112 protein-coding genes and 1 tRNA gene are annotated in these 111,179 nt (G+C 73.6%); 60 read left to right on the forward strand and 53 right to left on the reverse strand.

The annotated features are described in order from the left end of the window. Positions 1-235 precede the first annotated feature (235 nt). The 4 genes from HOQ23_RS02595 to HOQ23_RS02610 form a co-directional block, all read right to left on the reverse strand. Positions 236-1,531, reverse strand: a complete 1,296-nt coding sequence (locus HOQ23_RS02595; RefSeq protein WP_172211620.1) for an ABC transporter permease — start codon at positions 1,529-1,531, stop codon at positions 236-238. After that, entirely contained in the window at positions 1,528-2,793 is a 1,266-nt protein-coding gene (locus HOQ23_RS02600; protein ID WP_172211622.1) for an ABC transporter permease, read from the reverse strand. The genes HOQ23_RS02595 and HOQ23_RS02600 overlap by 4 nt, the downstream gene beginning before the upstream one ends. Continuing rightward, entirely contained in the window at positions 2,790-4,304 is a 1,515-nt protein-coding gene (locus tag HOQ23_RS02605; RefSeq protein ID WP_172211624.1) for an ABC transporter ATP-binding protein, read from the reverse strand. Before HOQ23_RS02605 ends, HOQ23_RS02600 begins: the two co-directional genes overlap by 4 nt. 140 nt (positions 4,305-4,444) lie before the next feature. Continuing rightward, positions 4,445-5,533 (reverse strand): BMP family ABC transporter substrate-binding protein, encoded by a 1,089-nt coding sequence (locus HOQ23_RS02610; RefSeq protein WP_172211626.1) that lies wholly within the window; start codon positions 5,531-5,533, stop codon positions 4,445-4,447. Positions 5,534-5,844: 311 nt separating this feature from the next. Here HOQ23_RS02610 and HOQ23_RS02615 point away from each other — a divergent pair, with 311 nt between their 5' ends. From HOQ23_RS02615 to HOQ23_RS02625, 3 genes are read left to right on the forward strand one after another with little or no spacing between them, the layout of a single operon-like run. Continuing rightward, positions 5,845-6,300, forward strand: coding sequence for a cytidine deaminase (locus HOQ23_RS02615; protein ID WP_172211628.1), 456 nt, complete (start codon positions 5,845-5,847; stop codon positions 6,298-6,300). Between the two features lie 10 nt (positions 6,301-6,310). Further along, the gene (locus HOQ23_RS02620) at positions 6,311-7,597 is read left to right on the forward strand and encodes a thymidine phosphorylase (protein ID WP_172211630.1); all 1,287 of its coding nucleotides are present in this window, start codon (positions 6,311-6,313) and stop codon (positions 7,595-7,597) included. 47 nt (positions 7,598-7,644) lie between these two features. Next, a complete protein-coding gene (locus HOQ23_RS02625; RefSeq protein WP_172211632.1) occupies positions 7,645-8,601 on the forward strand; it encodes a hypothetical protein in 957 nt (318 codons plus the stop codon). Between the two features lie 9 nt (positions 8,602-8,610). Here the strand turns inward: HOQ23_RS02625 and HOQ23_RS02630 are convergent, their stop codons facing one another. Further along, positions 8,611-9,747, reverse strand: a complete 1,137-nt coding sequence (locus tag HOQ23_RS02630) for an NADH:flavin oxidoreductase/NADH oxidase (RefSeq protein WP_216653552.1) — start codon at positions 9,745-9,747, stop codon at positions 8,611-8,613. A gap of 160 nt (positions 9,748-9,907) precedes the next feature. Between HOQ23_RS02630 and HOQ23_RS02635 the strand changes: the two genes are divergently transcribed. Then, positions 9,908-10,282, forward strand: a complete 375-nt coding sequence (locus HOQ23_RS02635; RefSeq protein ID WP_172211634.1) for a PaaI family thioesterase — start codon at positions 9,908-9,910, stop codon at positions 10,280-10,282. A 22-nt stretch (positions 10,283-10,304) separates the two neighbouring features. Here HOQ23_RS02635 and HOQ23_RS02640 read toward each other — a convergent pair whose 3' ends face one another. After that, a complete protein-coding gene (locus HOQ23_RS02640; protein WP_172211635.1) occupies positions 10,305-10,664 on the reverse strand; it encodes a hypothetical protein in 360 nt (119 codons plus the stop codon). Between the two features lie 48 nt (positions 10,665-10,712). Beyond that, positions 10,713-11,168 carry a MaoC family dehydratase gene (locus tag HOQ23_RS02645; protein WP_172211636.1) on the reverse strand — a complete coding sequence of 152 codons (456 nt, stop codon included), beginning with the start codon at positions 11,166-11,168 and terminating at the stop codon, positions 10,713-10,715. 65 nt (positions 11,169-11,233) lie between these two features. Between HOQ23_RS02645 and HOQ23_RS02650 the strand changes: the two genes are divergently transcribed. Further along, entirely contained in the window at positions 11,234-12,343 is a 1,110-nt protein-coding gene (locus HOQ23_RS02650; protein WP_172211637.1) for an adenosine deaminase, read from the forward strand. A gap of 30 nt (positions 12,344-12,373) precedes the next feature. Here the strand turns inward: HOQ23_RS02650 and HOQ23_RS02655 are convergent, their stop codons facing one another. Continuing rightward, the gene (locus HOQ23_RS02655; RefSeq protein WP_172211638.1) at positions 12,374-12,973 is read right to left on the reverse strand and encodes an ATP-binding protein; all 600 of its coding nucleotides are present in this window, start codon (positions 12,971-12,973) and stop codon (positions 12,374-12,376) included. A 43-nt stretch (positions 12,974-13,016) separates the two neighbouring features. Further along, positions 13,017-13,712 carry a deoxyribose-phosphate aldolase gene (gene deoC / locus HOQ23_RS02660; RefSeq protein WP_172211639.1) on the reverse strand — a complete coding sequence of 232 codons (696 nt, stop codon included), beginning with the start codon at positions 13,710-13,712 and terminating at the stop codon, positions 13,017-13,019. Positions 13,713-13,784: 72 nt separating this feature from the next. On the opposite strand from deoC, the gene HOQ23_RS02665 reads away from it, so the two are divergent. After that, positions 13,785-14,396, forward strand: a complete 612-nt coding sequence (locus HOQ23_RS02665) for a hypothetical protein (protein ID WP_172211640.1) — start codon at positions 13,785-13,787, stop codon at positions 14,394-14,396. Positions 14,397-14,421: 25 nt separating this feature from the next. Here the strand turns inward: HOQ23_RS02665 and HOQ23_RS02670 are convergent, their stop codons facing one another. Beyond that, positions 14,422-16,089, reverse strand: coding sequence for a phospho-sugar mutase (locus HOQ23_RS02670; RefSeq protein ID WP_172211641.1), 1,668 nt, complete (start codon positions 16,087-16,089; stop codon positions 14,422-14,424). Positions 16,090-16,151: 62 nt separating this feature from the next. On the opposite strand from HOQ23_RS02670, the gene HOQ23_RS02675 reads away from it, so the two are divergent. Beyond that, the gene (locus HOQ23_RS02675; RefSeq protein WP_172211642.1) at positions 16,152-16,598 is read left to right on the forward strand and encodes an SRPBCC family protein; all 447 of its coding nucleotides are present in this window, start codon (positions 16,152-16,154) and stop codon (positions 16,596-16,598) included. A 69-nt stretch (positions 16,599-16,667) separates the two neighbouring features. Here the strand turns inward: HOQ23_RS02675 and HOQ23_RS02680 are convergent, their stop codons facing one another. Beyond that, the gene (locus HOQ23_RS02680; protein ID WP_172211644.1) at positions 16,668-17,327 is read right to left on the reverse strand and encodes a heme oxygenase (biliverdin-producing); all 660 of its coding nucleotides are present in this window, start codon (positions 17,325-17,327) and stop codon (positions 16,668-16,670) included. A 239-nt stretch (positions 17,328-17,566) separates the two neighbouring features. Here HOQ23_RS02680 and HOQ23_RS02685 point away from each other — a divergent pair, with 239 nt between their 5' ends. Genes HOQ23_RS02685 through HOQ23_RS02710 form a run of 6 tightly spaced genes read left to right on the forward strand, consistent with a single transcriptional unit; the run spans position 17,567 to position 24,584 of the window. Beyond that, the gene (locus tag HOQ23_RS02685; RefSeq protein WP_253945128.1) at positions 17,567-18,682 is read left to right on the forward strand and encodes a hemin ABC transporter substrate-binding protein; all 1,116 of its coding nucleotides are present in this window, start codon (positions 17,567-17,569) and stop codon (positions 18,680-18,682) included. Between the two features lie 5 nt (positions 18,683-18,687). After that, positions 18,688-19,770 (forward strand): iron ABC transporter permease, encoded by a 1,083-nt coding sequence (locus HOQ23_RS02690; protein ID WP_172211646.1) that lies wholly within the window; start codon positions 18,688-18,690, stop codon positions 19,768-19,770. Continuing rightward, positions 19,767-20,600: a heme ABC transporter ATP-binding protein gene (locus tag HOQ23_RS02695; RefSeq protein ID WP_172211648.1), complete on the forward strand. Its 834-nt coding sequence runs from the start codon at positions 19,767-19,769 to the stop codon at positions 20,598-20,600. The genes HOQ23_RS02690 and HOQ23_RS02695 overlap by 4 nt, the downstream gene beginning before the upstream one ends. After that, positions 20,585-21,754: a hypothetical protein gene (locus HOQ23_RS02700; RefSeq protein WP_172211650.1), complete on the forward strand. Its 1,170-nt coding sequence runs from the start codon at positions 20,585-20,587 to the stop codon at positions 21,752-21,754. The genes HOQ23_RS02695 and HOQ23_RS02700 overlap by 16 nt, the downstream gene beginning before the upstream one ends. Next, the gene (locus tag HOQ23_RS02705) at positions 21,741-23,180 is read left to right on the forward strand and encodes a hypothetical protein (RefSeq protein WP_172211652.1); all 1,440 of its coding nucleotides are present in this window, start codon (positions 21,741-21,743) and stop codon (positions 23,178-23,180) included. Before HOQ23_RS02700 ends, HOQ23_RS02705 begins: the two co-directional genes overlap by 14 nt. Positions 23,181-23,219: 39 nt before the next feature. Continuing rightward, the gene (locus HOQ23_RS02710) at positions 23,220-24,584 is read left to right on the forward strand and encodes a hypothetical protein (protein WP_172211654.1); all 1,365 of its coding nucleotides are present in this window, start codon (positions 23,220-23,222) and stop codon (positions 24,582-24,584) included. Between the two features lie 113 nt (positions 24,585-24,697). Here the strand turns inward: HOQ23_RS02710 and HOQ23_RS02715 are convergent, their stop codons facing one another. The 4 genes from HOQ23_RS02715 to HOQ23_RS02730 form a co-directional block, all read right to left on the reverse strand. After that, positions 24,698-25,264 carry a TetR/AcrR family transcriptional regulator gene (locus HOQ23_RS02715; RefSeq protein ID WP_172211656.1) on the reverse strand — a complete coding sequence of 189 codons (567 nt, stop codon included), beginning with the start codon at positions 25,262-25,264 and terminating at the stop codon, positions 24,698-24,700. Between the two features lie 9 nt (positions 25,265-25,273). After that, positions 25,274-25,915, reverse strand: coding sequence for a TetR family transcriptional regulator (locus tag HOQ23_RS02720; protein ID WP_172211658.1), 642 nt, complete (start codon positions 25,913-25,915; stop codon positions 25,274-25,276). A gap of 6 nt (positions 25,916-25,921) precedes the next feature. Continuing rightward, the gene (locus tag HOQ23_RS02725; RefSeq protein ID WP_172211660.1) at positions 25,922-26,722 is read right to left on the reverse strand and encodes a purine-nucleoside phosphorylase; all 801 of its coding nucleotides are present in this window, start codon (positions 26,720-26,722) and stop codon (positions 25,922-25,924) included. 77 nt (positions 26,723-26,799) lie between these two features. Continuing rightward, positions 26,800-27,252: a gamma-glutamylcyclotransferase gene (locus HOQ23_RS02730; protein WP_172211662.1), complete on the reverse strand. Its 453-nt coding sequence runs from the start codon at positions 27,250-27,252 to the stop codon at positions 26,800-26,802. A 69-nt stretch (positions 27,253-27,321) separates the two neighbouring features. Here HOQ23_RS02730 and lpdA point away from each other — a divergent pair, with 69 nt between their 5' ends. From lpdA to HOQ23_RS02745, 3 genes are all read left to right on the forward strand, one after another. Beyond that, complete coding sequence (gene lpdA / locus HOQ23_RS02735; RefSeq protein WP_172211664.1) at positions 27,322-28,731, forward strand: dihydrolipoyl dehydrogenase; 1,410 nt, start codon at positions 27,322-27,324, stop codon at positions 28,729-28,731. A 59-nt stretch (positions 28,732-28,790) separates the two neighbouring features. Next, positions 28,791-30,185 (forward strand): NAD(P)H-quinone dehydrogenase, encoded by a 1,395-nt coding sequence (locus HOQ23_RS02740; protein ID WP_367650376.1) that lies wholly within the window; start codon positions 28,791-28,793, stop codon positions 30,183-30,185. A gap of 139 nt (positions 30,186-30,324) precedes the next feature. After that, positions 30,325-31,512 carry a SpoIID/LytB domain-containing protein gene (locus HOQ23_RS02745; protein WP_172211668.1) on the forward strand — a complete coding sequence of 396 codons (1,188 nt, stop codon included), beginning with the start codon at positions 30,325-30,327 and terminating at the stop codon, positions 31,510-31,512. Here HOQ23_RS02745 and HOQ23_RS02750 read toward each other — a convergent pair. Next, positions 31,470-32,750 carry a benzoate/H(+) symporter BenE family transporter gene (locus tag HOQ23_RS02750; RefSeq protein ID WP_172211670.1) on the reverse strand — a complete coding sequence of 427 codons (1,281 nt, stop codon included), beginning with the start codon at positions 32,748-32,750 and terminating at the stop codon, positions 31,470-31,472. The genes HOQ23_RS02745 and HOQ23_RS02750 overlap by 43 nt on opposite strands. Before the next feature lie 70 nt (positions 32,751-32,820). Here HOQ23_RS02750 and HOQ23_RS02755 point away from each other — a divergent pair, with 70 nt between their 5' ends. Beyond that, positions 32,821-33,363: a helix-turn-helix domain-containing protein gene (locus HOQ23_RS02755; protein ID WP_172211672.1), complete on the forward strand. Its 543-nt coding sequence runs from the start codon at positions 32,821-32,823 to the stop codon at positions 33,361-33,363. A 286-nt stretch (positions 33,364-33,649) separates the two neighbouring features. Then, the gene (locus HOQ23_RS02760) at positions 33,650-33,982 is read left to right on the forward strand and encodes a hypothetical protein (protein ID WP_172211674.1); all 333 of its coding nucleotides are present in this window, start codon (positions 33,650-33,652) and stop codon (positions 33,980-33,982) included. A 91-nt stretch (positions 33,983-34,073) separates the two neighbouring features. On the opposite strand, the gene HOQ23_RS02765 is transcribed toward HOQ23_RS02760, so the two are convergent. The 10 genes from HOQ23_RS02765 to HOQ23_RS02810 form a co-directional block, all read right to left on the reverse strand. Further along, the gene (locus HOQ23_RS02765) at positions 34,074-37,472 is read right to left on the reverse strand and encodes a pyruvate carboxylase (RefSeq protein WP_172211676.1); all 3,399 of its coding nucleotides are present in this window, start codon (positions 37,470-37,472) and stop codon (positions 34,074-34,076) included. Positions 37,473-37,525: 53 nt separating this feature from the next. Beyond that, on the reverse strand, positions 37,526-39,049 hold the full coding sequence (locus HOQ23_RS02770) for a PH domain-containing protein (RefSeq protein ID WP_172211678.1): 1,524 nt from the start codon (positions 39,047-39,049) through the stop codon (positions 37,526-37,528). Next, on the reverse strand, positions 39,046-39,567 hold the full coding sequence (locus HOQ23_RS02775; protein ID WP_172211680.1) for a PH domain-containing protein: 522 nt from the start codon (positions 39,565-39,567) through the stop codon (positions 39,046-39,048). The genes HOQ23_RS02770 and HOQ23_RS02775 overlap by 4 nt, the downstream gene beginning before the upstream one ends. A 32-nt stretch (positions 39,568-39,599) precedes the next feature. Beyond that, a complete protein-coding gene (locus HOQ23_RS02780; RefSeq protein ID WP_172211682.1) occupies positions 39,600-40,787 on the reverse strand; it encodes a hypothetical protein in 1,188 nt (395 codons plus the stop codon). Then, positions 40,784-41,488: a hypothetical protein gene (locus HOQ23_RS02785; RefSeq protein WP_172211684.1), complete on the reverse strand. Its 705-nt coding sequence runs from the start codon at positions 41,486-41,488 to the stop codon at positions 40,784-40,786. Before HOQ23_RS02785 ends, HOQ23_RS02780 begins: the two co-directional genes overlap by 4 nt. Continuing rightward, on the reverse strand, positions 41,485-42,720 hold the full coding sequence (locus tag HOQ23_RS02790) for a hypothetical protein (RefSeq protein WP_172211686.1): 1,236 nt from the start codon (positions 42,718-42,720) through the stop codon (positions 41,485-41,487). The genes HOQ23_RS02785 and HOQ23_RS02790 overlap by 4 nt, the downstream gene beginning before the upstream one ends. Before the next feature lie 155 nt (positions 42,721-42,875). Next, entirely contained in the window at positions 42,876-44,090 is a 1,215-nt protein-coding gene (locus tag HOQ23_RS02795; RefSeq protein ID WP_172211688.1) for a hypothetical protein, read from the reverse strand. After that, positions 44,087-44,872, reverse strand: a complete 786-nt coding sequence (locus HOQ23_RS02800; protein WP_172211690.1) for a hypothetical protein — start codon at positions 44,870-44,872, stop codon at positions 44,087-44,089. The genes HOQ23_RS02795 and HOQ23_RS02800 overlap by 4 nt, the downstream gene beginning before the upstream one ends. Next, the gene (locus HOQ23_RS02805; RefSeq protein WP_172211692.1) at positions 44,869-46,128 is read right to left on the reverse strand and encodes a hypothetical protein; all 1,260 of its coding nucleotides are present in this window, start codon (positions 46,126-46,128) and stop codon (positions 44,869-44,871) included. The genes HOQ23_RS02800 and HOQ23_RS02805 overlap by 4 nt, the downstream gene beginning before the upstream one ends. Before the next feature lie 29 nt (positions 46,129-46,157). Then, positions 46,158-47,933: a biotin carboxylase N-terminal domain-containing protein gene (locus tag HOQ23_RS02810; protein ID WP_172211694.1), complete on the reverse strand. Its 1,776-nt coding sequence runs from the start codon at positions 47,931-47,933 to the stop codon at positions 46,158-46,160. 291 nt (positions 47,934-48,224) lie between these two features. On the opposite strand from HOQ23_RS02810, the gene HOQ23_RS02815 reads away from it, so the two are divergent. The 3 genes from HOQ23_RS02815 to HOQ23_RS02825 all read left to right on the forward strand — a co-directional run bounded on the left by HOQ23_RS02815 (position 48,225) and on the right by HOQ23_RS02825 (position 51,386). After that, positions 48,225-49,406, forward strand: coding sequence for an acyl-CoA dehydrogenase family protein (locus tag HOQ23_RS02815; protein ID WP_172211696.1), 1,182 nt, complete (start codon positions 48,225-48,227; stop codon positions 49,404-49,406). A 69-nt stretch (positions 49,407-49,475) separates the two neighbouring features. Further along, positions 49,476-50,708, forward strand: coding sequence for a glucose-1-phosphate adenylyltransferase family protein (locus tag HOQ23_RS02820; protein WP_172211698.1), 1,233 nt, complete (start codon positions 49,476-49,478; stop codon positions 50,706-50,708). 81 nt (positions 50,709-50,789) lie between these two features. Then, positions 50,790-51,386 carry a GtrA family protein gene (locus tag HOQ23_RS02825; protein WP_172211700.1) on the forward strand — a complete coding sequence of 199 codons (597 nt, stop codon included), beginning with the start codon at positions 50,790-50,792 and terminating at the stop codon, positions 51,384-51,386. Here HOQ23_RS02825 and HOQ23_RS02830 read toward each other — a convergent pair. Both HOQ23_RS02830 and HOQ23_RS02835 read right to left on the reverse strand, forming a co-directional pair. Beyond that, positions 51,307-51,915, reverse strand: coding sequence for a Maf family nucleotide pyrophosphatase (locus HOQ23_RS02830; protein WP_172211702.1), 609 nt, complete (start codon positions 51,913-51,915; stop codon positions 51,307-51,309). The two genes, HOQ23_RS02825 and HOQ23_RS02830, sit on opposite strands and share 80 nt — an antisense overlap. A 10-nt stretch (positions 51,916-51,925) precedes the next feature. Next, the gene (locus tag HOQ23_RS02835) at positions 51,926-52,507 is read right to left on the reverse strand and encodes a TetR/AcrR family transcriptional regulator (protein ID WP_216653558.1); all 582 of its coding nucleotides are present in this window, start codon (positions 52,505-52,507) and stop codon (positions 51,926-51,928) included. Positions 52,508-52,650: 143 nt separating this feature from the next. Here HOQ23_RS02835 and HOQ23_RS02840 point away from each other — a divergent pair, with 143 nt between their 5' ends. Both HOQ23_RS02840 and HOQ23_RS02845 read left to right on the forward strand, forming a co-directional pair. After that, a complete protein-coding gene (locus HOQ23_RS02840) occupies positions 52,651-53,655 on the forward strand; it encodes a glycoside hydrolase family 6 protein (RefSeq protein WP_172211704.1) in 1,005 nt (334 codons plus the stop codon). Between the two features lie 54 nt (positions 53,656-53,709). After that, positions 53,710-54,786, forward strand: coding sequence for a response regulator transcription factor (locus HOQ23_RS02845; protein WP_172211706.1), 1,077 nt, complete (start codon positions 53,710-53,712; stop codon positions 54,784-54,786). 64 nt (positions 54,787-54,850) lie between these two features. Here HOQ23_RS02845 and HOQ23_RS02850 read toward each other — a convergent pair whose 3' ends face one another. The 4 genes from HOQ23_RS02850 to HOQ23_RS02865 form a co-directional block, all read right to left on the reverse strand. Beyond that, the gene (locus HOQ23_RS02850; RefSeq protein WP_172211708.1) at positions 54,851-55,573 is read right to left on the reverse strand and encodes a hypothetical protein; all 723 of its coding nucleotides are present in this window, start codon (positions 55,571-55,573) and stop codon (positions 54,851-54,853) included. A gap of 29 nt (positions 55,574-55,602) precedes the next feature. After that, positions 55,603-57,138, reverse strand: coding sequence for a glycosyltransferase family 2 protein (locus tag HOQ23_RS02855; protein WP_172211710.1), 1,536 nt, complete (start codon positions 57,136-57,138; stop codon positions 55,603-55,605). Between the two features lie 213 nt (positions 57,139-57,351). Next, positions 57,352-57,597, reverse strand: coding sequence for an acyl-CoA carboxylase subunit epsilon (locus HOQ23_RS02860; RefSeq protein ID WP_172211712.1), 246 nt, complete (start codon positions 57,595-57,597; stop codon positions 57,352-57,354). Beyond that, complete coding sequence (locus tag HOQ23_RS02865) at positions 57,594-59,222, reverse strand: acyl-CoA carboxylase subunit beta (RefSeq protein ID WP_172211714.1); 1,629 nt, start codon at positions 59,220-59,222, stop codon at positions 57,594-57,596. Before HOQ23_RS02865 ends, HOQ23_RS02860 begins: the two co-directional genes overlap by 4 nt. Before the next feature lie 54 nt (positions 59,223-59,276). On the opposite strand from HOQ23_RS02865, the gene HOQ23_RS02870 reads away from it, so the two are divergent. Beyond that, the gene (locus tag HOQ23_RS02870; RefSeq protein ID WP_367650343.1) at positions 59,277-60,098 is read left to right on the forward strand and encodes a biotin--[acetyl-CoA-carboxylase] ligase; all 822 of its coding nucleotides are present in this window, start codon (positions 59,277-59,279) and stop codon (positions 60,096-60,098) included. Between the two features lie 191 nt (positions 60,099-60,289). Here HOQ23_RS02870 and HOQ23_RS02875 read toward each other — a convergent pair whose 3' ends face one another. After that, positions 60,290-60,790 carry a putative immunity protein gene (locus tag HOQ23_RS02875; protein ID WP_216653559.1) on the reverse strand — a complete coding sequence of 167 codons (501 nt, stop codon included), beginning with the start codon at positions 60,788-60,790 and terminating at the stop codon, positions 60,290-60,292. Between the two features lie 256 nt (positions 60,791-61,046). Beyond that, a complete protein-coding gene (locus HOQ23_RS02880; RefSeq protein WP_172211718.1) occupies positions 61,047-62,348 on the reverse strand; it encodes an HNH endonuclease signature motif containing protein in 1,302 nt (433 codons plus the stop codon). A gap of 279 nt (positions 62,349-62,627) precedes the next feature. Between HOQ23_RS02880 and HOQ23_RS02885 the strand changes: the two genes are divergently transcribed. From HOQ23_RS02885 to HOQ23_RS02910, 6 genes are all read left to right on the forward strand, one after another. Beyond that, a complete protein-coding gene (locus HOQ23_RS02885; RefSeq protein WP_172211720.1) occupies positions 62,628-63,134 on the forward strand; it encodes a PH domain-containing protein in 507 nt (168 codons plus the stop codon). Next, positions 63,121-64,110: an adenylate/guanylate cyclase domain-containing protein gene (locus HOQ23_RS02890; RefSeq protein WP_172211722.1), complete on the forward strand. Its 990-nt coding sequence runs from the start codon at positions 63,121-63,123 to the stop codon at positions 64,108-64,110. The genes HOQ23_RS02885 and HOQ23_RS02890 overlap by 14 nt, the downstream gene beginning before the upstream one ends. Positions 64,111-64,195: 85 nt before the next feature. Further along, on the forward strand, positions 64,196-64,522 hold the full coding sequence (locus HOQ23_RS02895) for a winged helix-turn-helix domain-containing protein (RefSeq protein WP_172211724.1): 327 nt from the start codon (positions 64,196-64,198) through the stop codon (positions 64,520-64,522). Between the two features lie 10 nt (positions 64,523-64,532). Further along, entirely contained in the window at positions 64,533-65,693 is a 1,161-nt protein-coding gene (locus HOQ23_RS02900; protein WP_172211726.1) for a 5-(carboxyamino)imidazole ribonucleotide synthase, read from the forward strand. A gap of 5 nt (positions 65,694-65,698) precedes the next feature. After that, positions 65,699-66,223 carry a 5-(carboxyamino)imidazole ribonucleotide mutase gene (gene purE / locus HOQ23_RS02905; protein ID WP_172211728.1) on the forward strand — a complete coding sequence of 175 codons (525 nt, stop codon included), beginning with the start codon at positions 65,699-65,701 and terminating at the stop codon, positions 66,221-66,223. 10 nt (positions 66,224-66,233) lie between these two features. After that, complete coding sequence (locus HOQ23_RS02910) at positions 66,234-67,427, forward strand: heparan-alpha-glucosaminide N-acetyltransferase domain-containing protein (RefSeq protein ID WP_172211730.1); 1,194 nt, start codon at positions 66,234-66,236, stop codon at positions 67,425-67,427. Here the strand turns inward: HOQ23_RS02910 and HOQ23_RS02915 are convergent. From HOQ23_RS02915 to HOQ23_RS02930, 4 genes are all read right to left on the reverse strand, one after another. Beyond that, a complete protein-coding gene (locus HOQ23_RS02915) occupies positions 67,387-69,525 on the reverse strand; it encodes a xanthine dehydrogenase family protein molybdopterin-binding subunit (protein WP_253945129.1) in 2,139 nt (712 codons plus the stop codon). The two genes, HOQ23_RS02910 and HOQ23_RS02915, sit on opposite strands and share 41 nt — an antisense overlap. Continuing rightward, positions 69,522-70,535: a xanthine dehydrogenase family protein subunit M gene (locus HOQ23_RS02920; protein WP_172211732.1), complete on the reverse strand. Its 1,014-nt coding sequence runs from the start codon at positions 70,533-70,535 to the stop codon at positions 69,522-69,524. The genes HOQ23_RS02915 and HOQ23_RS02920 overlap by 4 nt, the downstream gene beginning before the upstream one ends. After that, a complete protein-coding gene (locus HOQ23_RS02925) occupies positions 70,532-71,053 on the reverse strand; it encodes a 2Fe-2S iron-sulfur cluster-binding protein (RefSeq protein ID WP_172211734.1) in 522 nt (173 codons plus the stop codon). The genes HOQ23_RS02920 and HOQ23_RS02925 overlap by 4 nt, the downstream gene beginning before the upstream one ends. 74 nt (positions 71,054-71,127) lie before the next feature. After that, positions 71,128-71,565 carry a CoA-binding protein gene (locus tag HOQ23_RS02930; protein ID WP_172211736.1) on the reverse strand — a complete coding sequence of 146 codons (438 nt, stop codon included), beginning with the start codon at positions 71,563-71,565 and terminating at the stop codon, positions 71,128-71,130. Between the two features lie 182 nt (positions 71,566-71,747). Here HOQ23_RS02930 and eno point away from each other — a divergent pair, with 182 nt between their 5' ends. The 11 genes from eno (at position 71,748) to HOQ23_RS02985 (ending at position 78,444) form a co-directional block, all read left to right on the forward strand. Beyond that, positions 71,748-73,025 carry a phosphopyruvate hydratase gene (gene eno, locus HOQ23_RS02935; RefSeq protein WP_172211738.1) on the forward strand — a complete coding sequence of 426 codons (1,278 nt, stop codon included), beginning with the start codon at positions 71,748-71,750 and terminating at the stop codon, positions 73,023-73,025. A gap of 28 nt (positions 73,026-73,053) precedes the next feature. After that, positions 73,054-73,671, forward strand: a complete 618-nt coding sequence (locus HOQ23_RS02940; RefSeq protein WP_172211740.1) for a septum formation initiator family protein — start codon at positions 73,054-73,056, stop codon at positions 73,669-73,671. Further along, entirely contained in the window at positions 73,668-74,207 is a 540-nt protein-coding gene (locus HOQ23_RS02945) for a DUF501 domain-containing protein (protein WP_172211742.1), read from the forward strand. The genes HOQ23_RS02940 and HOQ23_RS02945 overlap by 4 nt, the downstream gene beginning before the upstream one ends. After that, positions 74,200-75,126: a Ppx/GppA phosphatase family protein gene (locus HOQ23_RS02950; protein WP_172211744.1), complete on the forward strand. Its 927-nt coding sequence runs from the start codon at positions 74,200-74,202 to the stop codon at positions 75,124-75,126. Before HOQ23_RS02945 ends, HOQ23_RS02950 begins: the two co-directional genes overlap by 8 nt. Before the next feature lie 106 nt (positions 75,127-75,232). After that, positions 75,233-75,589: a phage holin family protein gene (locus tag HOQ23_RS02955; RefSeq protein WP_367650344.1), complete on the forward strand. Its 357-nt coding sequence runs from the start codon at positions 75,233-75,235 to the stop codon at positions 75,587-75,589. Then, a complete protein-coding gene (locus HOQ23_RS02960; protein ID WP_172211748.1) occupies positions 75,586-75,903 on the forward strand; it encodes a DUF3618 domain-containing protein in 318 nt (105 codons plus the stop codon). Before HOQ23_RS02955 ends, HOQ23_RS02960 begins: the two co-directional genes overlap by 4 nt. Before the next feature lie 68 nt (positions 75,904-75,971). Beyond that, entirely contained in the window at positions 75,972-76,304 is a 333-nt protein-coding gene (locus HOQ23_RS02965; RefSeq protein WP_253945130.1) for a hypothetical protein, read from the forward strand. Positions 76,305-76,341: 37 nt separating this feature from the next. Beyond that, complete coding sequence (locus HOQ23_RS02970) at positions 76,342-77,229, forward strand: uracil-DNA glycosylase (protein ID WP_172211617.1); 888 nt, start codon at positions 76,342-76,344, stop codon at positions 77,227-77,229. After that, the gene (locus tag HOQ23_RS02975; RefSeq protein WP_367650345.1) at positions 77,226-77,753 is read left to right on the forward strand and encodes a glycine cleavage system protein R; all 528 of its coding nucleotides are present in this window, start codon (positions 77,226-77,228) and stop codon (positions 77,751-77,753) included. Before HOQ23_RS02970 ends, HOQ23_RS02975 begins: the two co-directional genes overlap by 4 nt. Continuing rightward, positions 77,750-78,328: a peptide deformylase gene (gene def, locus HOQ23_RS02980; protein WP_367650346.1), complete on the forward strand. Its 579-nt coding sequence runs from the start codon at positions 77,750-77,752 to the stop codon at positions 78,326-78,328. Before HOQ23_RS02975 ends, def begins: the two co-directional genes overlap by 4 nt. 39 nt (positions 78,329-78,367) lie before the next feature. Next, a tRNA-Leu gene (locus HOQ23_RS02985) sits at positions 78,368-78,444 on the forward strand. A gap of 44 nt (positions 78,445-78,488) precedes the next feature. Here the strand turns inward: HOQ23_RS02985 and HOQ23_RS02990 are convergent. After that, on the reverse strand, positions 78,489-80,612 hold the full coding sequence (locus tag HOQ23_RS02990; protein ID WP_172211750.1) for an acyltransferase family protein: 2,124 nt from the start codon (positions 80,610-80,612) through the stop codon (positions 78,489-78,491). Between the two features lie 181 nt (positions 80,613-80,793). Here HOQ23_RS02990 and HOQ23_RS02995 point away from each other — a divergent pair, with 181 nt between their 5' ends. After that, on the forward strand, positions 80,794-81,639 hold the full coding sequence (locus tag HOQ23_RS02995; protein ID WP_172211752.1) for a Bax inhibitor-1/YccA family protein: 846 nt from the start codon (positions 80,794-80,796) through the stop codon (positions 81,637-81,639). Between the two features lie 69 nt (positions 81,640-81,708). Here the strand turns inward: HOQ23_RS02995 and HOQ23_RS03000 are convergent, their stop codons facing one another. Beyond that, positions 81,709-82,758 (reverse strand): GDSL-type esterase/lipase family protein, encoded by a 1,050-nt coding sequence (locus tag HOQ23_RS03000; RefSeq protein WP_172211754.1) that lies wholly within the window; start codon positions 82,756-82,758, stop codon positions 81,709-81,711. Between the two features lie 80 nt (positions 82,759-82,838). On the opposite strand from HOQ23_RS03000, the gene HOQ23_RS03005 reads away from it, so the two are divergent. From HOQ23_RS03005 to HOQ23_RS03015, 3 genes are all read left to right on the forward strand, one after another. Then, entirely contained in the window at positions 82,839-84,230 is a 1,392-nt protein-coding gene (locus tag HOQ23_RS03005) for a cystathionine beta-synthase (RefSeq protein ID WP_172211756.1), read from the forward strand. Positions 84,231-84,373: 143 nt separating this feature from the next. Further along, complete coding sequence (locus HOQ23_RS03010; RefSeq protein WP_172211758.1) at positions 84,374-84,835, forward strand: Zn-ribbon domain-containing OB-fold protein; 462 nt, start codon at positions 84,374-84,376, stop codon at positions 84,833-84,835. After that, a complete protein-coding gene (locus HOQ23_RS03015; RefSeq protein ID WP_367650347.1) occupies positions 84,832-86,031 on the forward strand; it encodes a lipid-transfer protein in 1,200 nt (399 codons plus the stop codon). Before HOQ23_RS03010 ends, HOQ23_RS03015 begins: the two co-directional genes overlap by 4 nt. A gap of 182 nt (positions 86,032-86,213) precedes the next feature. Here HOQ23_RS03015 and HOQ23_RS03020 read toward each other — a convergent pair whose 3' ends face one another. Continuing rightward, entirely contained in the window at positions 86,214-86,777 is a 564-nt protein-coding gene (locus HOQ23_RS03020) for a TIGR03086 family metal-binding protein (protein WP_172211760.1), read from the reverse strand. 48 nt (positions 86,778-86,825) lie between these two features. Further along, positions 86,826-87,191, reverse strand: a complete 366-nt coding sequence (locus tag HOQ23_RS03025) for a YchJ family protein (protein WP_172211762.1) — start codon at positions 87,189-87,191, stop codon at positions 86,826-86,828. Between the two features lie 59 nt (positions 87,192-87,250). On the opposite strand from HOQ23_RS03025, the gene HOQ23_RS03030 reads away from it, so the two are divergent. From HOQ23_RS03030 to HOQ23_RS03065, 8 genes are all read left to right on the forward strand, one after another. Further along, on the forward strand, positions 87,251-88,654 hold the full coding sequence (locus HOQ23_RS03030) for a magnesium chelatase (RefSeq protein ID WP_172211764.1): 1,404 nt from the start codon (positions 87,251-87,253) through the stop codon (positions 88,652-88,654). Positions 88,655-88,684: 30 nt separating this feature from the next. Continuing rightward, a complete protein-coding gene (locus HOQ23_RS03035; protein WP_166390797.1) occupies positions 88,685-90,706 on the forward strand; it encodes a VWA domain-containing protein in 2,022 nt (673 codons plus the stop codon). A gap of 22 nt (positions 90,707-90,728) precedes the next feature. Continuing rightward, positions 90,729-91,508 (forward strand): TSUP family transporter, encoded by a 780-nt coding sequence (locus HOQ23_RS03040; protein WP_166133522.1) that lies wholly within the window; start codon positions 90,729-90,731, stop codon positions 91,506-91,508. 7 nt (positions 91,509-91,515) lie between these two features. Next, positions 91,516-92,163 (forward strand): YigZ family protein, encoded by a 648-nt coding sequence (locus HOQ23_RS03045; RefSeq protein ID WP_166133520.1) that lies wholly within the window; start codon positions 91,516-91,518, stop codon positions 92,161-92,163. Beyond that, the gene (locus HOQ23_RS03050) at positions 92,160-92,543 is read left to right on the forward strand and encodes a pyridoxamine 5'-phosphate oxidase family protein (protein ID WP_166390796.1); all 384 of its coding nucleotides are present in this window, start codon (positions 92,160-92,162) and stop codon (positions 92,541-92,543) included. Before HOQ23_RS03045 ends, HOQ23_RS03050 begins: the two co-directional genes overlap by 4 nt. Continuing rightward, on the forward strand, positions 92,540-93,340 hold the full coding sequence (locus HOQ23_RS03055; protein ID WP_166390795.1) for a VOC family protein: 801 nt from the start codon (positions 92,540-92,542) through the stop codon (positions 93,338-93,340). Before HOQ23_RS03050 ends, HOQ23_RS03055 begins: the two co-directional genes overlap by 4 nt. Beyond that, positions 93,337-93,867, forward strand: a complete 531-nt coding sequence (locus HOQ23_RS03060) for a DinB family protein (protein ID WP_166133515.1) — start codon at positions 93,337-93,339, stop codon at positions 93,865-93,867. The genes HOQ23_RS03055 and HOQ23_RS03060 overlap by 4 nt, the downstream gene beginning before the upstream one ends. Before the next feature lie 79 nt (positions 93,868-93,946). Further along, positions 93,947-94,441: a DinB family protein gene (locus tag HOQ23_RS03065; RefSeq protein WP_172211766.1), complete on the forward strand. Its 495-nt coding sequence runs from the start codon at positions 93,947-93,949 to the stop codon at positions 94,439-94,441. A 14-nt stretch (positions 94,442-94,455) separates the two neighbouring features. Here the strand turns inward: HOQ23_RS03065 and HOQ23_RS03070 are convergent, their stop codons facing one another. The 6 genes from HOQ23_RS03070 to msrA form a co-directional block, all read right to left on the reverse strand. After that, positions 94,456-95,292, reverse strand: a complete 837-nt coding sequence (locus HOQ23_RS03070; RefSeq protein ID WP_172211768.1) for an ABC transporter permease — start codon at positions 95,290-95,292, stop codon at positions 94,456-94,458. Further along, complete coding sequence (locus HOQ23_RS03075) at positions 95,292-96,299, reverse strand: aliphatic sulfonate ABC transporter substrate-binding protein (RefSeq protein ID WP_172211769.1); 1,008 nt, start codon at positions 96,297-96,299, stop codon at positions 95,292-95,294. Before HOQ23_RS03075 ends, HOQ23_RS03070 begins: the two co-directional genes overlap by 1 nt. Positions 96,300-96,405: 106 nt before the next feature. Continuing rightward, entirely contained in the window at positions 96,406-97,251 is an 846-nt protein-coding gene (locus tag HOQ23_RS03080; RefSeq protein ID WP_172211770.1) for an ABC transporter ATP-binding protein, read from the reverse strand. A 326-nt stretch (positions 97,252-97,577) separates the two neighbouring features. Further along, entirely contained in the window at positions 97,578-98,906 is a 1,329-nt protein-coding gene (locus HOQ23_RS03085) for an AarF/ABC1/UbiB kinase family protein (RefSeq protein ID WP_172211771.1), read from the reverse strand. A gap of 91 nt (positions 98,907-98,997) precedes the next feature. After that, positions 98,998-99,552: a hypothetical protein gene (locus HOQ23_RS03090; protein ID WP_172211772.1), complete on the reverse strand. Its 555-nt coding sequence runs from the start codon at positions 99,550-99,552 to the stop codon at positions 98,998-99,000. 109 nt (positions 99,553-99,661) lie between these two features. Continuing rightward, the gene (gene msrA / locus HOQ23_RS03095) at positions 99,662-100,315 is read right to left on the reverse strand and encodes a peptide-methionine (S)-S-oxide reductase MsrA (protein ID WP_172211773.1); all 654 of its coding nucleotides are present in this window, start codon (positions 100,313-100,315) and stop codon (positions 99,662-99,664) included. A gap of 94 nt (positions 100,316-100,409) precedes the next feature. Here msrA and HOQ23_RS03100 point away from each other — a divergent pair, with 94 nt between their 5' ends. The 3 genes from HOQ23_RS03100 to ilvA all read left to right on the forward strand — a co-directional run bounded on the left by HOQ23_RS03100 (position 100,410) and on the right by ilvA (position 104,393). Beyond that, positions 100,410-101,573: a cystathionine gamma-synthase gene (locus tag HOQ23_RS03100; RefSeq protein ID WP_172211774.1), complete on the forward strand. Its 1,164-nt coding sequence runs from the start codon at positions 100,410-100,412 to the stop codon at positions 101,571-101,573. An 85-nt stretch (positions 101,574-101,658) separates the two neighbouring features. Next, positions 101,659-103,170 carry an AI-2E family transporter gene (locus HOQ23_RS03105; protein ID WP_367650348.1) on the forward strand — a complete coding sequence of 504 codons (1,512 nt, stop codon included), beginning with the start codon at positions 101,659-101,661 and terminating at the stop codon, positions 103,168-103,170. Next, the gene (ilvA, locus tag HOQ23_RS03110) at positions 103,167-104,393 is read left to right on the forward strand and encodes a threonine ammonia-lyase (protein ID WP_172211775.1); all 1,227 of its coding nucleotides are present in this window, start codon (positions 103,167-103,169) and stop codon (positions 104,391-104,393) included. Before HOQ23_RS03105 ends, ilvA begins: the two co-directional genes overlap by 4 nt. A gap of 22 nt (positions 104,394-104,415) precedes the next feature. On the opposite strand, the gene greA is transcribed toward ilvA, so the two are convergent. Beyond that, entirely contained in the window at positions 104,416-104,925 is a 510-nt protein-coding gene (greA, locus tag HOQ23_RS03115) for a transcription elongation factor GreA (protein WP_172211776.1), read from the reverse strand. A 275-nt stretch (positions 104,926-105,200) separates the two neighbouring features. Then, a complete protein-coding gene (locus HOQ23_RS03120; RefSeq protein WP_172211777.1) occupies positions 105,201-105,674 on the reverse strand; it encodes a DUF4307 domain-containing protein in 474 nt (157 codons plus the stop codon). 45 nt (positions 105,675-105,719) lie between these two features. On the opposite strand from HOQ23_RS03120, the gene mca reads away from it, so the two are divergent. Beyond that, positions 105,720-106,613, forward strand: coding sequence for a mycothiol conjugate amidase Mca (gene mca / locus HOQ23_RS03125; protein ID WP_172211779.1), 894 nt, complete (start codon positions 105,720-105,722; stop codon positions 106,611-106,613). A 12-nt stretch (positions 106,614-106,625) separates the two neighbouring features. Then, positions 106,626-106,949, forward strand: coding sequence for a hypothetical protein (locus HOQ23_RS03130; RefSeq protein WP_172211781.1), 324 nt, complete (start codon positions 106,626-106,628; stop codon positions 106,947-106,949). 52 nt (positions 106,950-107,001) lie between these two features. Here HOQ23_RS03130 and HOQ23_RS03135 read toward each other — a convergent pair whose 3' ends face one another. Then, positions 107,002-107,385: a co-chaperone YbbN gene (locus tag HOQ23_RS03135; RefSeq protein WP_172211783.1), complete on the reverse strand. Its 384-nt coding sequence runs from the start codon at positions 107,383-107,385 to the stop codon at positions 107,002-107,004. Positions 107,386-107,491: 106 nt separating this feature from the next. On the opposite strand from HOQ23_RS03135, the gene HOQ23_RS03140 reads away from it, so the two are divergent. Further along, entirely contained in the window at positions 107,492-108,028 is a 537-nt protein-coding gene (locus tag HOQ23_RS03140; protein ID WP_367650349.1) for a bifunctional adenosylcobinamide kinase/adenosylcobinamide-phosphate guanylyltransferase, read from the forward strand. 101 nt (positions 108,029-108,129) lie between these two features. Here HOQ23_RS03140 and HOQ23_RS03145 read toward each other — a convergent pair whose 3' ends face one another. After that, the gene (locus tag HOQ23_RS03145) at positions 108,130-109,089 is read right to left on the reverse strand and encodes a DUF5937 family protein (protein WP_172211787.1); all 960 of its coding nucleotides are present in this window, start codon (positions 109,087-109,089) and stop codon (positions 108,130-108,132) included. 56 nt (positions 109,090-109,145) lie between these two features. On the opposite strand from HOQ23_RS03145, the gene HOQ23_RS03150 reads away from it, so the two are divergent. After that, the gene (locus tag HOQ23_RS03150; RefSeq protein ID WP_216653562.1) at positions 109,146-110,405 is read left to right on the forward strand and encodes an MFS transporter; all 1,260 of its coding nucleotides are present in this window, start codon (positions 109,146-109,148) and stop codon (positions 110,403-110,405) included. A gap of 23 nt (positions 110,406-110,428) precedes the next feature. On the opposite strand, the gene HOQ23_RS03155 is transcribed toward HOQ23_RS03150, so the two are convergent. Next, positions 110,429-111,157, reverse strand: a complete 729-nt coding sequence (locus tag HOQ23_RS03155; RefSeq protein WP_172211789.1) for a hemolysin III family protein — start codon at positions 111,155-111,157, stop codon at positions 110,429-110,431. Positions 111,158-111,179: the final 22 nt, after the last annotated feature.

Here is a 111,179-nt window from a genome sequence, read left to right on the forward strand (position 1 = left end):
GCCTGGAACGACATCCCTGAACAGACCAGGTCGAAGACCTCGTTCACATCGTCGTACGGCACGAACTTCGGCATCACCACACCGCCAATCACTCAGCGTTGCTTCGACCGCCTGACTCCGCCCTCGACTCGACCGGTAGAAAGTCTCGATTCGACTCGTAGAAGTCTCGACTCAACGCACGAGGCCCCCGGCTCGAGGAGCGAGCCGGGGGCCTCGTGGGTGCTGCTGAGGGGCGCTAGGACTTTCGGTACGGCAGGCCCACGGCGGCCGGACCGCGGGAGATGCCGACCAGGCCGGCCACCGCGACCACGGTCACGATGTAGGGCAGCATCAGCATGAACTCGCTCGGCACCGGCGAGCCGATCACCGACAGCACGCCCTGCAGGTTGGACGCGAAGCCGAAGAGCAGCGCGGCCAGGGTGGCGCGGATCGGGTCCCACTTGCCGAAGATCACCGCGGCGAGGGCGATGTAGCCGGCGCCGCCGGTCATCTCGCGGTTGAACTGCTGCACCGACACCAGCGTGTAGAACGCACCGCCCATGCCCGCGATCGCGCCGCCGAGCAGCAGCGTGCGGTAGCGGGTGGCGATCACGTTGATGCCCACGGTGTCCGCGGCCTTGGGGTGCTCGCCGACCGCGCGGACCCGCAGGCCCCACTTGGTGCGGTAGAGCGCCCACGCGACCACGGCGACCGTGACGTAGAGCAGGTAGACGATCGGGGACTGACGGAACAGCACCGGGCCGATGAGCGGGATGTCGCCCAGCACGGGGATCGCGTACGGCGCGAGGCGCGGCGGGCTGTTCAGGGCCTCGGCGTTGGGCGCGAGCACCTGGCCGAACATGAAGCTGGTGAAGCCGATGATCAGCACGTTGAGCACCACACCGACGATGACCTGCTCGACGTAGTAGCTGATGGCGAAGACGCCCAGGATCAGGGCGACCAGGGCGCCGGCGGCCATCGCGCCGACCACACCGGCCCACGAGGAGCCGATCACCGAGGCGACCATCGCGGCGGCGAAGGCGCCGGCCAGGAGCTGGCCGTCGATGGCGATGTTGACCACGCCGGCCCGCTCGCCGAGCACGCCGCCGAGGGCGCCGAACACCAGCGGTACGGCGAGCGCGATCGAGCCCGCGATCAGCCCGACGACCGGCAGCGTGCTGCCGGCCGCGGCCCAGGCGAGGAAGCCGATCATCGCGAGGATCGCGAAGACGACCACCAGCCAGACGGGGGTGGTCCGGGTGCGCAGGTAGCGGCGGGTGGACTCGGCGGTGATGAGCGCGAGCAGCACGACCATCGTCCAGGTGGTGCCCATGGCGGGCACGGTCACGTTCGGCAGCTCGAAGAAGTCGTTGCGCGTCGCGAGCCGGAACGTCGTGTCACCCTCCTGCGGCCCGAACAGCGCCGCGGCGGCCAGGGCGAGGGTGACGACGGCGAGGACGATCGGCGTCTTCTTGCTGACGACGGTGATGACCTCGAGGTCGGCGCTCACCGTGCCCGGGGATGAGGCAGGGGCGGGGGCGGGGGTGCTCACGAGGCCTCCTTCGCGGGCAGACGGAAGATCGCCCGGACCAGCGGCGGGGCCGCGATGAACAGCACGATCAGGGACTGGATGACCAGGACGATGTCGACGGGGATGCCCTGGGATGCCTGCATGGAGAAGCCGCCGGCCTTGAAGGCGCCGAACAGCAGGCCTGCGCCGAGGATGCCCAGCGGGCTGGAGCGGCCGAGCAGCGCGACGGTGATCGCGTCGAAGCCGATGCCGGCGTCCAGGCCGGAGTTGACGCCGCTGGTGACGGTGCCGAGCACCTGGTTGCCGGCGGCGAGGCCGACCAGCGAGCCGGCGATCAGCATCGCGAGGACGTAGGTGCGCCCGACGTTGATGCCCGCGGTGCGGGCGGCGTGCGGGTTCTCCCCGACGGCGCGGAAGCGGTAGCCCAGCGAGGAGCGGTTCAGCAGCCACCAGACCACGACCACCGCGACCAGCGCGAGGACGAAGCCGAGGTGCAGGTTGAACCGGTCACCGAGGAGCTTGGGCAGCTGGCCCTCGTCGGGGATGGGCTGCGACTGGGGGTTGATCGTGTTCGGCGCCTGGAGCAGGCCCTGGGTGGAGAGGGCGTAGAGCACCAGGTAGTAGCCGACGTAGTTGAGCATGATCGTGACGATCACCTCGTGGGCGCCGGTGCGGGCCTTCAGCACGCCGGCGATGCCGGCCCACAGGCCGGCGGCGACCATGCCGGCCAGGATCGAGACGATCAGCAGCAGCGGGAACGGCAGGTTGGCGTTGATGGCCACCCAGCCGGCGAACGCGCCGCCGATGAGCATCTGGCCGCGACCGCCGATGTTGAACAGGCCGGCGCGGAACGCCAGGCCGACGCCGAGGCCGGCGGCGATCAGCGGACCGGCGAACTTCAGGGTCTCGGTCAGGGGGCGGATCGCGGTCTGGAAGTCGTCGACGCGGGTGTTGTAGATCGAGCCGCGGAACAGCGCGCCGTACGCCCCCGAGATCGCCTCCCACGCGGCGGTGAAGAAGTCACCGGGGCGGGCGAAGAGGTACTGCGCGCTCGCGCGGACCTCCTCGTTGGTGGCCAGGATCAGCACCGAGCCGACCAGGACGGCCAGGAAGACCGAGAGCACGCCGACGGCGGCGTTGCCGGTGGTGATCGAGCGCAGGACGTGGTGCCAGGGTCCGTTGGCGCGGTCGTCCTCGTCGGGACGGTGCGGCGCCTCCTCGACCTCCGGCGGCGGCGAGCCCTGGGCCTCCGGGGCGGGCTGCGGGTTGTCGGGGTTGCTCATGCGACGGCTCCTGCCGGTCGTTCGCCGGTCATCATCAGGCCGAGGACCTCACGGGGGGTGTCGGCCGGGACGATGCCGACGATCCGGCCGCGGTAGAGGACCATGATCCGGTCGGCCAGGGCGACCACCTCGTCGAGCTCGGTGGAGACGACGAGGACGGGTACGCCGGCGTCGCGGGTGGCCACGATCTGCTGGTGGATGAACTCGATCGACCCCACGTCGACGCCGCGGGTCGGCTGGGCCGCGACCAGCAGGCGCAGGTCGCGGGAGAGCTCGCGTGCGACGACGACCTTCTGCTGGTTGCCGCCCGAGAGGCGCTCGACCGGCGTCGTGATGCCGGGCGCGCGGACGTCGTACTCGGCGAGCTTCTGGCGGGCGAACTCGTCGCGCTCGCGCAGCTGCAGCGAGCCGCCGCGGACGAACGGCGCGCTGAAGCTGCGGTCGAGCATGAGGTTCTCGGCGATGCTGAAGGCGCCGACCAGGCCGTCGACCTGACGGTCCTCGGGGATGAACCCGACGCCGGCCTCGAGCACCTGGCGCACGCTGCGTCCGACGAGCTCGCGCCCGTCGAGGCGGATGGAACCGTGGACGTGGTCCTGCAGCCCGACCAGCGCCTCGGTGAGCTCGGTCTGGCCGTTGCCCTGGACACCGGCCACGGCGAGCACCTCGCCGGCACGGATGGAGAAGCTGAGGTCGTTGAGGTGGACCAGGCCGTCCTTGTCGGTCACGGTCAACCCCGAGACGACGAGTGCCTCGTCGCCGAGCTTGGGGGTGTCCTTGCGGACGGTCAGCTCGACCGGGCGGCCGACCATCAGCGCGGCGAGCTCGGCGTTGCTGGCGGTGGGCTCGGCCTCGCCGACCACCTTGCCCAGCCGGATCACGGTGATCCGGTCGGCGACCTCGCGGACCTCGCGGAGCTTGTGGGTGATGAAGACGATCGCCGTGCCGGACTCGCGCAGCTGGCGCATGATCTGCATCAGCTCGTCGGTCTCCTGCGGGGTCAGCACGGCGGTCGGCTCGTCGAAGACGAGGACCTTGGCGTCGCGGGAGAGGGCCTTGATGATCTCGACGCGCTGCTGCACGCCGACCGGCAGGTCCTCGACGACGGCGTCGGGGTCGACGTGGAAGCCGAACCGGGCGGAGATCTCGCGCACCTTGGCGCGGGCGGCCTCGAGGTCGAGGGAGCCGGCGAAGCCGGTCTCCTCGTGGCCGAGCATGACGTTCTCGGCCACGGTGAAGACGGGGATCAGCATGAAGTGCTGGTGCACCATGCCGATGCCGGCCGCCATCGCGTCGCCGGGGCCGGCGAAGTGCTGCACCTCGCCGTCGAGGACGATCTCGCCCTCGTCGGCCTGGTAGAGGCCGTAGAGGACGTTCATCAGGGTGGACTTGCCGGCGCCGTTCTCACCCAGCAGGCAGTGGATCTCGCCGGAGTCCACGGTGAGGGAGATGCGGTCGTTGGCGACCAGGCTGCCGAAGCGCTTGGTCACGTTGCGCAGGGCCAGTTGCATGGGCCGATCCTAGGGAGGACACGTCGGGGCGGGACGGCGCGCGGGCTCGCCGCCGCCGGGGACAGGACACGCGCACCGAGCCGGTGTCCAAGAGAACGGGGGGAGGCCGACCGTGGCGGTCGGCCTCCCCCCGTCGGAGATCACTGCAGGTAGGACTTCACCTTGATGGAGCCGTCCTGGATCTTGGCGCGGATGTCGTCGAGCTCCGCAGGCAGGGTGTCGGAGATCTTCGACTCCCAGTTGTGGAACGAGGCGATGTCGACGCCCTCGTTCTCCAGGGTGCCGATGTACGGCGCGTTGTCGAAGTTGTCGTCCGCGGCGGCCATGAGGGCCTCGTAGGTCGACAGGTCCATCGCCTTCTGGATCGAGGTCAGCGCGAGGTCGGCCGCCTTCGGGTCCTTCTCGACGATGTCGGAGTCGACGCCGACCAGGGCGGCGTCCGTGCCGGAGTCGGCGATCGCGGTGATCGCGCCCTCGTAGATCGGGCCACCGACGGGCAGGAGGACGTCGGCGTTCTGGTCGAGCAGCTGCTTGGCGGTGTTGGTGGCCTTCTCGTTGGCCTCGAAGCCGCCGGTGAAGCTGCCGTTCTTGCCGTCCCAGCCGACGACCTTGACGTCGGCGTCCTTCTGCTCGTTGTAGTAGTCGACGCCCTGCTTGAAGCCGTCCATGAAGATGGTGACGGTCGGGTACGGCTCGCCGCCGTAGGTGCCGACGACGCCGGTCTTCGAGGTGTCGGCGGCCGCGTAGCCGGCGAGGAACGCCGCCTGCGAGGTGTCGTAGAGCAGCGGCTTGATGTTGTCGGCGTCCGCGGTGCCGTCGAAGTCGGCGTCGGCCGCGTCGTCGATGAGGATGTAGTCGATGTCGGGGTTGTTGTTCGCCGACTCGATGGTGGCAGCCGCCAGGGCGAAGCCGACCGAGACGATCGCGTCGCAACCCTCGGCAACGAGGCTCTCGAGGTTCGGGGCGAAGTCGTTCGGGCTGTTGGACTCGACCTCGATGAGGTCGGTGCCGAGCTCCTCGGCCGCGCGCTGCACGCCCTCGTAGCCGAGCTGGTTGAACGACTTGTCGTCGAAGCCGCCCGCGTCGGACACGATGCAGGGGAGGAAGTCGCTGGCCTGGTTGCCGGACTCGTTGTTGTCCTCCTCCGGGGCCTCGCCGCACGCGACGAGTGCGCCGGACGTCGCCAGGACCGCGACGCTGCCGATGACGGCCTTCCTCAACTTCTTCACATCTGCCTCCAGATCAGTGGCCCCCACCAGCCGGGGGCAACGCACGCACCGTAGTCGCTGCCGCGAGTGCTGGTGACCGCTCCGGGGCGCTGGAGCCAAAGGGTTATCGACTTGGAACCTTCGGGGAGGTGTGGGCCGCTCCGGGAGCGGCGTGGGTCACGCGCGGAGGGCTCGCTGAGCGGTGTGGGTCACTTTCCGCTCGCACCGGGGCCATCACAGGCCGCCTCCGCCGGGACCGCCCCGGATTGCCCTGCCGGGCGGCGTCGGGGACGCTGTGCTCCCGCGGGTGCGCCGCGGGGGAGGAGACCACCATGCCCGAGACCCCAGCAGCCCGCCCCACCGACACGTCGGCCGAGCCCTGGCCCGCGCTGCGCGCCGCCGCCGTCGAGGTGGCCGGGCGCGCGTACGCGCCGTACAGCCGCTATCCCGTGGGGGCCGCGGCCCTGGTCGACGACGGGCGGGTCGTGGTCGGGTGCAACGTCGAGAACGCCGGGTACGGCGTGACGCTGTGCGCCGAGTGCGGCCTGGTCTCCTCGCTGGTCGCCGGCGGCGGCGGGCGGCTGACGCACTTCGTCTGCGTCGACGGGGCGGGGCAGGTGATCATGCCGTGCGGGCGCTGTCGCCAGCTGCTCTTCGAGCACGGCGGGGGCGACCTGCTCGTCTGGACCGTCGTCGGGGTGCGGACGATGGCGGAGGTGCTGCCGGACGCCTTCGGCCCCGACGACCTGCGCACCGCCGGGGGCGGGACCGCGGCTACCGGCGCGTAGGGTCGAAGCCATGTCCGGTCACGACGCCATCGAGGTCATCTCCGCCAAGCGCGACGCCATCGCGCTCACCGACAGCCAGATCGACTGGGTCGTCGACGCCTACACCCGTGGTGTGGTCGCCGACGAGCAGATGTCGGCGCTCGCGATGGCGATCCTGCTCAACGGCATGGACCGCCGCGAGATCTCCCGCTGGACCGCGGCGATGATCGCCTCCGGCGAGCGGATGGACTTCTCGACCCTCTCGCGGCCCACCGCGGACAAGCACTCCACCGGCGGCGTCGGCGACAAGATCACGCTGCCGCTGGCACCGCTGGTCGCCGCGTGCGGAGTCGCGGTCCCGCAGCTGTCCGGGCGCGGCCTGGGCCACACCGGCGGCACCCTGGACAAGCTCGAGGCGATCCCGGGCTGGCGCGCGACGCTCTCCAACGAGGAGATGCTCGCCCAGCTGGAGTCGATCGGCGCGGTCATCTGCGCGGCCGGCGACGGCCTCGCCCCGGCGGACAAGAAGCTCTACGCGCTGCGCGACGTCACCGGCACCGTCGAGGCGATTCCGCTGATCGCCTCCTCGATCATGAGCAAGAAGATCGCCGAGGGCACCGGCGCGCTGGTCCTCGACGTCAAGGTCGGCTCGGGCGCCTTCATGAAGGACCTGGAGCGGGCCCGCGAGCTCGCCGAGACGATGGTCGCACTGGGCAAGGACGCCGGCGTGCACACCGTCGCGCTGCTCACCGACATGGCCACCCCGCTGGGCTACACCGCCGGCAACGCGATCGAGGTCGCCGAGTCGGTCGAGGTGCTCGCCGGCGGGGGACCGGCCGACGTGGTCGAGCTGACCGTCGCGCTGGCCCGCGAGATGCTCGCCGGGGCAGGCGTCACCGACGTGGACCCCGCCGAGGTGCTCGCCTCCGGCAGGGCGATGGACGTGTGGCGCGAGATGATCCGCGCCCAGGACGGCGACCCCGACGCCCCGCTGCCGGTGGCCAAGGAGTCGCACGTCGTGACCGCTCCGGCCACCGGCGTGCTGACCCGCCTCGACGCGATGTCGGTCGGCCTCGCCGCCTGGCGCCTGGGCGCCGGCCGGGCCCGCAAGGAGGACCCGGTGCAGGCCGGTGCCGGCGTGGTCTGGCACGCCCGCCCCGGTGACGAGGTCACCGAGGGCCAGCCGCTGCTCACCCTGCTCACCGACGAGCCCGAGCGCTTCGACCGGGCGCTGGCCTCGCTCGAGGGCGGGTACGACGTGGCGGCCGGAGGCGCGGCGTACGAGCCGGCGCCGCTGGTCATCGACCGGATCGGCTGACCCGGACCCCTCGCGCCGGGCGGCACGGCTGCCTAGCATCGTGGGGCATGGACGTGACCGCCTGGCTGCTGGACGGTGATCCAGCGGTCCGCTGGCAGACGCTGCGCGACGTCGTCGGCGCGCCCGAGGACGAGGTGGCCCTCGAGCGGGCGCGCGTCGCCACCGAGGGCTGGGGCGCGCGGCTGCTGGAGCTGCGTGGTGCCGACGGCCTGTGGGCGGGCGGCGCGTGCTTCCCGCGCTCGGTCCTCGACGCCTGGCGCGCCGGCCTCGAGCCCGACTTCTCCGAGGGCCAGCCGTGGACGGCGACCCTCCCGCAGCTCGCACTGCTGCGTGAGCTGGGCCTGGACCCCGGGAGCGAGGTGGCCCGGCAGGTGGTCGCGCAGGTCGCCGCGGGCTGCCGCTGGGAGCACGACGACGAGGCCTTCTTCGACGGGGAGGTCGAGGCCTGCATCAACGGGCGCACGCTGGCGATCGGGGCGTACTTCGGTGCCGACGTGGACGCCCTGGCCGCCCGGCTGCTCGACGACCAGCTCGGGGACGGCGGCTGGAACTGCTGGACCGAGCACGGCGCCACCGTCTCGTCGTTCGACTCCACGATCTGCGTGCTCGAGGGGCTCCGCGAGGTCGAGGCGGCGCACGGGTCGCCCGCCGTCACGGAGGCTCGTCGCCGCGGGGAGGAGTACCTGCTGGAGCGCGGGCTGTTCCGCAGCCTGCGCACCGGCGAGGTGCCGGAGCAGCGGTGGCTGGAGCCGGCGTACCCGACCCGGTGGCACTACGACGTGCTGCGCGCCCTGGACCACCTGCGCGCGGCCGGCGGCTCCCCGGACCCGCGCGCGGCCGAGGCCGTCGCGCTGGTCCGGGACAAGCAGCAGGCGGACGGCAGGTGGCTGCTCGAGCGCGTGCACCCGGGGGAGAGTGACCTCCTCATCGAGGAGGCGGGGCGCCCGAGCCGCTGGACCACGCTGCGAGCGCTGCGGGTGCTGGACTGGTACGACGGGCGCTGACCGGGGAGGTCAGCGGGGCGCGGCGCGGCGGTACTGCACCGGCCAGAGGTCGGTGGCGTCCTCGCCGAGCTCGCGCGCGGCGTGCAGCGGCCAGTGCGGGTCGCGCAGCAGCTCGCGGCCGAGCAGGACCACGTCGGCGGAGCCGTCGGCGAGGATGTCCTCGGCCTGCTTGGCGTCCGTGATCAGGCCGACCGCGCCCGTGGGGACCTGGGCCTCGGCGCGCACCCGGCGCGCGAACGGCACCTGGTAGCCCGGACCGACCGGGATCTCGGCGGGTGCGTTGCCCCCGGTGGAGGTGTCCACCAGGTCGACGCCCTCCTCGCGCAGCAGTGCGGCCAGCTGGACCGTCTCCTCGACGTTCCAGCCGTCGTCGAGCCAGTCGGTGGCGGAGAGCCGCACGATCACCGGCACGCCGGCGTCGACGCGGCCGCGGATCTCGCGCACGACCTCGAGCGCGAGGCGGGCGCGGTGCTCGAAGGGGCCGCCGTACTCGTCCTCGCGGTGGTTGGACAGCGGGGAGAGGAACTCGTGGATCAGGTAGCCGTGGGCCGCGTGCACCTCCAGCACGTCGAACCCGGCGGCCACCGCCCGCTCGGCGGCGTCGCCGAAGGCGGTGACCACCCGGGCGATGCCGGCGGCGTCGAGCGGCTCGGGGTCCTCGTGCAGGCCGGGGTACGGCGCCGCGGACGGCCCGACGGGGCGCCAGCCGCCGTCGGCCTCGGGGACCGCGCCGCGCGCGGCGGTGAAGCCGGAGTACGTCGAGGCCTTGCGGCCGGCGTGGGCGAGCTGGATGCCCGCGGTCGCGCCCTGGTCGTGCACGAACTCCACGATCCGCGCCCACGCCGCCTGCTGCTCGTCGTTCCACAGCCCGGCGTCGTCGGGGGAGATGCGTCCCTCCGGCACCACGGCCGTCGCCTCGCTGATCACCAGCCCGGCCCCGCCGCGGGCGAAGGAGCCCAGGTGCACCAGGTGCCAGTCGTTCGGCAGGCCGTCGACGGCGGAGTACTGGCACATCGGCGCCACCCACACGCGGTTGCGGATGGTCACGTCGCGCAGGGTGATCGGGGTGAAGAGCTGGCTCACGGGGGTGCTGTCTCCTGAGGGTTCGGGGGTGTGCTCGGGCAACCACGTCCGCGGCCGGAGCATTCCGGCTGCCGTCCTCCCGTGGCCGGGCGGGCAGAAGTCGTCGCCGCGAGGTGTCGGCACGCTCGGCGTCCGCCAGTGCGCGGACCTCTGCCCGTCGGCACCCGAACGACAGCGCGACCAGCAGCGGTACGCCGGCGCGCGGCGGGGTACCGCGCGGAGCATGAGCGACCACGACTCCGGCTTCCTCGGCCTCATCGGCGCGGGCGACCCCACGGCCACCGACGGCGAGGCGCGCCTCGAGGTCGAGGTCGACGAGCGGCACCTCAACCCCGCGGGCACCGTCCACGGCGGGCTGCTCGCCACCCTCGTCGACACCACGATGGGCGCCGCCGTCCGCAGCATGGCCGAGGGCGAGGTGCCGGCGACCAGCCAGCTCTCCGTGACCTACCTGCGGCCGGGCAAGCCGGGGCCGTTGGAGGTCACCGCCGCGGTGCGCAAGCGCGGGGAGAGCATCGTGGTGTGCGAGGCCGACGTGACCCAGGAGGGGAAGTCGCTGGTGCACGCGCTGGCGACGTTCGCGCTCATCGACGGCTGAGCCCCGACCGCAGCGGGCGGGGTCAGTCCGACGACCGGCCGGCGTGGTGGGCCCGGTACGGCGGGTAGAGCCGCGCGAGGAACGCCTCGAGCTCGGCGGCGAGCTCGTCGTCCAGGGTCGGGAACGAGAACGTCGCCTTGCCGGTACGCCGCGCGCGGAAGCGCTCGGAGGAGCCGTCGAGCGCCTCCGGCCAGGTGTCGACCGCGATCGCGTAGAGGCTGACCTTGCGAGCGCTGCGGGCCACCGAGGCGAAGTAGTCGTGGCTGCCCGTGCCGGGCCACCGCAGCGACGGCATGCCGTAGATGGTCGCCTCCTCGAGCTCGTCGCGGTACGGCTCCAGCAGGGTCCAGATGCGGGCTTCCACCGTGTCGAGGTCGGTCATCTCGCGAGCATAGGGCGGGCCGGGCCCTCCGTTGCGCGATGCGGACCCTCAGTCCGCGAGCAGCAGCACGACCGTCTCGGCGACGCAGGCCGGCTTGGGCTCGTCCTCGATCTCCACGACCTGGCCGAGGGTGAGCTGGTGCCCGGCCGGCAGCTCGGTGAGCGAGCCGACCGAGACGGAGAGCCGGATCCGTCGTCCGACTCGCAGCGGGCTGGGGAAGCGGACCTTGTTGACGCCGTAGTTCAGCTTCGCGCCGGGGGTGTCGAGGGTGAACACCCCCTGGCCGAGGAACGGGATCAGCGACAGCGTGAGGTAGCCGTGGGCGATGGTGCCGCCGAAGGGACCCGCGGCCGCGCGCTCGGTGTCGACGTGGATCCACTGGTGGTCGCCGGTGGCCTCGGCGAACGCGTCGACGCGGGCCTGGTCGACCTCCAGCCAGTCGCTGGTGCCGAGCACCTCCCCGACGGCATCGGCGATCTCGTCGACCTTCGTGAAGACGCGCATCCAGGGCTCCTCGGGATCGGCCCAGGGAATGCCTGGGCGTGCAGGCGGGGTGGTTGGATGGCGCCATGAGCGCCAGTGCCGTCGAACCTAACGCCCCCACGCGCGATCTGGTGCTGCGTGCGCCGAAGGTCCTCCTCCACGACCACCTCGACGGAGGCCTGCGCCCGCAGACGGTGATCGACCTCGCCGCCGAGTGCGGCCACGAGCTGCCCGCGACCGACGCCGACGAGCTCGGCGCCTGGTTCGCCGCCGCGGCCGACTCGGGCTCCCTGGAGCGCTACCTGGAGACCTTCGACCACACCGTCGGGGTGATGCAGACCGCCGACTCGCTGGCCCGGGTGGCCCGCGAGTGCGTGACCGACCTCGCCGCCGACGGTGTGGTGTACGCCGAGATCCGCTACGCCCCCGAGCAGCACGTCGAGCAGGGCCTGTCCCTCGACGACGTGGTCGAGGCCGTCCAGCGCGGCTTCGACGAGGGCACGGAGGCCGCCGGCGGGCGGATCCTGGTGCGCCAGCTGCTGACCGCGATGCGCCACCAGGCCCGGTCCATGGAGATCGCCGAGCTCGCGGTGGCGTGGCGCGACCGCGGCGTCGCCGGCTTCGACATCGCCGGCGCGGAGGCCGGCTACCCGCCCACCCGCCACCTCGACGCCTTCGAGTACCTCCAGCGCGAGAACGCCCACTTCACCATCCACGCCGGCGAGGCGTTCGGGCTGCCGTCGATCTGGCAGGCCCTCCAGTGGTGCGGCGCGGACCGCCTGGGCCACGGCGTGCGCATCATCGACGACATCACGGTGCGCGAGGACGGCCGCGTGGAGCTCGGCCGGCTCGCGGCGTACGTGCGCGACAAGCGGATCCCGCTGGAGATGTGCCCGGCGTCCAACGTGCAGACCGGCGCCGCCAAGTCGATCGCCGAGCACCCGATCGGGCTGCTCACCAGCCTGCGCTTCCGGGTCACCGTCAACACCGACAACCGGCTGATGAGCCACACCTCGATGACCGACGAGATGTGGAACCTGTGCGAGGCGTTCGGCTTCGGCCTGCCCGACCTCGAGTGGTTCACGCTCAACGCGATGAAGTCGGCGTTCCTGCCCTTCGACGAGCGGCTCGCGCTGATCAACCAGGTCATCAAGCCGGCGTACGCCGCCCTGGCCGCGGAGTCCGCCGCCTCCTGATCGCGCCACGAGTGCCGACTCGGCGAGGGGTCAGGTGGACTCGAGGGCGCGGATGTCGGCGAGGGCCTGCTCGGGGGTGACCGGGCGGCAGCCGCGGGCCTCGGCGCGGGCCACGACGCGGCGCTCGCCGCGCATCAGGTCCAGGCCGCGGCGCAGCAGCACCAGCGGCGGCTTGCGCCGCTCGCGCAGGTCGCGGGTCAGGCGCAGCGTGAAGGTCACCAACGGGTGGCGCCGGATGCAGTACGCCGCGGCGAGCAGGCCGTCCGCGGCGGCCGGGCGCACCACCAGCTCGGCGAAGATCCCCTCGGCGACGAAGAGCCGGTGCTCGCCGAGGTCGAGCTCGCGCGAGCCGGTGCGCCCGTCGTGCGCGATGTCGTAGACCGGCACCTGGGCGCGACCCTCGCGGCACAGCTCGGCGATGGTGGCGAGCGCGTCGTCGAGGAGCCAGGCGTCGACGTGGTCCCAGTCGACCATCCCGGCGTTCGCGCCGACGGTGATCACCGGCAGCGTCGGGTCGGAGCCGTCCTTGTAGAAGTCGTCGAGGCGCAGGACCGGCAACCCGGTCCGCGCCGCGAGCCTGCTCTTGCCGGAGCCGGACGGCCCGGCGAGGACGATGACCCGGGCGTGCACCGGATCATTGTGCCCGATGTCCGCGCCGTGGCCGGGCCCGGGCTCAGTAGCCCGCGGCACCGCCCGCGTCGCCGCCGAGCAGCGCGCGGCTGCCCGAGACGCCGAGGCGCGAGGCACCGGCCGCGATCATGGCGCGGGCCTGCTCCAGGGTGCGCACGCCACCGGAGGCCTTGACCTTGGCGCGGTCGCCCACGGTCTCGGCCATCAGGCGCACGGCGTGCTCGGTGGCGCCGCCGGCGGGGTGGAAGCCGGTGGAGGTCTTGACGAAGTCCGCGCCCGCCTCGACCGCGGCGCGGCACACCGCGACGATCTGCTCGTCGTCCAGGGCGGCGGACTCGATGATCACCTTGAGCACGGTGGGCGCCGGGGCGGCGGCGCGCACGGCCGCGATGTCGGCGCGCACGTCGTCGAAGCGGCCCTCGCGGGCGGCGCCGATGTCGATGACCATGTCGATCTCGTCCGCGCCGCGGCTGACGGACTCGGCCGCCTCGGTGGCCTTCACCGTCGAGGTGTGCTTGCCGCTGGGGAAGCCGCAGACGACGGCGACCTTGAGGTCGCTGCCGGCCGGCACGTCCAGGGGCAGCATCGAGGGGGAGACGCACACCGAGTAGGTGCCGAGCTCGACGGCCTCGGCGACGAGGGCGGCCACGTCGGCGCGGGTGGCCTCGGGCTTGAGCAGGGTGTGGTCGATGGTGCGGGCGACGTCGGCGGGGGAGGGTGCACTGGTGGAGGCGGTCACCGCGCCAGCATAGGCTCGTCGGCGACAGGCCCGACATCGCTGGCGCCCCGCGCCGGCTCCGAGGAGAGTGGCGTGACCGAGCAGGTCGTGGAGCGGTTCAAGCCCACCAGTGGACGGATCATGGGGACGGTCGGGATGGTCCTCGTCGCCCTCGTCCTGGTGTTGGGCCTCATCGACCCCGACAGCGGTTTCGGCGGGCCGGTCTTCGCCGGCGCCGTCGCCATCGGGGTGCTCACCTGGGCCTCGACGCTGCGCCCCGCGATGTGGGTCACCACCGAGTCCCTGGTGATGCGCAACATGTTCGAGACCGTCACGATCCCGCTGGCCGCCGTCGAGCAGGTCGCGGTCCAGCAGGTCACCGCCGTCCGCGCCGGCGACCGCCGCTACATCTCCCCGGCCGTCGGTCGCAGCCTGCGCCAGGTGATGAAGACCCGCCGTGGCGCCGGCGCCCCGGGCGACACGGGTGACGACGCCGCGGCGAGCGCGGTGACCACGTCGTACGCCGACATGGTCGAGGACCGGATCCGCAGCCTGGCCGCCGACGCGGCCGCCGCCCGCGGCATCCGCCCGCGCTCGGACGAGCAGGTGGGGCTCGGGCGCGAGGTGCGCCGTCGCCCGGCCTGGGCCGAGATCGTGCTGCTGGTCGCCGCGGTCCTGGCGCTGGTCGTCAGCCTGGCGGTGTAGCCGCCCCAGGCGGAAGGGCCTGCGCTCAGATCCCCGCCGCAGCGCGGATGTCGCCCCGCAGGGCGTCGAGGCGCCCGGCGGCGTTGATGCGGGCGGCGTCGACCGCGTCGGTGCCGGAGCCGGACTGCTCGACCGGGACGACCACCTCGAGGTAGCACTTCAGCTTGGGCTCGGTCCCGCTCGGTCGTACGACGACGCGCGCGCCGCCCGCGAGGGAGTAGCGCAGCCCGTCGGTCGGGGGCAGCGCGGCGCTGCCGAGCTCGAGGTCGTCGACGCGCTCCACCGCGAGGCCGCCCAGGGTGGTGGGCGGCACGCTGCGCAGCCGGGCCATCGCGGCGGCGATCTCGGCGACGTCGGTGACCCGCACGGAGAGCTGGTCGGTGGCGTGCAGACCGTGGCTGCGGGCCAGGTCGTCGAGCAGGTCGGTGAGCGTGCGGCCCTCCGCCTTGAGGCTCGCCGCCAGCTCGCACAGCAGCAGCAGCGCGGAGACGCCGTCCTTGTCGCGCACGTGCTCGGGGTCCACGCAGTAGCCGAGCGCCTCCTCGTAGCCGAAGGCCAGGCCCTCGACGCGCCCGATCCACTTGAAGCCGGTCAGGGTCTCGGCGTACGGCTGACCGGCGGCGGCCGCCATCTTCGACAGCAGGGTCGAGGACACGATCGTGGTCGCGTAGACGCCCTCGGCGCCGCGGGCGAGCAGCGCGTGGGCCAGCAGCGCGCCGACCTCGTCGCCGCGCAGCATCCGCCACCCGTGCGGGCCGGGCACCGCCGCGGCGCAGCGGTCGGCGTCAGGGTCGTTCGCCACGACCAGGTCGGCGCCGTGCGCGGCGGCCAGGGCCATCGCCAGGTCCATCGCGCCCGGCTCCTCGGGGTTCGGGAACGCCACGGTCGGGAAGTCGGGGTCCGGCTGCTCCTGCTCGGCGACCACGCGCGGCGTGGAGAACCCGGCGGTCTCCAGCACCTGCACGACCGAGGCGCCGCCCACGCCGTGCAGCGGCGTGTAGACGATGTCGAGGTCGCGGGGCCCGTCACCGGCGAGACCGGCGACGACGTCGAGGTAGCGGTCCACGATCGTCTCGTCGAGCACGTGGCCGGGCGCCCCGCGCGGCACCGAGGACAGCGGGCCGACCGCGTCGATGCGGGCGGCGATCTCGCGGTCCGCGGGCGCCACGATCTGGCTGCCGTCGCCGAGGTAGACCTTGTAGCCGTTGTCCTGCGGCGGGTTGTGGCTCGCGGTCACCATCACGCCGGCCACGCAGCCGAGCTCGCGGATCGCGAACGCCAGCAGCGGGGTGGGCAGCGGGCGGGGGAGCAGGTGGGCGGTGAAGCCGGCCCCGGTCATCACCTCGGCGGTGTCGCGGGCAAAGACGTCGGAGTTGTGGCGTGCGTCGTAGCCGATCACCACGGCGCTGCCGGGGCGCGCGCCGGTGTCGCGCAGGTACGCCGCGAGCCCGGCGGCGGCGCGCAGCACGACCACGCGGTTCATCCGGTTGGGGCCGGGGCCGAGGGCGCCGCGCAGGCCGGCGGTCCCGAACTCCAGGGTGCCGCGGAACGCGTCGGCCAGGGACGCCGCGTCCCCGCCCGCCTCGACGTCTCGCACCAGGGCCTCGAGGTCGGCGCGGGTGCGCTCGTCGGGGTCCTCGCTCGCCCAGGCACGGGCGCGGGAGAGGAGCTGGTCCACCTCGGGGGTCGTCATGGACCGAACGCTAGTACGTCGTGGTCCGGCGCCGCCCACCACCGCGACGGCATGCTGGCCGGATGCGCGCGACGTACTCCTTCCGTGACTCCTGGCCGGTGGCGGCGAGCCCGGAGGAGGTGCGCGACGTGGTCGTCGACCTGGAGCGCTACCCGCTGTGGTGGCCGCAGGTCGTGGCGGTGGCCTCGCTGGGCCCCGACGCGGCGCGGGTGCTGTGCCGCTCGGCGCTGCCCTACACCCTGGACCTGGTGCTGCACGCGGTCACCCGCGAGCTGCCGGTGCTGGAGGTCGAGGTCTCCGGTGACCTGGCCGGCCGGGTGCGGTTCACGGTCACCGAGGAGGACGGCGGGGGAGCGCGGATCGACTTCGCCCAGGACGTCGAGGTCACCGGGGCGCTCGCGCTCGCGTCCCGGGTCGCGCGCCCGCTGCTGACGTGGAACCACGAGCGGATGATGCGCGGCTGCGCCGAGGGCCTCGCGCGGCGACTGGCGGGCCTCCCGACGCACTGACCGCGGCCGGCCGGAGGCCGACCGCGGTCGTGGTGGAGCTGGGGGCAGCCGGGTGTGGCTGCGGGGCGCTCAGCGGCGGTAGGCGTCCATCGAGGCGCTCAGCTCGTCGAAGAGGGCCTGGTTGCAGCGGAACGCCTCCTGGACCTCGGCCACGACCTCGGCGCGCTGGGCGGCGTCGAGGGGGAGGGCGTCGAGGCGGGCGCGGTAGCCGTCCTTGTAGTCCTTGGGCTTCGCGATGGTCTCGAAGTCGTAGAAGGCGATGCCCTGGCCGGTGGAGCCGTAGGTCCGGTCGATCACCCGGCCGATGGCGAGGCCGCCCGACAGGTCGCCGAGGTAGCGGGTGTAGTGGTGGGCGATGAACCTCAGCGGCGAGGACGCGGCTGCGCGCACCCGCTCGGCGTACGCCGTGGCCGCCGGGCTGTCGATGTCGAGCGAGCCGCCACCGCTCCAGTGCGCGATGTCGGACTCGATCGCGGCCAGCCGGTCGAGGGCCGGGTCGTAGAGCTCCGCGGCGATCGGGTCGTCCGCCAGCTCACGTCCGACGGCCTCCAGTGCCGCATAAACTCTGCGCAGCAGGCGCAGGTAGTCGGTGTAGCCCGCCTCGTTGATGCGCCCGGCCATCAGCTCGGAGGTGAACGTGGCGCTCTCGGCGTCGCTGTGCTGAGCCAGCGATCCCTGGCGCATCGCCGTCGAGAGCGGGATGTCGAGGTCGGCGTCGACGGTGGTCATGGGAACTCCTGCGAGCGGGGGGCCGGGTACGGCCGGGTTGGTGTCGGGCACGACAAGCATGCCCGGGATTAGACACAGTGTCAGAAAGATAGTGACACCTTGTCAACAAGGTGGAGGGATTCATTTAGGTGAACCTAAGTAATGTTAGGCTCGGCTTACTGGCCTGGCCAGCGTTCTCAGATTCCCATGATGGAACCGGCCCGCTCGGGGGGCTGCTCACGGAAACGGATGGATGTCTCATGACCACCCCCGCGCGCCGACCGAGGTCCCGTGTCCTGATCCCGGTCGTGATGGCAGCCGCCCTGCTCGCCGGGTGCGGCATCTCCGTCGGGGACAGCGGGTCCCCGGACGGGGAGGGCAGCGGCGCCGCCGCGCCCCCGCTCGCCGAGGTCGAGGCGCTGGACGACGTGCGTGGCTGGGAGGGATCGGTCAACGCGGTCGCCGAGGAGCAGGTCGAGCCGGTCGTCGAGCAGGCCGAGCCGAAGCTCCCCGTGACCGTCACCGACGCCCAGGGCACCAAGGTCACCATCACCGACGCGAGCCGGATCCTGCCGCTGGACATCTACGGCACCCTCTCGCGCACCGTCTTCGAGCTCGGCCTGGGCGACCAGGTGGTCGGGCGTGAGATCGCCACCCAGTTCGACGCGGCCGCCGACCTGCCCCTGGTCACCCAGAACGGCCACGACCTCAACGCCGAGGCCATCTTGGAGCTGGACCCGACGGTGATCATCACCGACACCTCGCTCGGGCCGTGGGACGCGATCCTGCAGATGCGCGACGCCGGGATCCCGGTCGTGGTCGTCGACTCCAAGCGCTCGCTGGACACCGTGTCGAGCCTGATCGAGGAGGTCGCCACCGCGCTCGGCGTCCCCGAGCAGGGCGCCGCGCTGGCCGAGCGCACCCAGGCCGAGGTCGACGCCGTGACCGAGCAGATCGCCGACGTGGCCCCCGCCGAGCGCGGCGAGCGGCTGCGCACCGTCTTCCTCTACGTCCGCGGCCAGTCGGGCGTCTACTACATGTTCGGAGAGAAGTCGGGCGCCGACTCCCTCATCGACGCCCTCGGGCTCTACGACGTGGCCGGCGAGATCGGCTGGAACGGCATGAAGCCGGTCACCGACGAGGGCCTGGTCGACGCGCAGCCCGACCTGGTGCTGATGATGACCAAGGGCCTGGAGTCGGTCGACGGCGTCGACGGCCTCCTCGAGCGGTTGCCCGCGCTCGCGCAGACCCCCGCCGGCCAGAACAAGCGGATCGTCACGATGGACGACTCCCAGATCCTCGGGTTCGGCCCCGCGGCCGCCACCACCTTGAACTCCCTCGCCGTCGCGATCTACGCGCCGGAGGCCATCTCGTGACAGGCGTGTCCGTCGCGCCGGGCAGCGGCACCCGCCCGCGCGGCGCGATCGCCTCGCTCGCGGGCCGGGTCGGCCTGCTCGGCGGCCTCGGCGTGGCGCTGGTCGTCGCGGTGGTCCTCGCCGCCGGCCAGGGCCAGCTCGACGTGCCTGCCTCCGAGGTGCTCGGCTCGGTGCTGCACCGCGTCGGGCTGGACGTCGGTCCGCTGCCCAGCCACCCCCAGGGCGAGAACACCCTGTGGCAGGTCCGGTTCCCCCGCGTGGTGATGGCGGCGCTGGCCGGCGCCGCGCTGGCCACCGCCGGCGCGCTGATGCAGGGCGTGTTCGGCAATCCGCTCGCCGAGCCCGGCGTGGTCGGGGTCTCCTCGGGTGCGGCGTTCGCCGCCGCCGCCGTCATGGTCTTCGGCTGGACCTTCGCCGGCACCTGGACGATCGCCCTGTGCGCCTTCCTCGGCGGCCTGGTCACCACCCTCCTCGTCTACGTCATGTCGCGCTCGGGCGGGCGTACCGAGGTGGTCACGCTGGTGCTGACCGGCATCGCGATCAACGCGGTGACCAGCGCCGGCCTGGCCTTCCTGCTCTTCCTCGGCGACCAGCAGGCCCGCGAGGAGATCGTCTTCTGGCAGCTCGGCAGCCTCAACGGCTCGCGCTGGGAGTACGTCGGCGTCGTCGCGCCGCTCGTGGTCGGCGGCATCCTCGCAGCGCTGTTCCTGGCCCCCCGCCTCGACCTGCTCGCGCTCGGGGACCGCGCCGCGCGCCACGTGGGCGTCGACGTCGAGCGGCTGCGCATCGTGGCGATCGTCGTGGTCGCGCTGCTGACCGGCGCGGCCGTCGCCTTCTGCGGGATCATCGCCTTCGTCGGCCTGGTCGTGCCCCACCTGATCCGCATGGTCGCCGGCCCCGGGCACCGGATGCTGGTGCCGGCCAGCGCTCTCGGCGGCGCGGTGCTCCTGGTCCTCGCCGACCTCTGGGCGCGCACCGCCATCGCCTACGCCGACCTGCCGATCGGCATGCTCACCTCGCTCATCGGCGGCCCCTTCTTCTTCTGGCTGCTACGCCGCGCCCGTCGTACGGCGGGGGGCTGGGCATGAGCGCCTTCCTCTCCGCCCACGGGGTCGGGGTCGTCATCGAGGGCCGCGCGATCCTGGCCGACGTCGACCTCGAGGTGCGTCCCGGCGAGGTCGTGGCCCTGGTCGGGCCCAACGGCGCCGGCAAGTCCACGCTGCTGGGCGTCCTCTCCGGCGACCTGGGCCCGAGCGAGGGTCACGTCGAGCTGGGCGGGCGGCGCATCACCAAGCACTCCGCCAAGGACCTCGCCCGCCAGCGCGGCGTCCAGCTGCAGAAGCAGGGCCTGGCCTTCGGGTTCCGCGTCGAGGAGGTGGTCCGGATGGGCCGCTCCCCGTGGTACCGCACCCCGGCCGCCGATCGCGACGAGGAGGTCGTCGAGGAGAGCCTGGGCCGCGCCGACGTCGCCGGGCTCGCCGAGCGGCTCTTCCCGACCCTCTCCGGCGGTGAGCAGGCGCGCACGTCGTTCGCGCGGCTGCTGGCCCAGGAGACCCCGCTGATGTTCCTCGACGAGCCGACCGCGGCCCTCGACATCCGCCACCAGGAGCAGCTCCTGGGCGTCGTGCGCGAGGCCGCCGAGGCCGGTGCCGCGGTGGTGGTCGTGCTCCACGACCTCTCCCTCGCCGCGGCGTACGCCGACCGGGTCTGCGTGCTCGCGGACGGCCGGCTGCGCGCCGACGGCGCGCCCGCCGACGTGCTCACCGGCGAGCTGCTCACCGAGGTCTACGGCCACCCGGTCGACGTCCTGCACCACGACGGCAACCTGGTCGTCGTCCCGGTCCGCGCGCGTGGCGAGCGCCCCGCCGCGACCCCCACCGCCACCACCGACGAGGAGGCATCGTGCTCCGCCGTGTGACCGCCGCGCTCGCGGCACTGGCCACCGCCGCCCTGATCGTCCCCGCGACCGCGCCCCCGGCCCACGCGGCCGGGAAGGTGACGGTCGTCAACGACCGCGGCGGCGCTGCGATCGACGGCCGTTACTCGACCACGCTCACCGTCAGCGGCAGCGGCTTCCAGTCCGTCAAGGGCGGCCACGGCGGCGTCTACGTCTGGTTCGGCACCGTCTCCGGTGCCTGGCAGCCGAGCAAGGGCGGCGTCTCGGGCGAGAACTACGTCTACGTGCCCGACAGCGAGGCCAAGAACAACGCCGGCCACCAGCGCTACGTCGCGTTCCCTGGCTCCGACACCGCCGCCTCGGCCAACGGCGGCTCGATGAGCGAGAACGGCTCGTGGCGCGTGCAGCTGCTCGTGCCCGGCCCGGTCTTCGAGGCCGTCGGGCGCAACGGCTCGGTGCGCACCGTCGACTGCCGCGAGGTCACCTGCGGCGTGATCACCATCGGCGCGCACGGCGTCAAGAACGCCAACAACGAGACCTTCACCCCGCTGCCGGTGCGCGAGGTGTACGCCGAGCAGCCCGGCGACGACGGCGACGACGGCGGCGACGGCTCCGAGGGGTCCGACGACACCGGCACGTCCGGTGCCGCGGACGGCGCCACCGGCGAGACCGGGACGGGCGCCGGGACCGGCCTCGGCTCCGGGGTCGGCGCGGCTCCGGGTGCCACGACGCCGAGCACGGCCCCCGGGTCCGGGAAGCCGGGGCGGAGCGCGAAGCCCGTGCTGGAGGTCGACCGCGGCTCGGCGACGGCCGGCAACGTCTTGTCCTTCGTCGGCAGCGGGCTGCCGGCCGGGCGCCAGGTGACGGTCGTCCTCGACGACGGCGCCGCGGCAGCCGGGCCGTTCCTCGTCGGCGCCGACGGCGGCATCGCCGGCGTGGTCGGGCTGCCCGCCGACACCCGGCCGGGCACCCACGAGCTGCGGGTCTTCGGCGTCGAGGACGCGCCCACGGTCAGCTTCGCGGTCACCGTCGCCGACGACGCCGACGAGGTCTCCTCCGAGGAGGACGGCGACCGCGCCGCGATCGTCTTCGCCGGGGCCGCGGCCGTCGTGCTGCTCGCCGCCCTCGTGCTCACGTTCCTGCGCCTGCGGAGGTCGCGCCGTGCCCCGCGCTGAGCGACGTGCCCGCGCTCGCCGGGTCCTCGCGGCCGGCGCCGCCGCGCTCGCCCTCGCCTGCTTCGGCGTCGCCGCCGTCGGGCCCGGCGCGGTCGCGGCCGACGCGACGGTGCCGGGGGAGGAGCCGACCGCGACCGCCACCCCGAGCCCGGAGGCGACCCCGAGCGCCGATCCCACTGCCGAGCCGACGCCCGAGGCCACCCCGGATCCGACCCCGAGCGGGGAGCCGACCGCGACGCCGTCCGAGGACCCCGACGACTCCGGGGACCCCGACGAGGGCGTCCTCGAGGTCAGCGAGGCGGTCTTCCGCTGGGGCGTCAGCAACCAGTCCAACGCCCGCTCGCACAACCCCGTGTCGATCAACTTCCTCGCCGCCGGCGTGGCCAACCCGGGTGGCGGCGGCCGCCAGCTGCGCCAGGACCAGTGGCGTGCGGTGCAGGGCAACGCCGAGATCCAGAAGCGCCGTCCCGACGGCCGCTACGCGCGCGCCACCTGGGCCGGCCTGGGCACCACCCCCGACGGGCGCCGGATCGGCATGGAGCGCGACTTCAGCGACCACCACGTGGTGATCCGCGGCGGCACCGGCACCGTCGACCCGGCGTCCGGCGACGCCGAGGTCGCCTGGACCGGCACCTTCACGGTCGTCTACTACGGCGGCAACACCGTCTTCACGGTCAGCAACCCGCGTCTCGTGGTGAAGGACGGCGTCGGCCGGGTCACCGCCACGATGGGCGGCTTCTACGCCGACCGCAACGACACCACGCTGTGGAAGAAGGCCCCCCAGCGTCAGGCGACCATCGCGGACCTGCCCGACGTGGACCTCGGCGCGCTGGGCGCGACCGTGCAGCCGGCGTACGACCGGGTCGAGACCAGCGGCGGCAGCGAGCCGCAGCGGCGCGAGGGCGCGGACTGGGGCTCGTTCCCGCAGAGCCTCGTGAGCTACCTGGTGCCCCTCAACACCGACCAGTTCTGGTACTCCACCGGCCTGTCGACCGACGGCACCAAGCGGCCGCTGCCGATCACGTTCAGCTGGACCGCCCGCGAGGTGGCGCCGCCGGCGCCCGAGCCGACCACGGCGCCGCCTGCCACCCCGAGCAACCCGGTCGTGACCCCGCCGCCGGCCACCAGCGTCCCCGTCCCGGGCGGCAGCGTCCCCGTCGCCGGCGCGCCGGTGAGCGGCTCGCTCTCCGCGGGCGGCCTGCCCGGCACCGGCGTCCCCGCCGGCCCGGTCGGGACCGTGCCCGGCGCCGCGGGCACCGGCAGCCTGCCGGCCTCGACCCAGCTGGTGGCCACCGCTCCCGTCACCGCCCCCGCGGCGGTCGCGGGCTCCACGTGGTGGTGGGTGGGCGGCTCGCTGCTGCTCCTCAGCGCCCTGCTCCTGCTTCTTCCCGGTGGGGTCCTCCTTCCGGTCTCCCGGCGTCCCTGACGCCACGACACCACCCACCCGTCCCGCGAAAGGAAACCCATGTCCCACCTGACCCGAGGCCGCCGCATCGCGGCCCTCGGCGCCACCGGTGCGCTCGTCGCCGCCGGCCTCGCCATCGCCCCCGCCGCCCAGGCCGCGGAGAGCGCCCCCAGCCTCCGCTGGTCGATCTCCGAGCAGTTCGTCTCGCACCTCTCGACCCGCACCCTCGCCGACGGTGCGGCGTTCGACGCCGAGCAGGGCACCTTCACGTTCCCGGCCGACGAGCGCCGGGTCGCCGGTGACACCGTGACCTACGTCTACGACGGCACGGTGGACGGCGCCTTCGCCATGGCCGGGACCGAGTTCTACGGCGTGCGGATCAGCGACCCGGCCGTGTCGGTGGACACGGACGGCTCGGGCGAGATCACCGCCGAGGTCTCCGCGCGCAACGCGGCGGCTCAGGGGAACCCCCTGGCCAGCACGAGCCCGGTCCGGGTGACCGTCGCCGAGTTCGCCTCGTCCACCTCGACCGACGGCGTCCTCGCCGCGACCCCGGCCTGGGAGGGCGTCCTGCCCGCCGACTCCGATGCGGCCCTCGCGCTCGGCATCGCCGCCGGCAAGCCCGTCTCCGGCGGCGCGTTCCACCCCGAGTTCCTCGGCCAGCTGACGGCCGGTGTGCGTGCGCACTTCTACGCCAGCGGCTCCGGCTCGGACGCCAAGAAGGTCGCCGGCTCCGTCGCGGCCGGCGAGATCAGCGCCGCGCCGAAGGTCACCACCTCCGTGGCCGGCGCCCGCCCGTCCTCCGGCGTGGACCTCAAGGTCACCGGCACCGGCTTCAGCGCCACCGACGGCAACCCCAGCGACGACGGCGTGTACGTCGGCGTCGCTCGCGCCGACGCCCAGATCGACTTCGACGACATGGACTCCGGCATGGCGCAGATGGTCGGCATCAACTGGGTCGAGGGCCGCTTCTTCGACGGCGACACCTTCAGCACCGTCGTGAACGTACCGACCGCCAACCTCAAGAAGGGCACGAAGTACGCCCTCTACACCTGGCGCGCGCACACCCACTCGACCGACTCGCAGGACACGGTCACCCCGGTCTCGATCCCGTGGGCGCGGCTCACCAAGGTGAAGGCCGCCACCAAGGTCGCCGCCACCAAGCCCACCACCAAGAAGGCCGGCAAGATCGCGGTCACCTTCGGCGGCAAGTACGGCAAGGCCGCCGGCAAGGCCAAGGTCACCGTGAAGAAGGGCGCCAAGAAGGTCGGCGCCGTCCGCACCGTCACCCTGAACAAGGCCGGCAAGGTCAACGTGAAGCTGGCCAAGGCCAAGAAGGGCACCTACACCGTCGCCGTGAAGCTGCTCGCGACGCCGGACTACAAGGCCACCGTGGTCAAGCGTCAGTACAAGGTCACCACGTGACCGTCTGACCCGGCTGCATGACGACGGCCCCGGCACTCAGCGAGTGCCGGGGCCGTCGTGCGTCCTGGTTGCGGCGCGGGACGGCGCCGTACGCCGCGGACCGAGCCGTCGCCTCAGGCGTCGGCGCCGACGCCGCGGAGCACGAACCGCTCGATCGCGGACGGCGGCAGGTGCCGCGGGTTCAGGCAGGCGTGGATCAGCGACATGGTGCTGTCCAGGTCGACGATGCGGAACCGGCCGCCCTCGGTGCCGGCGACGAGGATGCGGCGCAGCACGTCCTCGACCGCGACGACGTGGCCGCGGATCGCCCGGCGGGCCTCGTCGGAGAGCAGGCCGTAGACCTGGGTGCCCAGGCCCATGTGGAACTGCTCGCCGGCCGCGAGCTGGTGGCGCAGGTAGACGCGCAGCTGCTCCTCGGGCTCCGCGATCCCGTCGAGCAGGTCGTCGAGCTGCTCGAGGTAGCGCGCCGTCTCGTGGCTGGCGAACGCGACCATCACCGCTTCCTTGTCGGGGAAGTGGTGGTAGATCGCGGTGCGGCCGATCTCGGCACGCTGCGCGATCGCGGCCATCGAGATCGCATCGAAGCTGTGCTCGGCCATCAGCGCGGCGAAGGCGTCGAAGACCCGTCGGTGCAACAGCTCGCGGTGCTGCTGGAGGGAGTCGCCGGAGATGCGGGGCACGGACGCAGGCTATCGGGTCGGCCCAGCGGGCGCCGCGACGCTGAGCATCGCCAGGCACATCGCCTTGAGGTCGGCCTCGAAGGTCTCGTCGTCGAGCCACTCGATCTGCGGGGAGTCGACCTGGCCCTTCGCGCGCTCGGCGACGGCGCGCACCGCGAAGCCGATGGTCAGGGTGGTCCGCAGCTCGCGGACCGCCGGGGGCAGCGCGTCGAGCTGCTGGTCGAGCAGGTGCGAGACCTCATAGACCCGGGTGCTGGCGATCACGTCGTACACCGCCGGCGGGAGGGAGGTCTCGGACTGGGTGGCCAGCAGCTCGGCGACGATGCGCAGGAAGCACTGGCCCTTCCACCCTTGGGCGGCGAGGGCCACGGCCGGCTCGACGAAGGCGTCGACCAGCGGCTCGAGCTCGCCCGGCCGGGCCTCGGCACGGGCGAGCAGGTCGCCGACGCACTCCCGCAGGAACTCCACCTGCTCCTCCAGGACCGCCACGAGCACCCCGGCACGCGAGCCGAAGTGGTAGTGCACCGCGCCGCGGTTGCGCTGCCCGGCCTGCCGGGTGATCTCGAGGAGCGAGGCCCGCTCGACCCCGTTCTCGGCGAACGCCCGGCAGGCGGCGTCGATCAGCAGCTGACGCGTGGTCTCCGACGACATCGGGACTCAGATCCGGGGGACGATCCGGCCGAGCAGGTCGCCCATCCGGGTCGCGGCGGCGCGCCCGGCCTCGAGGACCTCCTCGTGGTTCAGCGGCTGGCCGCTGAGGCCGGCGGCGAGGTTGGTGACCAGGCTGATGCCGAGCACCTCCATGCCGGCCTCGCGGGCCGCGATCGCCTCCAGGGTGGTGCTCATGCCGACCAGGTGGCCGCCGATCGCGCGGACCATGCCGATCTCGGCGGGGGTCTCGTAGTGCGGGCCGGGGAACTGCACGTAGACGCCCTCGTCGAGGCTCGACTCGACCTCCCGGCACATCGCGCGCAGGCGGCTGGAGTACAGGTCGGTGAGGTCGACGAAGTTCGCGCCCTCGATGGGGGAGCGGCCGGTGAGGTTGATGTGGTCGCTGATCAGCACCGGCGTGCCGGGGGACCAGGTCTCCTTGAGCCCGCCGCAGCCGTTGGTCAGCACGATCGCGCGGCAACCGGCCGCGGCCGCGGTGCGTACGCCGTGCACGACGGCGGGGACGCCGCGGCCCTCGTAGTAGTGGGTGCGGCTGAGGAACACCAGCAGGTTGCGGTCGCCGGCGCGCACCGAGCGGATCTTACCGGAGTGCCCCGCGACGGCGGCGGCGCTGAAGCCCGGCAGGTCGGTGGTGGCGATCTCGGCGGTGGCCTCGCCCAGCGCGTCGACGGCGGGGAGCCAGCCGGAGCCCAGCACGAGCGCCACGTCGTGACGCTCGACGCCGGTCAGTTCTGCGAGCCGCGTGGCGGCTTCGTCGGCCAGGGTGTAAGGAGACTGCTCGTTCACCAAGGAAGCGTAAGCCCGGTGCGGCCCCGGACGAAGATTCGTGGCGCCCGGCGCCCGGAGCTCACGAAATCGTCCGGTCAGTGCCCGATCGAGCGGCAGGGCCGGCGCCGCAGGGCGGCGACGTAGTCCGCGGGGGCGTCGGCGGCCTCGGCCGCGTCGGCGAGCACCCCGAGGTACGACGCGGAGGGCAGCCCGCCCTCGTAGGCGTCGAGCACGTAGGTCCAGGTCACGACCTCGCCGGTCAGCGTCGACACCCGCACCTTGGTCTTGCGGTACAGGCCCAGGTCGGCCGCCTCCCAGCCGTCGAGGTTCGCCTCGTCCTCGCGGGTGATGTCGTAGACCGCGACGTACACCTGCTCGAAGGGGTCCTGGACGATCGTGGAGAGGGCGCCGTCCCAGCCGTGCTCCTCCCCACCGAAGGTCAGGCGCCAGCCCTGCAGCCAGCCGGTCGTGCGCAGCGGCGAGTGGGGGCAGCGCTCGCCCATCCGGGCGGGGTCGAGGTTGGTCCCGTAGGCGGCGTACAGCGTCACGTCCGACAGGTTAGTGCCCGCCGCGGCCCGCCTTGGGGTGACGCACGCGACAGCCCTACGCTAAGGCCCGTGAGCTCCCACTTCGATGTCCTCGTCCTTGGTGCCGGCCCCGGTGGATACGTGGCCGCGATTCGCGCTTCCCAGCTCGGCAAGTCGGTTGCCGTGGTGGAGGAGAAGTACTGGGGCGGTGTGTGCCTCAACGTCGGCTGCATCCCGTCCAAGGCGCTGCTGAAGAACGCCGAGCTCGCCCACACGCTCACGCACGAGAAGAAGAAGTTCGGCATCGAGGGCGACGCCACGATGGCCTACGGCCCCACCCACGCGCGCTCGCGCCAGGTCTCGGCCGGCATCGTCAAGGGCGTCCACTTCTTGATGAAGAAGAACAAGATCGTCGAGATCGACGGCTGGGGCACCCTCCAGGGCGAGCGCGACGGCAAGCAGACCATCGAGGTCAAGGGCAAGGACGGCGTCACCACCTACACCTGTGACGACCTGATCATCGCCTCCGGCGCGACCGTGCGGATGCTGCCCGGCATGGAGCGCAGCGCCAACGTCGTGACCTACGAGGAGCAGATCCTCGACTCCGAGCTGCCCGGCTCGATCATCATCGGCGGCTCCGGCGCGATCGGCGTCGAGTTCGCCTACGTGATGAAGAACTTCGGCGTCGACGTGACGATCGTGGAGTTCCTGGACCGGATGGTCCCCACCGAGGACGCCGACGTGTCCAAGGAGCTGCTCAAGCACTACAAGAAGCTCGGCATCAAGGTGCTGCTCTCGACCAAGGTCGAGAACGTCGAGGACACCGGCTCCGGCGTCAAGGTCACCGTGAGCCCCGCCCAGGGCGGCGACTCCCAGGTGCTCGAGGCCGACAAGATGCTGGCGGCCTTCGGCTTCGCCCCGCGCCTGGAGGGCTACGGCCTGGAGAACACCGGCGTGGAGCTGACCGAGCGCGGCGCGATCGCGATCGACGAGTACGGCCGCACCAACGTCGAGCACGTCTACGCCATCGGCGACGTCACCGGCAAGATGATGCTCGCCCACGTCGCCGAGGCCATGGGCATCGTCGCGGTGGAGACCATCGCCGGCGTCGAGACCATGCCGGTCGACTTCGACATGGTGCCGCGCGCGACGTACTGCTCGCCGCAGATCGGCTCCTTCGGCTACTCCGAGGCCCAGGCCAAGGAGCGCGGCTACGACGTCAAGACCGCGACCTTCCCCTTCGCCGCCAACGGCAAGGCCCAGGGCCTGGGCGAGGCCGTCGGCTTCGTCAAGGTGGTCGCCGACGCCGAGCACAACGAGATCCTCGGCGCCCACATGATCGGCCCCGACGTGACCGAGCTGCTGCCGGTGCTGACCCTCGCGCAGAAGTGGGACCTCACCGCCGACGAGGTGGCCCGCAACGTCTTCGCGCACCCGACGCTGACCGAGGCGGTCAAGGAGGCCGTCGAGGGCATCGCCGGCCACATGATCAACTTCTGACCGCCCGTTTCGACGCGGTCACAGCACTCAGGAAGCGGGAGCAGGAACAGAAGATGGCGATTGACCGGGCAGTGATCCTCGGCGGCGGCCCGGGCGGCTACGAGGCCGCCCTCGTCGCGGCGCAGCTGGGTGCCGAGGTCACGATCGTCGACTCCGACGGTCTGGGCGGCTCCGCAGTCCTCACCGACTGCGTGCCGAGCAAGACCCTGATCGCGACCGCCGAGGTGATGAGCGACCTCTCCGGGGCCGCCGAGCTCGGCGTCGCGTTCGCCGGCGAGGGCGGCGACGCGGCCACCGAGATCCGCGTCGACCTCGCGCGCGTCAACGAGCGGGTCAAGCGGCTCGCCGCCGAGCAGTCGCGCGACATCCACCGCCGCCTGGTCCGCGACGGCGTCCGCATCGTCTCGGGCCGGGGCCGTCTCGACGGCCCGCACCGGGTGGTCGCCTCCCTCGCCGACGGCGGGGAGGAGACCATCGAGGGCGACGCGATCCTGGTCGCCACCGGCGCGGCGCCGCGGACCCTGCCCTCGGCCCAGCCCGACGGCGAGCGGATCCTCACCTGGGAGCAGGTCTACGACCTCACCGAGGTGCCCAGCGAGCTGATCGTGGTCGGCTCCGGCGTCACCGGCGCCGAGTTCGCCAGCGCCTACCTCAACCTCGGCATCCCGGTCACCCTGGTCTCCTCGCGCGACCGGGTGCTGCCCGGCGAGGACGCCGACGCGGCGAGCGTGCTCGAGGACGTGCTGCGCCGCCGCGGCATGACGGTGCTCTCCAAGTCGCGCATGGAGTCGGTGCAGCGCGACGGTGACGTCGTCACCGTCACCCTCACCGACGGCCGCAAGGTCCAGGGCTCGCACTGCATCCTCGCGCTCGGCTCGGTGCCCAACACCGGCGGCATCGGGCTCGAGGAGGCCGGGGTGCTGCTCAAGGACGGCGGGTTCGTCTACGTCGACCGGGTCTCGCGCACCTCGGCGCGGGGCGTGTACGCCGCCGGCGACTGCACGGGCGTGCTGATGCTCGCCTCCGTGGCGGCGATGCAGGGACGCATCGCGATGGCGCACTTCCTCGGCGACGCGGTGCACCCGCTCAACCTCAAGTCGGTGTCGTCCAACGTCTTCACCGCCCCCGAGATCGCCACCGTCGGCATCTCCCAGCAGGCGGTCGAGAACGGCGAGATGGACGCCGAGACGATCATGCTGCCGCTGTCGGGCAACCCGCGCGCCAAGATGCAGGGCGTCCACGACGGCTTCGTGAAGCTCTTCTGCCGCGTCGGCACCGGCATCGTGGTCGGCGGCGTCGTGGTCGGGCCGCGGGCCAGCGAGCTGATCCACCCGGTCTCGATCGCGGTCGCGGAGTCCCTGACCGCCGACCAGCTGGCCGGCGCGTTCACCGTCTACCCCTCGATGAGCGGCTCGGTCGCCGAGGCGGCCCGCCGCCTGCACCGTCGGGGCTGACCGGGTCCGCAGCACCTCCCGCAGCACCTCCCACGCACGCCGGGGCCGCACGCGCGGCCTCGGCGTGTCGTGCGTGTCACTGGTAGAACGGACCGGGTCCGACCCTCCGCGGCTGCGGCCGCACCCTCCCGGGAGTGACATGACCCCTCGACTTCGCGTGCTCGCCGCCGGCCTCGGCCTGGCCCTCGGTGCCGCCCTCGTCCCGCCGGCCGCGGCGGCCACCCCCGAGCCGCGGCCGCACCCGCGCAAGCTCGCCTCGGTGACCTTCGAGGGGCGCGGCTACGGCCACGGCAAGGGCCTCTCGCAGTACGGCGCGAAGGTCGCGGCCGAGAAGGGCGTCGGCTACCGCGAGATCCTCGACTTCTACTACCCGGGCACGACCTGGGGCCGGATCGCGGGCAAGGTCTCGGTGCTCGTCAGCGCCGACACCTCCGACGACGTCGTCGTCGACGCCCGCTCCGGGCTGCGCGTCACCGCGCTGCGCAACCGGCGCACCTGGGACCTCGCCGCGGTCCGGCCGGCCGCGGTGCGCTGGCGCCTGGTCGCCGCGTCCCCGACCCGCACCCGCGTCGACTTCCGGGCCCGCACCGGCGGCTGGCGCACCTGGCGCACGGTGGGCGGCGACGCCCAGTTCGCCGCCGGCGGGCGTCCGGTGACGCTGCGGACACCGAGCGGCGTGGTCGCCTACCGCGGCGCGCTGCGCTCGGCCAGCGCCCAGCCCGGCAGCAAGACCCGCGACACCGTCAACATCGTCAGCCTGCACAACTACCTCAAGGGGGTCGTGCCGCAGGAGGTCCCCGCGCTGTGGAACCCCGACGCGGTGCGGGCCCAGTCGGTCGCCGCCCGGACCTACGCGGCCTTCGAGCGGCGCCAGCCGCTGGCCCGGCACTACCAGATCTGCGACACCACCAGCTGCCAGGTGTACGGCGGTGCCTCGGCCGAGCACCCCGCCTCCAACGCGGCCATCGACGCGACGCGGGGCGAGGTGCTGCTGCACGGCGGCACCCCGGCGTTCACCCAGTTCAGCTCCAGCAACGGCGGGTGGACGATGGCGGGGTCCTTCCCCTACCTCCAGGCCCGCAAGGACCCCTGGGACCCGGTGAACCCGTGGCGCGCCACGATCCCGGCCGCCGCCTTCGAGAAGGCCTGGCCCGGCCTCGGGCCGCTGGAGACGGTCAGCGTCACGGCCCGCAACGGCGACGGCGCGTGGGGCGGCAGGGTGAGCCGGATGCGGATCGTCTTCCGTGACGGCGCCGTGAACGCCACCGGCGACCAGGTGCGCTCCTACCTCGGGCTGCGCTCGACCTGGTTCCGCCCGGCCGGCTGAGCCCCGGTCCCGGGGCCGGTCCCCGGCTCGGTCATGGCCGGGGCCGAGCGGTCGCGCACGAACGGCAGCACCACCAGCGCGGCCACCAGCGCCCAGGGCGCCGCCCCGATGCCGAGCACGGTGACCCCCGAGGCGGCCACCACGAAGCACACCACGCTCGCCTCCCGGGTGTCCTCGTCGGCGAGCGCGCCGGCCAGCGAGGCGCCGAGGGTGCCGAGCAGGGCGAGCCCGGCCGCGGCCGGCAGCACCTCCGGCGGGGCCGCGGCCAGCAGCGCAACCAGGGCGCCGGAGGCGAGCGCGAGCACGGCGTACGTCGCGGCGGCGGAGACCGACGCCAGCCAGCGCCGGGACCGGTCCGCCCCGGCGAGCGGTCCGGCCGCCATCGCCGCGGTGATGGCGGCGAGGTTGACCGCGTGGCCGCCGAACGGGGCGGCCGCGACCGTGGCCAGGCCGGTGACGCCCATCGACTCGCGCCACGGCACGGCGTACCCGTGGCCGGCCATCACGGCGACGCCCGGGACGTTCTGGGAGGCCATCGTGACGACGTAGAGCGGCAGCGCGATCGCGAGCACCGCGCCGAGGGTCCACTCGGGCGTGGTCCAGGTCAGGGTGGGCACGAGGGCGGCGGAGTCGAGGCCCGGCCCGCCGAGCACGTCGACCAGCGCGACGAGCAGGGCCACGGCGAGCGCGGCGGGGACCGCCCAGCGCCGGGAGACCAGGTGGACCAGCAGCCAGGTGGCCACGACCGGGCCGACCAGCAGCGGCGCGTCCACCAGGCCGGTGACCGGCTCCAGGCAGATCGGCACGAGCACCCCGGCCAGCATCGCCCGCGCGATCGGCGGCGGGATTCGGGCGACGAGCGCGCCCAGCCACGGCACCAGGCCGGTGAGCGCCACGAGCACGCCGCAGAGCACGAACGCGCCCACCGCCGCCGGCCAGCCGCCGTCGGCCGCGCCGCTGGTCAGCAGCAGCGCGGCGCCGGGGGTGGACCAGGCCAGGGTGAGCGGGGTGCGGTGACGCAGGCTGAGCCAGAGCATCCCCGCGGCCTGGGCCAGGCACAGCACGAGCAGGCCCGAGGCGGCCTCCGCAGGGGAGGCGCCGACGGCGCCCAGGCCGGCGAGGACCACCACGAAGGAGCTGGAGAACCCGACCACGGCGGTCACGACGCCGGCCAGCCACGGGGTGCCGCGGCCCGCCTGGGGAGCCCGGTGCTCGGCGGCGCTGCGGGTCCGGCGCATCGGTCCTCCGCGCTAGGGTCGGGCAGGCGGACCGGGTGGTTCCGCAAACGGAACACTAGTCGGAGGCGCCGTGCCCGACCAGCAGATCGTCGCCGTCGGCGCCCGGGTCCGGGAGCTGCGCCGCGAGCGCGGGCTCTCGCTCTCCGCGCTGGCCCGCGAGGCCGGGATCGGCAAGGGCTCGCTCTCGGAGCTCGAGACCGGGCACCGCAACCCCACCCTCGCGACGCTGTACGCCGTGGCGGCGCCGCTGCGGGTGTCCCTGGGCGCGCTGCTCGACTTCCGGGTCGGGGCCGCCGTCGCGGACGGGGGCTTCGAGGCCACGCTGCTCCACGCCGAGCGCGGCCCGTCCGCGGTCTCGGAGACGTTCCTGCTGGGCGCCGCCCCCGGCACCACCCGCAGCTCCCCGGCGCACGGCCCCGGCGTGAGCGAGCAGCTGGTCGTGCTCGAGGGCAGCTGCCGGGTGCGCTGGGGCGCGCCCGGGCAGGAGCAGGAGCAGGTGGTCGCCGCGGGCGGCCACCTCGCCTGGCCGGGGGACGTCCCGCACGGCTACGACGTCGTGGGGGAGACGGAGCTGCGTGCGATCGACGTGGTCCGCACGCCGATCACAGACTGACTCACCCGGCGGCGGATCGAGGTCGTAGATCCCCACAATCAGGTAGGTCTCCAGCCGCTGGACCTCATCGGTCTAGATAGGTGGTTGCGGTGCCGGGGGCCGCGTTGGAGCGTGGAGAGGTCGACCGCGCGCGAGCGCCGCGGTCCAGCTGCACCTCGAAGAGTCCCAGGTGCCGGCGCGGGTGCCGGCCTCGGCTCGCACCCGTGCGCGACGGCCCCTGCGGCCCCGCGGTCGCCGTTGCGGCGACCTCCCGTCGAGCCCGCACCCGATCCCGAGGGTCCCCGTCATGACCTCTTCCACCACGCCCACCTCGACCTCGGGGGCACCCGCCCCCGACCACGGCGCGCGCGAGCACCCGCGTTACGTCCTCGGCCACCTGCACCACGGCGGCCACGCCGTCCCCGACTCCGCCCCGCGCGCCCAGGACGCCGACCGGCGCGACGCCGGGGTGTCCCTCCTCAGCGCGGCGCTCCCCGCGGCGCCCGAGCCCCGGACGACCGCCTTCGACTACCTGTTCCCCGGCCTCGTCGGCAGCGCCGAGGCCCACCTCCCGGCCGGCAGCGCGGAGGTCCGGGCGGCCGTCGTACGCGCCCTGCGCGCAGCCGGACCTGGGCGGTAGTCCGCCACACCGGTGTCGTGGATCGGGCGATTCACGACACTGGTGTGGCGGACTATCCGGATCGGCCCGGGACTACCCGGCTCGGGTCGGCTCAGGAGACCACCAGCACCAGGTCCCCGCCCTCGACGGACTGGGTCCCGCTGATCGCGAGGCGCTCCACGGTGCCGCTCACCGGGGCGGTGATCGCGGCCTCCATCTTCATCGCCTCGATGGTCGCGACGGTGTCACCGGCCTCCACGGTGTCCCCGGCCTCCACGGCCACCGTCACGACGCCCTGGAACGGCGCACCGACGTGGCCGGGCTTGGAGGAGTCGGCCTTCTCGGCGGTCGCGGCCTCGGAGGCGACGCTGGTGTCACGGACACTGACCGGGCGCAGCTGGCCGTTGATCAGCGCCAGCACGTTGCGGAAGCCGCGCTCGTCGGGCTCGCCGATCGCCTGCACGCCCAGCAGCAGGGTCACGCCCGGCTCCAGGTCCACCCGGTGCTCCTCGCCGAAGCGCAGGCCGTAGAGGTAGTCCAGCGTCGGCAGCACCGAGATGTCGCCGTACGTCGCCCGCGACTCGTTGAAGGAGCGCGTCGGGCCGGGGAAGAGCAGCTCGTTGAGTGTGCGGCGGCGCAGCGGCCGGCTCTCGCCGGGGGCCGCCTCGAGGGCCTCCTCCTGCTCGGGGGTGAGCTCCTCGTCCTGCATCTTCCAGGTGCGGCCCTCGAGCGCCTTCGCGCGGAACTCCTCGGGCCAGCCGCCGGGCGGGTCGCCCAGCTCGCCGCTGAGGAAGCCGATGACGGAGTCGGGGATGTCGAACTTCTGCGGGTTCTCCGCGAACTCCGCCGGGTCGGCACCCGCCGCGACCAGCGAGAGCGCGAGGTCGCCGATCACCTTGGAGGACGGCGTCACCTTCGGGACGTTGCCGAGGATGTCGTTCGCCGCGGCGTACATGTCCTCGATCTGCTCGAACTTCTCGCCCAGGCCCAGCGCGATCGCCTGCTGGCGCAGGTTGGAGAGCTGGCCGCCGGGGATCTCGTGGCGGTAGACGCGGCCGGTCGGAGCGGGCAGGCCCGACTCGAACGGCGCGTAGACGCGGCGGGTCGCCTCCCAGTACGGCTCCAGGGCGTTGACCGAGGCCAGCGACAGGCCGGTCTCGCGCGCGGAGTGGTCGGTGGCCGAGACCAGCGCGGAGAGCGCCGGCTGGGAGGTGGTGCCCGCGACCGCGGCGCAGGCGGCGTCCACCGCGTCGACGCCGGCGTCGATCGCCGCGGTCAGGGTGGCCAGCTGGCCGCCCGGGGTGTCATGGGTGTGCAGGTGCACCGGCAGGTCGAAGTTCTCGCGCAGCGCGGTCACCAGGCGGCGCGCCGCGGGGGCGCGCAGCAGGCCGGCCATGTCCTTGATCGCCAGCACGTGCGCGCCGGCGTCGACGATGCGCTCGGCCAGGCGCAGGTAGTAGTCGAGGGTGTAGATCTTCTCGTTCGGGTCCGACAGGTCGCCGGTGTAGCACAGCGCCACCTCGGCGACGGTGGTGCCGGTCGCCAGGACCGCGTCGATGGCCGGGCGCATCTGCTCGACGTCGTTGAGCGCGTCGAAGATGCGGAAGACGTCGAGTCCGCTCGCTGCGGCCTCGGCGACGAAGGCGTCGGTGACCTTGGTGGGGTACGGCGTGTAGCCCACGGTGTTGCGCCCGCGCAGCAGCATCTGCAGGCAGATGTTGGGCACCGCCTGGCGCAGCGACGCGAGCCGCTCCCAGGGGTCCTCGCCGAGGAAGCGCAGCGCGACGTCGTACGTCGCGCCGCCCCAGGCCTCCAGCGACCAGAGCTCGGGGGTGGTGCGGGCGACGTGCGGCGCCACGGCCAGCAGGTCCTTGGTGCGGACCCGGGTGGCGAGCAGCGACTGGTGGGCGTCGCGGAAGGTGGTGTCGGTGACCGCGACCCGGTCCTGGGCGCGCAGCCGGCGCGCGAACTCCGCGGGGCCGACCTCGAGCAGCAGCTGGCGGGTGCCGTCCGGGGCGGGGACCTCGAGGTTGGTCGGCGGCAGCTTGGTGGCGGGGTCCAGGCTGACCGGCGCCGGGCCGTGCGGCTGGTTGACGGTGACCTCGGCGAGGTAGGTCAGCAGCTTGGTGCCGCGGTCGCCGGAGCGGCGTGCCTGGAGCAGCTGCGGGTGGGTCTCGATGAAGGAGGTCGTGACGTGGCCCGCGATGAAGTCGGGGTCGGCGAGCACGGCCTGGAGGAAGGCGATGTTGGTGGAGACGCCGCGGATGCGGAACTCCGCGATCGCGCGGCGCGCCCGCTCGACGGCCTTCTCGAAGGTGCGGCCGCGACAGGTGAGCTTGGCCAGCATCGAGTCGAAGTGCGCCGAGACCTCGGCGCCGGTGTAGGTGGTGCCGCCGTCGATGCGCACGCCGGCGCCGCCGGGGGAGCGGTAGGTGGTGATGACACCGGTGTCCGGGCGGAAGTTGTTGGCCGGGTCCTCGGTGGTGATGCGGCACTGCAGCGCCGCGCCGCGCAGGGTGATGGAGTCCTGGCTGAGGCCGAGGTCGGCCAGGGTCTCGCCGGCGGCGATCCGCAGCTGGGCCTGCACGAGGTCGACGTCGGTGACCTCCTCGGTCACCGTGTGCTCGACCTGGATGCGCGGGTTCATCTCGATGAAGACGTAGTTGCCCGCGGGGTCGAGGAGGAACTCCACCGTGCCCGCGTTGCGGTAGCCGATCTCGCGGGCGAAGCGCACCGCGTCGGCGCACATCCGGTCGCGCAGCTCGGGGTCGAGGTTGGGCGCGGGGGCGATCTCGACGACCTTCTGGTGACGCCGCTGGACCGAGCAGTCGCGCTCGAAGAGGTGGATCACGTTGCCCTCGCCGTCGGCGAGGATCTGCACCTCGATGTGGCGCGGGTCGACGACGGCCTGCTCCACGAAGACGGTCGGGTCGCCGAAGGCGGCCTCACCCTCGCGCATGCAGGTCTCGACGGCCTCGCGCAGCTTGGCCGGGTCGTCGACGCGGCGCATGCCGCGCCCGCCGCCGCCGGCGACGGCCTTGACGAAGAGGGGGTAGGGCAGCTCGGAAGCGGCCTCGACGAGGGCGTCGACGTCGGTGGACGGCTCCACGCTGGCGAGCGTGGGCACCCCGGCGGCCTTGGCGGCCGCGATCGCGCGGGCCTTGTTGCCGGTCAGCTCCAGGACGTCGGCGGTCGGGCCGACGAAGGTGATCCCGGCGTTCGCGCAGGCCTCGGCGAGCGCGGGGTTCTCCGAGAGGAAGCCGTAGCCGGGGTAGATCGCGTCCGCGCCGGCCCGTACGGCGGTCTCCACGATGCCCTCGGGGTCGAGGTAGGCGCGCACCGGGTGGCCGCGCTCGCCGATCTCGTAGGCCTCGTCGGCCTTGAGCCGGTGCTCGGAGCCCCGGTCCTCGTAGGGGAAGACCGCGACCGTGCGCGCGTTCAGCTCGTAGGCCGCGCGGAACGCCCGTACCGCGATCTCGCCGCGGTTTGCCACCAGCACCTTGGAGAACATGGGGCCAACGCTATCGGTCGCGTGCGTGGCGCTCCGCACAGCCCGACTGCTGGTCAGTCGCGGGTCGACGGCGGGTCGGGGAGACGCTCGGGGACGGCGAGGAACTGGCTCACCAGCCCGGGCACGGCGTCGTCGGCGAGCCGCAGCGCCGCCTCGAGCGGTACGTCGGGGACCGTGACCGCCTGGTCGCCCCCGGCCGTGGTCGCGGTGAGGGTGACCAGCCCGGCGCGTCGCTGCACGACCGTGTCGCGCAGGGTCCAGCCGATGACGTGGCGGGTGGCGAGCACCTCGCGGGAGCGGGCGAGGCTGCCGGAGCGGGCGACCAGGTGGCCCGCGACGAGCGCGTGGCCGAGGGACCGGGTGCGGTCGTGCGCCAGGCCGGCGGCCACGGGCAGCGCGAGCACGGCGAGGACGACGCCCCAGATGCCGACCGGCAGGGTGAGGGTGGCGACGACGCCGAGAGCGGCGAGGAGCACCGCGGGTCCCAGGGCGCGGGCCCAGCGGCGTCGCGTTGCCGCCGGTCCGTGGGTCCGCAGGGCGACGTCGAGCGGCTGCGGGGTGCCGACGACCTCGCCGCCGACGCCGGCGGCGACCGCGGCCGGGGCCGGCGGGACCAGGGTGGCGCTGCCCGCCCGGCTGCGGTCCAGCCCGGTGACGATCGCCGACAGGTGAGCCGCGCCCGCCAGCCGCAGCCCGAGCGGCTCGTGGAGCACCGCCCCGGCCACCCGGTCGTCGTCGAGAGTGGTCTCCCGGGTGGTGAGCAGGCCACGCACCAGGTGCCACGCGCCGGGTCGGTGGCTGAGCACGAGGTCCCAGCTGGTGAGCAGGTAGGCGGCCACCGAGAGCGCGGAGACGACCAGCAGCGTGACCACCAGGCCGATCAGCACGACCAGCCAGCCGGCGACCGGCAGCGAGGTGCCGGGCAGGTCGTCGGCATGCAGCCGCAGCTCGATCCCCAGCGTGGTCGCGAGCTGCAGCCCGCCGCCGACGACGGTGGCCAGCAGCACCAGGCCGGTGCCGGTCAGCGGCGCGTAGCGGGCCCAGGCCGGGTCCAGGCGCAGGACCGTCCGCACGGCCCGGTCCGGGTCGGGCCGGAGCAGGTCGTCGTCGGGTCGGTGCCCGTCCGCCGGCTCGCCGGCACGCAGCAGCGCGGCGCGCAGGGTGCGGGCGGCAGCGACCGGCAGGCCGTCGAGGTCGAGGGAGTCCTCCTCGCGGGAGGAGGCGGTGCCGGTGCCGATGCGCACGGTGACCAGCCCGAGCAGCCGGTGGACCGGGGGCGCGGTGAGGTCGACGGTGCGGACCCGGTCGACGGGCACCGCGAGCGTGCGCCGGCTGAGCAGGCCGCGGCGCAGCTCCACGCGGCCGTCGGCCACGCGGTAGCGGGTGGTGAGGTAGCGGACCGTGCCCAGGACGACCGGCACGACGAGCGCCAGCAGCTGCCAGCCGCGTACGCCGATCGCGGTGCCGGCGACCAGCAGGCCGAGGAGCGCGGGCAGGAGCTTCATGAACTCCTGCACCGGGTTGACCAGCAGCATCCGCCGGTCGAGGCGCTGCCAGCCGTCGGTCTCGCCGTTCACGTGGCGTCGTCCCCGGCGGCTCGCGGCGCGGGACCGGGCGCCGGGCCGGTGGCGTCGGCGCGCAGCGTCAGCTCGTCGACCAGCGCCCGCGCCACGTCGAGGTCGAGGCCGGGGATGGCCAGCGGCCCCGCGGCCGAGGCGGTGGTCACCGTGACGGTGGCCAGCCCGAACACCCGCGCGGCCGCGCCCTGCTCCAGGTCGACGGTCTGCACCCGCGAGATCGGCGCGATCCGGCGCTCCCGCGCCCACCAGCCGGTCTGGGTGTAGACGGCCGTCGCGGTCACCTCCCAGCGGTGCACGAGGTAGCGCCACTGCGGCACCGCCACGGCGTACGCCGCGAGCACGACGGCCACCGGTGGGACCAGCCACCAGCGCAGCGTGTCGGTGAGGACGACGCCCACGACCAGGACGGCGAGCAGCACCGTGGCGCCGATCGCGTGCGTGCACCACCACATCAGGCGCGCACGCGGGCAGACCCGCTCGTGCGGCTCGCGGAGGTCCGACGTCGCAGTGCCCATGGTCAGGAGCGTAGGGAACCCCCGACCCGCGGCTACCCGCGGCGGTCGAGCAGCCGCCCGAGCAGGTCGGTGTCCAGGGCCCCGTAGCCGGTCCTGCTCCACGCGCCCAGGTCGAGGTGGAAGTAGTGGGTGGGACGGCCGTCGGCCACGAAGTCCAGGACGTCGGCCGGCTCCCGGCCGGCCTCGAGGGCGGACGCGCAGCGCGCGCAGGCCGGCACCTGGACCGCCGTCGCGCCGTCGTGCCACGGTGCCGTGGCGACCGGTCCCTCGTGCAGGGGGTTGAGGTAGCACCCCGGCGACGGGCTCCACCCGCGTCCCCGCACCGCCGCGTCCAGTGCGGCCCGGCCCCGGCCGGCCAGCACGATCGCCCCGACCGCGTCGGCGGGGGAGTGCTCGCGGTCGAGGATGCGCCGGGCAACGTCGTAGTGGTCCAGTGCGGCCTGCCAGGCCGGCAGCGAGGCGGCGCGGCGGGGGTCGAGGTGGGCGGCGTCGACGGCCTCGCCGAGCGCGAGCACGTCGGCGTGGGCGCGCGCCTCGTTGCGCCGGTCCTCGGCGGCGCGGACGGTGCTCAGCACCGCCGGCGGCAGGGTGAAGGGCGATCCGTCGGCGGTCGGGAGCGCTGCGGGTGCGCGCCGGCGGCGTACGCCGATGACCACGGCGACGGCCACGACCACCACCGCGACCAGGACGCCCACGACATCCGTCCCGGCCCCGGCGTCGTCGCTCGGCGCGGCCGGGACGGTACCGGTGCCGCTCTCGGTGCCGGTGTCCGTGCCGTTCATCTCGTCGTAGAGCCGGTCGGCGTCCCCGGACTCCACCAGCTCCAGGGCCCGCAGCGTCTGGGCACCGAGGTCGTCGGGGTGCTCGGCCTGAGCGACCGCGGAGGCGGTGAAGAGCCCGTCATCCTTGGGGTAGGAGACGAGCTCGAGGCGGTACGGCTCGTCGCTGATGCGTGGCTGCGGCACGACGTAGATGCCCGAGCGGTCGGTGTCGTCCCGGATCATCCCGGCCAGCTGCCCAGGGTCCCCGTCGGTCAGGTCGCGGTGGTCGAGCTCGACGAGCGCGACGTACGTCGGGGTCGAGGCCTCGGCGACCGCTGCCTCGAGACGTGCCTCCTGTGCGGGTGAGACCTCAGCGCGCAGCTCGGGCGCGACCCAGACCCCGTCGTCGCCGAGCTCGGCCTCGATCTCGCGCAGCAGCGGCTCGTCGATCCAGGTCATGACCGGGCCTCCAGGGCGTGCCGCGAGCGGGCGGTCACCAGGGCGCCCAGGAGACCGAGCACGAGCAGCAGCCCGAGGTAGCCGATGAGCGCGAAGATCAGCCCGGCCGCGAGGGCGCCGAGGGCACCGCCCCAGTCGTCGGAGTCGGGCCGGGGCTCCCCGGGCCGGGCGGCCTCGGTCTCCGCCAGCTCGGTGACCACCCGGGTCAACGCGGCGGCGGGCCGGCCGGTCCCGTCGGCCTCGATCCTCGGCTCCTGGTAGCCGAGCGCCGCGAGTACGGGCGGGCGCCCCGGCGACAGGACCGCGTAGAACCCCTCGCGGAAGACGCCGGCGCGCAGCTGGTCCATCGCGCTCTCCGGCTGGGCGTACCCGGCGTGCCACGTCTCCTCCCACCAGACCACGAACAGCGGCACCGGTGCGTCGGCGATGATCTCCTCGATCTGCTCCACCTCGTCCGCGTCGAGCTCCCCGCGCAGCTCGGGGCCGACGTGCAGACCGGTCTCCTGCACGGCGTCGATCGCGGCCTGCACCCGGTCGCCCGGCGTGGCGGCGGCGGCCGCGGCCAGGACCGCCTGGTCGTAGGGGTGCGGCTCCGGCGTCGGGTGGTGGCCGGGCACGGCCCCGGCGAGCAGTCCGGCGCCCAGGGAGACGACGAGCGCGAGGCCCGCGGTGGCCGGTCGCAGCCGGCGGCGCCCGGTCACCGGAGCCGCCGCTCGCCGGCGACCTGGCGGGCCAGGTCGGCCAGGTCCGTGGTCAGGCTGCCGTACCCGGTGCGGGCCCACACGCTGTCCTCCTCGTAGTAGGGCCGGAGCCGGCCGCCGTGCCCGACCATCAGGGCGGTCGGCGGCTGCTCGCCGACGAACGCGCGGTGGCACGCGGCGCAGACCGGGACCTCGATCTCGGCGTCGCCGAACCGCCACTGGGCGACCTGCTCCGCGGCGCCGTGCAGCGGGTTGACGAAGCAGGGCCGATAGGAGTCTGCATAGGGGTCCGCGCTCAGGAGGGCGTGTCGCCCGGCGTGGACCAGCACCAGGGCGCCGACCACGTCGCGCACGTCCTCGGAGCGCAGCAGCGGTTCGGCCGTCTCGCGGGCCAGCGCGGCCTGGACCTGGCCCGGCCCCGCGGGGGCGCCGACGAGGGCCTCTGCCAGGTCGGTGAGCCCGGCGTCGGCCTCCTCGCGGACCTCGGCGAGGTCCGGGGGCAGCACGACGGGCGCGGGGACCTCGCGGACCGGGGCCAGGAGGCGGCGCCAGCCCGGCCAGCCGCGCATGGACTGCAGCAGCACCGCCAGCAGCAGGCCGGCCACCAGGGACCCGACCATCCACCGCTGGGTGGGGTGCCAGTCCACGGGCGGCGCCGGCCTGGCGTACTCCTCGGACCAGGCCGGGGACTCATAGTCCGGCAGCGCATGCTCCCGGGCGACGAGCTCCTCGACGGTCTCGTCGTCGAGCGTGGGTTCCTGCCAGGGCCTCTCGTCGTCCGGCCCGGCCGGCTCGGCCAGGGCGGTGCGCAGGATGGTCTCGACCTCGACCGTGGGCGCCAGGATGCTGACTCCGGCGCCGTCGGTCACCGCCCGCCGGTCGATGTCGGCCTGCAGGGCGAAGTACGTCTCGTCCCACTCGGTACCCACCACCCGGAAACCGGTGACGGCCTCCCGGGTGGCGACGACGTAGAGCCCCGGCTCGCCGACGCGACGGCTCAGCGCGGTGGCGAGGTAGCGGCCGGAGTCGATGCCCGCGTCCACCTCGGGCGGGCTCTCGATGATGGCGACGTAGGTGCGGAACGGCACCTGCTCCACGAGCCGGGTGATCCGGTCGAGGGCTCCGGCGGTGTCCCCGCCGCCGAGGGTCTCGTGGACGATGACCTGGTCCTCGCGCAGCGCCTCGGCGAGCGCCTCGACGGTGTCCGGATAGGGGACATCGGCTGAGATCATCTGTGCCCGGGACCGCTCAGTCCGTGGTCTCGCGGTCGGTGGCGCTCACCGCGTCGCGGTGCGCCGCCGGCGCCTGGGAGGACATGGCGCACACGCTAGCCGGGCGCCCGGCCCGGCAGGTCACGAGGTCTCGGAGTCCACCGCCGCCCGGCCGGTCAGCGGGTCCCGCGGGACCCTCGACCCCGCAGGGCCGTCAGCAGGTCCGGCTCCAGGGCGCCGTACCCGGTCGAGGCCCAGGGCTCGGCGTCGGTGGCGAAGTAGTGCACCGGCTCGCCGTCGCGGACCACGTCGAGGATGTCGGGCCGACGGCCCGCGGCGAGGTCCTTGCCGCACTGCGCGCACACCAGTACGTCGAGGGCGCGACCGGCGTCGTCGAGCTTGCGCCGGGCGCCGGCGCGGCCGTGGAGGGGGTTGAGGAAGCAGGGCGCGTCGGGGGAGAAGGCCCGGCTCCGTCCGGCGGCGTCGAGGGCGGCCCCGCCCCGAGCGGCCAGGACGATCGCCCCGATCACGTCCAGCAGGTCCGGCGACGCGGCGGGGTCGCGGCCGAGGACCCGGCGGGCGGCGTCGTAGTGGTCCAGCGCCGCCTGCCAGGCGTCGGCGTTCGCCGTCCTGGTCAGCTGGGTGCCGTCGATGCGCTCGCCGAGCGCGAGGACGTCCTGCTCGGCGCGGGAGCGCAGCCGTGCGTCGTCGGCGCTGCGCACCCGCTCCAGCACCGAGGGCGGGAGGGTGAAGCGCGGCTCGGGGCGGCCGCGAGCCCCGGCGGGGCGGCGTCGGCGCCGGATGGCCAGGGCGGCCAGGGCGCCGACCACGAGCGCGGCCACCACCGCGCCGACGATCACGGGACCGCCGGCCCCGTCGCCGTCACCACCGTCGGGGCCGGGAGCCGTCGTGGTGGTCTCCGGTCGGGCCTCGTAGGCATCCCGGGCCTCGGCAGCCTTCGCCGGGACGGTCCCGTCGGCGATGGCGGTGGTCAGCTCGACCAGTCCGGCGCCGACGTCCTCGGGGTGCAGCCAGTGCGCGATGCCATAGGCGTTGTAGGGCAGGTCGAGGCGGCCCTCGTCCCCGGTCCACTCCTTGGACTCCAGCGAGTACTCCCCGGTCGAGAAGATGTAGGTGGGGGCGACGAACCAGCCGGGGGTGCCCAGGTCGTCGTGCACCCGGGTCAGCATGTCGCCGGCGTCGCCGCTGAAGACGTCGCCGTCCTCGAGCGCCCGGACCACCACGTGCACGGGCACGTCGATGCGGGCCACCGCGGCCTCGATCGCCGCCTCCTCGGCGGCGTCGACGTGCCGGGCCATGCCGGGGCCGATGTGGACGCCGTCCTCGCGCAGGTCCGCGACGATCTCGGTGACGGGGTCGGTCTGGGTCATCGGGTGCCCTTCGCGAGGGGTCGGGGGCGGTTGCGGAAGGGCCGGCCGGTGGCTAGCCGGGCCAGCCCGGTGAGCAGGTAGGCGCCGGCCGCGACCGGGGCCGCGACCATCAGCAGGGCCGCGGCGATCCCACCGCCGACCCCGCCCCAGTAGTCGTTGGACTCGGCGTCCTCGAGGACGCCGTCGGCGGGCAGGCCGCCGATGAACTCGCTGAGTCGGGTCTCGGCGTCGCCCAGCGGCTGGAGGTCGGGCACCTCCCAGCCGAGCCGCTGGTCCTCGGGGACGCCGACGCCGACGTCGTCCGGACCTTGCCAGACGATGTAGATGCCCGGCTCGCCGAGCTCGGTGGCCAGCTGGTCGGGCAGGGTGAAGGAGTACGGCTCCGGGCCGGCCTGCATGCTCGCCTCCCAGACCAAGATGTGCACCGGCACGGGCGCGGCTGCGATGAGCTGCTCGAGGCGCCGTTCGCCCTCGACCGAGACCATGTCGCGACCGTCGGGCGCGACGTACACGGGGTCCTCGCGCAGCGCGGCGATCGCCCCCTGCACCCGGTCGCCGGGCTCGCGCGCGGTCTGCTCGCCGCGCTCGTCGACCAGGTGGACGCCGAGCGCCGCACCCCCGAGGCCGAGCAGACAGGCGAGCCCGAGGTCGACGGCGTGCCGCCCGGTCAGCTCGACCCCGCCCCGGGCGAGGTCGAGGAGGTTGTCGGTGGACGCCTTCTTGGCGTTGGCGTGCGTCCGCCCGGGGTGGCCCGAGCGGGTACGGCGGGTGCGGGCGCTCATCGTGCCGCCTGCCGGTCCTCGAGCACGGCGCGCCACAGGTCGTCGCTGATCGCGCCGAAGCCGGTGCGCGCCCAGACGTCGTCGCCCTCCCAGTAGGGCCGCAGCCGCCGGAAGCGGGTGCGCACCTGGAGCGGGTCGGCCAGCTCGGGACGCGACTGCGCACGGCGGCACCGCTCACACACCGGCACCTCGACCTGGTCTCCGCCCCCGGCGGCCGTCACCCGGGCGCTGGCCTCGCCGTGCCAGGGGTTGAGGAAGCACGGGCGGTACGGCGTCTCCGGGTCCTCGAGGGCCCGGCGGGCGGTGCGGACCAGGACCAGGGCGCCCAGCGTCGCGAGGAGGTCGGCCTCGTCGTCGGCGCTGGAGTCCAGCAGGGTGCGGGCCGCGGTGCGTGAGCCGTCGAGGCGCTGCTCGCGGGCCGGATCGGTGAGCGCCGGCGAGACGGTGACCGAACGGCGCAGCAGCGCCCGGTCGAGGTCCGCCAGGTCCTTCTCGGCGCGGCGGCGCACGTCGTGGACGGCGGGTGCGGCGCGGTTGGCCGGGCCGGCGCCGGGGGTCGTGCCCCGGGGGACACCCGCGGCCACCGGGGTGGCCGGGGCGAGCTCGCGCCAGCGGGCGATGGTGCGCAGCACGAACCAGGCGAGGATCGCCACCCCGACGCCCAGCCCGGTGGCGACCACCGCGTAGGTGCCCTCCGTGGGTGCGCTGATGTCCTCGCTGAGGGTGCTGCCGCGGTCCACCCAGAGATCGCCGGTGCGGTACTCCGCGACCTGGTCACCGGGCAGCGGCTCGGCGTCGTTGAGGGCGGTCGCGACCAGCTCGGCCGCCTCGCCGGCGGCGCTGGAGGTCCGCTCGCCGTTCTCCGGCGCCGCGTTCACGGCGTAGATGTCCCACTTGCCGGGGACCTCGGCGCCGTACGTCTGCCACCCCAGGTGCCCGACGACCGTGTCGACGGCCACGACGTAGAGCCCGTCCTCGCCGATCTCGGCGTGCAGCAGGGAGGCGAGCTCCTCCTCGGGCTGGTCGTCGGCGAGCCCGCCTGGCCGCTGGACCAGGGCGACGTACACCGGGAAGTCGGCCCCGTCGATGAGCTCGGTGAGGGCGTCGTCGACGGCGTCGCGCTGCCCGTTGCCCATGATCTCCTGGACGATCACGGGGTCCTCACGCAATGCGGCGGCGAGCCCCCCGACGCTCCAGGTGGGGGCGTCGAGGGGCTCGTCCTCACGCGGCTGGGGTGCCGGCGGGAGGGAGCTCACCGCCGGTCACTACCCGAGAGGTGGATCGCTCAGTCCTTGATCTCGCAGATGACCTCGCCGTTGCTGACCGTGGCGCCGACCTCGGCCTTGAGGCCGGTGACGGTGCCGGCCTTGTGGGCCTTGAGGGGCTGCTCCATCTTCATCGCCTCCATGACGACCACGACATCGCCCTCGGCGACCTCCTGGCCCTCCTCGACGGCGAGCTTGACGATGGTGCCCTGCATCGGGCTGGTCACGGCGTCGCCGCTGACCGCCGCGCCGGACTTCTTGCCGGCCGCACGCTTCGGCTTCTTGGCGCCGTTGGCCGCGCCGCCGCCACCGATCGAGCCGAGCCCGCCGGGCACGACGACCTCGAGCCGGCGTCCGCCGACCTCGACGACGACGGTGTGGCGGTCCTCGGCCTCGGGGGCCTCGGGGGTGTCGCCGGCGTACGGCTGGATCTGGTTGTCGAAGTCGGTCTCGATCCAGGTCGTGTAGACGTCGAACTTCTCGCCGTCACCGATGAACGCCGGGTCCTCGACCACGGTGGCGTGGAACGGGATGACGGTGGGCATGCCGTCGACCTTGAACTCGGCCAGGGCGCGGCGCGAGCGCTCCAGGGCCTGGGTGCGGTCGCGGCCGGTGACGACGAGCTTGGCGATGAGGGAGTCGAACGAGCCCGGGATGGTCTCGCCCTTCTCGTAGCCGCCGTCGACGCGGATGCCGGGGCCCTGCGGCGGCGCCCACTCGGTGAGGGTGCCGGGGGCCGGCATGAAGTTGCGGCCGCCGTCCTCGGCGTTGATGCGGAACTCGATGGAGTGGCCGTGGATCTCCGGGTCGTCGTACCCGAGCTCCTCGCCCGCGGCGATGCGGAACATCTCGCGGACCAGGTCGATGCCGGTGACCTCCTCGGAGACGCAGTGCTCGACCTGGAGGCGGGTGTTGACCTCGAGGAAGGAGATGGTGCCGTCGGCGGCCACGAGGAACTCGCAGGTGCCGGCGCCGACGTAGCCGGCCTCGCGCAGGATCGCCTTGGAGGAGGTGTAGAGCTTCTCGACCTGCTCGTCGGTCAGGAACGGCGCGGGCGCCTCCTCGACCAGCTTCTGGTGGCGGCGCTGCAGCGAGCAGTCGCGGGTCGACACGACGACCACGTTGCCGTGGGAGTCGGCCAGGCACTGGGTCTCGACGTGGCGCGGGCGGTCGAGGAACTTCTCGACCAGGCACTCGCCGCGACCGAACGCGGTGACGGCCTCGCGGACGGCGGACTCGTAGGCGTCGGGGATCTCCTCGAGCGTGCGGGCGACCTTGAGGCCGCGGCCGCCGCCGCCGAAGACCGCCTTGATGGCGACCGGCAGGCCGTTGGCCTTGGCGAACTCGACGACCTCGTCGGCGTCCTTGACCGGGTCCTTGGTGCCGGGCGCGAGGGGCGCGTTGGCCTTCTGCGCGATGTGCTTGGCCTTGGCCTTGTCACCGAGCGCGTCGATCGCCTCGGGCGAGGGACCGATCCAGATCAGCCCGGCGTCGAGGACGGCCTGGGCGAACTGGGCGTTCTCGGCGAGGAAGCCGTAGCCCGGGTGCACCGAGTCGGCGCCGGACTTCTTCGCGACCGCGATGATCTTCTCGATGTCGAGGTAGGACTCGGCCGGGGTCGCGCCCTGGAGCGAGTGGGCCTCGTCGGCCATGCGGACGAACACTGCGTCGCGGTCGGGCTCGGCGTACACCGCCACGCTCCCGATCCCGGCGTCCTTGCACGCGCGGATCACCCGGACTGCGATCTCACCGCGGTTGGCGATGAGAACCTTCTGCAACGGCTTGCTCTCCGGCACCTTTACTCCTGGTCGTCGTGACGCGCTCGATGTCTCCGCGCGGCAGGCTACCTCCTGCTCTCTCGCGGCTTCGGGATGGTCGCATCCTGAACCGTCCCCGCGCCGACCATGCCCGGTCAGCGGGAGACCCACCCCTCGGTCGAGTCGAGACTTCTGACGCCTTGAGTCGAGGGTTCTGACCACGTACGTCGCCACAAGGGCCGACTCGCGCAACCACACGGGCCGACTCGGGCAACCACACGAGCCGACTCGGCGGTTAACAAACGCTAACCGGAGGGCTAGTCTGCCGAGATGAGCACCGGATTCGAGCTGTCGCGTGAGCACGAGGAGTTCCGTCGCACCGTGCGGGAGTTCGCGGAGGCGGAGATCGCGCCGTACGCCGCGCAGTGGGACCGCGAGCACCACTTCCCCGTCGAGGTGGTGCAGCGGATGGGCGAGCTCGGCCTGTTCGGGCTCACCGCCCCCGAGGAGTACGGCGGGGCGGGGGAGGACGGCGACTTCACCAGCCTCTGCGTGGCGATCGAGGAGATCGGGCGCGTCGACCAGTCGCTGGGCATCACCCTCGAGGCGGGCGTCGGACTCGGGATCAACCCGATCCTGACCTTCGGCACCCCCGAGCAGAAGCAGACCTGGCTGCCCGACCTCGTCGCCGGGCGGCGGCTGGCCGGCTTCGGGCTCACCGAGAACGGCGCCGGCTCCGACGCCGGGGCGACCCGCACCCGGGCCGTCCTCGAGGACGGGGAGTGGGTGATCGACGGCGCGAAGCAGTTCATCACCAACTCGGGCTCCTCGATCACCAGCCTGGTGACGGTGACCGCCCGCACCGCGGTGACCGGGCCCGGCGAGCGCCCGGAGATCAGCACCATCATGGTGCCGGCCGGCACGCCCGGCTTCACCGCCGAGAAGGCCTACGACAAGCTCGGCTGGCACGCCTCGGACACCCACCCGCTCACCTTCGAGGGGGTCCGGGTCCCGGAGGCCAACCTGCTCGGCGCGCGCGGCCGCGGCTACGCGCAGTTCCTCGCCACCCTCGACGACGGCCGGGTCGCGATCGCCGCGCTCGCGGTCGGCTGCCTGCAGGCCTGCCTGGACCTGAGCGTCGCCTACGCGCTCGAGCGCGAGACGTTCGGCGGGCCGATCGGTCGCAAGCAGGGCGTCGCCTTCCAGATCGCCGACCTCGAGGTGATGCTCGAGACCAGCCGGCTGCTGACCTACCGGGCGGCGGCGATGAAGGACGCCGGGGCGCCGGTCGAGCAGTTCAAGCGCGCCGCGGCGCTGGCCAAGCTGCACGCCACCGAGTCGGCGGTGAGCGCGACCCGGATCGCCACGCAGGTGTTCGGCGGCTACGGCTTCATGGAGGAGTACCCGGTCGCCCGCTTCTACCGCGACGCCAAGGTGCTCGAGATCGGCGAAGGCACCTCCGAGGTGCAGCGCATGCTCATCGCCCGGGGGCTCGGCCTGCCGGTGGAGTGACCGGGCCGCGGCGGCGCCACGGAGCGCTCGCGCGCTGCGCCGCTCACCAGGGCTGTGTGACCATGCTGTATGCCCCGCTCCCGCGTGCTCGCCATCGTCCAGGCCGGAGGCTCCGGCGGTCGTCTCGACGTCCTCACCCGTGAGCGGGCCAAGCCCGCCCTGCCATTCGCCGGCTCCTGGCAGCTGGTCGACATACCGCTGTCCAACCTCGCCCACAGCGGGATCACCGACGTCTGGCTGGCGGTCCAGTTCCAGGGTTCGTCGCTCGAGGAGCAGGTCGCCAACGGCCGGCCCTGGGACCTCGACCGCAGCCACGGCGGGCTGCGCCTGCTGATGCCCCAGGAGGGGACCGGCACCGCGGACGAGGAGGGCTTCGCGCAGGGCAACGCCGACGCGCTGTACCGGATCCGCGACCAGGTGCGCGCCGCCGCCCCCGACGAGGTCGTCGTGCTCAGCGCCGACCATGTCTACCGCCTCGACTTCACCGACGTGCTCGAGACCCACCGGCGGGCCGGGGCCGAGTGCACGGTGGTCACCACCGCCGTGCCGCCGGGCGACCGCGCGGCGGACCACGCCGTCGTCCAGCACGACGAGGACGGCCGGGTCACTCGCATCGACTACAAGCCCGAGGACCCCGCGGGCGACACCATCGCGACCGAGGCGTTCGTCTACGACCGCGAGGTGCTGATCGAGGTGCTCGAGGAGCTGCACCGCAACCTCACCCACGAGGCCGAGGAGGGCGACACCGGGCTCGGCGACTTCGGCGAGCACCTGGTGCCCCGCCTCGTCGAGCGCGGCCGCACCGTCGTGCACTCCTACGACGGGTACTGGCGCGACCTCGGCCAGCCGCACCTCTACCTCCGCGCGCACCGTGACTTCCTCACCGAGGACCACGGGGTGCTCGACGATCCCGAGTGGCCGATCCTGACCCGCCAGCCGCAGCGCACCCCGGCCCGGGTGCTCGACGGCGGGGTCGTGGTCGACTCCCTGCTGAGCCCTGGCGTCCAGGTGTCCGGGACCGTACGCCGCAGCGTGCTCGGGCCGGGCGTCGTCGTCGAGGCGGGCGCCGAGGTCTGCGACAGCGTGCTCAGCGCGGACACCGTCGTGCGCGCCGGCGCCCGGGTGGACTGGGCGATCCTCGACAGCGACTGCGAGGTGGAGGCGGACGCCGTCGTCGAGGGAGCCGGGGAGGCTGCCCTCGACGACCCGGACCTGATCACGCTCGTGGGCCGCGGGTCGGTCGTCGGCCGCGGCGTACGCCTGGAGCCGGGCAGCCGCCTGGAGCCGGGGACGACCGCCTGAGCGGCCCCGGCGCGGGCCCGGGCGGGGCGACACGGGTGCCGGGGCCGTGCCCCGGTCCCGGCCTTCAGTAGCCTGTCGCCCATGTCGAGCCGCTGGCGCCGCTACCTGACCGAGGCGGGTCGCTTCCTCGCCGTCGGCGGTCTCGCCACGCTCGTCGCGCTGGTGCTGTTCAACCTGCTGCTCCACGGCTTCGGGTCCGGGCGCGTCGCGCTGCTGGAGAGCCAGCCGATCCTGGCCTACGTCCTGGCCAACACCGTCGGCATGGTGGTGAGCTTCCACGGCAGCCGCAACTACGCCTTCAAGGACCGCTCGGTGCGTCCCGCGGACGGCGGCATCTCGGCGTTCGTGGTGATCAACGCGGTCACCATGCTGCTCCCGATCGCCTGCCTGACGATCAGCCGCGAGGCGCTCGGGCTCACCGACCCGGTCTCCGACAACGTCTCCGCCAACGTCATCGGCCTGGTGCTGGGCATGGCCGCCCGGTTCTTCCTGTTCCGCACCTTCGTCTTCCGCCGCCCGCTGCCGCTGCCGGGCGAGGAGCGCGCCGCCGTCAGCGCCCCGGCCGGCTCGACGGCAGGCTCTCCGGTCGGTGCCCCGGTCAGTGCCGCGGGGTCGTCCACAGGCGCACCCACGAGTGCCCCAGCTGGGCGAGCAGCTCCCGAAGCACAGGCAGGCTGAGCCCGACCACGTTGTGGTGGTCGCCCTCGATGCCGGTGACGAAGGCGCCGCCGAGACCGTCGATGGTGAAGGCGCCCGCGACGTGCAGCGGCTCGCCGGTCGCGACGTACGCCGCGATCTCCTCCTCGCTCACGTCGGCGAAGTGGACGGTGGTCGAGGCGAGGGCCGTGGCCGTGCGCCCGGTGGCGGTGTCGCGCAGGCAGTGACCGGTGTGCAGCACGCCGCTGCGCCCGCGCATCGCGCGCCAGCGCCGGGTCGCCTCCGCCTCGTCGGCGGGCTTGCCGAGCGCCTCGCCGTCGAGCTCGAGCACCGAGTCACACCCGAGGACGAGTGCGTCGCCCGGCACCTCCGGGCGTTCCGCGACGGCTGCGCACTTCAGCTCCGCCAGGCCCAGGGCGAGGTCGGCGGGGGACAGGTCCTCGAGCTGGGACTCATCGACCCCGGAGACGATCACGACCGGGTGGACCCCGGCGCTGCGCAGGGTCGCGAGGCGGGCGGGGGAGGCGGAGGCGAGGACGAGGGTGGTCACCCGCCGGAGGCTACTGGGCGACGCCGAGGGTGACGTGGGTGAGCCCGGCCAGCGCGGTGCCGTCCTGCGCGTGCTCGGGGGCGCCGATGGAGAGCAGGACGTTGATCAGCATCCCGCGCGCCACCAGGTCGCGCACCTCCTCCTCGCTCCATCCGCCGCGGCGCAGCGTCTCGTGGATGCGCCCGAGCCCGGCCCGGGCGACCGTGGCGATGCGCGGGACGTGGCCGCCGGCGGAGAAGCCGTGCATGGTGACCTGGAGCAGGTCGCGATCGCGCACCAGGGCGGAGTACGCCGCCCCGAGCCGCTGCGGGGCGTTCGCCGGGGTCGGCTCGGTGCCGGTGGCCGCGGCCGGGGCCACCTGGTCGACCACCTGCTCGAGGGTCGCGGACACCCGCTCCAGGGCGCGCTCGAAGACCTGGAGGAACAGGTCGAGCTTGGTGCCGAAGATCCGCACGACGTACGGCTGGGAGACCCCCGCCTCGCGGGCGATCGCGTCGGTGCTGGTGGCGTTGTAGCCGCTGCGCGCGAACGCCCGGGTCGCGGCCTGGAGCACCAGCTCGCGCCGGTGGTCGGCGCTCATCCGTGCGGTCACCCGCGGCACGCTAGCAGCGCACGCAGACCGGCCCGACGATGTTGTGCCGACTCCGCGGAGAGCCCGCGGTGCGGTCCGCGCCGTGGTGCCCGCCCGCCCGCCCGCCCGCGGCGCGGCACCGGCCCCGGGCCATGATGACGCCCGTGAGACTTCGAGGCCGTTCCTCCCGGCCGCTGCGTACGACGGGGCCGGCCCGGCTGCTGACCTGCGTGCTGGCGGGCGTGCTGCTGCTCGCCGGCTGCGGCGGCGACCAGGTCGACCCCCGCGAGGACAACCCGTTCGCGGCCCGGGCGCTGCTCGTGGACACCGGCTCGCGGACGGCCCAGGCGGCCGCCGCCGCGGAGGAGGCGGGCGCCACCCGGCGCGCCGAGGTGTTCCGCCGGCTGGCGGAGGTGCCGCAGGGGATCTGGCTGACGCCCGAGCGCACGCCGCCGGGCCGGGTCGGGGAGTACGTCGAGGGGGTGGTCCGCGCCGCCGAGGACGCCGACCGGCTGCCGGTCCTCGTGGTCTACGGGATCCCGGACCGCGACTGCACGGGCGGCCACTCCGCGGGCGGGCTGGACGCCTCGGGCTACCTGCCCTGGGTGCAGGAGATCGCGGACGCCGCCGAGACCGGAGAGGTGGCGGTCGCGGTCCTCGAGCCCGACGCCCTCGCCTCGGCCCGGGACTGCCCGGACCCGGACCAGCGCGTCGGGCTGGTGCGTGGGGCCGTGGAGGTGCTGGCCGAGGCGGGCGTCTCGACGTACCTCGACGGGGGCCACTCGCGCTGGCTCGCGCCGCGCGAGATGGCCGACCTGCTCACCGACGCCGGGATCGAGCAGGCCCGCGGCTTCGCCACCAACGTGTCGAACTACCAGCCCGACGACGACGAGCTCGCCTACGCGGAACGGGTCAGCGCGCTGGTGGGCGGGGCGCACTACGTCATCGACCGCGGGCGCAACGGCGCCGGCGCCGGCGAGGAGTGGTGCAATCCGCAGGGGCGCAGCCTCGGCCTGGAGCCCGGCCTGGTGCCCGGGGACGGCGGGCTGGACGCGTATCTGTGGGTGAAGCCCCCGGGAGAGAGCGACGGGACCTGCAACGCGGGCCCGCCGGCCGGCGACTTCTGGCCCGAGCGGACCCTCGAGATGGCGGACCGCTCGGGCTGGTGACCGGGGACGGCCGGTGATCGACGTGACCCCTCGATGCGTTGCTACGCTCCAGCCATGACTGGGGGAGACGCCGACTGGACGGCCGTGATCATCGAGGACGACCCGGATGTGCGTGATCTCATCGACATCGTGCTCACCCAGTCGGGCTTCCGCACGATCGTGGCCGAGGACGGCCCCGACGGCGTCGAGGCGGTACGCCGCCACAACCCGCTGCTGACCACCCTCGACGTGAACATGCCGGGCATGGACGGCTTCGCCGTCGCCAAGCGGCTGCGCGAGTTCAGCAGCACCTACCTCATCATGATCACCGCGCTGGCCGACGAGATCGACGTCGTGCAGGGCTTCGAGGCCGGCGCCGACGACTACCTCGTCAAGCCGTTCCGCCCCCGCGAGCTGCGTGCTCGCGCGGACTCGATGCTGCGTCGCCCGCGCACCCGCCAGGAGGTCCCGGCCGCCTGGGCTCGGAGCGAGCCCCCGGTGGCGCCCAAGCCGGTCGAGAAGCTCTCCTGGGCGGCCCGCGCCGCCCGCGACCTCGGTCAGGGCAGCCCGCTGTCCCCGCTCGGCGCAGGCGAGCCCACGCCGCCCGCCGCGGCGCCTGTCGCCCCCGCCGCCGTGGTCGCGCCCCCTGCGCCGGTCGCACCCGCGCCGCCCGTGGCCGCGCCCGTCGTCCCGCCTGCCGCTCCCGTCGCGCCGCCCGCCCCGGTGGCGCCGGTCGTCCCGCCCGCGCCGGTTGCCGCCCAGTCCCCGGTCGCCCAGTCCCCGGTCGTCCAGTCCCCGGTCGCCCCCGCGGCGGTCGCCTCGGACGGGTGGCTGCGCTTCTCCGACCTCGCGCTCAACCCGGAGACCGGCGTCCTGACGCTCAAGGGCGGGGTCGTCGACGTGACCCGCACCGAGCTCGACCTGCTGGTCTCCCTGATCGGCACCGGGCGCCGGGTCCGCAGCAAGGCCGACCTGGTGCTCACGATGCGCGGGGAGCAGTACGTCACGTCGTACTTCGTCAACGAGGCCGACAAGCGCGCCGTCGAGACCCACATCGCCAGCCTGCGCCGCAAGCTCGGCGACGACGGCGCCACCGCGCGCTACATCGAGACCGTGCGTGGCGTCGGCTACCGGATGGCCGAGCCGGTCTGAGCCCGGCCGCCGCGCCGCCCCGTCGGGGTGGCGCGGCCGGCAACCGGTGACTGGCGGGCGGCGCTCAGTTCGCGTTCACCGGGATCTTGGTCACCGCGGTGCGCTCGGTGGACTCGAAGATCGCGATCGGCACGTTCTGGCGGATCTCCCTCTTGTAGAAGGACTCGCTACCGGCCTCGTCCTGGATCCACACGGTGGCGGTGAAGCTGAGGGTCAGGCCGCGGGTGTCGAGCGACATCGGGCCGATCCGCTGGTTGCGCAGCTCGAAGGCGCCCTTCGGCGAGGTGATCAGCATGCCGCGCTCGGTGGCCACCGGCTCGGGGTCGAAGGTGATCGCGCGGGCGGAGGCGTCGAGTCGGTAGGGCTTCTGCGTGCGGCCGTTGCCCACGGTCGTGGTCCGCGAGGTGACCTTGATCCGGTCCAGGTAGACCTTGCGCTTGGTGGCGAACGGGTCGCGCAGGCGGCGGTCGAGGTCGTAGGCCTGGAAGGTGAAGGAGAAGAACTTGTCGCCGCGCGGGAACCACTCGTTGGTGCGCGGCGTCGACTTGGTCGGCCACAGCGTGTAGACGAAGTCCATCCCGTCGACGTCGATGTGGGACTGGAAGGTCCCGTCGCGGGTGAACTGGGAGTCGAACATCTTCTCCACGGCCGACGGCTCGGCGGTGGGGACCTGCTCGTCGTCCGGGGCGAGCGCGTCCCAGACGGCGCAGGAGCTGAGCAGGAGGGCGAGCACGCACATCAGCACGGCGTACGACGTGGTGCGAGCGCGGCGGGATCGGGTCTGCACGGGAGTCCTTCGGTTCGGAGAGCTGCTGCTCAGGCCTGGAAGCCGCGGTAGGGGCGCATCGCCTTCAGCGCCATCCAGACGGTCTGCACGATGGTGATGATGCCGAGGACGGGCCAGCCGATCGCGAGGATCTCGGACTTGGTCGCCATCGAGATCGGGGCGTAGTTCCACACCGCGCCGAACCCGGCGAACACGACGGCGAGGGCGATGAAGGGGTACATCCACGCCGCGCCCTTGCCGCGCTCGGCCTTGGCCTGCGCCGCCCAGTTGTCGGTCTGCTGACGGCTGAAGAACTTCAGCCAGGCGCGCACGAAGTGGCCCATCCGGATCAGCATGTAGATCTCGGCCGGGGCGATGAGCAGCGCGAACAGGTAGTCGCGCTTGTTGCGGAACTTCATCGAGTGCGCGACGCGCAGGTTCAGCAGCACCGCTGCGGTCGGCGGGATCAGCCACCAGGCCCGGAAGACGAAGGCGTCGATGGAGACCGCGGCGATCAGCAGCATGAAGAACATCAGCCGCGTCACCATGTTGAGCACCATCGACAGGTGCTCGAACCAGCGCAGCCGCAGGTTCGGGTGGAACGGTTGGCCGCGGGTGTCGCCGCGCTGGCCGGGCCACATCAGGTCGATGGCGCCGAAGTTCCACTTCACCTGCTGGGCGTCCAGCGAGCGCAGCGTGGTCATGCCACCGACGTGGGCCCGGGCGTGCGCGGAGATCTTGGTCAGGTAGCCGGCGGACTTGATCTGCAGCGACAGCAGCGAGTCCTCGACCTCGGAGTCGTTGACCCACGGGGTGCGCTGGTGGCTGTCCTTGAGCACGTCGCGCAGCGCCTGGGTGGAGAAGATCGAGAACTGCCCGCCCAGCACCGCCATGTTGCGGCCCTTGAGCAGGTTCTGCATGTTGAACGCCGAGAACTGCGCGCGCTGGCCGGCGATGAGGAACTTCTCGACCGGGCCGCGCAGCGCGGAGTCGTCGATGGAGTAGATCGCGGAGATGCCGCCGATCCGGTCGTCGCTGGCGATCTCGTTGATCAGGTGCTCGACCGCGTCCGGCTCCGGCGTGGTGTCGCCGTCGACGCCGAGCAGGTAGTCCATGTGCTCGACCAGGGAGTAGCCGTAGTTGAGGGCGCCGACCTTCTTGTCGGGGTTCTTGCCGATGTCGTGGACGTAGACGACCGTCGACTGCTCACCGGTCGGCGTGGTGCGGGTGTGCGGCCCGGCGTAGTGCCCGGCGATCTCGACGGAGTCGTCGGTGGTGTTGTTGACGATGACGTGGATCGCGTCCGGCAGCCGGGTCTGCATGAGCAGCGCGTCCAGGACGCCGGCGATGGTCTCGCCCTCGTTGTAGGCCGGGATGACACAGCCGATGGTCGGGCGGTACGTCGGCAGCTCGTCGACGCGCTCGAGGAACTCCTCGGCGTACGCCGCCAGCCGCGGGTCGAGGGTGCGGACGTAGGGGTTCTCGACGGGCGCGGCGGGGACGGGTGCCGTCGGCAGGGCCCCGACCGCCGGCGGGCCGGGGTGCGTGGGCAGACCCGGGTGCGCGGAGCGGGTCGGCTCGCCCATCGCGTCAGTGCCCCAGAGGGGCGAGGTGGGCGGTACCTGCTCGATCCCGTGGCGAGGGTCCACGCGCTGCTCCCGTCGGTTCGGCCCGCGGTACGCCGCGTGCTGCTCGCTCTCAGTGTGGCGGCGCTGCCTCAAGGCGCCGGACCGGAAAACCCAAGATCTCCTCAAGAGACCTCGGGCCCGGCGGTCCGGCGCCTCGGACGGGGTGTTGGTCTAGCGGGGCAGGCCGCTCGCGCGCCAGCCGCCGAGGCCGGGCGAGAGCGCGCGGCGGGCGGCCCGCTCGGGGGCGGACCAGGCCGAGACGGGGCGCTTGGGGGCCGGCGCGCCGGTGCCGAGCGAGGACAGGACCGCGACCAGGGCGGCGATCTCCTCGGGCGTGGCGTCGGGGTTGACCACCCGCAGGACCGGCGCGGCCGGTGCTGCGGGGGCCGTGCCCTCGGGGACCTCGGGGCCGCTCACAGCGGGATGTTCCCGTGCTTCTTGGCCGGCAGCGACTCGCGCTTGGAGCGCAGCAGGCGCAGGGAGCGGACCACCTCGGAGCGGGTCTCGTGCGGCGCGATGACCGCGTCGACGTAGCCGCGCTCGGCCGCGATGTAGGGGTTGGCCAGGGTGGTCTCGTACTCGTCGATCAGCTCGGCACGCCGGGCCTCGACGTCGCCGCCCGCGGCCTCGACCGCGGCCAGCTCCTTGCGGTGGATGATGTTCGCCGCGCCCTGCGCGCCCATCACGGCGATCTGCGCACTCGGCCAGGCGATGTTCATGTCCGCGCCGAGGTGCTTGGAGGCCATCACGTCGTACGCGCCGCCGTAGGCCTTGCGGGTGATGATCGTGACCAGCGGGACGGTGGCCTCGGCGTAGGCGTAGATCAGCTTGGCGCCGCGGCGGATGATGCCGTTCCACTCCTGGTCGGTGCCCGGCAGGAAGCCCGGGACGTCGACGAAGGTGAGCACCGGGATGTTGAAGGCGTCGCAGAAGCGGACGAAGCGCGCGGCCTTCTCGGAGGCGTCGATGTCCAGGCAGCCGGCGAACTGCATCGGCTGGTTGGCGACGACGCCGACGGGGCGGCCCTCGACCCGGCCGAAGCCGACGATGATGTTCGGCGCGAACATCTCCTGGACCTCGAGGAAGTCCTCGTCGTCGACGATCGCCCGCACGACCTCGTGCATGTCGTAGGGCTGGTTCGGCGAGTCCGGGATGATCGTGTCGAGCGAGCGGTCCAGGTCGGAGACCTCGAGGTCGGCGACCTCGTCGTAGGACGGCAGCTCGTCGAGGTTGTTCTGCGGGAGGTAGGACAGCAGCGCCTTGACGTACTCGATGGCGTCCTCCTCGTCGGAGGCCATGTAGTGCGCGTTGCCGGACTTGGTGTTGTGGGTCCGGGCGCCGCCCAGGTCCTCCATGGTGACGTCCTCGCCGGTGACGGTCTTGATGACGTCGGGACCGGTGATGAACATGCCGGAGGTCTGGTCGACCATCACGGTGAAGTCGGTGACGGCGGGGGAGTAGACGTGCCCGCCGGCGCAGTTGCCCATGATCAGGCTGATCTGCGGGATCACGCCGGAGGCGTGCACGTTGCGCTTGAAGATCTCGCCGTACAGGCCCAGGGAGACGACACCCTCCTGGATGCGGGCGCCGGCGCCCTCGTTGATGCCGACCAGCGGCGCGCCGGTCTTGATCGCGAGGTCCATGATCTTGGTGATCTTCTCGCCGTACACCTCGCCGAGCGAGCCGCCGAAGACGGTGAAGTCCTGGGAGAAGGCGCAGACCTGGCGGCCGTTGACCGTGCCGTAGCCGATGACGACGCCGTCGCCGTACGGGCGGGTCTTCTCCAGGCCGAAGGCGGTGGAGCGGTGGCGGGCCAGCTCGTCGATCTCGACGAAGGAGCCCTCGTCGAAGAGCAGCGCGACGCGCTCGCGGGCGGTCAGGCGTCCCTTGGCGTGCTGCTTCTCGACGGCCTTGGCGGAGCCGGCGTGGACCGCCTCGTCGATGCGTCGCTCGAGGTCCGCCAGCTTGCCGGCCGTCGTGTGGATGTCCGGGGCCCCGGGGCCCGTGGGGACGTCGGTGCCTTCGCCGGGTTGTGCGCTCACTGGGTCTGCTCTCCTCGCTGGCGTCCGTGCAGGGTGTGGGCCAATGTAGTGCCCGTGACCCCCTCCCTGTCGGCGCGCCCACCACTGGACAGGACCCGGATCACTGCCGGGCCCCGGGAAGCCGGGCCCGACCTGGTCGTGGAGGTGGTCGAGGAGGCCACCTCCACCAACGCCGTCCTCGCCCAGCGGGCCCGCGACGGCGCGCCCGAGGGGCTGGTCGTGGTCGCGGAGCACCAGAGCGCCGGACGCGGGCGGCTGGACCGCAGCTGGGAGATGCCGGCCCGCTCCGGGCTGATCGTCTCGGTGCTGCTGCGCCCGACGGTGCCGACGCGGTGCTGGCCGTGGCTGCCGCTGCTCACCGGGTACGCCGTGGGGCGCACGCTGCGCGAGGCCGGGTTCCCCGCCGCCGGCGTGAAGTGGCCCAACGACGCGCTGATCCACGACCGCAAGGTCGCCGGCATCCTCGTCGAGGTCGTCGACACGCCCACCGGGATGGCCGCCGTCGTGGGGATCGGGCTCAACGTCGACCTCGCCGCCGACGAGCTCCCGGTCCCGACCGCGACCTCGTTGGCGCTCGAGGCGGGGGAGCGCGGGACACCCGACCGTGCCGAGCTGCTCGGTGAGCTGCTGGACACCCTGATGGAGACGTACGGGGCCTGGCAGCGCGACGGCGAGGAGGGTGCGCGGCGCCTGCGCGCGGCGTACCGCGACGCGTGCGTGACGCTGGGGCGCGACGTGCGCGTCGAGCTGCCCTCCGGCGCCGCGCTCCTGGGCCGCGCCACCGACATCGACGACTCCGGCCGGCTGATCGTCGAGGGACCCGACGGCCCCGTCGCCGTCGGCGCCGGTGACGTGATCCACGTCCGGCCCGCCTGAGTTCGGGCGCGCCCGCCGGTTGGCGAAGTCGTTCGACAACACGACCATGTCGGCAACGGGCTGGTCGCAGGTTGCCTGCATCGCCACGACGTTGCGCCACCTGTCGCGGGAACGAGCACGCCGGTTCCCAGTCGACCTGGCGGCCTGGGCCCGCGCTCGTGCAGACCGCACCCCCGCGGCAGTTCCGCGAGTCATCTCGGCAGCGTGCACTTCCTCGCTAAGAAGACCGACCAGCAGAGATCGTTGCGACGGACCTGATCCGACAGGACCAGCTCGCGGACCGGGTCGGGGAGCCGTTGACGCTGCCAGTCTCGCTCGATGCGGCCGGCGTCATGGTCGCCCGCGGAGTCGGCTAGGACAGCCTTGATGGCGTAGGCGGCGGCACCGAGGTCGTGCTCGGCCACGTGGCCAACGCAGGCGGCCTGACCGGCGGCATAAGCAGCGAATCGGGCGGCACCCGTCAAGGGGCGAGCCGCACCCATGGCATGACCTCCCGCGGCGCGCGCGTCCATCATGGCCATCTCACCGCGAGCCCACGCCCGACCGGCCTCGATGGCTCGCCGCGGACGGCTGTCCGCGGGGCTTTCCTCCTCGAACAGGTGCAGCACGTGCTCGGCGCACTCAGCAGCCCACAACGCGAGTAGCTGGTGATCGGCATCGGTCAGGCTGCCCCCTCGTCTGATCGTGACCATTCGGGGGTCTCGAACAGGGGGCAGAATCACAGGGCCAGCCTCTCAGCAGTCTCAAGGGCGAGCGGCCGAGTAGTGCGCGCGATCATCGGAAGATCAGGTGACTGACGGCGTCAACAGGGACACAACCAGTGAGTCCCGCCGTTGGTCGAGCGCTTCACGTGGGGCGAGCTCGTCGAGGCCCACGTCCGAGAAAGCTGAACCGAGCAGGGGTATGACCCCGCACGGCTGGCTGCTGGCGGGGTCCGGGGCGAGTGATCTAGACGTCGGGTGGGTGCGCGGTGACGAGACGGGTCTCCCCGTGGTCCTTCACGAGATGGAGCCCATGCGGTGAGCGCCAGAGGTACGTCACCGCGTCGGTCCTGTCGTAGATCCAACCGGTGTGGGTCTTGGCGCGATGGTGGCGCCGGCAGAGCGGAGCAAGGTTGCAGCTGCACGTCGGCCCGCCGTCACCGTGGGCGGTGACGTGGTCGGTGTCGCAGCGTCGGGCGGGTCGTTCGCACCACGGGAACGCGCACGCGCGCTGGGCCAGACGGGTCTGCTCGGCCAGCTTGTCCGGGATCGCGTAGGCGTCGGTGTGGTGGTGGGCGTCGAGGTCGAGGACCGGCGTGATGACCACCTGGGCGTCACCGGTGCACCACGCACGGACCTGCTCGGTCGACACGATGGACCGGGTCTCCTCGATGCGGGCGATGCCCACCTCGTCGCGGCTGATCGCGGCGTCGGAGAGGTGCACGTGGATCACCACCTGGCGCGGCTTCACCACGCTCGCGGCACCGTCACCGCCCTCGCCACGCAGGTCGAACGCGAGCTGGCGCCGGGCCAGCTCACCGGCCGCCACCGAGCGGCGTACGTCGAGCGACTCGGTGGACCCGAGCGCCGCGAGCTCCTCGGCCCCCTGACGGATCGCGGCGTCCAGATCCATCGCGTCGGCGAGGTCGAGCTCGCCGTCCACCCGCACGGTCCCGTCGTGGGTGGCCTCGTCGGTGTGCACGTCGAACCGGCGTCCGTCGGCCGCCTCCCGGCGCCGCCTCTCCGCACCCTCGGGGTCGAAGGCGACCCGGGCGTGGTCAACGAGCCGCTCGATGCCGGCCCAACCGACTCTTCCGACGCTCCCGGCGAGCTGGCGGTCCACGAAGTCCGCGCCGTCCGGCGGCAGGCTCACGGTGAGCTGCGCGAGCCGGCGCCCCTTCCAGACCGGGACCTCACCGGCACGCATCTGCTGCCAGGTCCGCGGCAACCGGTGCGCCAGCTCCAGCGCCGCACCCACCAACGCACGCGCGGCGTCAGTGGACATCCCGAGCGCGGCACCGAGCTCCATCGGCGCGAACTCCGCGACCAGCGGCGTGCCCTCACCACCCAGCGGCACCGCCACCTCGGCGAAGATCCATCCGGTGGTCGGTGTCTGCGGCGAGATCGACTCGGCCGGGTGCATCGCCGCCCAGGCCAGCGCGGCCTCCAGGACTCCGAACTCCGCCCGCTGCACCGCAGTCCGCTGCTCCTGCGCGAACGCCAGCACGGCGGCTGGGGAGCCGCAGTCGGGGAGCTCGGGGGAGGCCATGCCTCATCCTACTCGAACGTACGTTCGACAGAAAGAGGTTGTGGGAAGGCAAGGCAAGGACTTCCGGGCCCCGGGTATCGCCACCGCCGGGGTGTCTCGACGCTGGGTCGCGTCTCCTGGTGCGGAACGGCGAGCGCCACACGCGCCGGCTGGGCGTGCCACACGTCGGCATGGTCGAGCAGCGAGTGCCGGCGAGCTTTGCGCGCGCCCCGGGGTCCCGCTTTCCGCGAAGTGAGTCTCGGGTCACACGCCGGGGGCGGGGGATGGGATGATCTCGCCGTGCCCCTCAATCCGAAGCTCCTCAACGACGGCGAGGTCGTCGTGGTGTCGACGCGCACCCACGCCAAGGCGCTGCTCGTGCCGGTGCTCGCGCTGGTGGTGCTGCTCGCCCTCGGACTCGCGGTGCAGCTGCTCGTCGACCACGAGGTCGTGACCCTGGTCGCCTGGGTCGTGGTCGCGCTGGCGGCGGCGCGCTGGTTCCTCTGGCCGCTCCTGGAGTGGCTGACCGGCACCTACGCCTTCACCGACCGGCGGCTGATCACCCGCACCGGGGTGTTCGTGCGCCGCGGCCACGACATCCCGCTCTCGCGGATCAGCGACATCGAGATCGAGCTGCACCTCAGCGACCGGCTGCTCGGCTGCGGGACGCTCGTGATCAGCGACGCCAGCACCCACGGCCGGGTCGTCCTGCCCGACATCCCGCGCGTCGAGGACACCAAGCGTCGCGTCCACCAGCTGCTCCACGACCAGGCCACGGAGGCCACCTCCCGACATGAAGGAATCTGAGTCCCTCACCCAGGCCGCGAACCTCGAGCGCGCGATCCTGGGAGCGACCCCGACCTACACCGCCTCCGACGTGGCGGCCCAGACCGGCGTCACGGTCGACCAGGCCCGCCGGCTCTGGCGTGCCCTCGGCTTCCCCGAGACCGGGGGTGACATCGCCTTCACCCCGGCCGACACCGACGCCGTCTCCCAGATCTTCTCGATGGTGAAGACCGGGCTGATCGACTTCGACCTCGCGGTCACGGTCACCCGTGCGGTGGGCCAGACCATGTCGCGCCTCGCGGACTGGGAGACCACCGCGCTGCTGCACCGCGTCGAGGAGGTGATCGCCGAGGAGGACGACACCCCGCAGGGCCGCCTCGAGGCGGCCACTCGCATGTTCGAGGAGTTCTCCGGGCCCTTCGAGCAGCTGCTCATCTATGTCTGGCGCCGCCACCTCGCCGCGTCGGTCGCCCGGGTGGAGGCGCTCAGCGCCCGCGAGGAGGACCTGCACACCACCCAGCTGACCGTGGGCTTCGCCGACATCGTCAGCTTCACTGCGCTGTCCAACCAGCTCAGCGAGGACCGCATCGGCGACCTCGTGGAGCTCTTCGAGTCCCGTTGCGCCGACGTCGTCGCCAACCAGCGCGGCCGGGTGATCAAGAGCATCGGCGACTCCGTGCTGTTCGTGAACGACGATCCGATCGCCGCCTACGACACCGCCGCCGGGATCATCAACGTGATCGGCCGCGACCCGCGGATGCCCGACGTGCGCGTCGGACTGGCCAGTGGTCTGGTCGTCATGCGGCTCGGCGACGTCTTCGGCCCGCCGGTCAACATGGCCGCCCGGCTCACCGCCGTGGCCCGCCGCAACCGCATCATCATCGACGCGCGCACCGCGGAACTGCTGCCCGACGACCAGTTCGAGACCCGTCGGCTCCCCGCCCGGCCGGTGCGCGGCTTCGGCCTCGTGGAGCCCGTCTCGGTGCGCCGCAGCTGAGCCTCGGTCGCTGGTACGAAGTTGCCAGTGGCACTTTCTCCCAAATCCCGCGTGACGGACGACACGTCCTCCTACCGTGGGGCGGGTGTACGAGGTGCAGGACGTCCGGCTCGACCCGGAGAGCCGCCGGGTCTGGCGTGGTGAGACCGAGGTCGTCCTGTCGCGCAAGGAGTTCGAGCTGCTCGAGGCCCTCATCTCCCGGGCAGGGGAGATCGTGACCCGCGAGCGGCTCATGAACGACGTCTGGGACACGACGTTCTGGACCTCCTCGAAGACCATCGACGTCCACCTGGGCTGGGTGCGCCGCAAGCTCGGCGACGACAGCCGTGCCCCCCACCTGATCACCACCGTCCGCGGGCAGGGTCTGCGTTTCGAGACGGGCGCGCCGAGCCCGCGGGGGCCCGTCTCCTAGAGTTCAGGCCGTGTCCGAGCCCGCCCCCACCCTCGCCGTCATCGGCGGCGGCCAGCTCGCGCGGATGATGGCCCAGCCGGCCATCGCGCTGGGCCTGCCGCTGCGCCTGCTCGCGGAGGCGCCCGGCGTCTCCGCCGCGCAGGTCATCCCCGACCAGATCGTGGGGGACTACCGCGACCTGGACACCCTGCGCCGGGTGAGCGAGGGCTGCGCGGTGGTCACCTTCGACCACGAGCACGTGCCGACCGACCACCTCCACGCCCTCGAGGCCGACGGCATCGCGGTGCGTCCCGGCCCGGAGGCGCTGGTCCACGCCCAGGACAAGGGCGTCATGCGCGAGCGGCTCGCAGCCCTCGGCGTACCGTGCCCGCGCAACGCGATCGTCGCCGACGTCGCCGACGTCGAGGCGTTCGGCCTGCCGTGCGTCCTCAAGACCACCCGCGGCGGGTACGACGGCAAGGGCGTGTGGTTCGTGCGCTCCGCCGAGGACTGCGCCGAGCCGTTCGCGGCGGCGGCCGCGGCCGGCGTGCGCCTGCTCGCCGAGGAGCTCGTCGACTTCCGCCGCGAGCTGTCCGCGCTGGTGGCCCGCTCGCCCAGCGGCCAGGCGGCGGCGTACCCCGTCGTGGCCAGCACCCAGAAGGACGGCATCTGCCACGAGGTGATCGCCCCGGCGCCCGACCTCGACCCCGACCTGGCCGGGCACGCCCAGGAGATCGCACTGCGCATCGCCGGCGAGCTCGGCGTGACCGGCGTGCTGGCGGTGGAGCTCTTCGAGACCACCGACGGCCGGGTGCTGGTCAACGAGCTGGCGATGCGCCCGCACAACACCGGGCACTGGACCCAGGACGGCGCGGTGACCTCGCAGTTCGAGAACCACCTGCGCGCGGTGCTGGACCTGCCCCTCGGCTCGCCCGCCCCTCGCGCCCGCTGGACGGTGATGGTCAACATCCTCGGCGGCCCCGACGCCGAGGTCGGGCGGCTCTTCGACGGCTACCCGCACGCCCTGGCGCGCGACCCGCGCCTGCGGGTGCACCTGTACGGCAAGGACCTGCGCCCCGGGCGCAAGGTCGGCCACGTCAACGCCTACGGCGACGATCTCGAGGACTGCCTGGAGCGGGCGCGGCACGCCGCCGCCTGGTTCCGCGGCGACCTCGGCAACGAGAGCGAGTGACCCTGATGAGTGAGCAGCAGCAGCCGCGCGTCGGCATCGTGATGGGCTCCGACTCCGACTGGCCGGTCATGCAGGCCGCCGGCGAGGCGCTGGCCGAGTTCGACATCGCCTTCGAGGCCGACGTCGTCTCGGCGCACCGGATGCCCGAGGAGATGATCGACTACGGCAAGCAGGCCGCCGGTCGAGGGCTCTCGGTGATCGTCGCCGGCGCCGGGGGAGCGGCCCACCTGCCCGGCATGCTGGCCGCGGTCACCCCGCTGCCGGTGATCGGCGTGCCGGTGCCGCTGGCCCACCTCGACGGCATGGACTCGCTGCTCTCGATCGTGCAGATGCCCGCGGGCGTCCCTGTCGCGACCGTCGCCGTCGGCAACGCCCGCAACGCCGGGCTGCTGGCGGTGCGGATCCTGGCCGCGACCGACCCGGTGCTGCAACAGCGGATGGTCGACTTCCAGGCCGAGCTCAAGGCCGCCGCCCACCGCAAGGGCGAGGTCGTGCGCGGCGCCGCCGCCCCGCGACGCGCGGGCTTCTGAGACCGGCGCGATGAGCGGGCCGGCGCCCCCACCGGGCCGGTTCGTCGCGCTCGACGTCGCCCGCTGCCTGGCGCTGCTGGGCATGGTGGCGACCCACGTCGTCGCGCCCCGCGACCCCGACGGCACGCTGAGCGCTGCGCAGTGGCTGGCCGGCGGACGGGCCTCCGCGCTGTTCGCGGTGCTCGCCGGCGTCACGATCGCCCTGGCCACCGGCGGGCCCACGCCGTACGTCGGGCGCGAGCGGTGGGCGCGCTGCGCCTCGCTGGCCGTGCGGGCCCTGCTGGTGGCCGGCCTCGGCCTGCTGCTGGGTCTGCCCGACTCCGGGCTGGCGGTGATCCTCACCTACTACGGCGTGCTGTTCCTGCTCGGCCTGCCCTTCGTCGCCCTGCGCGCCCCCGCCCTGTTCGCGCTCGCGGCGCTGTGGGCGGTGGTGGCGCCCCTCGTGTCGCACCTGGTGCGCCCGCACCTGCCCGACCGCGGCTACGAGAGCCCGGACCCCTCCCAGCTCGCCGAGCCGGGCAGGCTGCTCGCCGAGCTGCTGTTTACCGGCTACTACCCGGCGTTCGCGTGGCTGGCGCTGCTGCTGCTCGGGATGGCGATCGGGCGCACCGACCTGAGGAGCCGCGCCGTCGGCGTCGCGCTGGCGGCCGGCGGCCTCGCGCTCGCGGTGGGGGCGACCCTGCTCTCGCGGGCGCTGACCGCCCGGGCCGACGTGGTCGAGGCGCTGCTGGACGGGCGCTGGGAGACCAGCGGCCCCGAGGTGCTCGACGCCGTCGCGACCGGGATGGGCGGCACCACCCCGACCGAGGGTGCCTGGCAGTGGCTGCTGGTGGTGGCGCCGCACAGTGCGACGCCGTTCGACCTGGCCCAGGCCGGCGGCAGCGCCGCCGCGGTGATCGGGCTGTGCCTGCTCGTCGTCGCCCTGCTCCCGGAGACCGCCACGATCGCGCTGCGGGTGCTCGCCGGGGCCGGCACGATGACGCTGAGCCTCTACGCCCTGCACATCGTGCTGCGCACCGAGGCGCTGTGGCCGCCGGACGAGGGGTCCTTCCACTGGCACGCGCTGGTGCTGCTCGGGATCGGTGCGGCGTACGTCGCGGCGGGCCGGCGCGGACCCCTGGAGCGGCTGGTGGGCCGCCTGTCCGCGCCGGCCGGCGAGCGGGTCAGGAGCCCGGGAGCGCCCCGACCAGCTGGTCGGGGGTGACCGGGATCTGACGCAGCGGGATCCCGACGGCGTGGCGCACGGCGTTGAGGACCGCCGCGGAGGTGCCGACGATCCCGATCTCGCCGATGCCACGCGAGCCCATCGGGGTGGCCAGCTGGTCGTCCTCCTCCAGCCAGTCCGCCCGCAGGTCCTGGACGTCGGCATGGGTGGCCACGTGGTAGGTCGCGAGGTCCTGGGTGACGAAGTGGCCGAACCGCGGGTCGCGCCACGACTCCTCGAGCAGCGCCGCGGAGAGCCCCATGACCAGGCCGCCGAGCAGCTGGGAGCGGGCGGTGCGCGGGTTGATCACCCGGCCGACCGAGTAGACGCCGTGCAGCCGGGGGACCCGCACCTCGCCGGTGAGCCGGTGCACCCGGGCCTCGGCGAACACCGCGCCGAAGGAGTGCATGGCGTGGGTCTGCGCGGCGCGGTGCTCCGCGGCGGACGCCGTCGTGCTCACGCCGGGGTCGGGGGAGGGCCCGTGGTCGGCGCGGAACTGCTGCGCGGCGGCGACGATCGCGGTGCCCCACGAGCTGGTCCCCGAGGAGCCGCCGGCGACGGTCGCGCTCGGCAGCGTCGTGTCGGCGATCTCCAGGTCGATCGTCGTCACCGGGCAGCCGAGCGCGTCGGCGGCGATCTGGGCCAGCACCGTGCGGGCACCGGTGCCGATGTCGACCGCGCCGATCGAGACCGCGTAGCACCCGTCGGGCAGCGCCGTGATCCGCGCCTGGTTCCCCGGCTGGCGCATCATCGGGTACGTCGCGGAGGCGACGCCGGTGCCGACCCACCACTCGCCGTCCAGGCGGGCCCCGGCCTCGGAGGGCCGCTCGCTCCAGCCGAACCCCTCGGCCCCGCGCTCGAGGCACTCCACCAGCCGCCGGTCGTTCCAGGGCAGCCCGGTCTCGGGGTCGGTCTCCGGCTCGTTGCGCAGCCGCAGCTCCACGGGGTCCACCCCGGCGGCGATCGCGAGGTCGTCCATCGCCACCTCGTGGGCGAACATGCCCGGCATCTCGCCGGGCGCGCGCATCCAGGACGGGACGGTGACGTCGAGGCGCGCGAGGCGGTGGGTGGTGCGCCGGTGCGGCGCGGCGTACATCATCCGGGTGGGGGTGGCGGTCTGCTCGGCGTACTCGCGGATCCGGGAGGTCTGCTCGAGCGCGTGGTGCTCGATCGCGGTCAGGACGCCGTCGGCGTGGGCGCCCAGGCGGATCTTGGAGATGGTGGCGGTGCGGTAGCCGGTCATCGCGAACATCTGCTGGCGGGTCACCGCGAGGCGTACCCAGCGTCCCGGCACCGCGCGGGCGGCCAGGGCCGCCGCGACCTCGTGGCTGTGCGGCTCGCCCTTGCTGCCGAACCCGCCCCCGACGTACGACGCCGTGACGCGCACCTGCTCCGGCTCGAGGCCGAGCAGCGGGGCGAGGGCCGTGGCCACGCCGTGCACGCCCTGGGTGGAGTCGTGCAGGGTCAGCACCGGGCCCTCCGCGTCGGGCTCCCAGCGCGCCACCACGGCGTGCGGCTCGAGCGGGTTGTTGGACTCGTAGGCGGTGCGGTAGGTCTCCTCGACCACCACCTCGGCGGCCGCGAGCGCCGCGTCGACGTCGCCCTCCTCGGTGTCGGTCGGGAGGTCGGGGTTGACCGACTCGGGGCGGTGCACGGCGTTGTCCTCGCGCAGCTCCGCCTCGTGAGGGCGCTCGGCGTAGGTGACGCCGACCAGCGCGGCCCCCTCCCGTGCTGCCTCGGAGGTCTCGGCGAGGACCAGCGCCACGATCTGGCCCCGGTAGCCGACCTCGGCGTCCTGGAGGATCACCAGCTCGGCGTTGTCGGACTCCTCCAGGCGCGGCGCGGTCGTGTGGTCGAGCACCGCCACCACCCCGGGGTGGGCGAGTGCCTGGGAGTGGTCGACGGCGGTCACCCGGCCGCGGGCGACCGTGCTGGTCACCAGCCAGGCGTGCAGCGCGTCGCTCGGGGCCTGCTCGATCGCATACCTCGCGCGTCCGGTGACCTTCTCCACCCCGTCGGCGCGCTCGAGGGAGCGGCCCATCTCCGAGGGCACGACGCGGACGGGGTCGACCTCGACCTGCGGGGTCTGCGGGCTCATCGGGGGCCTCCCTGGCGCAGCCGGTCGAGGACGAGCACGGTCGCGCCCTCCACCAGCGTGGTCTTGTAGGCGGTCTGGTCGTCGGTCTCGGCTGCCTCGAGCTCGACACGGACGGCGGCACGCACCGCCTCCTCGTCGGGGACCCGGCCGCGCAGCTCCTCCTCGGCGCGGGTGGCGCGCCACGGCTTGTGGGCGACGCCGCCCCACGCGATGCGGGCCTCGCGCACGGTGCCGTCCTCGGCGAGGTCCAGGGCGGCGGCGACGGAGACCAGCGCGAAGGCGTACGACGCGCGGTCGCGCGCCTTGTAATAGCCCGAGCGCCGGGCGCCGGGGGAGTCGGGCAGCTCCACGGCGGTGATCAGCTCCCCGTGGCGCAGCGTGGTGTCGTCCTGCGGGCGGTCCCCGGGCAGCCGGTGCAGGTCGGCCACGGGGACGCGACGCTCCCCGTCGGGGCCGAGGACCACGACGGTGGCGTCCACCGCGGCCAGCGCCACCGCGAGGTCGGAGGGGTGCACGGTGACGCACTCCTCGCTGGCCCCGAGCACCGCGTTGTAGCGGGCATGCCCGCCGCGCGCGGAGCACCCGGTGCCGGGCTCGCGCTTGTTGCACGGCGTGGTGACGTCCTGGAAGTACACGCAGCGGGTGCGCTGGAGCAGGTTGCCGCCGGTGGTGGCCTGGTTGCGGATCTGGCCCGACGCCCCGGACAGCAGGGCCCGGGCGACGACGGGGAACCGCTCGCGCACCCGCCGGTCCGCGGCGAGGTCGCTGTTGCGGACGTTGGCGCCGATCCGCAGCCCGGTGCCGAGCGGCCCGGGAAGGTCGCCGACCTCCTCGACGGCGTCCATCGGCAGCCGGCTGACGTCGACCAGGGTGCCGGGGCGGGCGACCCCGAGCTTGAGGTGGTCGACGAGGTTGGTGCCGCCGGCCAGGAAGCGGGCCTCCGGGTCGCCGCTCACCGCGGCCACGGCCGCGGCGGCGTCGTCGGGACGCAGGTAGGTCAGCTCCCTCATGCCTGGGCCTCCGCGCTCTCGCGGACCGCGGCGAGGATCCCGGCGTACGCGCCGCAGCGGCACAGGTTGCCGCTCATCCGCTCCCGGATCTCCTCGTCGCTGAGGGTCCGCGCCTCGACGTCCTCGCCGAGGTCGGGGGTCACGTGGCTCGGGCAGCCGCGCGCCGCCTCGTCGAGCGCGCCGACGGCCGAGCAGACCTGGCCGGGGGTGCAGTAGCCGCACTGGAGGCCGTCGTGGTCGAGGAAGGCCTGCTGCACCGGGTGCAGGGCGCCGTCCTCGCCGAGGCCCGCCGCCGTCACGATCTCGGCGCCGTCGTGGGCGACCGCGAGCGCGAGGCAGGTGAGGTGGCGCCGGCCGTCGAGCAGCACCGTGCAGGTGCCGCACTGGCCGTGGTCGCACCCCTTCTTGGGGGAGGTCACGTCGAGACGTTCGCGCAACGCGTCCAGCAGGGTCGTGCGGGTGTCCACGGTGACGGTGCGCCGTCGTCCGTCGACTGTCAGCGTGAGCTCGGCATCCATGGCGGCGCCGGTACCCGTCCGCCCGAGGGCCAACCCATCGCGGGCCGCCCAGTGAGGCCGGGGTCAGGCCGGGGTCAGGGCCGGCGCCACTCGATCGCCGGGCAGGTGTCCATCACCATCGGGACCCCGGCCTCGGTGGTGCGCTCGAAGGCGTCGAGGTCGATCACGCCGAGCTGGAACCACACGCCCCGGGCACCCACCTTGACCGCCTCGTCGGCGAACTGGCCGGCGGCCTCGGAGCGGCGGAACACGTCGACCACGTCGATCGGGAACGGGACGTCGACCAGGGAGGCGTACCCCTGCTCGCCCAGGACGGTCGGCGCACTGGGGTGGATGGGCACGATGCGCTTGCCGCGGGCCTGCAGCTGCGCCGCGATCTGGTACGCCGTGCGCGTGGTGTCGCCGGACAGGCCGACCACGGCCCAGGTGGTGCAGTCCTCGAGCAGGAAGCGGAGCGTCTCGCGGTCCTGCCAGGCCGGGGCGCCGGGCGGCTGGGGGCTCGTGGAGGTCATGGGCGTCACGATAGCCACGAGGACCCTCATCGCGGAGTCCCGCCGGGGCGCGGCCTGCGCAGATCGGAGGGTCTGCCCGACTAGGCTGGGCAGCGCATTCGGTCGAACCTGACCCTGTCGAGCCAGGCCGCCCGGCCCGGTTCCGGCGACCATCCTCAGGCAACCTCACCAGGAGCAGCACCTTGGCATCCATCGAAGCTGTCGGCGCCCGCGAGATCCTCGACTCGCGCGGCAACCCCACCGTCGAGGTCGAGGTCCTCCTCGACGACGGTGCGTTCGGCCGCGCTGCCGTCCCGAGCGGCGCCTCGACCGGCGCGTTCGAGGCCGTCGAGCTGCGCGACGGCGGGGACCGCTACCTCGGCAAGGGCGTGCTGAAGGCCGTCGACGCCGTGGTGCAGCAGATCGGTCCCGCGGTCGAGGGCCTCGACGCCGACGACCAGCGCCTCGTCGACCAGGCGATGCTCGACCTCGACGCGACGCCCAACAAGGGCGCCCTCGGCGCCAACGCGATCCTCGGCGTCTCGCTGGCCGTGGCCCGTGCGGCCTCGGAGTCCGCCGGCCTGCCGCTGTTCCGCTACGTCGGCGGCCCCAACGCCCACCTGCTCCCGGTCCCGATGATGAACATCCTCAACGGCGGTGCCCACGCGGACACCAACGTCGACATCCAGGAGTTCATGATCGCCCCGATCGGCCTGCCGACCTTCAGCGAGGCGCTGCGCTCCGGCGCGGAGGTCTACCACGCGCTCAAGTCGGTGCTGAAGAAGCGCGGCCTGGCCACCGGCGTCGGCGACGAGGGCGGCTTCGCCCCCGAGCTCGCCTCGAACCGCGCCGCGCTGGACCTGATCGCCGAGGCGATCGAGTCCACCGGCCTCAAGCTGGGCAGCGACATCGCCCTGGCGCTCGACGTCGCCGCCACCGAGTTCTGCGAGAACGGCCGCTACACCTTCGAGGGTGCGCAGAAGAGCGCCGAGGAGATGACGGCCTACTACGCCGACCTCGTCGCGGCGTACCCGATCGTCTCGATCGAGGACCCGCTGGACGAGGAGGACTGGGACGGCTGGAAGGCGATCACCGACCAGCTCGGCTCGAAGACCCAGCTGGTCGGCGACGACCTGTTCGTCACCAACGTCGAGCGCCTCCAGCGGGGCATCACCGGCGGCCAGGCCAACGCGCTGCTGGTGAAGGTCAACCAGATCGGCTCGCTGACCGAGACCCTCGACTCCGTCGAGCTCGCGCACCGCAACGGCTACCGCTCGATGATGAGCCACCGCTCGGGCGAGACCGAGGACACCACGATCGCCGACCTCGCCGTCGCGACCAACTGCGGCCAGATCAAGACCGGCGCCCCGGCGCGCTCGGAGCGGGTCGCGAAGTACAACCAGCTGCTGCGCATCGAGGAGCAGCTGGGCGACGCCGCGCGCTACGCCGGCGCCGGCGCCTTCCCGCGCTACCAGGGCTGAGCCCACCCGACCGACAGGAAAGCCACCCGTGGCCGACGATCGCCGACGCACCCGCAGGGGAGCCGCCACCGGCAGCTCCCGCGGGCGCACCGGACCCGGACGCACCGCGTCCGGGTCCGGGCGTGCCCGGACGCCGGGGCAGCCGGACCGGTCGGCGGCGGGTGGCTCCTCCGGCCCGCGCTCGCGGCTGACCGGGCGCACCGCGGTGCTGGTCCTGGTGCTCGCGGTGCTCGCGACCTCCTTCGCCTCCTCGCTGCGCGCCTACCTCGACCAGCGGACTCACCTGCAGGACCTCCAGGCCAAGATCGACGAGCGCCAGGCCGCCATCGACGACCTCGAGCGCGAGAAGCGGCGCTGGGAGGACCCGGCGTACGTCGAGCGGGAGGCGCGCGAGCGGCTGGGATACGTGAAGCCCGGCGAGATCCCCTACATCGTGCTCGACGAGCACGGCGACCCGGTGGAGCCCCAGTCGACCCTGGGCGACCCCGACCGCAGCGCCCCCACGACGCCGGAGGCCTGGTGGACCGGCGCCTGGGGCTCGGTCGAGGCCGCCGGCCACCCCCCGCGCAACGGCACCCCGCCGTCCGCGGAGATCGACGGCTCGCACGACGGCGAGCAGCCCCAGAAGGAGAACCCCCAGCAGTGATCGACCCCGCAGATCGCGACGCCATCGCCGAGCAGCTCGGCCGGGAGCCGCGCGGGATCCACGCGATCGGTCACCGGTGCCCGTGCGGCAACCCCGACGTGGTGACCACCGAGCCGCGGCTGCCCAACGGCACGCCGTTCCCGACCACCTTCTACCTCACCTGCCCGCGGGCGGCCTCGCGGATCGGCACCCTCGAGGGCTCCGGGGTGATGAAGGAGATGCAGGACCGCCTCGCGAGCGACCCCGAGCTGGCGGCGGCGTACCGCGCGGCGCACGAGCGCTACCTGGAGTTCCGCGCCACCTTGGGCACCGTGCCCGAGATCGAGGGCATCTCCGCCGGCGGGATGCCCGACCGCGTCAAGTGCCTGCACGTGCTCGCCGGGCAGTCGCTCGCGATGGGGCGCGGGGTGAACCCGCTCGGTGACGAGGTGCTCGACCGCCTCGGCGAGTGGTGGGCCGCCGGCCCGTGCGTCGGCGGCGGCTGCGCCACCGGGGCCAGCACCGACGCCGGCACCGATGCCGCCGCTGATGACTGAGCGCCTCCACGGCCGTCCGACCGCGGCGGTCGACTGCGGCACCAACACCATCAAGCTGCTGATCAGCGACGCGACCGGTCCGCTGGTCCGCGAGGTGCGGATGGTGCGCCTGGGCCAGGGCGTCGACGCCACCGGCCGGCTCTCCGACGAGGCTCTCGAGCGCGCCTGGGCGGCGCTCGACGAGTACGCCGCGCTGGTCGCCGCCCACGGCGTGCCGGTCGAGAACATCCGCTTCTGCGCCACCTCCGCGACCCGGGACTCCGCCAACGCCGACGTGTTCGCGGCCGGGGTGCGGGACCGGCTCGGGGTGGACCCGGAGGTCCTCACCGGTCCCGAGGAGGCCGCGCTGTCCTTCGCCGGGGCGGTCGGGGGACTGGCCACGCCGCCGGTCCCGCCGGTGCTGGTCGTCGACATCGGCGGCGGGTCGACCGAACTGATCCTCGGTGAGGAGCGCCCGCGCTACGGGCACTCGATGGACATCGGCTCGGTGCGCCAGCACGAGCGGCACCTGCGCTCGGACCCGCCCACGAGCGCGGAGATCACCGCATGCGTCGCCGACATCGAGGCGCACCTCGACGAGTGCCCGGTGCCGACGGGGGAGGCCGCCACCGTGGTCGGCGTCGCCGGGACCGTCATCACCATCGCCGCGGGCGTGCTCGGGCTGGAGCGCTACGACCGCGACGCGATCGACCAGGCGCGGCTCCCGGTCGCGGAGGTCCACGCGATGGTCGACCGGCTGGTGGCGATGAGCGTCGCCGAGCGGCTCGCGCTGCCGTGGATGCACCCGGGCCGTGCGGACGTCATCGACGCCGGCGCGCTGGTGCTCTCCTGCGTGCTGCGGCGCACCTCGGTGACCGAGCTCGTGGTCTCCGAGGCCGACATCCTCGACGGCATCGCGCGGTCGATCCTGCTTCGCTGAGCCCCGCGCGACACCTGGCGAGAGTTTGCGCCGGGGGCACGACGGGCACCGGTCGGCCATGACCGACCACACCCCGAGCAGTTCCGAGGAGCCTCTGGGTGCCCTGGTGCACCGGCTGACAGAGCAGGTTCCGCAACTCATCCGCAGCGAGCTGCGCCTCGCGCAGGCCGAGCTGACCGAGAAGGGCAAGCGGGCGGGGCTCGGCCTGGGAGCCTTCGGTGCGGCCGGTCTGATCGCGCTGTACGGGCTGGGCGCCCTGATCGCCGGCCTGATCCTCCTCCTGGCCCTGGTGCTCCCGGCCTGGGCGTCGGCGCTCATCGTCGCCGGCGTGCTCTTCGTGATCGCCGCGGTCGCGGCGGTCGTCGGGCGGCGTGAGGTCAAGCAGGCGACCCCCGCGGCCCCGGAGCGCGCCGTCGCCGGCGTCAAGCAGGACGTCGCCACGCTCAAGGGAGGCCACTCATGAGCGGCGACCGCCCCGTCCCCACCGGCCCGGACAGCCCCGGCGGCTCGGGCGCCACCGCGGCCGGCAGCTCCTCGAAGGACGCGCCGGCCTCGCCGGAGACCCCGGACGCGCTGGCCGCCGACGTCGCGCGCCAGCGCGAGGAGCTCGCCGTCACCGTCGAGGAGCTCCAGGCCCGCCTCGACGTCAAGACCCGGATGACGGGCGCGATGACCACCGCCGACGGGTCGCTGCGCCCCGAGCTCGTGGGCGCGCTCGTGGCCGGCGTGGTCGCGGTGGCCGGCCTGCTCGTGCTGCGCTGGCGCCGGTCGCGCTGACCCGTCGTCCCGGCCGGGACGACCCCCGACTGTCCGTTCCATGTCGACACACTCGAAGGAGATCCTTGATGCTGAAGAAGCTTTCCCTGCTGGTGGCAGGCGGCGCCGGTTACGTCCTCGGCGCCCGTGCGGGCCGTGAGCGCTACGAGCAGATCATGGCCCAGGCGCGGAAGGTGAGCGGGAACCCGCGGGTGCAGCAGGCCGCGCACCAGGCCCAGGACGTCGTCACGACCCAGGCGGCCGCTGCCGCCGATGTCGCGAAGGAGAAGGCCGAGGGGGCGGCGCACGCCGCGGCCGACAAGGTCCGCGGCCAGAGCAGCCCGAGCAGCCAGGCCAGCCCGAGCAGCGCGAACAGCCAGACCCCCACCCCGGGTCAGCCCTCGGTGCCGCCCGCGCCGTGAGCAGGGTGCGGACGGCGCCGGCCACGGGCGGTCGCCGGTGACCGAGGTGCTCCCGCACCCGGCCACCGGGCAGCCGTTCGCCTCCCCGGTCCCTCCCGGGACCGGCTGGCCCGGTGACCCCGCCACCGCCGAGACCCCGGCCGCGACCTCCGCGGCCGGGGTTCGTCGTCTTGCCACCGAGCTGCTCGACGGGGAGGCCGCGTCCACCGAGGCCGCCCTCGGCGAGCTCGACGCCCGGGTCAGCGTCTGCCGTGCCTGCCCGCGGCTGGTGCGGTGGCGCGAGGACGTCGCGGAGCACAAGCGCGCGTCGTACGCCGCGGAGCCGTACTGGGGGCGCCCGATCCCCGGCTGGGGTCCGGCGGACGCACGGATCATGATCGTCGGGCTGGCTCCGGCCGCCCAGGGCGGCAACCGGACCGGGCGGATCTTCACCGGCGACCGCTCGGGGGACTGGCTGTTCGCGAGCCTGCACCGGGTCGGCCTCGCGGCGCAGGCCACCAGCGTCGATGCCGCCGACGGCCAGGCGCTGCGCGACACCCGGATGGTGGCCACCGTGCGCTGTGCGCCCCCGCAGAACCGGCCGACCCCGCAGGAGCGGGCCACCTGCTCCTCGTGGCTCGACGCCGAGCTCGACCTCCTCGCCGGCACCGTGCGGGTCGCGGTGACCCTCGGGGCCGTCGGGTGGGCAGCGACGCTGAGCGCGTTCGGCGGCGCGGGGTGGGAGGTCCCGCGGCCACGGCCGCGCTTCGGGCACGGCGCCGAGGTGCTCTTGCCCGGCAGCGCCGAGCGGGGGCGCCACGACGTCCTGCTGCTCGGCAGCTACCACCCCAGCCAGCACAACACCTTCACCGGCAGGTTGACCGGGGCGATGCTCGACGAGGTGCTCGGCAGGGCGAAGCAGGAGGCTGCGACAATGCCGCGGTGAGCACTCCCACCCTGTACGCCGTCACCGTCCTGGGCCACGACCGCCCCGGCATCATCGCGGAGACCACCGGCCAGCTGGCCGGCCTGGGCCTCAACCTCGAGGACTCCACGATGACCCTGCTGCGCGGGCACTTCGCGATGATGCTGGTCTGCTCCGGCGGCGTCGAGGGCGCCGCGATCGAGTCGGCCCTCGCCCCGCTCACGACCGACGGCACGCTCACGGTGACCGTGCGCGAGGTCCCCGAGGAGACCGCCCCCGCGGCGGCGGGCACGTCGTGGGTGCTCACCGTGCACGGCGGCGACCGCCCCGGCATCGTCTCGGGCGTCGTCTCCGAGGTCGCCGCGCTGGGCGGCAACATCACCGACCTCAGCACGCGCCTGTCCGGCAGCCTCTACCTGCTCGTGGCGGAGTTCGACGTGCCGGCCGGCACCGACCTCGACGCCCTCGAGACCGCGATCCGTACGGCGGCGACCGCCCTCGGCGTCGGGGCCACCCTGCGTCCCGCGGAGGCCGACGAGCTGTGAGCGGCACCCCCACCCCGGCCGCGCCGAGCGAGCGGCTGGCGGCCTGGACCGAGGACGAGCTGGGTGTCGAGGGACGGGTCCTGGAGGTCGTGCGCGTGCCCGACCCGGTGCTGTCCACCCCCGGAGCCGAGGTCGACCCGACCGCGCCCGAGACCGTGCAGCTCGCCGCGGACCTGGTCGCGACGATGCGGGTCAGCCCCGGCTGCGTCGGCCTCGCCGCCCAGCAGGTCGGCGTGGCGGCCCGGGTCTTCTGCGTCGACGTCTCCGCGCACCCCAAGACCCGTGAGCACCACGGCACCTTCGTGCTGTGCAACGCCGAGGTCGTGGAGTCCAGCCGCAACGAGAAGGCCCGCGAGGGCTGCATGAGCGTCCCGGACTTCACCGGCGACGTGAAGCGCGCCTCGCGGCTGGTCGTGCGCGGCCAGCTGCCCGGCACCGGCGAGGAGGTCACGTTCTCGGCGAACGCCTTCGAGGCGCGCTGCCTGCAGCACGAGCTCGACCACTGCGCCGGGTTCGTGTTCCTCGATCGGGTCGCCGGCGCCCACGCCATCCACCCCCGCAAGACCTACCTGTAGTCCCGGAGGAGCGGTCGCCACCGGGCGGCCGCCCGCCTCGCCCCCGTATCCCAATCGGCAGAGGAAGCCGCCTTAAAAGCGGCGCAGTGTGGGTTCGAGTCCCACCGGGGGCACCAGGTTCCGCGGCGGGACAGCCGTTCCGACAGCCATCGGCCCGCCGTCAGCGCGTGCGCAGCCAGGGGGTCAGGGCCTGCTCGAGGTCCTCGGTGAGGGCGGCGGCGTACTCGGTGGTGAGGTGGCCGGTGTCGCGGTAGGGGATCGTGGAGCCGATCACGGCGGGGCACGAGCCGTCCCAGCACAGCCACGGCGTGGGGTCCACGACGGGGACCCGGTGCTCCTCGGCGGAGGCGACCGAGATGTCGGCCATCCGGGTGGCGTCCGAGGTGGGGCTGAGCAGGCAGTCGCCGAGGTGGGGCCGCCCGGTGCTGAGGCAGACCTCGGGGGACTCGTCGAGCTCGGGCACGTCGCGCAGCAGCACGGTGCGCCCGGCGATCGGGGCGAGGCGGTCGAACAGCTCGTCGAAGCCGTCGCGCACCAGTCGGTCGCGCTGCGCGGGGTCCTCGACCGGGGCGCCGTCGTCGAGCAGGCTCTCGGAGACGTTGGTGGCGACCACGACCAGGTCGGGCTCCAGCTCGGCGATCTGCTCGAGGGCCCACTCGCGGAAGGTCGTGCAGCCGGCGTACTCCGCCTCGGTGCCGACGGTGACCAGCGCGGCGGGGCAGCCGACCTTGACCAGGTAGTAGGTGCGCAGGTCGTGCTCGCGCGCGATCCGCTCGAAGGCGGGCACCCACATCCGCCCGTGGGAGTTGCCGAGCACGACCACGGTCTGCTCCGGGGTCTCGGTGGTGCCGCGCGGGCAGAGGAGGAGGCTGTCGGTCTCGTAGCTGCACCGGCCGAGCGAAGCCCGGTCCTCGCGGATGTCGATCAGGTCGGGGGTCAGGTCGCTGGGCACCGCCTGTGCCTCCCGGGCGGCGAGCACCGAGGCCTTCACCAGCGCGACGGTGGGGTCGAGGTCGTCGACCTCGCTCCCGAGCTCGGCCACCGTCACGGCGGGGTCGTCGCCGTGCTCACCGGTGCGCCACTCGGCATAGCTCTGGGCGCCGAACGCGCTGGCCGCGACCAGCCCGACCGAGACCGGGTAGAGCACGAGCGCGCGGTTGACCCGCAGGCTGCGCGCCCGCCGGAACGGCGTCTCGACGAGGCGGTAGGTCAGCGCGGACAGCACGAACGTGGCGGCCACCGCGGCCCCGACCTCCCAGGGGTCGAGGTCGCGGCCCAGGTGGCCGACGGGCAGCACCAGCAGCGGCCAGTGCCACAGGTAGAGGGAGTAGGACCAGTCGCCGACGACCCGCATCGGGCGCACGCCCAGCCAGCGGATCGGGAACGGCTCGCGGTCGTGTCCGCCCGCACCGGCGACCAGCACCAGCACCGCGCCGAGGACCGGCAGCAGGGCCGCGGTGCCCGGGAACGGCGAGGTCTCGTCGTAGCGCAGGCAGGCCGCCACGATGAACCCGAGCCCGGTGACGGAGAGCAGGCCGCGCGCGGTCGCGGGCATCCGGGCGGCGACCAGCGGCGCCAGTGGCACCGCGAGGGCGCCGATCCCGAGCTCCCAGGCCCGTGCCGGGGTGGAGAAGTACGCCGCGGTGGGGTCGACCTCGGTGCGCCACACGCCGTACGCGAAGGAGGCGGCGGTGAGCAGCGCGAGCACCACGACCACCACCCGCAGGGTGCGCTCGGCGACCGGGACCACGGCGCGCCGGGCGAGCCGGCGCGCGAGCAGCACGCAGCCGAGGAGCACCAGCGGCCAGACGAGGTAGAACTGCTCCTCGACCGCCAGCGACCAGTAGTGCTGGAGCGGAGAGGGCAGCTGGTCGCGCGCGAAGTAGTCGGTGCCGACGGCGGCGAAGCGGATGTTGGCGGCGAACAGCGTCGCCCAGACCGCGTCGCGCACCACCTCGAGGGCGTCGAGCGCGCTGAGCCACCAGGTCGAGGCGAGCAGCGTGACCAGCGTGACGAAGGTGGCCGCCGGCAGGATGCGCCGGGCGCGCCGGGCGTAGAAGCCGCGCAGCGAGACCTTCCCGTCGCGGGCGACCTCGCGCAGCAGCAGCTGGGTGATCAGGAAGCCCGAGATCACGAAGAAGACGTCGACGCCGACGAACCCGCCGGGCAGCTGGGCCAGCCCGGCGTGCCCGGCGATCACTGTCAGCACGGCGATGGCTCGCAGGCCCTGCACGTCCGCACGGAACGGCGAGCGCGCGCCGACCTCCGGGCGTGGCTGGGTCATCGGTCTCCTGGGTCTGGGGGCGCCGCGACATTACCAACGTGCGAGCCCAGGCCCGCGATCCGCGCGCCCGGGCGGGAACGTCTCACGCGTCCCGTGCGTTGCACACCACGAGGTCACTAGGCTGACCCCATGACCGTCAGGGCGGCGGTCATCAACGCAGGCCTCCAAGGAGAGACCCCGAATGCAGAGCAACAACCCGGTGTTCCGTCGGTCGGAGGAGTTCAACCGCCCCGGCGCGAACGCTTACGGCAACCAGACCTACGCAGACCCCTCGAGCTGGGGGACCGGAACGCCGGGCCAGGACGAGGGCTTCGGCTACGCGCCGGCCCCGACGTCGGCTGACCGGATGACGATCGACACCGTCGTGCAGAAGACCGGCATGTCGCTCGGCATGGTGGTCGTCTTCGCCGCCCTGACCTGGTGGCTCACCCCGGACGTCGCCGACGCCACGGCGGACCTCGGCCCGCTGTTTGCGGCAGTGGCGGTCGGCAGCCTCGGCGCCTTCGCGCTGTCGATGGTCAACTCCTTCAAGCGCGTCATCAGCCCCGCACTGGTGCTCGCCTTCTGTGCCCTCGAGGGCGTGGCCCTTGGCGGTCTGAGCAAGCTCTTCGACGCGCAGTTCGGCGGCGGCATCGTCACCCAGGCGGTCCTCGGCACCTTCGCGGCGTTCGCCGGCACACTGGCGGCGTACAAGGTCCTCAACATCAAGGTCGGCAACAAGTTCCGCACGTTCGTCACCGCTGCCGTCTTCGGCATGATCGGCCTGAGCGTGCTCGAGCTGGTGCTGGGCATGTTCGGCAACAGCTTCGGCATGTACGGCTTCGGCGGCATCGGCCTGCTGTTCGCCGTCGTCGGCCTGGTGCTCGGTGTGTTCATGCTGATCATGGACTTCGACTTCGTCGAGCAGGGCATCGCCAACGGCCTGCCGGCGCGTGAGTCGTGGCGTGCCGCGTTCGCGATGACCGTCAGCCTGGTCTGGATCTACACCAACCTGCTGCGCATCCTGGCGATCTTCAGCCAGGACTGAGCCTGCGCGCCTCGGCGCGGACGACGAGGGCCCCGGGAGCGATGCTCCCGGGGCCCTCGTGCGTCTGCGTCAGGAGCCGGCCGGCGTGGGCTCGCCGGACGCGGGGGCGTCCTCGGGCTCGGCGTGCTCGGGGCCCTCGCTGCTGGTTTGGGCGCGACGGCGGCGGTGGCGCATCTCCACCCACAGCCCGCGCATGCCGAGGCGGTGGCCGCCGACCTCGGTGCCGTCGAGCTCGGTGCCGGGGTTGTTGACCGCCTTCACGGCCGCCTTGCTGATCGGCATGATCGCCTCGCCGCGCATCGACTCGATGCGCTCCTCCTCGTCGGGGATGACGCCGACGGCGGCGAGGATCGAGGGCAGCAGGATCCCGGCCGCGGCGCGGTAGCCGTGGGCCGAGGGGTGGAACCGGTCCGGGCCGAAGAGCAGTGCCGGCGCGGCCGCGAACTCCGGGCCCAGGATCGAGCCCAGCGAGACGGTGCGCCCGCCCTCCTCGATCGCCGCGATCGTCTGGCCGGCGGCGAGACGTCGCGACCAGGCGCGCGCGATCTGCTTGAGCGGAGGAGCGATCGGCTTGATGGTGCCCAGGTCCGGGCAGGTGCCGACCACGACCTCGGTGCCGGCCTCGCGCAGGCGGCGTACCGCCTCCTGGAGGTGGCGCACCGACGCGGACGGCATCACGGTGTGGGTGACGTCGTTGCCGCCGATGAGGATCGCGGCGACGTCGGGCTGGATCGGCAGCGCCTTGTCGACCTGTTCGGCGAGGTCGGAGGACTTGGCCCCGATGACGGCCAGGTCGCGCAGGTAGACCCGGCGGTCGGCGTGCTCGGCGACGCCGCTGGCCAGCACCGCGCCGGGGGTGTCCTCGACCCGGTCCACGCCGTACCCGGCGGCGCTGGAGTCACCGAGGACGACCAGCTTGATCGCGGGTCCGGGGCGGCCGCGGCCGTACCAGCCGGTGGGGTCCGGGGGCGGGTCCTCGCTGATCGGGCCGATGGCCTTGCGCGCCAGCTTGGCCTCGGCGGTCAGCACGCCGTACAGCGTCCCGCCGAGCATGGTCAGGCCGCCACCGCCGTAGGCGGCAGCGGAGGCGAGCTTGCGTGCTGCGGCTGCCTTTCCCACGAGTCGAGTCTACGGAGGGTGACCGGTGAGTCGTGGGCAGGGTTTGCCCAACCTGCGGGTGGCCGCCCTAGATTGGCCGGATGCAGTACGTCGACTCTCTCCTGGACCTGATTGGCAACACCCCGCTGCTGCGCCTGCGCCGGACGCTGGACGGCCTCGCCGACCGTCCGGGACCGCTCGTGCTGGCCAAGGTGGAGTACCTCAACCCGGGCGGGTCGGTGAAGGACCGGATCGCCACCCGGATGATCGAGGCGGCCGAGGCCTCCGGGGCGCTCCAGCCGGGCGGCACCATCGTCGAGCCGACGTCCGGCAACACCGGCGTCGGGCTGGCGATGGCGGCCCAGGAGAAGGGCTACCACTGCATCTTCGTGTGCCCGGACAAGGTCAGCGAGGACAAGCGCAACGTGCTCAAGGCCTACGGCGCCGAGGTCGTGGTCTGCCCGACCGCGGTGGACCCCGAGCACCCGGACTCCTACTACAGCGTCTCCGACCGGCTGGCCTCCCAGCCCGGGGCGTGGAAGCCCGACCAGTACTCCAACCCGAACAACCCGCGCTCGCACTACGAGACCACCGGGCCGGAGATCTGGAAGCAGACCGACGGTCGCATCACGCACTTCGTGACCGGCATGGGCACCGGCGGCACGATCAGCGGCGTCGGTCGCTACCTCAAGGAGCAGAACCCCGAGATCCAGGTGATCGGCGCGGACCCGGAGGGCTCGGTCTACTCCGGCGGCTCCGGTCGCCCCTACCTCGTGGAGGGCGTCGGCGAGGACTTCTGGCCCGACACCTACGACCGCGGGGTCGCCGACCGGGTCATCGAGGTCTCCGACGCCGACTCCTTCGCCTTCACCCGCCGCCTGGCCCGCGAGGAGGCGCTGCTGGTCGGCGGCTCCTCCGGCATGGCCGCGTACGCCGCCGCGCAGCTGGCCCACGAGCTGGCCGAGCAGGGCAACGAGGACGCCGTGATCGTGGTGCTGCTGCCCGACTCCGGGCGCGGCTACCTCACCAAGATCTTCAACGACGAGTGGCTCGGCCAGTACGGCTTCCCGACCTCGGAGAAGCCGTCGGCCCAGTCGGTCGGCGACGTGCTGCGCGGCAAGGACGGCCGGCTGCCCGACCTGGTGCACACCCACCCCGGCGAGACCATCGCCGAGGCGGTGCAGATCCTCCAGGAGTACGGCGTCTCCCAGATGCCGGTCGTGCGCGCCGAGCCCCCGATCGTGGCCGCCGAGGTGGCCGGCTCGGTCTCCGAGCGCGACCTGCTCGAGGCGCTCTTCGCCGGGCACGCCCGCCTCACCGACCGCGTCGACGAGCACATGTCGGAGCCGCTGCCCACGATCGGCTCGACCGAGCCGGCCGAGGCCGCCGTACGCCTGCTGGAGGCCGGCGACGCCGTCCTGGTCCACGAGGACGGCAAGCCGATCGGCGTGGTCACCCGCCACGACCTGCTCACCTACCTCGCCCGGGGCTGACCCGGTCCGACGCGCCCCCGGGCCCGACGTCGGTCTGGCCCGGGACGGGTCCCCTCGACCCAGTGGGACGGCGGTCACACGCGACGGCGTACGCGTGCCATCATCGCCGGACCGGTAGCAGTTCTTCGAGGCTGAGGGGTCCCATGACGTCGTCGTCCACGCCGATCATCGAGGGGTGGTTCACCACCGGCGAGCAGCCGTCGCTGCTCGGATCGCGGTGCACCGCCTGCACCACCGTCTACTTCCCGCCCGTCCCGGGCAACGAGGGCTACTGCCGCAACCCCGCGTGCGACGGTGAGGTCTTCGAGACCGCCGAGCTGTCGAGGCGCGGGCGGATCTGGTCCTACACCGACGCGCAGTACCAGCCGCCGGCGCCGTACATCGCGCCGAGCGACCCGTTCGTCCCCTTCGCGCTCGCCGCGGTCGAGCTGCCCGAGGGGCTGACGGTCCTGGGCCAGGTGGCCGAGGGCTACGGCGTGGACGACCTCGCCGTGGGTGCCGAGGCCGAGCTGGTCGTCGAGACGCTGCACACCGACGAGACGGGCGCGCGCACCGTGTGGCGCTGGAAGCCGGTCACCGAGCTGGGCGAGGAGGCCGACCAGTGAGCACCGAGACCAACACCGTCACCGTCGCCGGGGTGGGCATGCACCCCTGGGGCAAGTGGGGCCGCAACTTCGTGACCTACGGCGTGCACGCCGCCCGCGCGGCGCTCGCCGACGCCGGCGTCCCGTGGACCGACGTCGACCTGGTCGTCGGCGGCGAGACCGTCCGCAACGGCTACGCCGGCTACGTCGCCGGCGCGACCTTCGCCCAGGCGCTCGGCTGGAACGGCGCCCGCGTCGCCACGTCGTACGCCGCGTGCGCGACGGGCGCCCAGGCGCTCGACACCGCCCGCACCCGGATCCTCGCCGGGCTCTGCGAGGTCGCGCTCGTCGTCGGCGCCGACACCACCCCGAAGGGGTTCCTCGCCCCCAACGCCGGCGAGCGCTGGGACGACCCCGACTGGCTGCGCTTCCGGCTCCTCGGGATGACCAACCCGGCGTACTTCGCGCTCTACGCGCGCCGGCGCATCGACCTCTACGGCGCGACGCCGGCCGACTTCGCGCAGGTCAAGGTCAAGAACGCCCGCCACGGCCTGGAGAACCCCTACGCCCGCTACCGCAAGGCGGTCAGCGTGGAGGACGTGCTGTCCAGCGCGGTCGTCTCCGACCCGCTGCACCTGCTCGACATCTGCGCGACCTCCGACGGCGCGGCCGCCGTGGTGCTGGTCAGCGCCGACTACGCGCGCCGCCACGGCCTCACCGACGGGGTGCACGTGCGGGCGGTCTCGACGGTGACGCCGACCTTCCCCCACACGGTCATGGACATGCCGAACCTGTCGACCGACTCCAGCGCGGCGACCGGCGAGGGTGAACGGACCTTCAAGGAGTCGATCGCCCACGCCGCCTACGAGGAGGCCGGGCTCGGCCCCGAGGACGTCGACGTCGCGGAGGTCTACGACCTCTCGACCGCCCTCGAGCTGGACTGGATGGAGGACCTCGGGCTGTGCAAGCGCGGCGAGGCCGAGCAGCTGCTGCGCGCGGGTGAGACCACCATCGGCGGCCGGATCCCGGTCAACCCCTCCGGCGGGCTCGCCTGCTTCGGCGAGGCGGTCCCGGCGCAGGCGCTGGCGCAGGTCTGCGAGCTCACCTGGCAGCTGCGCGGCCAGGCCGAGGGCCGCCAGGTCGAGGGCGCCCGGGTCGGCATCACCGCCAACCAGGGCCTCTTCGGCCACGGCTCCTCGGTGATCCTCAGCCGCTGACGGCGTGCCTCCCGCGGTCCGGTTGAGTCGAGACTTCTGACGGTCGAGTCGAGACCTTTCATGGCCGAGTCGAGAGTTCTGACGTCCGAATCGCGGATTGGCGCGCCATTGGCGCCGACTCGTGCCGCCATTGGGGCCGAGTCGCGCCGCCATTGGCGCCGACTCGCGGTCGTCCCCAGGTCTCAGCCGGGGCGGCGGCCCAGCAGCGCCGCGAGCCGGTCGGCCGCGGGCGCGGCGTCGTCGACCTGCTGCGAGGGTCCGAACGGCGTGCGGTCCGGCGGCAGCCGGAGCAGGAAGCGCCGGCTGGCCTCCAGTGCGCGCTCGGCGACCTCGTCGCTCACCTCGAGCGGGTGGCCGGTCGCGCGGGCCACGTCCCACCCGTGGGTGAGCGCCTCGATCGTGCGCAGCTCGGCGATCGCGGGCGCCGGCATCGGGCCGAGACCACTCGGGTAGCTGCCCGGACCGGCGACGGCCAGGGCCTCGCGCAGGGTGTCCCCGGCCGACTCGAGCACCTCCGCCAGGAGCACGTCGGGCAGCTCCTCGACCTCGGCGTAGACGGCCGCCAGGTCGTAGGGCACCCCGGACAACGAGGTGGTGAACGCCTGCTCGCCGTCGACGAGGTGGCGCACCACCGCCGCCACGTCCCAGCCCGGGCAGGGCGTCGCACGTGACCAGTCGGCGGGGTCGAGGCCGCGGGCCAGCGCGGCCACGCCACGGTGGACGTGCATCAGGTCCTCGAGGTCCATCTTCGGAGCATGGTCCGCGCCGACGGTCCCCGCAAGGGCCGCGGCGCGTCAGTCGATGTCGCCGTCGACATAGAGCCAGCGGCCGCCGCGCTGCTCGAAGCGCGAGCGCTCGTGCAGGCGTCCGGGACCGGCGGCGCTGTCCCAGCGGGCCTCGAACTCCACCCAGTCCTCGCCCGCGCCCAGGATCCGCAGCCCGGTCCAGCGGGTGCCGGGGTCGTGGGTGACGTCGGTGGGGCGGGTCCGCGGGTGCCAGGTGCGCCAGACGTACGCCGTGTCGCCGACGGCGTACGCCGCGTAGCGCGAGCGCATCAGTTCCCCGGCAGTGGCGGCCTGCGCGGCGCCCCGGTGCAGGCGCCCGCAGCAGGCGTCGTACGCGGCGCCGGATCCGCACGGGCACTCGGGTCGCAGCTCCATGCGGGAACCGTAACCGGCGCGACCCCCGCGGTGTGGGCCGCCGCAGTAGCGTGAGGAACGTGACTGCTGCCACTTCCACCCCCGCCCCGGGCGCCGCCACCGTCGGTGAGCTGCGCGCGTCGGGCCACGTGCACAAGCCGCTGCGCACCGAGATCCGCGACAACCTCCTGGCCCGCCTGCGGGCCGGCGAGGACCCGTGGCCGGGCCTGCACGGCCTCGACGACACCGTCATCCCGCAGCTCGAGCGCGCGCTGATCGCCGGCCACGACGTGGTCCTGCTCGGCGAGCGCGGCCAGGGCAAGACCCGGCTGCTGCGCACCATGGTCGGCCTGCTCGACGAGTGGACCCCCGTGATCGAGGGCTCCGAGCTCGCCGAGCACCCCTACGACCCGATCACCCACGCCTCCCAGCGTCGCGCCGCCGAGCTCGGCGACGACCTGCCGATCTCCTGGCGCCACCGCGACGAGCGCTACGCCGAGAAGCTCGCGACGCCCGACACCTCGGTCGCCGACCTGATCGGCGACGTCGACCCGATGAAGGTCGCCGAGGGGCGCACCCTGGGCGACCCGGAGACGATCCACTTCGGGCTGATCCCGCGCAGCCACCGCGGCATCGTCGCGATCAACGAGCTGCCGGACCTCGCCGAGCGGATCCAGGTCGCGATGCTCAACGTGATGGAGGAGCGCGACATCCAGATCCGCGGCTACGTGCTGCGCCTGCCGCTCGACGTCCTCGTCGTGGCCAGCGCCAACCCCGAGGACTACACCAACCGCGGGCGCATCATCACCCCGCTCAAGGACCGCTTCGGCGCCGAGATCCGCACCCACTACCCCCGCGAGCTGGACGCCGAGGTCGCCGTGGTGCGCCAGGAGGCCGATCTGGTCGCCGAGGTGCCCGACTACCTCGTGGAGATCCTGGCCCGCTTCACCCGCAACCTGCGCGACTCCAGCGCGGTCGACCAGCGCTCGGGCGTGAGCGCCCGCTTCGCGATCGCCGGAGCCGAGACGGTCGCTGCGTCCGCCCTGCACCGCGCCGCCTCGCAGGGCGAGGAGGACCCGGTCGCCCGTGTCGTCGACCTGGAGACGGCCGTGTCGGTGCTGGGCGGCAAGATCGAGTTCGAGAGCGGCGAGGAGGGGCGAGAGGACGAGGTGCTCACCCACCTGCTGCGCACCGCGACCGCCGAGACGGTGCGCCAGCACCTGCGCGGGCTCGACCTCGGGCTGCTCGTCGAGGCGATCGAGGCCGGCGCGATGATCACCACCGGCGAGCAGGTGACCGCCCGCGACTTCCTCACCGGGCTGCCCGTGCTCGGCGAGTCCGAGCTGTACGACGAGATCTGCGAGCGCCTCGGCGCCACCAGCGACGGGGCGCGTGCGAGCGCGATCGAGCTGGCCCTGGAGGGGCTCTACCTGGCCCGCAAGGTCGGCAAGGACACCGACGGCGCGGAGACCGTCTATGGCTGAGACCCGCGCGCACCCGGACCGGGAGGCACGATGAGCAGGGACCGCACCCGTTTCAAGCGCTACGACGGCGGCGACCCGCTCGCGCCGCCGGTCGACCTCGGCGAGGCCCTCGACGCCATCGGCGAGGACGTGATGGCCGGCTACAGCCCGGAGCGGGCGATGAGCGAGTTCCTGCGCCGCGGCGGGCAGGACCAGCGCGGCCTCGACGACCTCGCCCGCCAAGTGGCCCGCAAGCGCCAGGAGCTGCTCTCGCGCCACGACCTCGACGGCACCATGCGCGAGGTGCAGGAGCTGCTGGACAAGGCGGTGCTCGAGGAGCGCAAGCAGCTGGCGCGCGACGCGATGATGGACGACGCGGACCGCGCGGTGCGCGAGATGCAGCTGGCCAACCTGCCGCCGAGCCCGGCGGCCGCCGTCAGCGAGCTCTCGTCGTACGACTGGCAGAGCCGCGAGGCCCGCGAGGACTTCGAGAAGATCAAGGACCTGCTCGGACGCGAGCTGCTCGACCAGCGCTTCGCCGGCATGAAGCAGGCCCTGGAAGGGGCCACCGCGGAGGACCGGGCGGCCGTCGAGGAGATGCTCGGCGACCTCAACGACCTGCTCGAGAAGCGCCAGCAAGGGATCGACACCCCGCAGGACTTCGAGTCGTTCATGGACAAGCACGGCGACTTCTTCCCCGAGAACCCCCGCGACCTCGACGAGCTGCTCGACACCCTGGCCGAGCGCTCGGCGGCCGCCCAGCGGATGCTGAACTCGATGACCCCCGAGCAGCGCGAGGAGCTCATGGAGCTCTCCGCGCAGGCGTTCGGGTCCCCGCAGCTGATGGAGTCGCTGAACCGCCTCGACGCCAACCTGCAGTCGCTGCGGCCCGGCGAGGACTGGACCGGCTCGGAGCAGATGGGCGGGGAGGAGGGCCTCGGGCTCGGCGACGGCACCGGTGTCTTCCAGGACCTGGCGGAGCTCGACGGGCTGTCCGAGCAGCTCTCGCAGTCCTACGGCGGCGCGCGGATGGACGACCTGGACCTCGACGCGCTGGCCCGTCAGCTCGGCGAGCAGGCCGCGGTCGACGCGCGCACGCTCCAGCGCCTGGAGAAGGCGCTGCGCGAGCAGGGCACGATGCGCCGCGACTCCACCGGCCAGCTCCAGCTGACGCCCAAGGCGATGCGCCAGCTCGGCAAGGCGCTGCTGCGCGACGTCGCGCAGCGCCTGTCCGGGCGCCAGGGCCAGCGCGAGCTGCAGCAGGCCGGCGCCGCGGGGGAGCGCTCCGGGGCCACCCGCGAGTGGGCCTTCGGCGACACCGAGCCGTGGGACATCCCGCGCACCATCCTCAACAGCGTCCGCCGACGCGCCGCCGACGGCGGGTCCTCGCGGCTGCTGGAGATCGGCGACGTGGAGGTGCAGGAGACCGAGGCCCGCACCCAGGCCTGCGTCGCGCTGCTGGTCGACACCTCGTTCTCGATGGCGATGGACGGGCGCTGGGTGCCGATGAAGCGCACCGCGCTCGCGCTGCACACCCTGATCCGGTCCCGGTTCCGCGGCGACGACCTCCAGCTGATCGGCTTCGGCCGCCACGCCGAGGTGATGGAGATCGAGGAGCTCACCGGCCTCGACGCCATGTGGGACAAGGGCACCAACCTGCACCACGCGCTGCTGCTCGCCAACCGTCACTTCCGCAAGCACCCGAACGCCCAGCCGGTGCTGCTGATCGTCACCGACGGCGAGCCGACCTCCCACCTCGAGCCGGACGGCGAGGTGTTCTTCAGCTACCCGCCGCACCCGCTCACGGTCGCCTACGCGGTCCGCGAGCTCGACAACGCCCGGCGCCTGGGGGCGCAGACGACGTTCTTCCGCCTCGGCGAGGACCCCGGCCTCGCCCGGTTCGTGGACTCGATGGCGCAGCGGGCCGAGGGACGGGTGGTCGCACCCGAGCTCGACGACCTCGGCGCCGCGGTCGTGGGGTCCTACCTGGGCAGCCGGGCGCGCGGCGGTCGCTCGGGCGCCGACGCCCCGGCATGGGGTGGCCAGTTCGGGCGAGGTTTCTGGGTCGACTGAGCGCGGCCCTAGGATCACGCCGGTGGACGACCCCAGCCTGACCGTGCTCGTCCTGCTCGCCCTGGCTGCGGTGAGCGCCGGCTTCGTCGACGCCGTCGTGGGCGGCGGTGGGCTGATCCAGCTCCCGGCGATCCTGCTGGGCCTGCCCGGCGCCAGCCCCGTGCAGGTGCTGGCGACCAACAAGCTCGCGTCGTTCTGCGGCACCTCGGTGAGCGCCGCGACGTACTACCGCCGGGTGAAGCCGGACCCCCGCACCTTCGGGCCGCTGATGGCGCTGGCCTTCGTGGGCTCCGTGGGCGGGGCGTTCGTGGCCTCGCAGATCCCGAAGTCCGCCTTCGAGCCGATCGTGCTCGTCGTGCTCGTGGTGGTCGGCGCGTGGGTGCTCCTGCGCCCGTCGCTGGGGCAGGCGACCGCGCTGCGCTTCACCGGCCAGCGGCACCTGCGGGTGGCGATGCTGGTCGGGCTGGCCGTCGGGTTCTACGACGGCGCGATGGGGCCGGGCACGGGCAGCTTCTTCACGATCGCGCTGGTCGGGCTGATGGGCTACGGCTTCCTCGAGGCCTCGGCCAAGACCAAGCTCGCCAACTGGGCCACCAACCTGGCGGCGCTGTGCGTGTTCGTCCCCCAGGGCGCGGTGATGTGGAAGGTCGGGCTGGTGCTCGGCGCGGCCAACCTGGTCGGCGGCTACCTGGGCGCGCGCACCGCCGTGGCCCGCGGCGCGGGCTTCATCCGGGTGTTCTTCGTGATCGTCGTGGCGGCCTTCGCGATCCGCATCGGCGGCGGCCTGGTGGGGATCTGGTGAGCAGGCGATGACCGGCTACCTCACCATCGCCCGCGACGCGGAGGCCGAGATCGAGGTCAAGCGCTCGCGGTTCCTGTGCACCCTGGAGCGCGTCGAGGACGAGGCCGCGGCGCGTGCGGTGGTGGAGCGGCTGCGCCGCGCGCACTGGGACGCGCGGCACCACTGCTCCGCCTTCGTCCTCGGTCCGCCACCGGTCCCGGTCGAGCGCTCCAGTGACGACGGCGAGCCGGCGGGCACCGCGGGCGCCCCGATGCTGGAGGTGCTGCGGGGCTGGGAGGGCAGCGGGGTCAGCGACGTGGTCGCGGTGGTGACCCGCTGGTTCGGCGGCACCCTGCTCGGCGCCGGTGGGCTGGTGCGCGCCTACGGCGACGCGGTGCGCGCCGGGCTGGCCGCGAGCGGGACGGTGCGGCGCCTGCTGGTCCGCGAGCTGCTGGTGGAGGTCGGGCACGCCGACGCGGGCCGGGTCGAGACCGAGCTGCGGCACCGCGGGGTGGCCGTGCTGGACGCGACGTACGCCGCGGCGGTGACGCTGCGCCTCGGGGTCCGGCCCGAGGAGGAGGCCGCGCTGCACGCGCTGCTCGCCGAGCTGAGCGCCGGCACGGCTCTCGCGGTCCCTGCCGGAGAGAGCTGGGTCGACGTACCCTCGGGCTCATGAGCATCCCCGTCGACCTGGCCGACCTCGAGCGCACCCTCGCCGACTTCGGGCCGGGCTACCTGCTCACCACGACCGACGGTGTCGTCCGGGCGGTCAGCGCGGAGCCGCGGGTGGTCGACGGGGTCCTGGTGGTCTCCGACGCGGGGCGACGCACCAGCGCCAACATCGCCGCCAACCCCACGGTCACGCTGCTGTTCGCGCCGCGGGAGGAGCGCGGCTACTCGCTGCTCGTCGACGGCACCGCCACCGTCGACGGCGAGACGGCCCGGGTGACGCCGCGCTCGGCGGTCCTGCACCGCCCGCGTCGGTACGCCGACGGCGAGGGCGCCCCGCACGCCCCGCACGACGGCTGCGGGGCCGACTGCCGGTCGGTGGGATGAGCACCGGCGCGGGGACCGAGCCGCTGCGTCCGACCTGGGCGACGGCGTTCCTCGACCTCGCGCCCGGAGCCGCCGAGCGGGTGCTGCCGTTCTGGTGCGCCGTCACCGGCTACGCGCTGTCGCCGTGGCGAGGTGAGCGCGCGGAGTTCGCGACCCTGCTGCCCCCGGACGGTGCCGACGACCACCTCTGCGTGCAGCGCCTCGGCCGGCTGGACACCGCCGCGGCGCGTCTCCACCTCGACCTCACCGTCGCCGCGCCGGGGGAGGACGTCGGACCGGCGGCCGTCCGGGCGGTGGCGTTGGGCGCCCGGGTGCAGGCTCGCCCCGAGGACGACTTCGTCGTGCTGTCCTCGCCCGGCGGCTTCGTGTTCTGCCTGGTGCGCCACCCCGGGGCCCGGCCCGCCGTGCCGGCGACCTGGCCGGGCGGGCACCGCTCGGTGGTCGACCAGGTCTGCCTGGACGTCCCGCTGGACCTCTGGGACGCGGAGTCCGCGTTCTGGGCCGCGCTCACCGGGTGGGAGCTGCACGAGAGCGATCCGGAGTTCCGCCACCTGGTGCGTCCCGCGGGGTTCCCGCTCCGGTTGCTGCTCCAGCGCCTCGACGACCCGGCGCCCGCGGTGCGCGCGCACCTCGACCTGGCCACCGACGACCGGGCGGCGGAGGTGGCGCGCCACGAGGCCCTCGGCGCGCGGGTGCTCGCCACCCGTGAGCAGTGGACGGTGCTCGCCGACCCGGGCGCCACGGCGTACTGCATCACCGACCGCACGCCCGCCGACTCGTCCGAGGAGATCCGATGAGCAACCCCACCGACCCGGCGGAGCGGACCAGGCCGCCGATGTCCGCCGACGAGCGCACGATGCTGCGGGCCTTCCTCACCTTCCAGCGTCAGACGCTGCGGGCCAAGGCGAGCGGCCTGACCGCGGAGCAGGTGCGGGCCACGCTGTCGCCGTCCTCGCTCACCCTGGCGGGGCTGCTCAAGCACATGGCGTTCGTCGAGGACATGTGGTTCGGACAGGTGCTGCGCGGGGAGCCGCCGCAGCCGCCGTGGGACGCCGTCGACTGGGCGGCGGACCGGGACTGGGAGTTCCACACCGCGGCCGGGGACCCGCCCGGGGACGTGTTCGCGCTGTTCGACCGGGCCGTCGCCAGGACCGACGAGATCCTGGCCGCGGAGGCGGACCTGGACGCGGTCGCCGCGGTGGCGCGCCACGGCCGCCGGCCCAGCCTGCGCTGGATCCTGCTGCACATGATCGAGGAGTACGCCCGGCACGTCGGCCACGCGGACCTGATCCGCGAATCGATCGACGGCCGGACCGGCGTCTGAGGCTGCGGGCGTCGGCGTCCGGCTCACCGCGGCGGAAAATCAGGGTGCGGCGGCCGGCCGGGGCGCTAGCGTCGCCGCCATGGACCTCGCCACCGACGAGCGCACGATGCTGCTGGCCTTCCTCGCCTTCCAGCGCCAGACGCTGCGGGCGAAGGCCGGCGGGCTGACCGCCGAGCAGCTGCGCACCCCGCTGGCGCCGTCCTCGCTGACCCTGGCCGGGCTGCTCAAGCACATGGCCCTGGTCGAGGACGACTGGTTCGGCGAGGTGCTGCGCGGCCAGCCGCCGCGCGAGCCCTGGGCCTCGGTCGACTGGGAGGCGGACCGCGACTGGGAGTTCCACTCCGCGCTCGGCGACCCGCCCGGGGACCTGGTCGCGCTGTTCGACCGGGCCGTCGCCTCGTCCGACGAGATCCTGGCCGCGGAGCCGGACCTGGAGGTGCTCGCGGTGCGCGGGCGCCACGGCCGGCAACCCAGCCTGCGCTGGATCCTGCTGCACCTGATCGAGGAGTACGCCCGGCACAACGGGCACGCCGACCTGATCCGCGAGTCGCTGGACGGGCGCACCGGCACCTGAGCGGGGCGGCCCGCTCAGGTCCAGCGGCGTACCGCCCAGCGCTCCACGACGCCGAGCACCGCGTCGGAGAGCTTGCCGAGCATCGCCAGCAGCACGATGGCGAGCAGCAGGCGGTCGGTGCGGCCGTTGTTCTGCGACTCGGTGAGCAGGTAGCCCAGGCCCTGCGAGGACGCGATCAGCTCGGCGGCCACGAGGAAGAGCCACGACTGGGCGAGCGCGAGGCGGAGCCCGGAGAAGAGGGCGGGCACCACGGCCGGCAGTTGCACGGTGGCGAACAGCCGCAGCCGGCGCAGCCCGAACGCGCGGCCGGCCTCGACCAGGTGGCGGTCGACGTGGCGCAGCGCCAGCGAGACGGTGGTGAACACCGGGAAGGTCGCGCCGATCGCGATCAGGGTGATCTTGGAGTCCTCGCCGATCTTGAGCCACAGGATCAGCAGCGGCACCCAGGCCAGCGAGGGGACGGCGCGCAGGGCGCCGACGGTGGGGGCGAGCAGCAGGTCGGCGACCCGGGAGAGCCCGACGAGGGCGCCGAGCGCGGTCCCGATCGCGGCACCGACGGCGAAGCCGATCAGCACCCGCTGGGTCGAGATGTGGACGTGCTGCCACAGCAGGTCGCGCTCGATCAGCCCGCGGGCGGCCTCGAGGACCGCCCCGGGCGCCGGGAGCTGGACGGCGCTGAACACGCCGGCCGAGGTGACCAGCTGCCACAGCGCCAGCAGCGTGGCCGGGAGCAGCGCCCCGCCCAGCACCCGTACGACGGGTCGCTCGTGCCAGGCGCCCGCCGGCGGCGGGACCAGGCGCGGCTCGTCGTCCGCCGCGACCGCGACCCCCGTGCTGCTCGCCTGCGACATCAGCCGACCTTCGCGGCGTCGGCCTTCGCCGCCCAGGTGTCGTCGAGCAGGACCTCGAGGGCGTCGTCGATCTGGCTCTGCTCCTCCACGTCGCCGGTCTCCACGAACAGCGGGCCGACGGTCTTCAGGACGTCGAGCTGGGCCTGGCCGGGGACGTGGTCGAAGTCGAGGTTGGTTCGCTCGGTCAGCACCGTGCGCGCGACGTCCTCCTCGATGCCGGCCTCCTCGGCCAGGATCGTGACCGCCTCGTCGGGGTTCTCCTGCACCCATGCGCGTGCCTTGGCGTAGGCGTCGACGACCACCTGGGCCAGCTCCGGCTCGTCGTCGAGGAACTCCTCGGTGGCGTTGAGGAAGCCGTAGGTGTTGAAGTCGATGTTGCGGTAGATCAGCTCCGCGCCGCCGGTCTGGGCGTCGGCCATGATCGGGTCCAGCCCGGCCCACGCGTCGACCGCGCCGTTCTGGAGCGCGGTCGCGCCGTCGGCGTGCTGGAGGTTCTCGATGGAGACCTTCGAGCGGTCCACGCCCTCGGCGTCGAGGGCCTGGACGAGGAAGAAGTACGGGTCGGTGCCCTGGGTGGCCGCGACCTTCTTGCCCTCCAGCTGGGACAGCTCGGTGATCGGGGAGTCCGGACCGACGACGACCGCCGCCCACTCCGGCTGGGAGTAGATGTCGATCGTGCGGATCGGGGAGCCGTTGGCGCGGGCCAGCAGCGCCGCCGACCCGGCCGTCGAGCCGATGTCGATGGCGCCCGCGCGCAGCGACTCGTTGGCCTTGTTCGACCCGTCGGACTTCACCCAGGTGACGTCGACGTCGTCCTCGGCCAGCGCGTCCTCGAGCCAGCCCTGGTCCTTGATCACCAGGCTGAGCGGGTTGTACGTCGCGTAGTCGATCTCCAGCGAACGGGCCCCCTCGCCGGAGGCCTCGCCCTCGGCGCAGGCGGTGGCGCCGACGAGGACGGTGCTGGCGGCGGCGAGGGCCGCGACGGAGCGGCGCAGGTGGTACGTCATCGGGTGGTTCCTTCGGGTCGGGCACGGGCGTGCCGGGTGGGTCCGAGAGAGCGGGTGGCCGGTGGCCGGGGTGGAGGTCGGGAGGGTGCGAGGGGTGCCGGTGCGGTCAGTGCCGGTGCGCGTCGACGCCGAGGCTCTCCAGCAGCCGGCTGCGCAGCGCGGCGAGCTCGACGGAGCCGCGGTCGCGGGGACGGGCGCCGGGCACCGGGACCAGCTGGCTCACCGACGCGGCGGGGTCCTCGCCGGAGCGGCCGAGCACGACGATCCGGTCCGCGAGCTGGAGCGCCTCGTCCACGTCGTGGGTCACCAGCAGCACCGTCGTCGGGCTGCCGCGGTGCACCGCGAGCAGCAGGTCCTGCATCTTGAGCCGGGTGAGCGCGTCGAGGGCGCCGAACGGCTCGTCGAGCAGCAGCACGCCCGGCCGGCGGGCCAGCGCCCGGGCCAGCGAGGTGCGCTGGGCCATGCCGCCGGAGACCTCGCGCGGGCGCAGGTCCGCCTGGTCGGCGAGCCCGACGAGCTCGAGGAGCTCCTGGACCCGGGACGCGCCGGTGCGGCGCTCGGTGCCAGCGGGCAGGCCCAGCGCGACGTTGGCGCGCAGGGTGCGCCAGGGCAGCAGGCGCGGCTCCTGGAAGGCGACCGCGCAGCGCTCGTCGTACGCCCGGACGGGGGTGTCGTCGATGAGGACCCGCCCCGTGGTCGGGGTGTCCAGTCCGGCGGCGCCGCGCAGCAGCGTGGACTTGCCGCAGCCGCTGGGGCCGAGGAGGGCCACGACCTCGCCGGGGGCGAGGGCGAGGTCGATGTCGCGCAGGACGGCCCGGGCACGAGGGCCGGTGCCGAAGCTGCGCCCGACGGCGGCGAAGCGCAGGGGCAGGGCGTCGGCGCCGCCGGCGGCGGTCACCGAGGTGCTCGCCGCCGCGGGCGAGCGGCGGAGCGCGGGGCTGAGCAGGCTCATCGGACCTCACTGGAGGGGCATCGCTGGACAACTAGTCACTAAAACCTACTGGCTTAGTGTTGTTAGAGCCAGTGTGCCAGTCTCCGCCGTGTTCGGGCACCGCTGGGCGGGTTCCGGGTGATCGGCCCTGCCTGTCAGGGCGTCGGTCCCCCCGCTCAGGCGAACACGAGCTCCGCTCCGGGCGAGCCGCGGCGGGAGATCCAGGTCGACGCGGTGGTCGTGGCCAACACCGTCGCGGACCAGCGGGCAGAAGTCGGCCGCCTGGGGTGAGGGCCCGCGTGGGGCTGGTCGGGGGAGGGACTTCTGCCCGCCCGTCGACGGGTCGCTCAGGCGAAGCCGGGCAGGTGCTCGACCAGCAGCTCGCGGAACGGCGCCTCGCACTCCAGCTGGCACAGCATGCCGACGCCGCCGAGCCAGGTGCGGTGGATGAGGAGGTACTCCGGCGGCAGGTTCAGCTTGACCGCCAAGGTGTACGACGGGTCGCGGGGGTTGTTGATCCGCTGGAACTGCTCGCGCATCCACTCCCGCGAGAACCGGAAGGAGTCGACCTGGGCCGGCTCGACGAACGGCAGCAGGTAGTCCAGCAGCAGCTGCGGGTCGATGCGGATGTTGTCCTTGACGAAGCCCTCGGCGCGCAGCCCCTCCAGCAGCGCCTCGCCGTCCCCGTCGGCGGCGGTCCGGATCAGGCGCCCCATCGCCTCGGGGAAACGTCGCTCCGGGAGGCGGGCCACCGCGCCGTAGTCGAGCACGCCGAGGCGGCCCGGCGAGCCGTCCTCCTCGGGCAGCGGGCGGAAGTTGCCGGGGTGCGGGTCGGCGTGCAGCATTCCGGTGCGGGTGGGTCCGGCGACCAGGAACCGGGCGAAGAGGGTGCCGTAGTGGTCGCGCTCCTCCTGGGTGCCCTCGGCGATCACGCGCGCCAGCGAGCCGGGCCCCTCCATCCACTCGGTGATCAGCGTGGTGTCGCCGACCGCGACGACGGCCGGGACCACGATCTCGGGATCGTCGAGGAACGCGTCGTGGAACGCGGTCTGGGCGTCGGCCTCGAGGCGGTAGTCGAGCTCGTCGGCGGCCCGGGCCTGGAGCTCGGCGATCAGCGGCTTGATGTCCATGCCGGGCACGAGCGGCCCGAGGGTGCGCGCCATGCCCGCGAGCTGCTTGAGGTCGGAGCGCAGCGCCTCACCGGCGCCGGGGTACTGCACCTTGATCGCCACCTCGCGCCCGTCGTGCCAGCGCCCGCGGTGCACCTGGCCGATCGACGCGGCCGCGGCCGGGCCGCCCTCGAGGTGGACCAGCTGCTTCTTCCAGTCCGGGCCCAGGTCGCGGGCGAGTGCGTCGCGCACCTGCTGGGTGGGCATCGGGGGAGCGGCGTCCTGCAGGCGGGTGAGGCTCTCGCGGTACGGCGCCGCGACCTCCTCCGGGAGGGCGCCCTCCAGCACCGAGAGCGCTTGGCCGAACTTCATCGCCCCGCCCTTGAGCTCGCCCAGGGTGCGGAACAGCTGCTCGGCGGTGCGCTGCTGGATCTCCGACATCACGACCTCGCCCGGACGCCCCGCCATCCGCTTGCCGAGTCCGATCGCGCTGCGCCCGGCGTACCCGAGCGGGAGCGCGGCCAGCCGTGCGGTGCGAGCCGCAGCCTTCCGGGGCAGGTCGGTCATGCCCTCCAGTGTGCCCGGCCCCCGGTCGCCGCCGCGGCACCCGACGCCGAGTCGGCACGAATGGTGCGCCGAGTCGGCACGAATGGCGTCCCTACCGGCGCCGAGGGCGCACGGCGAGCAGCACGGCGGCGAGCAGCGCGAGCGTCCCGGCGCCGGCCAGGCCGAGAGCGGTGGGCAGCAGCGGGCCGAGGTTGCCCACGGCGGCCGGAAGGCGCGGGACGGGCTCGACGTGAACCGTGCCCCGAGTGGAGGGGTGGAGACCGCTGCAGGTGAGCTCGATCGATCCGGACGGTTGCGACGGGCTCAGCACGACCGTGCCCACCCAGTCGCCGGCACCGCCGTAGCGGCGGTAGCCGTCGTCGGTCGGAGCGGTCGGTACGACGTCGCCGGACGCGTCGCGCGCGAGACAAGTCGGGGTCCTCAACGTCGTGTCCGTCCAGAGCATCAGGGCGCGGTCCTCGTGGGCGACCACGTGCGGCCGGCCGTCCACCGGGACGGCGGACTCCTCCGCCCAGTAGGTGTAGCCGCCGAACTGGGTCACGACGAGGACCCCGAAGGTGCCGACCGCGGCCACGATCAGGGCGAGGCCGGAGATCCACCACCAGCGGGTCCGGCGCCCTCGGGCGCGGGGAGGCGGCGTGGACATGCCGAGCATCCTCGCACGCCCGGCGCCGGCCGGGAGCCCGCCACGAGCGCCGACTCGCGCAACCATGGGGGCCGAGTCGCGCAACCACAAGCGCCGACTCGGCGGAGGGTCAGGCGGTCTCGGGGAACCGCACACCGGTGTTGGAGTGGCAGCGGTAGCCGAACGGGTTCTTCGCGAGGTACTGCTGGTGGGCGTCCTCGGCGTAGTAGTACGGCGTCTCGGCGGCCGGGCGGATCTCGGTGGTGATCTCGCCGAGGCCGCGGCGGGCGAGCTCGGTGGCGTACACCCGGGTCAGCTCGCGGGCGGTCGCCTCCTGCTCGGGGGTGGTCCAGTAGATCGCCGAGCGGTACTGGGTGCCGACGTCGTTGCCCTGGCGCATGCCCTGGGTCGGGTCGTGGACCTCGAAGAACCGCTTCACCAGGTCGGCGTAGGAGACCTTCGAGGGGTCGAAGACCACGCGGACGGCCTCGGTGTGGTTGGTGCCCCCGCTGCACACCTCCTCGTACGACGGGTTCGGCGTGGTGCCGCCGGCGTACCCGACCGAGGTCGACCACACGCCCGGGATCTGCCAGTAGATCTCCTCGGCTCCCCAGAAGCAGCCGAGCCCGAAGACCGCGACCTCGAAGCCGGCCGGGGCCTCGTCGGTGACCAGCGGGGTGCCGAGGACGAGGTGCTTCTCGGCGAGGTGCCACGGACGCTCGGTGCGGCCGGGAAGCGTGGCGTCCGGGGCGACGAGCTGGCTCTTGGTGCGGGAGAAGAACACGGGGAACTCACTTCCTGGGGGTGGGGGCTGCCCAGTGTCCAACAGCAGCAGTGGCCGGATCGTTCCCGTCGGACCCCACCGCTAGCCTCGAGGCATGACCGAGCAGCGACACAGTGGCAAGTCCGGGTTCGAGACGCGTGCGGTCCACGCCGGTTATGAGCCCGACCCGACGACCGGCGCGGTGATCCCGCCCATCTACGCCACCAGCACCTACAAGCAGGACGGCGTGGGCGGCCTGCGCGGCGGCTACGAGTACAGCCGCTCGGCCAACCCGACCCGCACCGCCCTCGAGGGCGCGCTGGCGGCGCTGGAGGAGGGCGAGCGCGGCTTCGCCTTCGCCTCCGGCCTGGCCGCCGAGGACACCCTGGTGCGCGCCCTGTGCCGCCCCGGCGACCACGCGGTCATCCCCGACGACGCGTACGGCGGCACCTACCGCCTCTTCGACAAGGTCGAGAAGGCCTGGGGCCTGGAGCACAGCCCGGCGCCGGTCTCCGACGTCGACGCGGTGCGCGCCGCGATCCGCCCGGGCACGACCAAGCTGGTCTGGGTCGAGACACCGACCAACCCACTGCTCACCATCGGCGACATCGAGGCCCTCGCCGGGGTCGCCCACGAGGCCGGCGCCCTGCTCGTCGTCGACAACACCTTCGCCTCGCCCTACCTGCAGCAGCCGCTGACCCTCGGCGCCGACATCGTGGTCCACTCCACCACGAAGTACGTCGGGGGCCACTCCGACGTCGTCGGCGGCGCGCTGGTCGTGCGCGACCTCGAGGTCGCCGAGGCGATCGCCTTCCACCAGAACTCCATCGGCGCGGTCCCGGGCCCGTTCGACTCCTTCCTCACCCACCGCGGCCTGAAGACGCTCGCGGTGCGCATGGAGCGCCACTGCGACAACGCCGAGCAGGTCGTGCAGTTCCTGCTCGGCCACCCCGGCGTCACCGACGTGATCTACCCCGGCCTCGCCGAGCACCCCGGCCACGCGGTCGCCGAGCGCCAGATGCGCCGTTTCGGCGGCATGGTGTCGTTCCGCTGCGCCGGTGGCGAGGAGGCCGCGCTGCGCGCCTGCGAGCGCGCCGAGGTGTTCACCCTCGGGGAGTCCCTGGGCGGCGTGGAGTCGCTCATCGAGCACCCCGGGCGGATGACCCACGCCAGCGTCGCCGGCACCGACCTGGAGGTGCCCGCCGACCTGGTGCGCCTCAGCGTCGGCATCGAGACCATCGACGACCTGCTCGCCGACCTCGACCGGGCACTGGGGTGATCGGCACGAGGTTGGTCGGCGGGCCCATGCGGGCACTCGGGTCGTGACGCAGCGGGGTTCCACGGAGGCGGGAAGGATCGACGGGGTGGACGACGAGTACGACGCAGCGGCCGACGGGGGACGCCGGGGCCGGTTCCGGCTGCCGCTGGCCCGTCTGCGGCGCGGCGAGAGCGGCCGCGGGGGTGGCACGGACGTCGCCGTCGCGGTGCGCGCGGAGGACGAGGAGCGCTTCGGCGAGCGGCTGACCCAGCAGCTGGCCAGCCAGTGGGCGCTGATCCGCGCGGCCGACCGGCGCGCGGACCCCGAGCCCGCGCCCGTCACCTCCGGGCGCTCGAACTTCTCCCGCGCGCAGGTGCCGTGGGGCCTCGACCTCGCTGCGGCCTGGTCGTGGCGCCTGCTGGTGATCGCCGCCGCGACGTACGTCCTGCTGAACCTGCTGTGGCGATTCTCCGTGGTGACCGTCCCGCTGGCGATCGCGCTGCTGCTGGCCGCCCTGGCCAGCCCCGTCGTGCGGCTGATGCGCCGCATCGGGCTGCCCCGCGGGCTCGCCGCGCTCCTGGTGATGGTCACCGGGCTCGCCGTGCTCGGGCTGATGGTGACCTTCGTCAGCCAGCAGATCGCCGACCAGTACTCCCAGCTGGTCGACCAGGTCGTCCAGGGCCTGGGCAAGGTCCGGGTGTGGCTGCGCGACGGCCCGCTCAACGCCAGCGACTCGCAGATCAACAGCTACATCAAGCAGGCCCAGGACGCGATCACCGAGTGGTCGAAGAACGGCGGCGCGTTCAGCCAGGTCACCTCGCTGGGCACCGCGCTGACCCATGTCCTCACGGGCTTCTTCATCGTGGTCTTCTCCACCTACTTCTTCATGGCCGACGGCCCCCGCATCTGGGCGTTCTTCGTGCGCCTCGCGCCGCGTGCCGCCCGCGAGGCGGTGGACAGCTCGGGCCGGGTCGCCTGGGTCTCGCTCACCCAGTTCGTGCGCGCCACCGTCCTGGTGGCACTCGTGGACGCCATCGGCATCTCGGTCTGGGCGGCGGTGCTCGGCCTGCCGCTGGTGCTGGCCATCGGTCTGGTGGTCTTCATCGGCGCGTTCGTCCCGATGGTCGGCGCAACCGTTGCCGGCGCGGTGGCGGTGCTGGTCGCCCTGGTCGACCAGGGACTGTGGACGGCCGTGCTGATGCTGATCGGCGTGGTCGTGGTCCAGCAGGTCGAGGGTCACGTGCTCCAGCCGTTCCTGATGGGCCGCTTCGTGTCCGTGCACCCGCTCGGCGTGCTGGTCGCGATCGCCTGCGGCGTCGTGGTCGCGGGCGTCGCCGGTGCGCTGATCGCGGTGCCGATGGTCGCCGCCGTCAACGCGGTGGTCAACCACCTCGCCTCACGCAGCAACCCGGGGGATGATCCCGTCGACGCGCTGGAGCAGGACTACGCCGAGGCCGGCGAACGCCCGAGACCGGTCGGCGACGACGAGGCCGCCGTGGGCGACGCGCCGTCGTCGCCGGGCGTGCCCGATGCCGGGGATCCCCCGGGGCACGGCACCGAGGGGCGCGGCGCTCCCGAGCGCCCGACCCCCCAGACCGCGGGCGAGGACCGTCCGTGAGCACCCCCGAGGTGTCGCTGGACCACATCCGGGCCGCCCGCGAGCTGCTCGCGGGCGTGGCCATCCGCACCCCGATGGAGGAGTCGCGCTGGCTCTCCGCACTGGTGGACGGTCCCGTCCACCTCAAGTGCGAGAACCTCCAGCGCACCGGCTCGTTCAAGGCCCGCGGCGCCTACGTGCGCATCGCGCGGCTCACCGACGAGGAGCGGGCCCGCGGCGTGGTCGCGGCCTCGGCCGGCAACCACGCCCAGGGCGTGGCGCTGGCCGCGCAGATGCTCGGCACCCGGGCCACGGTGTTCATGCCCGAGGGGGCGCCGATCCCCAAGGAGCGCGCCACCCGTGGGTACGGCGCGGAGGTGCGCTTCGCGCCCGGCTACCTCGAGGACGTGCTCGCCACCGCGCTCGCGTTCAGCGAGGAGACCGGGGCGGTGCTGATCCACCCCTTCGACCACCCCGACGTGGTGGCCGGGCAGGGGACCGTCGGCCTGGAGATCATCGAGCAGGTGCCCGACGTCGAGACCGTGCTGGTGCCCACCGGCGGGGGAGGACTGCTGGCCGGCGTCGCGATCGCCATCAAGGCGCTGCGTCCGGAGGTCCGCGTGATCGGCGTGCAGGCGACCGGCGCCGCGGCGTACCCCGGGTCGTTGGCGGAGGGGGTGCCGCGCCGGCTCGGCTCGATGAAGACGATGGCCGACGGGATCGCGGTGGGGATGCCGGGGGAGATCACCTTCGCGGCCGTGCGCGACCACGTCGACGAGATCGTCACCGTCTCCGAGGACTCCATCTCCCGCGCGCTGCTCTCGCTCATCGAGCGCGCGAAGGTCGTGGTGGAGCCGGCCGGGGCCGCCGGTGTCGCGGCACTGCTGGACCGCCCGGAGGCCTACGGCACGCCCGCGGTCGCGGTGCTGTCCGGGGGCAACGTCGACCCGCTGCTCATCGGCAAGGTGATCCGCCACGGCATGGCGGCGGCCGGGCGCTACCTCAACCTGCACGTGCTGCTGCCGGACACGCCCGGCGGCCTGGCCGAGCTGCTGACCGAGATCGGGCGGGCCGGGGCCAACGTGCTCGAGGTGGTCCACGAGCGGCTCTCGCCGGACCTGCACCTCGACGAGGTCGAGGTCCACCTCCAGCTCGAGACGCGAGGAGCCCCGCACTCGCGCGAGCTCATGGAGCTGTTGCGGGTGCGGGGCTACCTGGTGCGCGGGGGCGAGGAGCGGGCCTGAGGTCAGCGCGCCCCTCGCGGGGTCACGCCTGGTACGGAACCGCGCTCAGCACGACGACCTTCATCTCCTTGCCGTTGGGCGCGGCGTAGGAGACGGTGTCGCCGGCGCGGGCGCCGTGGATGGCCGCGCCGAGCGGGGCCTGCGGGGAGTAGACCTTGAGGCCCTCGACGGTGTCCTCCATCTCGCGGGCACCGAGCAGGAAGGTCTCCGCCTCGTCGTCGTCGTCACCGACGAACTTGTAGGTCACGACCATGCCGGGCTCGACGACGCCGTCGTCGGGCGGGGTCTCGCCGACCTCGGCGCGGCGCAGCATGTCCTCGAGCTGGCGGATCCGCCCCTCGACGCGGCCCTGCTCCTCACGGGCCGCGTGGTAGCCGCCGTTCTCCTTGAGGTCGCCCTCGTCACGCGCCGAGCTGATCCGCTCGACGATCTCCTGACGGATGGGGCCCTTGAGGTTGGCAAGCTCGGCCTGCAGCTTGTCGTAGGCGTCCTGGGTCAGCCAGATGGTGTCCTGGCCGGGGGACTGCGTCATGGGTACTCCTGCTTGCTCGGGGTGCGGTCGTCCGCGCCTCTTGCGGGGGATCGGGACCGTCTCGCTCGGGCGGCCAGTGGGTGAGGCCGTACGCCGAGTCGCGCGGGCCTCTTCCTTCCTGGACGGCCCAGCGGGTCGGTCAGAAATTGCAGCCTAACAAGGACCGCGGACGAAAGCAGGTCGTCGCAGCCGCGAGCGCCGGCGAAACCGCAGGTGGGGGGCGTTTGGGGGCGCGCCGGTCAGTGGGACCGGTCCCGTCCGCCGCGAGTGGAGCGTCAGCCGGGACGGACCTGGCCGTCGGCGGTGCAGCCCGGGAACTCCACGGCGGTCGCGATCCGCTCGGTGCGGATGTCGACGACCAGGGTGGTGTCGCCGGGCTCGGCGGTGAAGGAGCGCTCGCCGACCGTGACGTGGTCGTCAGCGAACGCGCGCAGCAGGCACTCGACGTTCTCCGCGTCGTCGCGCACCCGCAGCTCGACGCGCACGCTCGTGGTGTGCTGGTCGACGACGGTGAAGGAGATCAGCTCGGAGTCGACGGCCGGTCGGGCGTGGCCGTTCATCGCCCACAGCACCCACGCGGCGGCGGTGGCCACCACGACGGCGACGAGGCCGCGCAGGAGCCAGCGCCGCCGGGGGGAGGGCGCGCCGTAGCGCTGGGCCAGGTCGGAGGCCTCGGATTCGGCGAGGCCCGACGGGCCGTCGGCGCGGGGGCCGGACGAGTGGTCGGACGAGGCAGGCCGGGTGCTCACCCCGCCATGGTCCCACCTCGGGCCGTCCGGCCTAAACTCGCGGGCATGTCCCAGCTCCCCACGCGGCCGCGCGCCGGCTACCGGCTCATGCACGTCCACGCCCACCCCGACGACGAGTCGAGCAAGGGTGCGGCGTCGACCGCGAAGTACGTCGCGGAGGGCGTCGACGTCCACGTCGTGACGTGCACCGGTGGGGAGCGCGGATCGATCCTCAACCCCAAGATGGACCGGCCCGAGATCGCCGCGAACATCACCGAGATCCGGCGCCAGGAGATGGAGCGCGCCCGCGACATCCTCGGGGTGCGCCAGGACTGGCTCGGCTTCGTCGACTCGGGCTGGCCCGAGGGCGACCCGAAGCCGCCGCTGCCCGAGGGGTGCTTCGCGCTGGTGCCGGTCGAGGAGGCCGCCGAGCCGCTGGTGCGCCTGATCCGGGAGTTCCGCCCGCACGTCGTCACGACGTACGACGAGCGCGGGGGCTACCCGCACCCCGACCACATCATGTGCCACCAGGTGAGCGTGCACGCCTTCGAGGCGGCCGGCGACCCGGAGCGCTACCCCGACGCAGGGGAGCCGTGGCAGCCGCAGAAGCTCTACTACCACCATGGCTGGAGCTGGGCGAAGACCAACGCCCTGCACGAGGCGATGCTCGCCCACGGCCTGGAGTCGCCGTACACCGAGCGGCTGGCGAACTGGACCCGCGAGCCCGAGTGGGACGCCCGGGTGACCACCCGGGTGCCGTGCGGGGAGTACTTCGGCGTGCGCGACCAGGCGCTGCTGGCGCACGCCACGCAGATCGACCCCGACAGCTTCTGGTTCGCGATCCCGCGCGAGCTGCAGCAGGAGGTCTGGCCCACCGAGGACTACGAGCTGGTCGTGAGCCACGTCCCCTCGCAGCTCCCGGAGGACGACCTGTTCGCCGGCATCCTCGACCCCTCCTGACAGACTGGTGGCATGGAGCTGTACACCGTCCTCATCGCCGAGGTCCTGCCCGTCCTGACCGAGCGCCTGGACGAGACCCCCAAGCCCGAGGACGTCAAGGCGGGCTGGGTCGGCTTCGGTGTGTTCCTGGGCCTCTGCGTCATGGTCGCGCTGCTCGGCTGGGCGATGAGCCGCCAGCTGAAGCGCACCGCGAAGAACCGTGAGGCGGGCGCCTTCGGTCCCTACCGCGGGCCGGTGCAGGACAATCGGATCCCCTCGAACGACGACGCGGACGCGCCGGTCCAGAGGGTCGACGCCTCGAACGACGCCGACGACGCGCAGCGCCCGCAGGCCTGACCGACCCCTCGCCGGTGAAGCCTGGCGAGACCCCTCAGGCCTCGGAGTGCCCTCAGGCCGGCGGCTGACCCTGCTCGGCCTGCTGCTGCGCGACCTGGCGGTGGACGTCCTCCATGTCCAGCCCGCGCACGGCCTCGATCACCTGGTCGAGTGCGGGAGCCGGCAGCGCGCCCGGCTGGGCGAAGACCAGCACGCCCTCCCGGAACGCCATCAGGGTCGGGATCGACTGGATCTGCGCCATCGCGGCGAGCTGCTGCTCGGTCTCGGTGTTGACCGAGCCGAAGGTGATGTCGGGGTTGGCCTCGGAGGCCGCCTCGTAGGTGGGCGCGAACTGCCGGCACGGTCCGCACCAGCTCGCCCAGAAGTCCACGAAGAGGATGTCGTCACCCTCGACGTGGGACACGAAGTTGTCACTGGTCAGCTCGATGGTGGCCATGCCTTCACGGTACGCGGGCGGTGGAGCCGCGTCGGCAGGTGGTGGTCCGGCCCGGGCCGCTCGCCCAGGTGCCAGGCGTACGCCACCGCCGTGTGAGGCTGGGGACGTGAGCGCGTCGAGGATCCTGGTGACCGGTGGTGTCCGGTCGGGCAAGTCCACCCATGCCGAGCGGCTGCTGCAGGCCCACCCCGAGGTCACCTACGTCGCGCCCGGGCAGGCCCCGGACCCGGCGGTGGACCCGGACTGGGCGGACCGGGTGGCCGCGCACCGTTCCCGGCGGCCCGCCGGCTGGCGCACCCTCGAGACCTCCGACCTCGCCGCGGCCCTGACCGGCGGGGGCCCGCTGCTCGTCGACTGTCTCGGGACCTGGCTGACCGCCGTCGTCGACGCGGCAGCGCTCTGGGAGGCGCCGGTCGACGACGTGCACGACCACGTCCTGGCCGCGCTGGACCCGGCCGTGGAGGCGCTGCGCGCTGCGAGCGGCCCGGTCGTGGTGGTGACCAACGAGGTCGGCCTCGGCGTGGTCCCCGCGCACCGCTCCGGACGGGTCTTCCGTGACCTGCTGGGCACCGTCAACCAGCGGGTCGCCGCCGCCTGCGACGAGGTGCACCTGGTGATCGCCGGACGGGTCCTGGTGCTCTGAGCGGCGTGCCCGGCTGAGCCCGTCGTACGACACCACGAGGGCCGACTCGGCACGCCACAAGAGCCGACTCGCGCAACCACACGGGCCGACTCGGGGAGGGGTCAGGTGCCGGCGAGGAGGCGGTCGCCGAGCTCGGAGCGCAGATAGAGCACGGAGCGGCCGTGCCGGGCGGAGGTGAGCAGGCCGGCGGCGCGCAGGGCCCGCAGGTGCTGGTTGACCGCGGTGGTCGTCACCCCGAGCCGTACGCCGAGCTCGGTCGAGGAGGCGGGGGAGTCGAGCATCCCCAGCAGCCGCGCCCGCGCCGCGCCGAGCAGCGCGACCAGGGCGTCCGGGCCGGCGACGTCCTCGGCCTCCCACAGGGTGCCGACGCCGCGCGCGGCGTACATGATCTGCGGCGCCTGCTCGGGGGTGATCGGCGTCGAGCCGCCGCGCGAGAACAGCGACGGCACCAGGGTGAGCCCCGCCCCGGTCGTGGTGCGCCGGTAGCCGCCGCGCGAGCTCGTGCTCACCTGCACCACGTTGCCGACCATCCGCACCCGCCCGCTCAAATCGGTGAACATCGCGGCCAGCCCGCGCTGGGCGATCACCCGCCCGCGGTAGGTCACGTCGGCCTCCAGGACGGTCCGCATCCGCGGCCACCACGGCTCGAAGCAGGCCTCCCAATAGGCCTCCAGTGCGCGCACCACCCGGGCCAGCACCCGGTCGGTGCGACCGCGCAGCGGCGCCGGGAGGGTGTCGCCGTGGACCTCGGCCAGCTTGGCCCGCACCACGACCGGTGGGAGCTCGGCGAGCGCGGCCATCTCCTCGCCGAACCGGGTCAACGGGCCCGTCGGGCGTGGGTGCAGGAAGTCCGGGGTCCAGAGCAGGTCGTTGGTGAGCGAGCGGAGCAGCTCGGTGTCGAGGTCGGCCCGGGCGGCCTCGGTGCGGCGCAGCCAGGGCAGGTGGTGGGGGTAGCGCCCCGGGTCGCGGAAGACCCGCACCGAGAGCGCGAGCTCGTTCAGCGGGGAGATCGCGAAACGGACCTCGCCGAGGTCCAGCCCGGCGAGCTCGTACTCGATCATGAAGTCAGACGCTACATCGTTGGCGGCGCCCACCGATGCCGTGGGAAAACTGCCGGGTGCTTCGGACCCTCCTCCCCGGCGACCCGGTCGCCCGTGCCCTCTCGATCGCGACGATGGCGGGCTCGCTGTCGATGGGGCTCTTCTACAGCGTCAGCGCGCTGTACTTCACCTTCGTGATCGGGCTCGAGGCCACCACCGTCGGCACCGGGCTCACCATCGCCGGCGCCACCGGGGTCCTGGGCTCCTTCCTCGGTGGCCGGCTCGCCGACCGGGTCGGGGCGGACCGGCTGCAGCAGGCAGCCACCGTGGTGCAGGGGGTCGCCCTGCTGGCCTACGTGCTCGCCGACGACGCGCTCACCTTCGTGCTCGTCGCCTGCGTCGCGGTCGGCGCGCGCAGCATGCAGGGCACGGCCAAGCAGACCCTGCTCGCGCGCTGGTTCACCGGCCCGGACCGGATCGAGGTCCGCGCGCGGCTGCGGGTGGTCACCAACGTGTTCATCGCGCTCGGCACCTCCGCCGCGGCGGTCGCGCTGCTGATCGGCACGGCGACGGCGTACCGCACGACGATGGTGCTGGTCGGGCTGCTCTCCCTGCTCGCGGTGGTGCCCCTCGGCGGCCTGCGCGCCCGGGTGCCCGGCCTGGCCGAGGCGTTGAGGCCCACCCGCGGACCGCGGGCCGACCTCTCCGCGCCGCAGGGCCGCTCGCCGCTGCGCGACCGCACCTACCTCGCCTCGACCGCGCTCAACTCCGTGGTCGCCATGCAGTTCGGCCTCCAGAACGTCGGGGTGCCGCTCTGGATCGCCCACCACACCGAGGCCCCGACGGTTATGGTGTCGGTGGTGCTGCTGCTCAACACCGTGCTGGTCGCGTCGCTGCAGGTGCGGGCCTCTCGCGGCACCCACGAGGTGCGCGCCGCGGGCCGGGCGGTACGACGCGGCGGGCTGCTGCTCGCCGTCGCGTGCCTGCTGCTGGCGGCGGCCGGCTCGGTCGGGGCGGTCGCGGCGGTCGTGCTGCTGCTGGTCGCGGAGACCGTCAGCACGGCGGCGGAGATCCTCGCCGAGGCGGGCGGCTGGGGCCTGGCCTTCGAGCTGGCCGACCCGCTCAGTGCCGGGGCCTACCAGGGCGTGAGCCAGATGGGCTACTCGATCGCCGGGATGCTGGCGCCGCTGGTGATCACGGCGACCGCCATCGAGCACGGCTGGCTCGGCTGGCTGGGCCTGGCGGCGATGTTCGCCGTCGCCGGGACGGGCGTCGCGGCCGTGGCCGCTCGGGCCGCCGTACGCCGCGGCGAGGCGCAGGTGCAGCTCGTCGCCTGAGCGCGCCCCAGGGTCGTGCGGCCTCAGCGCATGGCGTAGGTGGCCAGCGAGACGCTGATGTAGTGCGTGAAGAAGGCCAGCACCGTGAAGCCGTGGAAGACCTCGTGGAAGCCGAACCACTGCGGCGAGGGGTTCGGACGCTTGAGGCCGTAGACCACGCCGCCGAAGGTGTAGAGAGCGCCGCCGACCACGATCAGGGTGAAGATCGCGACCCCGATGCCCATGCCGAGCGCGGTGGCGCCGCTGAAGAAGCCGGGGATGAAGAAGATCGCCGCCCAGCCCAGCGCGATGTAGATCGGGACGTAGAGCCAGCGCGGCGCGTCGGTCCAGAAGATCCGGAACAGCACGCCGAGCACGGCGCCGGTCCACACCGTCGCGATCAGCGCGGTGCGCTGGGTGCCCTCCAGCAGCAGCAGCGCGAAGGGCGTGTAGGACCCGGCGATGAGCAGGAAGATGTTGGAGTGGTCGAAGCGGCGCAGGAACGCCCAGGTCCGCGGCGACCAGGTGCCGGTGTGGTAGATCGCCGAGACGGTGAAGAGCAGCAGGGCGGAGCCGGTGAACACGGCCGAGCCGATCTTGGTGGTCGCGTCGGGGGAGAGCGCCACCAGCACGATGCCCGCGACCAGGGTCAGCGGGGCCGTGGAGAGGTGGAGCCACCCGCGCAGCTTGGGCTTGACCTCGGCGATGGTGTCCTGGATCGAGTCGTGAATCGACTCCAGGCCGTGCCTCACCTCGTCGCGTGCATGCTGCATGGACCTGCTCATGCACCGACGG

Origin of the sequence: Nocardioides sp. zg-DK7169, assembly GCF_013155365.1 — a bacterium.
Taxonomy (GTDB): domain Bacteria; phylum Actinomycetota; class Actinomycetes; order Propionibacteriales; family Nocardioidaceae; genus Nocardioides.

Coding starts and splice junctions, on each gene's coding strand:
- HOQ23_RS02600 (WP_172211622.1), bottom strand. CDS start 2,793: ATGAGCAACCCCGACAACCCGCAGCCCGCCCCGGAGGCCCAGGGCTCG.
- HOQ23_RS02605 (WP_172211624.1), bottom strand. CDS start 4,304: ATGCAACTGGCCCTGCGCAACGTGACCAAGCGCTTCGGCAGCCTGGTC.
- HOQ23_RS02615 (WP_172211628.1), top strand. CDS start 5,845: ATGCCCGAGACCCCAGCAGCCCGCCCCACCGACACGTCGGCCGAGCCC.
- HOQ23_RS02620 (WP_172211630.1), top strand. CDS start 6,311: ATGTCCGGTCACGACGCCATCGAGGTCATCTCCGCCAAGCGCGACGCC.
- HOQ23_RS02625 (WP_172211632.1), top strand. CDS start 7,645: ATGGACGTGACCGCCTGGCTGCTGGACGGTGATCCAGCGGTCCGCTGG.
- HOQ23_RS02630 (WP_216653552.1), bottom strand. CDS start 9,747: ATGCTCCGGCCGCGGACGTGGTTGCCCGAGCACACCCCCGAACCCTCA.
- HOQ23_RS02635 (WP_172211634.1), top strand. CDS start 9,908: ATGAGCGACCACGACTCCGGCTTCCTCGGCCTCATCGGCGCGGGCGAC.
- HOQ23_RS02640 (WP_172211635.1), bottom strand. CDS start 10,664: ATGACCGACCTCGACACGGTGGAAGCCCGCATCTGGACCCTGCTGGAG.
- HOQ23_RS02645 (WP_172211636.1), bottom strand. CDS start 11,168: ATGCGCGTCTTCACGAAGGTCGACGAGATCGCCGATGCCGTCGGGGAG.
- HOQ23_RS02650 (WP_172211637.1), top strand. CDS start 11,234: ATGAGCGCCAGTGCCGTCGAACCTAACGCCCCCACGCGCGATCTGGTG.
- HOQ23_RS02670 (WP_172211641.1), bottom strand. CDS start 16,089: ATGACGACCCCCGAGGTGGACCAGCTCCTCTCCCGCGCCCGTGCCTGG.
- HOQ23_RS02675 (WP_172211642.1), top strand. CDS start 16,152: ATGCGCGCGACGTACTCCTTCCGTGACTCCTGGCCGGTGGCGGCGAGC.
- HOQ23_RS02680 (WP_172211644.1), bottom strand. CDS start 17,327: ATGACCACCGTCGACGCCGACCTCGACATCCCGCTCTCGACGGCGATG.
- HOQ23_RS02685 (WP_253945128.1), top strand. CDS start 17,567: ATGACCACCCCCGCGCGCCGACCGAGGTCCCGTGTCCTGATCCCGGTC.
- HOQ23_RS02695 (WP_172211648.1), top strand. CDS start 19,767: ATGAGCGCCTTCCTCTCCGCCCACGGGGTCGGGGTCGTCATCGAGGGC.
- HOQ23_RS02710 (WP_172211654.1), top strand. CDS start 23,220: ATGTCCCACCTGACCCGAGGCCGCCGCATCGCGGCCCTCGGCGCCACC.
- HOQ23_RS02720 (WP_172211658.1), bottom strand. CDS start 25,915: ATGTCGTCGGAGACCACGCGTCAGCTGCTGATCGACGCCGCCTGCCGG.
- HOQ23_RS02745 (WP_172211668.1), top strand. CDS start 30,325: ATGACCCCTCGACTTCGCGTGCTCGCCGCCGGCCTCGGCCTGGCCCTC.
- HOQ23_RS02750 (WP_172211670.1), bottom strand. CDS start 32,750: ATGCGCCGGACCCGCAGCGCCGCCGAGCACCGGGCTCCCCAGGCGGGC.
- HOQ23_RS02760 (WP_172211674.1), top strand. CDS start 33,650: ATGACCTCTTCCACCACGCCCACCTCGACCTCGGGGGCACCCGCCCCC.
- HOQ23_RS02765 (WP_172211676.1), bottom strand. CDS start 37,472: ATGTTCTCCAAGGTGCTGGTGGCAAACCGCGGCGAGATCGCGGTACGG.
- HOQ23_RS02775 (WP_172211680.1), bottom strand. CDS start 39,567: ATGGGCACTGCGACGTCGGACCTCCGCGAGCCGCACGAGCGGGTCTGC.
- HOQ23_RS02780 (WP_172211682.1), bottom strand. CDS start 40,787: ATGACCTGGATCGACGAGCCGCTGCTGCGCGAGATCGAGGCCGAGCTC.
- HOQ23_RS02790 (WP_172211686.1), bottom strand. CDS start 42,720: ATGATCTCAGCCGATGTCCCCTATCCGGACACCGTCGAGGCGCTCGCC.
- HOQ23_RS02795 (WP_172211688.1), bottom strand. CDS start 44,090: ATGACCCAGACCGACCCCGTCACCGAGATCGTCGCGGACCTGCGCGAG.
- HOQ23_RS02800 (WP_172211690.1), bottom strand. CDS start 44,872: ATGAGCGCCCGCACCCGCCGTACCCGCTCGGGCCACCCCGGGCGGACG.
- HOQ23_RS02815 (WP_172211696.1), top strand. CDS start 48,225: ATGAGCACCGGATTCGAGCTGTCGCGTGAGCACGAGGAGTTCCGTCGC.
- HOQ23_RS02820 (WP_172211698.1), top strand. CDS start 49,476: ATGCCCCGCTCCCGCGTGCTCGCCATCGTCCAGGCCGGAGGCTCCGGC.
- HOQ23_RS02825 (WP_172211700.1), top strand. CDS start 50,790: ATGTCGAGCCGCTGGCGCCGCTACCTGACCGAGGCGGGTCGCTTCCTC.
- HOQ23_RS02845 (WP_172211706.1), top strand. CDS start 53,710: ATGACTGGGGGAGACGCCGACTGGACGGCCGTGATCATCGAGGACGAC.
- HOQ23_RS02855 (WP_172211710.1), bottom strand. CDS start 57,138: ATGGGCGAGCCGACCCGCTCCGCGCACCCGGGTCTGCCCACGCACCCC.
- HOQ23_RS02875 (WP_216653559.1), bottom strand. CDS start 60,790: ATGGTCACGATCAGACGAGGGGGCAGCCTGACCGATGCCGATCACCAG.
- HOQ23_RS02880 (WP_172211718.1), bottom strand. CDS start 62,348: ATGGCCTCCCCCGAGCTCCCCGACTGCGGCTCCCCAGCCGCCGTGCTG.
- HOQ23_RS02890 (WP_172211722.1), top strand. CDS start 63,121: ATGAAGGAATCTGAGTCCCTCACCCAGGCCGCGAACCTCGAGCGCGCG.
- purE (WP_172211728.1), top strand. CDS start 65,699: ATGAGTGAGCAGCAGCAGCCGCGCGTCGGCATCGTGATGGGCTCCGAC.
- HOQ23_RS02910 (WP_172211730.1), top strand. CDS start 66,234: ATGAGCGGGCCGGCGCCCCCACCGGGCCGGTTCGTCGCGCTCGACGTC.
- HOQ23_RS02915 (WP_253945129.1), bottom strand. CDS start 69,525: ATGAGCCCGCAGACCCCGCAGGTCGAGGTCGACCCCGTCCGCGTCGTG.
- HOQ23_RS02920 (WP_172211732.1), bottom strand. CDS start 70,535: ATGAGGGAGCTGACCTACCTGCGTCCCGACGACGCCGCCGCGGCCGTG.
- HOQ23_RS02925 (WP_172211734.1), bottom strand. CDS start 71,053: ATGGATGCCGAGCTCACGCTGACAGTCGACGGACGACGGCGCACCGTC.
- HOQ23_RS02930 (WP_172211736.1), bottom strand. CDS start 71,565: ATGACCTCCACGAGCCCCCAGCCGCCCGGCGCCCCGGCCTGGCAGGAC.
- HOQ23_RS02950 (WP_172211744.1), top strand. CDS start 74,200: ATGACTGAGCGCCTCCACGGCCGTCCGACCGCGGCGGTCGACTGCGGC.
- HOQ23_RS02960 (WP_172211748.1), top strand. CDS start 75,586: ATGAGCGGCGACCGCCCCGTCCCCACCGGCCCGGACAGCCCCGGCGGC.
- HOQ23_RS02965 (WP_253945130.1), top strand. CDS start 75,972: ATGCTGAAGAAGCTTTCCCTGCTGGTGGCAGGCGGCGCCGGTTACGTC.
- HOQ23_RS02990 (WP_172211750.1), bottom strand. CDS start 80,612: ATGACCCAGCCACGCCCGGAGGTCGGCGCGCGCTCGCCGTTCCGTGCG.
- HOQ23_RS02995 (WP_172211752.1), top strand. CDS start 80,794: ATGCAGAGCAACAACCCGGTGTTCCGTCGGTCGGAGGAGTTCAACCGC.
- HOQ23_RS03005 (WP_172211756.1), top strand. CDS start 82,839: ATGCAGTACGTCGACTCTCTCCTGGACCTGATTGGCAACACCCCGCTG.
- HOQ23_RS03010 (WP_172211758.1), top strand. CDS start 84,374: ATGACGTCGTCGTCCACGCCGATCATCGAGGGGTGGTTCACCACCGGC.
- HOQ23_RS03020 (WP_172211760.1), bottom strand. CDS start 86,777: ATGGACCTCGAGGACCTGATGCACGTCCACCGTGGCGTGGCCGCGCTG.
- HOQ23_RS03025 (WP_172211762.1), bottom strand. CDS start 87,191: ATGGAGCTGCGACCCGAGTGCCCGTGCGGATCCGGCGCCGCGTACGAC.
- HOQ23_RS03035 (WP_166390797.1), top strand. CDS start 88,685: ATGAGCAGGGACCGCACCCGTTTCAAGCGCTACGACGGCGGCGACCCG.
- HOQ23_RS03045 (WP_166133520.1), top strand. CDS start 91,516: ATGACCGGCTACCTCACCATCGCCCGCGACGCGGAGGCCGAGATCGAG.
- HOQ23_RS03050 (WP_166390796.1), top strand. CDS start 92,160: ATGAGCATCCCCGTCGACCTGGCCGACCTCGAGCGCACCCTCGCCGAC.
- HOQ23_RS03055 (WP_166390795.1), top strand. CDS start 92,540: ATGAGCACCGGCGCGGGGACCGAGCCGCTGCGTCCGACCTGGGCGACG.
- HOQ23_RS03060 (WP_166133515.1), top strand. CDS start 93,337: ATGAGCAACCCCACCGACCCGGCGGAGCGGACCAGGCCGCCGATGTCC.
- HOQ23_RS03065 (WP_172211766.1), top strand. CDS start 93,947: ATGGACCTCGCCACCGACGAGCGCACGATGCTGCTGGCCTTCCTCGCC.
- HOQ23_RS03070 (WP_172211768.1), bottom strand. CDS start 95,292: ATGTCGCAGGCGAGCAGCACGGGGGTCGCGGTCGCGGCGGACGACGAG.
- HOQ23_RS03075 (WP_172211769.1), bottom strand. CDS start 96,299: ATGACGTACCACCTGCGCCGCTCCGTCGCGGCCCTCGCCGCCGCCAGC.
- HOQ23_RS03080 (WP_172211770.1), bottom strand. CDS start 97,251: ATGAGCCTGCTCAGCCCCGCGCTCCGCCGCTCGCCCGCGGCGGCGAGC.
- HOQ23_RS03085 (WP_172211771.1), bottom strand. CDS start 98,906: ATGACCGACCTGCCCCGGAAGGCTGCGGCTCGCACCGCACGGCTGGCC.
- HOQ23_RS03090 (WP_172211772.1), bottom strand. CDS start 99,552: ATGTCCACGCCGCCTCCCCGCGCCCGAGGGCGCCGGACCCGCTGGTGG.
- HOQ23_RS03100 (WP_172211774.1), top strand. CDS start 100,410: ATGACCGAGCAGCGACACAGTGGCAAGTCCGGGTTCGAGACGCGTGCG.
- greA (WP_172211776.1), bottom strand. CDS start 104,925: ATGACGCAGTCCCCCGGCCAGGACACCATCTGGCTGACCCAGGACGCC.
- mca (WP_172211779.1), top strand. CDS start 105,720: ATGTCCCAGCTCCCCACGCGGCCGCGCGCCGGCTACCGGCTCATGCAC.
- HOQ23_RS03130 (WP_172211781.1), top strand. CDS start 106,626: ATGGAGCTGTACACCGTCCTCATCGCCGAGGTCCTGCCCGTCCTGACC.
- HOQ23_RS03135 (WP_172211783.1), bottom strand. CDS start 107,385: ATGGCCACCATCGAGCTGACCAGTGACAACTTCGTGTCCCACGTCGAG.
- HOQ23_RS03145 (WP_172211787.1), bottom strand. CDS start 109,089: ATGATCGAGTACGAGCTCGCCGGGCTGGACCTCGGCGAGGTCCGTTTC.
- HOQ23_RS03155 (WP_172211789.1), bottom strand. CDS start 111,157: ATGCAGCATGCACGCGACGAGGTGAGGCACGGCCTGGAGTCGATTCAC.